This is a genomic window from Schaalia meyeri, from assembly GCF_900105015.1.
Classification (GTDB): domain Bacteria; phylum Actinomycetota; class Actinomycetes; order Actinomycetales; family Actinomycetaceae; genus Pauljensenia; species Pauljensenia meyeri.
The window spans coordinates 288358-403700 of record NZ_FNLK01000012.1; the positions used below are offsets into that span (position 1 = coordinate 288358).

Sequence of the window (115343 nt, forward strand, 5' to 3'; positions counted from 1 at the left end):
CATGGACTGGGCCAAGAAGCTGGACTTCGAGGTGCCCGTCGTCGGCGAGGACATCGAGGACGCGTCGACGGTCGACTACCTGTTCTGGGTGGGCTGCGCGGGCGCCTACGACGACACCGCGAAAAAAACCAGCGCGGCCATCGCCCAGCTCCTGCACACGGCCGGCGTATCCTTCGCGGTCCTCGGATCCGGAGAATCATGCACGGGCGACCCGGCGCGCCGAGCCGGAAACGAGGCCCTCTTCCAGATGCTTGCCGCCCAGGCGATCGACACCCTGAACGACGCAAAGCCTCGCACGATCGTCGTCTCCTGCGCGCATTGCTTTAACACGATCGCCGGGGAGTACCCGGAGCTGGGCGGCAGCTTCGACGTGGTCCACCACACGCAGCTCCTCAATCGACTCGTGCGCGACGGCCTGCTCACGCCGGTCGCTTCCACTCCCTCCCCCGCCGGCCAGGCGGACGCCCACGCCAGGGACGGTTCCTCGACACGGGCAACCGAGCCGGGCGTCCCCCTGAAAGTCACCTACCACGACGCCTGCTTCCTGGGCCGCCACAACCGCATCTACGAACCACCGCGTGAGCTCGTGGGTTCCCTGCCGGGCGTGGAACTGGTGGAGATGCCGCGCAACCGCGAGCGCGCCATGTGCTGCGGCGCTGGCGGCGCACACGCCTGGTTCGAGGAGACGCGCGGCACCCGCATCGCTGACGCGCGTATTGCCGAGGCCGCGCAAGCGGGCGCGGACGTGGTGGCCACCGCGTGCCCGTTCTGCACACAGATGCTGGGTTCTGCCTCCGGCGCGTCGGCGGGCTTCATTTCCGGTGACGCGCCTCCGCGCCGGTCCGGGGGCGCCGACGATGCCCCGGAACCGACGGGCGAGGCGGGCGGAAAGCTGCCCGAGGTGCGCGACGTCGCCGTCATGCTGCTCGAGGCCGTCAAGCGCGGCCAGTAGGATACCGGGCCCGCTCACGGGACACGGATCGACTTACCCCGGCCAGCGAGTGGCTCCGCAAACACGCGCGGGCCCCTTTGGCAGGAAGACCGGTCAATGGCAGGCACTGACATGCGCCCGGTTGCACGCTCAGGCGTCGTGGATTGCCCGTTCGATTCGTTGGCTGCGCGCACGCACCGCCTATTGCCCGAGGCCCGCGCCATCCGCACTCGAGGGAGGATCTTCCTCGTCCTCCGGGGCTATCTCCTCCAGGCCGACCAAGAAGCCATCCTCGTCAATGACGTTTCCGCCCACCAGGGTGGCGATCATTCCGGCTGCCTTCTCCACGTCCTGCGTGGAACGCAGCCGCTCAAGGCGCGCGGTGCGGCTCATCGCTCCCACGCCGGGAGTCGGAGCGGCTCCGGGCAGCCACCTCACCTGATACTCAATGATCGCTCCGGCCGTCCACGGCTCCCAGCGCAGCACGCGCGGCGGCGTGGGCACCGTGTGGACCTCGACCATCATGTCCGACCTGTTTCCGATCGGGCTCATGAGCGCGTAACCGTCGACAACCTGCGGCTTATCGCTCTGGGCTTCAAGCTCCTCGCGGGCCTTGGCGATCTTCGAGGCGATATCCTCGCGGACCGGACCCAGCTCGGCCTGCAACTTCTCGATCTGGGCGACCTGCGCGGGCGTCAGCGGCGGCGCCTTGGGAGCCTTTGGGGTGATGTCGCGCGCGTCCTTCATGTCGGCGAAACCGGCGCGTTCACGCATCGCGGCCAGCAGATCCTCGGGCGCGATCCAGCGCGGCGAGTACACCGTCAGGTTCACCGCGGAGTCCGCGTCGGGAACCAACACGTAGCCGCTGCCCGCGATGCGCATGCCTCCGGCCAGGCGGCGCGCCATGCGACGCATCGCCTCAAGCACCCGGTACTCCAGCCCGGTGGGAACTCCTTCGGGGAACGCCTTCGTCCACTCTCCCATGACGCCGCTGCCCTGCTGTCGGGCGCGGGCGATCGGGCAGCGCAGGATCCACGCGTTCGTCAACGAGGCCGGGGTCCCCAATGCCGCGCGCGTCGGCTGATCCACCGCCCACGGCCCTTCGAGCTCGGCGTCGGAGGACAGGCGCAGGCGCCCCGGCGCGATCCACCCGGACTCGTCCCACATGGATATTGCAAGCGCCTCAAGCTCGGCGGGGTCGACCGCGTCCGATACCAGGAAGAGATGGTGTTCGAGGGCCTCCTGCGTGTCGATGACGCCGGCCGGTTCGTTCACCTCAATCGCCGCGGCGATGGGGGCCGCCGACTCCGCGCTGGTGATCTCACCGTCCGCCGCGACCTGGAAAGCCGCGTCCGTCTCGGTCATAGCGTTCAGGGAAACGTTCGTCTGCGTCAGGGGGCTGGCGCCCGACGACGTTAGCGGGTTCGGGTCCGCAAACGCGTGGGGCGCGCTGGCCATGCGTTCCTTCAGGGAACGCCTCTGCGGCGAGGCCGGGGCCTGCTGGTCCCGATTCGTCGCCCCCGAAGAGCGCGGCGTCATGCCCGGCAGCGTGACGCCCTGGATCACGCCCGTTCGGGCCGAGGCCGAGGCCGGGGCCACCGGCGGCATGGCGGCCTTTGCCTCGCCGCCTGCCCCCATCAGGGGGATCCCCATCACTGGCGTCGGTACGGGCGGCTCCTGCAAGGTGGCGGTCGCAGGTGCGGGAGCGGGAGCATCCGGCGCGGGGGGATAGCTCACCGCGCGCGCGGCGCGCTCAGCGCGCATGCGTTCACGCCTAGACGGAGGCGGAGGGGGAAGAGATACCATCTATGTCACCGTTCGATGCGAGTGCGCGTGAAGCGTTCGTGGGTCCGCGACGGCGTGGGGCCTCGCTGCCCCTGGTAGTGAGAACCCAACCCCTGCGCGCCGTAGGGGTGCTGGGCGGGAGATGATAGGTCAAAGAAGCAGAGCTGACCGATCTTCATGCCCGGGTACAGCAGGATCGGCATCGTCGCGGTATTCGACAGCTCAAGGGTCACGTGCCCCGAGAAACCGGGGTCAATGAAGCCCGCCGTAGAGTGCGTGAGCAGGCCCAGGCGCCCCAGCGACGACTTGCCTTCCAGGCGCGCCGCGATGTCGTCGCCGAGCGTCACCAGTTCGAAAGTGGCACCGAGGACAAACTCGCCCGGGTGCAGGACGAAGGGGTCATCCGGGCCCACGTCCACCAGGTGCGTCAGGTCCGGCTGATCTGCCGCGGGGTCGATCACCGGGTACCTGTGGTTATCGAAGAGGCGGAACAGACGATCCAGCCTCACGTCGATGCTGGCCGGCTGGACCAAGTCACGATCCAGGGGATCCAGCAGAATACGTCCAGCGTCCAGGGAGGCGTTGATGTCGCGGTCACTGAGCAGCATGATTCGATTGTCGCACACTCAGCGCCGCGACGACACCCTGGTCACTGCAAAGGCTGACCTTGCGCGTCGCAGCCGTAGGAACCGGAACGCATGAGGATCAGGATGAATTCGATGAACGCCCAGATGCCAGAGACGATTGCTCCGACGAAGGTGAGCGTCAGGATCAGCTGGATGATGCCGCGCGCCGCATAGCCCAGGTAGAAGTTATGGACACCGAAGGCTCCCAGGAAGAATGCCAGGAGAACAGCGACGATCCACTGCTTGGGCGGGCCCGCATAGACCTGGCCGTAGCCGGGTTGTCCGTAACCGGGCTGGGCTCCGTAGGCCGCCTGATCATAGCCGGGCTGACCGCCGTAAGCCGCCTGACCATAGCCGGGGTGACCGCCAGGCTGAGCGCCATAGGCGGCCTGATCATAGCCCGGCTGGCCGCCGGGTTGACCGCCGTAAGCCGCCTGATCATAGCCGGGCTGGCCGCCAGGCTGAGCTCCGTAGGCGGCCTGGTTCGAGGGCACCTCGGGGGCGGGCACCGCAGCGTCGTATGCCGCGGCGTAGCTGGTCGTGCCGGGCGTGGCCGTGGCCTCATCAAAATCGGGGGCCGAGGCCTGGGGGAAGCTTGGCGTTTCGGACGCGGGAATCTCGGGAGCAGGCATCTCGGCCGTGGTATCGATCGCAGGCATCTCGGGAACAGAGGAGCTGCCCGAGGGAACTGCAGCGGCGGAAGCCTTCGCGGGGTCCTCAGGGTTGTGGGGGTTGACCTGCGGGTCGGGCGTCGTCATGGAAGAGCCTTTCGATAGTCGTGAGGGCCGAGACCGGCCATACTCGTACAGCCTAGCGCGCAAAGGCACCCGCACGGTAGAGGCTCCCACCCCGAAACGCCCCTGATTATCCCCGGAGGAAGTCAGGGGACACGTCAGAGGCCCCGAAAGGGAGGCATGGAAGCGCAGCGGATACGGGTGTGGGGTCCGGCACGCGGCCGGACCCCACACCCTGAGCGATCACGCGCGCGACGTCAGCCGCGCGCGACGCGGGAAAAGATTCAGACGGTCGGAACGCCCTTACCATCCTTCGCGTAGATCCACTTGCCCATGAAGGTCAGGATCATGCACACGAAGACGAAGAGACCGAAGGCGAAGACCAGCAGGCTACCGATCGTAGCCAGGGCCGTGATGTTGTTGGCGGTACCGATGATGACCAGAGCGTAGCTCACGACCAGCGCGGCAATCTTGGCCAGGCCAACCTTCGTGTGTCCCAGGTAGAAGTCACCGGCACCAATGCCGCCGAAGAAGAAGTTGAGCAGGCCAGCGACCATGCGGGACTTGCCCTGAGCGGGCTGGTTGAAACCGGGCTGGCCGTAGGAAGGCTGCTGAGGAGCGGACATGCTTATCTCCTGTGGTTGATGGACCCCTGTGGGGGGCGCTGTTTAGAAAACACGGTCAGGCTATCGAACCCCTCGGCATTTGTACAATACTTGCCTCGTATTATGCCCCACATCACAGAAAGCGCTCCTGGGGGCGTCCTTCGCGCCGCACCTTCCATACACTGACTGGATGTTCGCAAAACCGACGATCGAAGCCTCGCAGGCGCTCCTTCACGACCTGCCCCGCTGGCTCGCCGCGCACAAGCGTGACCTGCCCATGCGCAGGGACGACGTCACCGACTGGGGAACCCTCGTCTTTGAGATCATGAGCCAGCAAACCCCCCTCTCCCGCGTCCAACCGATCTGGATCGATTGGATGAAGCACTGGCCGACCCCCTGTGACCTGGCCGCAGCCTCGTCGGCAGACATCATCGTTGCCTGGGCAAACCTCGGCTACCCCTCGCGCGCCCTGCGACTGAAAGCCTGCGCGGCCACCATCGTCGCAAAACATGACGGACAGGTTCCCCTCACCATGAAGGAACTCACCCTGCTGCCCGGAGTTGGCACCTACACGGCCAGCGCCCTCCTCGCCTTCCGCCACCGGGTCAGGATCCCCGTCCTGGACACGAACATCCGCCGAGTGCTGGTCAGGTTTTTGGACGGAAGAGAGTTCCCGCCCCGCTCCACGCCATCAAAGAAGGAAACGGCGCGCGCCGGCGAGCTGCTGCCGCAAGATGGCCGCCACGCTGCCGACGTCAGCCTGGCGATGATGGAATTCGGGGCCCTCGTGTGCACCCAGCTCGCCCCCTCCTGCACGGGCTGCATGATGCGAGCGAACTGCGCGTGGGCAAACTCCGGCTTCCCAAAAGACCAGAAACGCCCCACATCGCAGCCCTACGCGGGCACCGACCGCCAGGCGCGCGGGCGCATCATGAAGGCCCTGCGCACCGCCCACTTCGAAGGAAAAAACGGACTCACAAAGCGCCGTGTCCTGGACGCCGCGCGCATCGACGGGGGCGACCGCTATCAGCCCTCCCGCGTCTATCGCGCACTGCTCAAAGAAGGCATGATCGTCTACGACGAAGAACGCAAACGCGTCACCCTCCCCCGCTAACAGCCGCCCGGGAAACGGGCCCGGACACGCGCCACGAGCCGGGGCGCCCCGATACAGCCGCTGCCTCGTCGGCGAAAAGTCAGTACCTGATCGCGTCGATCGGTTTAATGCGCACGGCAGCGAAAGCTGGGATGATCCCGCACAGCGCGCCGATACTGGAGGAGATGGTGACGCCGGCAACCGCCGCGCCGACCGGGAAGGCGGGCGTGTCGCTGAGGGTGATGCCGAGCGTTTCCAGCGGCAGGAAACGCACGACAATGATCGCGATGCCCACGCCAATGACGCCGGCAGCGAAGGTGGCGACCACGGACTCCATGAACACGGCGAAGAACACGCGCTTGCCCGAGGCGCCGACGGCACGGCGAATACCGATCTCGCGCACGCGCTGGCGCACGGTCACGATGGCGACGTTCAGCAACCCCAGAGCGCCCAGGAAGATGATGATTCCGCCGATCACCATGATGACGGTGGATATCGTGCCCAGCTGTTCCTCACCCATGTCCTGGTGCTCGCCGCCGGTGACTCTGACCCTCCACCCCTCGCCGAGGATGGAGGCCAGGGCGTGGGGCAGGACCTCACGCGCCTCGTCGGCGTCGTCGGCCCCCACCCACGCGATCATGGTCGGGGAACTCATGCGTGGGAAGGAGGTGCGAGCCGCGTCGTAGTGGGCGAACACGGTCGGCATGTCGTAGCGGCTCGTCGCCTTGGCGACGCCGACGACGCGCAGCGCGGTTCCGTCGCCGCTGTGCAGGACGATCGGGACCTGGTTGATGGGCGCGCGTCCCAGCTGCTCCCACAGGGACTCCGAGATCACCACGGGAGTCATCCTCTGGTCGGCGTCGCCCGGTCCGACCCAGCGGCCGACCAGCAGGCGGGTCCGAAAGATCACCGCGTACGAAGGATCGACCCCCTGGAAGGCGACCCCGTCGAACATGTCCGCGATGCCCGTCAGGGGATAACCGCGGAAGTGCCCGGAAGACCTGGCCTGCTTGACCTCAACGATTTCCCCGCTGCCGTTGGAGGAGCGCGACCAGTAGCGGATGTCGGTCCGGGCGGCCAGGGTCGCCATGGCGTCTCCGACCGGATCGGAATCGCCGGGACGCTTTGCGGCTGACTCGGACGCGGACGCGCCGGACTCGGGGGCGTCCGGGTGTGGGCGCCCGCCTTCCGGGGCGCCCGGGTGTGGCTCTTCCGGGGCGCCCGGGTTTGATGCTGAGTTTTCGGGAGACAGTCGCAGGGTCACGGAACGCCCCTCGTAGAGTTCGCCCAGCTCCCGCGAGGACTGAAGGAGCAGGTCACCTAGCGCGATCACGATCGTCATCGCGGCAACGGCGGCCACCACGCCGACGAGGGAGAGGACGACGCGGGCTTTTTGCACCTTGACTTCACCCCAGGCCTCGATGAGCGCGCCCAGGATCTGGCTGACAGCGTTCATTTCCCCTCCTTCCGGGCGGCGGGCGTCTCGGGTTCCGGGGCCTCATCGCCCGAACGCCCCACGCCCGCACGGTCGGCGAGGAGGCCGGGGACCGGGACTTCGTGCAGGATGCCGTCATAGAGCTCGTACGCGCACGTGGCCCGCGAGGCCACCCCCGTGTCGTGCGTGATGACGATGAGGGCGGCCTGAGACTCGCGGGCAACCTCCTCGAGCAGGTCCATGACGGACCCGCCCGTGTCCGGGTCCAGGGCCCCTGTCGGCTCGTCGGCGAGGATCACGCGCGGCCGTCGCACGAGGGCGCGGGCGATCGCAATGCGCTGTTGTTCGCCGCCGCTCATCTCGCCCGGGTAGGAGTCCGCGCGATCCCCCAGGCCCACTCGTTCGAGCATGTCCATGGCGATCGAGTGCCTGCGCAGCAGCTGCGGTCCGGGAGCGTACAGGAGGGGGACCTCAACGTTCTCGGCTGCCGTGCGGGCAGAAAAGATGTTGAATTGCTGAAACACGAAGCCGAAGTCCTCGCCGCGCATGCGCGCACGACGACCCTCGCCCAGGCGCGTCGTGTCCACCCCGTCCAGCTCGTACCCGCCCGATGTGGGCGCATCGAGCAGGCCGATGATGTTGAGCATCGTCGACTTGCCGGTGCCGGATCGTCCGACGATCGACACGTGTTCCCCCGCGTCAACGTCCAGGTTGACGCCGCGCAGGATGTGCAGGTCTTCCCCGTCGGGCAGGGTCACCGTGCGGGTCACGTCCCGCAGGCACACGAGGCTCATCGGGGGGCCACCCCGCCCCCCGTGCCGCCGCCGTAGGGACTGGTGTCGCCTTCCTGGTTATCGCCGGTCGAGTTCGGCGTGAATTCCAGGATCTCCTCGCCTTCTTTCAAGCCCTCCTTCACCTCGACCATCTTGCCGTCGGTGATGCCCAGGGTCACCGCACGCTTTTGCGGGGCGGTGGGATCCGCGGTCGGGATGTACACCGTGCCGGACTGGTAGCGTCCCTCGACTGCGGAAATCGGCACCGCCAGGACTCCCGACGCCGATCCGGCCGTCATCTGCAACGTGACCTGCAGGCCCGCGAAGACTGTCTGATCCGACGGGATCGCGCAACGGGCCTTCAGGTCCGTCGAGGACGAATTGCCGCCCTCGCCGCTGGCCGACCCCTTGGGATCCTGCTGCTTGCTGGGAGGGGTGACGATCTTTACTCCCGTGCATTCGAAGGGGGCTGGACCGTTCTTGATCGTCACGGTCGCGGTCGATGGAGCGTCCTGCAGGCGGTACATCTGGTCCGCGCTCAGCGACGCGACAGCCGAGAAAGAGGCGGGCGCCACCGTCGCAACCGTGTCGCCAATCGCGAACTGCTGCCCCACCAGCACGCCCGTCGATACCGTGCCGTCCCCGGGAGCGACGACGGTCTCGTATTTGTAGGTGGGCTCCGCGGTCTCCACACTGACGTTGCCGTCCTCGTCGGTGGTCTGCTTGGCCTCACCGGGGATCTCTTTGCGAATCTGCACGATGGGATCGCCCTTGGATACCTTGTCCCCGTCGCTGACATGGACGCGCACCACGGCACCGTCCAGCGTCGCGCGCGCGGCCACCGGCTCATCCGCCTGGATCGTCCCCGTCACGCTCACCGTGTTCGTGATGTCCGCGCGCCCCACGGGGATCGTCATCTGCCCAAACGAGCCGCCCGGGTCTATGCCGTCGTTTCCCTGATCCTTTGGCGCGGCCGGGAAGAAGGCGAACTTCACCAGGGCGAGTGCGATTACTGCCCACGCGAGAACCTTGAGGATGTCGAGCACCTGAGCGGTGCGAGTCTTACGTGCCACGTGCGTCTCCTCCGATGTGCGCTATCGCCCAATTGTAGGGTGCGCATCACAGAGCCAGCAAGGGGCTGGACTCTCAACCGCCCGCGAGGAGCGGAACCGGGACGGCTGCGACCGCGCGCTCTTCCCCTACGATGGAGAGCGATCCAACGGAAAGGAAACCATGATTCGCCCTGCCACCCCCGCCGACGCCGCAGCGCTGTCCACGCTGGCGCGCGAGTGCTTCACGCAGGCCTTCGCACACCTGTACGAGCCCGCCGACCTGGCAGCGTTCCTGGACGAGGCCTACGCCCCCGCCGTCCTGCGCGGCGAGCTTGAGGACCCCGAGCGGGCGACGTGGCTCCTCTTTAAGGATGCCCCCGAAGAGGGCGGTACGGCCACCGCCAACCTCATTGGCTACGTGAGCGCGCGGCCCGCTCACCTGCCTCACCCGGAGGTAGCACCCGGCGACGGCGAGGTACAGCGGCTCTACGTCCTCGACGAATACCAGGGCGGGGGCCGAGGAACACTGCTGCTGGGTACCGCCCTGGCCTGGCTCGAACGACACGGGCCCCGACCCCTGTGGATCGGCGTATGGAGCGAGAACCTGGGTGCCCAGCGACTCTACGAACGCCACGGCTTTACCGTCGTGGGAGAGTATTCCTTCATGGTCGGAAACCACGCCGACAAAGAGTTCATTGCGCGCCGAGATGCCCGCAGCGGCCCCGCCCGAGATGCCCGCAGCGGCCCCGCCCGAGATGCCCGCAGCGGCCCCGCCCGAGATGCCCGCAGCGGCCCCGCCCGAGATGCCCGCAGCGGCCCCGCTGGTAACCGCGCATAAGCGTGGGTTCCGGGGGTATTACCCCCGGAACCCACGCTCGCAGCTTGAGAATCGATCACTCGGCCTTCTCGGACTCGGCGATCTTCTTACGCACCTCGTCCATGTCAAGCCCCTTGATCTGCGCGATCAGATCCTCCAGCGCGGATGTCGGCAGCGCGCCGGACTGGCGGAACACGGCGATACCGTCACGGAAGGCCATGAGCGTCGGGATCGACGTGATCTGTGCGGCCATCGCCAGCTGCTGCTGGTCGTCCGTGTCGATCTTGCCAAAGACGATGTCCGTGAACTTCTCGGAAGCCTCTTCGAAGACGGGGGCGAACTGACGGCACGGACCGCACCAGGTCGCCCAGAAGTCAACCAGGACGATGCCGCCCCCGGACACGGTCTGTTCGAAGTTCTCTTGCGTGAGAGTAACGGTGGCCATGATTCTCCTTGTGTCGCCGACGCGTGCGCCGACCGGTAGGTCGGGGCGTGATGCCCCTCGGGTGAACTGTCTTAATCAACGGGCGTGGCGCGCCCGCTATTCCCCCGAGGGGAGAGAAGACGCAGTGACTTGACGCACTTTCTCCTCGGGGGCTCCCAGGCCTCGCAAAATGAAGGTCTCCACCAAGGTCAGGGCCGACTCGCGATGTTCCGGGTCCCCTGGGAGGCGCTGCCCCTGCAGCGTCGCGTGGATCAGGTGCACCGCGCCCAGCGTGTTCTGCTGGGCGATCAGGCCGCTCTCCATCGCCTCGTCGAGGAGCCCGATCAGCAGCCCGCCCACGATGCCCGCGTGATCGTGCAGGTGGGAGGCGTTCTCTCTGGACATCTGCCTGCGCACCCCCATCCCGGCCTTGACGTGGTAGCGGCTGGTCATCTGCAGGTGCGAACGAATGTAAAGCCGCAGGCGCATCAGCGGATCGGGCTCGGCCTCGAAGCGCTCGGCGAGCACCCGCGTGAACTGCTCCGTCACCTGGCGCATGTACGCCAGCAGCAGCACCTCCTTGTCCGCGAAGTGGTTATAGATAGCCGTGCGCCCCACGCCCGCGCGCTGCGCGATCTGACTCATCGTGATCGACTCGAAGGAGTGCTCGGCCATCAGGGACCCCAGCGCCTCGAACAGGCGCGCGCGGGTCAGCTCTCGGTGGGAGGCGAGAGACCCGCCAATGATCTTTGGCATGCGCTCATTCTGACACCAACCCCCTGTGTGTCGTCAAATGAAGGGCGGGCTCCCCCTCAATGGCCTCGCTCGCAAGGAACGCCGGGATCGCGCGCTACCGCCACAGGTCGCCGCAACCTGAGCCGGGCGACCACTGCCTCGACGATGGGCAGGTCCGCGGCGATCCACGGCACGCCACCTAGCTCGCCCAGCGGCACCCACCGCGCCTCAACGTGCGAACTGCCCGCGCTCGGGGGCCGCGATCCCGGCGCAGGTTGGGCCAGCCACACGCCCATGACTCGTCCGCCCAGGATCGGCCACCACAGGCCCCCCTCGGGACACACGCGCGCACCCACCTGGACGCGCGCACCCAGCTCCTCCGTGATCTCGCGTTCCAACGCGGCCACGTGTTCCTCGCCGGGCTCCACCTTGCCTCCGGGGAGCTCGAACTGGCCGCGCAGATTGGGCGGATAGGCGCGCGCACACGCGAGCAACACCGTCGGACAGGCCAGGGAATCAACGATTGCGGCCGCCACCACGGGACGAGGCATGGGAACTCCAATCGGGTTTAGTCCCCTCAGTCTATGCCCGCCCGGGGCACCCAAAGGGCACCGAGGCCACCGGGGCGGGTCGGGCACGCGGTTGCGATCTCGCCCTTCGTGAGGATATGATCGACGGGTCGATTCCTTCGGGACGATGAATTGCGGGCGTAGTTCATCGGTAGAATGGAAGCTTCCCAAGCTTCAGAGGCGGGTTCGATTCCCGTCGCCCGCTCCGCCTACTCCCCCGCCGACGATGGCGCGGTTGCTGTTTGCATGAACTCTCAGAAAAAAGATCCCGGGCACGATCCGCCCACGTCAGTGCATGCGCCACGCAATGAAGACGGCTACTGGAATAGGGAGCGGGTAGAGACCGCCGCTCGTTTGCGTCGCGAAACATCAGCGCAGGCGTGCGGCGACGACCTCCGCGACCTGGACGGCGTTGAGAGCCGCGCCCTTACGCAGGTTGTCGCCGGAGACGACCAGGACGAGCCCACGGTTTCCAGGCACCGCCTGATCGTGGCGGATGCGGCCGACGAGAACCTCGTCGCGGCCGGCGGCCTCCAGAGGGATCGGCACGTCGACGACGCGCACCCCGGGCGCCCCGGCCAGGATCTCTCGCGCCCGATCCGGCGCGATATCGCCGACGAACTCGGCATGAATGGCCAGCGTGTGACCCGTGTAGACGGGGACGCGCACGCACGTGCCGGACACCGCCAGGTCGGGAAGATGCAGGATCTTGCGGGACTCGTTGCGCAGCTTCTGTTCCTCATCACTCTCCTCGCTGCCATCGTCGACGATGGAACCGGCCAGGGGCACGACATTGAAGGCGATGGGTGCGACGTACACCCCAGGCTCGGGCAGGGTCACGGCGCAACCGTCGAGCGCCAAGCCCGCCAGGTCCTGTCTGGCCCCGGCCTCGATCTGGCCGGTCAGTTCGGCGACGCCCGCGCGCCCCGACCCGGAGACGGCCTGGTAGGAGGAGACGAACAGGCGCTTCAACCCACCCGCGGCCCGGGCGAGGGGGGCGAGGACCGGCATGGCCGCCATCGTCGTGCAATTGGGGTTCGCGATGATGCCCCTGGGACGGTTCTCGACGTCGTCGGGGTTAACCTCGGCAACTACCAGGGGCACGTCGGGATCCCCGCGCCACGCCGAGGAGTTGTCGACGACGACAGCACCGGCGGCCGCAAACCTGGGGGCGTACTCGCGGGAGGCCGCGCCACCCGCAGAGAACACGGCGATGTCGATTCCCGAGTAGTCGGCCGTGGCGACGTCCTCGACGACGACCTTTGTTCCCTTCCACGGCAGCGTCGTGCCGGCGCTGCGCGCGGATGACAAGAAGCGCATCGTCTCGACCGGGAAGTCGCGCTCCTCCAGCAGGGCGCGCATGACGCGCCCAACCTGGCCGGTCGCTCCAACAATGGCGACATTGAATCCGCTCACGATGTTCTCCTTGTGGTTGTGCGCGCGCCCACTAACGGGGCGAACGCGGGGTAAGGCTGTGAGGACGGGGCCGCCCCCACCCGGGACGCCACAACCGCGCCAAGGTCAGCCCCCGCCTCGTCGAGGGAGGTCAGCGCCCGGTACCGCCGTAAACGACGGCCTCCGTTTCGGAGGCGTCCAGGCCGAAGGCGGTGTGGACGGCCTTCACGGCGCGATCCAGGTCGTCCAGGCGCGTGACGACGGAGATACGAATCTCGGACGTAGAAATCAGGTCGATGTTGATGCCAGCGTCGGACAGGGCGCTAAAAAGGCGGGCCGACACGCCGGGGTTGGTGCGCATGCCGACGCCAACGAGGCTGAGCTTACCGATGTTGGGGTTGTAACGCAGTTCGTTGAAGCCGATCCGGTCGCGGTGGGCCTTAAGCGCCTCGATGGCCCTGGGCGCATCTGCCTCGGGCAGGGTGAAGGTGATGTTCGCCTTCGTGGGGTCAGAGATCGGCAGGTTCTGGACGATCATGTCGATGTTGGCGCCGACTTCGGCGACGACGGCGAACACTCGGGCGGCCACGCCGGGGGTGTTGGGCACGTCGGTGACCGTGATTTTGTCCTGCGAGCGGTCGTGGGCGATGCCGGAGATGACAGGCTTTTCCATGGGGTTCTCCTGAGGGGACTGAAGGGCAACGTCGGGCACGAGGCCCATAATTTCGGGATGTGCGGGCGCATCGGAGATCCAGGTGCCGTTCTTTTCCGAAAACGAGGAGCGCACGTGCAGGGGCACTCCGTAACGGCGGGCGAACTCGACGGCCCGCAGGTGGAGGATCTTCGCGCCGTGCGCGGCCATCTCCAGGGTTTCCTCCTGCGTGAGGGTACGCAGGCGGTGGGCCTTGGGAACAATGCGCGGGTCTGCGGTAAAGAGGCCGTCGACATCGGTGTATATCTCGCACACGTCGGCGTGCAGGGCCGCGGCCAGGGCGACGGCGGTCGTGTCGGAGCCCCCGCGGCCCAGCGTCGTCACGTCGTCATCCCTGGAAATCCCCTGAAAACCGGCGACGATGGCGACCTGGCCGTCCTTGATAGCTCGGGCGACACGCTCGGGAACCATGCCGGTGATATGCGCGGCACCGAAGCGGCCGTCGGTCTGAATGCCGGCCTGGGCGCCCGTGTAGGCGTGGGCCTCGACGCCGAGCTGATTGACGGCCATGGACAGGAGAGCCATCGAGATGCGTTCACCCGCAGACAAGAGGATGTCCATTTCGCGTTCAGGCGCCTTGGGCGTGAGGGCAGCCGCCGCCTCCAGAAGGTCATCCGTCGTGTCACCCATGGCCGATACGACGACGACAACGCTGTGCCCCGCGTTGTGCGTGTCCACGATGCGCTGGGCTATGCGCTTCATGGCCCGGGTGTCGGCGACAGATGAACCGCCGTACTTTTGCACGATCAGCGCCACTGGCCCCTCATTTCTGTCGGTACGCGTCGATATGCGCCTTCGGGTGGCCCGCGCCACCACGACAATCCTACGGCGCATTGTCGATCACGCCCTGAATGACCACGCTGCGGTCGGGTGAGATTGCGCGCGGGTGGGATTTGAGGGCGGGTGGGATTTGCGCGGGGGGCAGAACGCCCCGCACCGGTGTCAAGACGGGATTCCCCGCCCGAGTGTTAAGCCCACGCCGCTGGGCCGCCTCAGGCGGCGGGCAACGTCACGTCAATAACGGTCCCCCGATCGGCGTCGACCAGCCGCACGGACCCTCCCATGGCGCGCGCCAGCGACTCGACGATCGACATCCCCAGCCCCGAAGACCCGCGGCCATCGCGCGTACGTGAGGAATCTCCGCGCACGAAACGATCAAAAACCCGCTCGCGAATGTCAGCCGGAATGCCCGGCCCGTCATCCGCGATCCGAATCGTGACCATCGACGAGGCCGGGGCGGCCTCCCCCGACCGCGCGTGAGAGGCGGCGGACTCGGGCAGCTTCTCCCCGCTATCCGCGCCGCGCGCGATCACGGAAACGACGACGCGCGTGCCCGCGGGCGTGTGAACCCGCGCGTTCGCCAGGAGATTCGTGAGGATCTGCCGCAGCGCGACCTCGTCTCCCAGCACCGGTGCGTCGGCCGCCTCGCCCAGCTCCCACACGTGGTCGGGGGCCACCACGTGCGCGTCTAACAGGGCATCCAAGATCAGAGGCACCACGTCAACACGGTCGCTGGCCAGCGCACGATCGCCGTCCATGCGCGCCAGGATCAGCATCTCCTCCACCAGGGACGCCATGCGCGCCCCCTCCGACGAGATGCGTTCGAGCGCCTGCGTCCGGGAGGCCTCGTCGATATCGCGGCGCGCCAGCTGCGCGTACCCCTGCACGGAGGCCAGCGGCGTGCGCAGCTCGTGGGAGGCATCGGCCACGAACTGCCGCAGCTTCTCCTCGCTGCGGGCGCGCCGCTCCATGCCGTCCTCTACGGCATCGATCATGGCGTTCAAGGCTCCACCCACCTCGGCAACCTCAACGGGGCCGCTGATCGCCTCCTCACCGACGCGACTCAGATCCCTGGCATCGTCAGCCAGGTCGCGGCGCGCGATGTCCGCGGCCGCCTCGCGCACCACGCCAAGGGGGCGCAGCTCGCGGCGCACCCACATGCGCCCGATCAAGCCCGCAGCGAGCGCGACGAACAGGGACAGGCCCAGCTCCACCACGACGAGCATCGCGGTCACGTCGTCCACGCTGTCGATCTGGCGGCCCACGAGCACGGTCTTTTCATCGCGGACCCGGGCGCTCACACGGAAGGTACCCCAGCCCTTCAACCGCACCGTGTGGGGGCGGTCGTCCGCGGGCACATCGGCCAGGACCGCCAGCGCCTGGGAATCGAGGTAGTGCACCGTGAAGTTCGCGATGATCGCGCCGACCGCCTTGCCTTCCTCCCTGACGTATTGGAGGGTGCCGTCCGCGATGCCGGGTCCACCAAAGCCCGGGCCAGGGGGAGTCGCGGGTCCACCGGGGAGGATCGGTCTGCCGCGAGGAGCGTTCCGTCCCGCCGACTGAGCGGGCTCCTCGGGGTCACCGTCATCATCGCCGTCTTTGTCGTCATCGTCCGTGTCCTCGAGATCCGGATGCTCGGCGGCGCGCTGCGACAGGCGGTGCAGTTCGGAATCCACGTCCGCCAGCATCCACGAGCGCATCACCAGCGTGGAAGCCGCCACCATGACCGCCAGTGCCAGGGCGACGCACACTGCGAGCACGCGGGAGAGGCGCCCGGACAGGGAGGGACGGCGCTTCACTGGGGTTCCCTCATGATGTAACCGGCGCCCCGCACCGTGCGAATCAGGGCGGGGCACCCCGCGTCGACCTTCTTGCGCAGGTACGAAATGTACAGCTCGACCACGTTGACCTGGCCGCCGAAGTCATAGCTCCACACGGCGTCCAGAATCTTTTGCTTCGACAGTACGATCCCAACGTTTTCCATGAGGTATCGGAGCAATTCGAACTCGGTGTTCGTCAGCGTGATATTCTTCCCGCCGCGGCTCACGTCGTGCGACTCCAGGTTGAGCGTCAGATCCGCGACCGTCAGCACTGTGGAACGCGCCTGCCGGATGTACCCGGCGCGACGCAACAGGGCCTGCACGCGGGCCGCCACCTCGTCCAGGTCGAAGGGCTTCGTCACGTAGTCGTCCGCGCCTGCGCGCAGCCCCGACACGCGATCCGCGACCGCGTCGCGGGCCGTCAGGAACAGGACCGGCAGCTGCGGATCACGAGCGCGCAGACGCTCCAGGGTTTCCATTCCGTCCATGCGCGGCATCTGCACGTCGAGGATCACGACGTTCGGGCGGAAGCTCGCGGCCTTCGACAGCGCGTCCAACCCGTCCGTAGCCGTCGCCGTCTCCCAGCCCTCGTGGCGCAGAGCCTGGGACAGTAGATCCGCCAGCATCGCCTCGTCGTCAACGACCAGCACGCGGGGCAGGTCGCTTTTCTCCTGCGTCACCATCACGGACTCCTCATCTGTCGGGGCACTGCGGTTACGATTGTGGCATACCCTTTGAGGCGGCGGCCTCCATCCGCCGCGGCGTCATGCGTCGCATCGGGAGCGCGGCCCCGCCACGGCATCGCAAAGCGGGCCCGCTAGAGGCGGCGTCGCCCCTCCAGGGCGCGCCCCAGCGTCACGGAATCCGCGTATTCCAGGTCCCCGCCCATCGGCAGGCCCATCGCCAGGCGCGACGTTTCCACGCCCATTGTCGAAAGCATGCGCGCGAGGTAGGCGGCCGTGGCCTCTCCCTCGACGTTCGGGTTTGTCGCCAGGATGACCTCGGTGACCGTTCCGTCCGCCAGGCGGCTCATGAGGGACGCGATGTTCAGCTGGTCCGGGCCCACCCCGTGGATCGGGTCGATCACGCCGCCCAGGACGTGGTAGCGCCCCCGGAACACGCGCGCGCCCTCGATGGCCTGGATGTCCTTCGGTTCCTGCACGACGCAGATCGCGCCGGGGTCGCGCCGAACGTCCCGGCAGATGGAACACTGGTCCTCTTCCGTCAGATTCCCGCAGACATCGCAGTGGCGGACGCGGCCACGCACGGCGTTGATCGCCTCCACCAGGCGCGCGACCTCTTCGGGTTCCGCATCCAGGACGTGCATCGCCATGCGCTGGGCGGACTTCGGGCCGATGCCGGGCAGCTGGCCGAATTGGTCGATCAGGTCCGCCAGAGCGCCGTCGTACATGTCAGTACCCTCCCTCGGTCATCTTCTCTTCGATGACGCGTCCGCCCAGGATTTCCAGGACCGCGGCCAGGCCGATCGTCTGCGAGTTCTCAATGTTGTCATCGTCGATGCTGGCGCTGTCATCGTCCGCGGCGTGGGTGCGGTCGCCCGCAGTCTCGCGCCGTGCCTCGTCGCGCTGTGCCGCATCGCGCAGGGCCGCCTCCGCTGCGGCCCGTCCGGCCAGGGGCGCATCCGGTGATTCGTCCGCTCGATCCGATTCGCTGGGTCCATCGGGCCTCTTCGGGGCGCTCGGCTGCGCCGGCTGCGGGGCTGATGCCAGCCAGGCCGGTGCCTGACCGGAGGCCGGGGCCTGGCCGGATGGCGGGGTCGACACGACCGGGGTCGCCGTGGCTCCGCCAGCTTCTAACGGCCCGGGTGAGCCCGCGCCCTCGTCGAAGGACACCGAGGCGCCACCAGTGGGGAGCGGATCGCCCCAGCCCGTCGGGGCGACGGGGGCGTTGGCCGAGGCTTCGATAGGCGCGTCGTCAAAGACCGGACCCGAGGCCGGTTCCGCCTTTGGCCCCGGCTGCGCGGGCGCGTCACCCGGCTCCGGGTCGCCCGGGTACCAAAAGACGGTAAAGGAACGCTTACGGGGCGTCGCGGGCGCATCAGGGCGCGACGCGTCGCCGTGCGGTTCCTGGGCGCCTGGTTCCCGAGCGGGCGTTTTTGCGCGCGCCCGGGCGGGTTCTTTTGGCAGGGCGGCAGTGGGGGCATCGGCCCCGGGGGGCCCAGCATCGCCGCGTGCCCCGAGGGGGTCGGGCGGCGGGGCGCTTAGGGCGCTCGGCGCCTCGTGGCGGATGGGTGCCACCATCGCAGGCTCAGGCCACGCGGTCTCTTTCGGCTCGGGCTGCGGCGCGCGCGCAGGGGACGGCCACGATTCGGGCTGCGGCGCGGGTTCATCGGGGTGTGCCGCCTGCGCGGCGGCCTGATCAAAAGGGGGCGGCTCCGACACCCAGCCGCCGGGCTGGGACGGACGAGCCGCGCCTCCAGAATGTGAGGCCTGAGCCGAGGGGCCCGTGGTCGCCGGGCCGCCCGACGCCTGGCCCACCTGGGCGGAAACGCTCACGCCCAGGCCGGTGACCTCTCGGATCGCCTTCTCGACGTCGGCGCCGCGCGACCCTCGCGCGAAAGCGCTGACCATGGCCTCGACGGGGAAGAGGAGGACCACGCTGGAGCCGTCGACGGCCCCCAGCTGCGCGTTGCCTCCGACCATCGACCACGTGACGCGACTGATGGACGCCAGGCGCTCCACGACCTCGTTCCAGCGGCCGCGCAGCATGTCGGCGTCACGCCCCCCGGCGGTTTGCGCCGCGGGGGTGCTGGGGCGCTCAGAAATGGGTGCATCGGGGCGGGAAGGCTCGGGGTGCTCCTGGCCGCGCGAGGGTGTCGCCTCGGGGCTCCGGGCCGGTGCGCCAGCGGGCGTCTCAGGCGCAAAGGCCTGAGATGCCCGCTGCGTCGCCGCATCTTCTAGGGCCTGGGGGTGCGGGCGTGAGGCGGACCAATCCGGCACGCCGCCCCGCGCGGACACATCCTGCGCGGAGCCTGTGGGGATCGTTGCCTCCGCCGCGGGGGCCAATTCCTGGGCGCGCTCCTGCTTCTTGCGCGCCAGGGCCTCGCGAGCCTCGCGCGCACCAAAACGCCCCGATGATTCTGGGGGCGGCGCAGGGTGAGCTTCGCGCGGCGCACCGCCGCCCGTCATCCCGACCGTTCCCGGTACGGGGGCCTGCGCGGGAGCGGGGGTCGGCACGAGGATGCGCCCCACCAGAAGCTCCAGCTGCAACCGGGGCGAGGTGGCCCCCGTCATGGCGCGCAGGGCCTCGTCCGTCAGGTCTGCCGCCCGCGACAGGCCGTGAGGCCCCCAGTTCTGTGCCTGGCGCTGCATGCGCTCGAACTGGTCCGAGGGGGCGTCCGCCAGCACGTCGCGCGCCCCGTCGCCGGCGACGGCGATGATCAGCAGGTCGCGCAGGCGCTGCAGCAGGTCCTCAACGAAGCGGCGCGGGTCGTGTCCGGACTCGACCATGCGCTCGACGACGCGGAAAGCCGCGGCCCCGTCCCCACCGGCCAGGGCGTCGACGGACTGGTCCAGCAGCGCCGAATCCGTGTACCCCAGCAGCGCGACGGCCATCCGATAGGGAACCTGGCCGTCGACCGCGCCCGCCATCAGCTGATCCAGCACCGACAGGGTATCGCGCACCGAGCCCCCGCCCGCGCGCATCACCAGCGGCAGGACGCCCTCGCCGACACGAACGCGTTCCTCCTGGCACAGGGTGGTCAGGTAGGGACCCAACACGTCCGGTGGCACCAGGCGGAACGGATAGTGATGGGTACGCGATCGAATCGTGCCGATCACGCGCTCCGGTTCCGTCGTGGCGAATACAAACTTCACGTGCTCGGGCGGCTCCTCAACCAGCTTGAGCAACGCGTTGAACCCCTGGTTCGTAACCATGTGGGCCTCGTCGATGATGAAAATCTTGTGGCGGTCCCTCACCGGCGCGAAGGTCGCCCGCTCGCGCAGGTCGCGCGCATCGTCCACACCGCCGTGTGACGCGGCATCGATTTCCACCACGTCCAGCGAACCCGGGCCACCCGTCGCCAGCTCCCGGCACGATTCGCACTGGCCGCAGGGCCTGTCCGTGGGGCCCTGCGCGCAATTCAGGCAGCGCGCCAAAATGCGCGCCGACGTGGTCTTGCCGCACCCGCGCGGACCCGAGAACAGGTAGGCGTGCGTCACACGATTCGCCTGCAGCGCCGCCTTGAGCGGCTCCGTCACGTGTTCCTGGCCGATCACCTGGTCGAAGGTGTCGGGGCGATACCGGCGATACAAAGCAGTGGTCACCCCTCCAGGGTAGTGGGTGCCGTCCCCGTTTGCGTGCCGCCTCACCCGTGGTGACACTTACGAAACCCCACGCCGCGCCCCGCCGGTGCAGGCGCCGCGCCGACCGGTCCCTATAGGAGGCGCCCATCCTCCATGGTGAAGCTGCGATCCGCATACCCCTGCGCTTCGCGTTCGTGCGTGACGATCAGGACGCCCGCCCCCCGGTCGGCCACCTCGCGCAGCAGACGAAGAACCACCGTCGCATTGTCGCTGTCGAGGCCGGCCGTCGGTTCGTCGGCAAGCACGATGCGGGGGCTCATGAGGAGCGCGCGGGCAATGGCCATGCGGCGCAGCTCGCCCCCCGAGAGTTCGTTCGGCCTGGCGTCAGCCAGCTCTAACAGTCCCACCGTCCCAAGCAGTTCTTCGGCTCGCTCCCGCGGCAAATCCCCCGTGCTGTACAGCACGGATGGGAGCAGAACGTTCTCCGATACGGTCAGGCTGCGCAGTGCCGTGTGCCCCTGCGGCACAAAGCCGATCATCTGATTCCTCAGCCGCGCAAGCTCCCCGTCTGGCATCGCGTACAGGTCCGCCCCCTCAACGGTGACGGTTCCGCGGGTCGGGGTGAGCATCCCGGCCAGCATATTGAGCAGCGTGCTCTTGCCGCTGCCGGAATGCCCGGTGATCACCGTCAGCTGCTTCGCGTCCAGCCCAAGGTCCAGCGGGTGCACCGCGGTGAAACACCTGTTTCCCCTGCGCGCGCGCGGAAAGTCCTTCGTGACCCCCTTTGCCTCAATGAGCATGTCATTCCCCTTCCTGTAGCAGCAGGCTCGCGTCCATCGCCTTCACGCATCTCACCGACACGGCAGACGACGTCAGTGCGACGACACCCATCGAAACCAGTGACGCCAGCGCCAGCAGGGCCATCGTGGCGATCGACGGGATGAGGAATCCGACACCGATGGTCTGGCGGACCAGGCCGGCGAAGGAAGCAATCAGGACCCCGGAGACGATGATGCCCGCCACGCTGCCGATGGCATTGACCGTGACCGCCTCGCGGACGATGATCCCAGACACCAGGGACCGGCGAGCTCCGACCATGATCAGCGAGGCAAACTCGCGTCTCCTCTCGATGATCATCATGACAAAGATCAAGGTGATCATCCACAGGCCCACAATCCACACAACGGCGATGAGCACCGCGACCGTGCGCGACGTCGCGTTGAGGGTTTTCGCGATGCCACTCACCATGTTTTTCGAGGTCGTCACGCTGACCCCGCCCACGCGTTCCTCAATGTCAGCGGCCACTCGTTCGATGTCGTGGCCGGGCTTGACCTTGACCATGACCGAAGAGATGATGTTGCCGCTATCCAGATCCGTGTACTTATTGAGCCCCTTGTTCAGCGAGGAGTCGATCAGGGTCTTTGCGGTATCGAAGTTCATGTACACGGCGTTGTCGAGCGTCGATCCGGTCGGAGCGAACTGTCCGACCACGCGGAGCCTATTTCCAAAGAGTTGGAAGTTGCTGGTGTCGTACACGGTCACATTGGCGCCGACAATGGCCTCCATGTGTCCGAGCTGGGAGGATCCCACCGTGTCCGCGATCCACGGTTGGACGGTGAAATCGCTGCTCGGATCAAAGGCGATCACCTGATAGCGACCCGAACAGCAACTCGCGCGGGCCGAGGCCAGGAATAGTTGGGGCGAAGCGGCCTCGACTCCCTCGACGGCAGCGACGCGCTCGCGCATGCTCGCTTCCATGTAGAAATAGGAGGGTTCCGTGTGAACCAGAAAGTCCTGCGCGTTAAAGTCCGCGCCGGCGTCTTTCGGCGTGACCATGATGTCGGCGCCCAAGCGCGACTCAACCGTTTTCAGTCCCCGCTCGATCCCCTGAACGATCATGGTTCCGCCGAAGATCGTCATCGTCACCAGCATGGAGAACACTATCAGGGTCCCCGTCCGCACGGGGTACCCGCGCAGGTTCATCCACGGCAGTCGCGCCAGCGACAGCATGTTCTTACTCCTCCTCTATCGGTGATGCCTATACCGACACCGGCTTGTGCGCCTTCGATGCGCGGCTTAGCCGCCCGAGTGCCAGCCGGGTGCCCGCCACCCCGGCGAGCACCAGGAACGCGATGGTGACGCCGGCCAGGGGAAGGGCCCTGCCAGGAGTGGTCAGCGCCTCATAGATCGGCGCGTCGCCCAGCAGCGGGAGCAGCGCCGCCGCGCTCAGCACTCCCGCGCAGGCCCCCGCCGAGTGGATAAGCAACGACTCATGCATCATGACACGGTTGATCTTTGTCCGCGAGGCCCCAATTGACCGCCACACGTACAGTTCTCGTTGGCGCTCATTCATCAGCGTGAACTGGGCGACGATGAGCGCCGCCATCAGGACGAGCCAGGATACGCCCAGCACACCGACGGTGATTCCACGATGCGATCGGATATTCGATGCGGTGTCCACCAGGGCCGCCTCGCTCCTGACGGCGGTTACTTTCCGCACGTAGAGATTGATCCAGTTTGTCACGCTCTGGACGCTCTCTTTGTCGGCGACCCGGACGAGGACCGCCGAATAGTCGCGATCCGGGCGGAGGGAGGCGTAGGTGTCCACCCCCGCATCGACCGAATCTTGGATGATGTCGCTCAGGGTGTCCATGCTGACGAACACGGCGTTATCCAGCTGCGACCCGGTTTCCATCAGGTGCGCCGCGATCGGCCGCTGCCTGTGAAAGAGGGCGACCGTACCGTTGTGGCTCTCCTGGACCTTGCTGCCGACAGCCAGGCTGCCCCGGGGCAGTTCCGTGCCCCTCTGGCTCATCCAGGGAGACAAAACAAAGTCTGTTGCCGGATCGAAGCCGACGATCCAGAGGGGTTCGCCGCTGGGCAGGGTGTCCGCGACGTAGAGCTGGTGGGAAATCGCTTCGATGTCCTGGTTGTCATCCATTCGCGACAGGGTTGATCGCTCCTGGCGGCATTGGACGGGGGTGCCGAGCATCAGCAGGCGTTCCTTCTCAACCTGGTTCAAACAGGTCGTCGGGTACACCACGACATCGGCGCCAAGCCTTTGTTCGGCGAGCAAGAGTTCGTGCCGCATGCCGTCGATCAGAATGAGGCCACCGAACACGCAGGCAGCCTGGGCGAGGGCAAGGATCAGGATGATTCCCGCCCGGATGGGATGCGCTCGGATGTTTTTCATCGGAACGCGACGCAGCGAGAGCCCGCGCGTCATTGCTGGCCCTCGCCGACCTTGGCGATGGTGATCCACAGCGCGGGGCGCACCCCGTACCGCGCATCAACGTTTGCCCCGCTGGCAACCGGAGCGCCCGAGGTGTTAACGAACTGCGCGGCGAACCCGTAGGTGCCGGGTGAGCGCAGCCACCAGTCCGCCATGCCATCGTCGTTGACTGACAGGGCACCCGCCAACGCGTATTGTGTCGCGGGCGCGGCGCCGATATCGGATCGTTTCTCCCGGTTATTTAAGTATATGATGGTATCTGTCTCGCTGAGCGCAAACACGCGATCATCCGTGGCCGCACCCCCCTGCGCTCCGGTGACGGACTGATCGTCATTCTCGTTGCGCACGGTGCGAACAAGGCGCTGCTGGGCGGGGCTGAATGCCTCGTCGAAAAAGGAACCATTCATCCACGCACGCAGGTCGCTGTTCTCCCACGTGACGTTCGTAAACGGTACGTGGTGGTACTGCCGCCCCTCCAGGCAATCGGCGCTGAGCAGGAGCAGCTGGTCGCCGATCTTGTCCAGGACGATCCACTGTATTGGTTCTCGCCCATCACTCGTGTCATTGTCCTGCTCATAGGACCCGAAGGCAACGGTGTCCCCCTTCGCCGCGGATCGGTAGGGGAGCGCCGGATCAGCCTCGACGAGCCCCTGCGCGCGCTCCGAGGAGTCAGCGTAGCCAAGCGCGCTGAAAATCTCGTAGGCCCGCTCTGTTTCTCCGGCCTCACTCAGGCGGATCGCCTCTTGGTAGCGCATCCGCCTGTGATAGCTGGTGACCAGGAACGCAAAAGCCAGCACGAGCACAACCGCCGCGACGACGACGGTTTTCCTGCGCAGAAGGGTCATGACCGCGCCGCCTGGCCTCACCTGGGGGGACGGCTCAGGCTGAGGCAGTTTTGGCCTTCCTCAGCGAGCTGACCAGGGAGGCGAGGCCGGCTCCTGCGGTCAAGACGGACATGACCCTCACGAAAGGCTGGAAGACCGTGTAGCAACGCATGGTCTGCATCATGCACATCGGGCATATGAGGCCGGGAATAAAGAAAACAACGACGCTGCCGATGATCGCGATTGCCTGCATGGCGACCCTGAGGGACCGGTTCTTGACAAACGCCGTGGCACCGAAGAGGACCGCGAGCCCGCCCGCACTGGCTGCCACCGTATTTTGGCAGTGGTGGCACTGCATCCAGCTTCCATCCGGCTTTTGATCGCACGCGGCAAACACGGACACGCTTCCGGCGAGCAGCAGCGCGCTGAGGGCTGCGGGGACCAGCGGTATGATGATGTCCTTCTTTGGCACGGAGACCATTCCTAACAAACGCGCGTGTATTGACGAACTTGACGAAGGTAATATAGGCCTTACCTTGTTGGCGTGTCAACGGTCTTGATGGCGCGAGCTGCGCCGCTTTGGCCCCATCCGGGGCGGTCACTAAAAGGGCGCAAGGAGATGCGAGGCGATCCGCGAAACCCCTACCCACGGCCCCCCGTCAGGCATAAGATTGACCCATCCCACCCAAGTGAGGTGCAATCATGAACAGGATCCACATCCCCTTCCTCCGCTGCATCGGCGCATCGGCGGCCGTGATCGCATGCATCGGCCTGTCCCCCCTGGCCGCGATGGCCCACAGCCCGGGCGACGGGTCGACGACCGGCGAAGCGCCGGTGAGCACGGCGAACGCCCCGGCCCCCGGCGACGAGCCCGGCCAGCCCACCCCCTCGACGCAGAGCAATGACCCGGCGCGGGAGGAGCCGCGAGGCCAGGACGCGCAGACCCCGGACCGAGGCGATACCACGAAGGCCGGGGACACCGGCGCGCAGACCCCGGCCGAGCCCGGCGACGAGGCAATCGACCCGGCCCCTGCCCCATCTGAGCAGAACGGGGAGTCTGAGCCGCCGCCCGCGGTCACCGGGAAGTGGGTGCGCCACGCCGCCGGGTGGCGCTACGAGCTCTCGGACGGCACATGGATGAAAAACGGCGTGTTCAACGTGGATGGGGGCCGCTACGCCTTCACCGCCGACGGGTATGTCCCGGTCGGCTGGTACGAGAGCCCGGAGCGCGTGTGGTACGTGTCGACCGAGAACGGCGTGCGCACCGGCTGGTATCAAGAGGGCGCCTCCTGGTACTACCTGGACTCTAGCGGCGCGATGGCCACCGGCTGGCTCCCCTCTGGCGCCGCCTGGTACTACTTCTCCCCCACCGGCGCGATGGTCACCGGCTGGTATCAAGAGGGCGCCTCCTGGTACCACTTCGAGCCCTCGGGCGCGATGGCGGCGTCGAAGTGGGTCTGGTCGGGCGCCTGGTACTACCTGACGGGCAGCGGGGCGATGGCCACGGGCTGGTTCATCGCGGATGGCACGTGGTATTACGCGGGCCCCACCGGCGCGATGACCACCGGCTGGGTCAACACCGACGGTTCCTGGTACTACCTGCTACCCTCCGGGGCATTGGCCTCCGGGTGGATACAGGACGGGGGCGGCGGCTGGTACTACCTGGACCCCGACCACGGCAGCGCGATGGTCTCCGGCGGATGGGTCATGGTCGGCGGCAAGTGGAACTACTTCGACCGTTGGAAGGGGTTCTGGGTGACGGATCGCGCTGACTTCGAGGCGGACTGGAACTATGCGAAAACGTTGTACAGCCCCACGAACTACCTGGTGGTCGTGGACACCGGCGCCCCGCACTGCATGACGTTCTACTGGGGCGACGGCTCCTGGCAGCCGCTGACCGACATGCCGTGCTCGGTCGGTAAGCCGTCAACCCCCACGATCAAGGGGACCTTCACCATCAAGAGCCGCGGCCCGTCATTCGGGCACGGGTACACGGCGTATTGGTGGACCCAGTTCTCGGGCGACTACCTGTTCCACTCGGTCCTGTACTACCAGGGGACCTACACGGTGATGGACGGAACGCTGGGCGGGCACGTCTCCCACGGGTGCGTGCGCCTGCGCTACGAGGACGCGAAGTGGTTCCACGACACGATTCCCTCGGGGACCTACGTGACGATCTACTGATCCACCACGAGGCGGGGGATGGCCACCCGGGTTTCCTCCGGGCCAGCCCCCGCCTCGTTGTCGCTGGAATTAATTGCGCGAAAATGCCCCGGGACTCCGCTGGAGTCCCGGGGCGATGGGCGGAGACGGCGGGATTTGAACCCGCGAGGGGCTATGCACCCCTACCTCCTTAGCAGGGAGGCGCACTCGACCGGACTATGCGACGTCTCCAGTGCCGACTACTCTAGGACATTTTTGCCTCACGCGCGAGATTGCGCCCGAAGCGGCAGCCGCTCAAGCCGTCGGCCCGGCGGAGGGCGAGGGATTCGAACCCCCGGTGCCATTGCTGACACAACGGTTTTCAAGACCGTCTCTTTCGGCCACTCAGACAGCCCTCCCGACCCGGATCATCCTACAGGAATGGGGCGGCGTGCGCGACCCTCCGCACGCCGCTCCATTCCCGTTCTCAGCTCATCGCCTCGGCATCAGTCCCGCAGGCCAAAGAAGTTCCAGGACTTCTTATCGGGCACCGGTTCTTCGGGGTGGTCGAGCAGCCCCCGCGACAGGGCGGAGGCGGTCGGTGGCCACAGCGGGACGCGCAGGGCGAGCATCGCCTGGACGCCGTGGTAGACGTCCCAGCGGGAGGATTTGGCGGGTGTGACCACCTCGTTGCGCGGACCGAGGCGTCGGATCCAGCGGCCGGGCTGGGTGATCAGGTAGTCGTTGACGTAGTCGACGAATGAGCGGTAGCAGTGCTCGAAGTGCTCGACGTCTCCGGGCCCCGCCCCGTCGTCGAGGAGCGCCCGGCGCAGGGCGACGGCCGCGCAGATGCCCTCGCACGCGATCCATTGCTGGTGCTCGTCCTCGCCGGGTATCGGCTTCTCATCCTCGCCGATCCCGGTGGCGAAACCCGGGCACCCATCGGTGCGGCGCCACCCGTCGAAGCGCGCGCGTTCGAAGAGCTCGGTGCTCATCTCCATCAGGTACTCCGGCACCTTCCAGCCGGTGGAGCGATCCCCCGCGCGAATCTGCAGGGCAAAGCGCGCCCACTGCAGGGAGCGTCCGGTCACGTACCCGGTGTAGACGCGGCGGCCGTCCGTCAGCAGGTTGCCCGCCTGAGGCTCAATCTCCCATTCGGGCGTGAAGTACTCGGGCAGCCGCCAGTTGTTCCTCTTGGCCACCGAGTGGGTAAACTTCGCGATCTTCTCGGCGCGGTCCAGCCATTCGGGCTCCGTGGTGGCCTCGGCAGCCGCCATGTATGCCTCGGCGGTGTGGACCAAAACCGCCATGGAGCGCACGGGCGGGCACTCGGTGAACGCCTCGTCGTACTGGTCGCGCAGCAGGTCGTATTCGTCGATCCAGTGTTCCTTCTGTTCCTCCAGCAGGCGACCCAGTAGCTCGTGGGCGCCCGGGCGGTTGGCGACCGCCGCCGCGGCCGCGCCCAGGATGGCGAAGGCGTTGTGATACTGGGACTTGACGCGCCCCGCCTCGTCCCAGGGGACCCCGTGCCCATCGGCGCCGACCTCGGGCTTGATGGAGATCCACTGGCCGCCGTGGATCGGGTCGGGAAAGTACTTCGTCAGGGCGTTGACGGCGTGATCGGCGTACCTGCGCGAGCCGGGAAGCCCCATGAGCACGCCCAGGGAGAACACGTAAGCCATGCGCCCGGTGACCGCCAGGTCGATGGGCCTGGTGGGATCCGCTCTCCCTTCCGTGTCCAAGTGCGCGAAGCCGGTGGGCACGATCGCGCCCTCCGCCTCGGCAATGAGCGCCTGCATGTGTGCGCTGAGCCAGCGATTATGTTCGATGGAATCAAACCATCCCACGTTGTCCTCCTGACGACACTGTCACGGTCTGCGGTGACCGGCGTCTCACAGGATAGTCGCTTAGCTCGCGTTTTGGAATACGGGCACGCGCGGGCACGTCGTTGACCGACGAAGTGGGCGCCGCCCACATCCAACACCCGTGGCTGCGCGCGGGTCGATCCCCGACCAGCCACGAGAGGGCACAGGAGCGTTTCACGCCGTGGGACGGCCCTACACACAAACGAGCGAGACGTGTAACACTGGGCTTATGCATGAACGAGCTGGCACACGCGCCCTACCTGAAGACCTCATCAACGTTGACGATGTAATCTCCGCCTACTACGACATCACCCCCGACCCCACCGACGTGGGCCAACGCGTCGCGTTCGGCACCTCGGGTCACCGCGGCTCCTCGCTGGACGGCAAGTTCAACGAAGCACACATCGTCGCCATCACCGCCGCGATCATCGAGTATCGCGCCTCCCAGGGGATCAACGGCCCCCTGTTTATCGGCCGCGACACGCACGCCCTGAGCGAGCCCGCGTGGCGCACCGCCCTGGAAGTCCTCGCAGCCGCCGGAATCGACACACGCATCGATTCGCGCGGCTCCTACACGCCGACCCCCGCCGTGTCCGTCGCCATCCTCGGCGCGAACGGCGCGCCGGGCACACTGCGCACGTCCGGGGACGACCTGGCTGACGGCATCGTCGTCACCCCCAGCCACAACCCCCCGCGAGACGGCGGCTTCAAGTACAATCCGCCTCACGGCGGGCCCGCCGACACCGACGCGACCGGCTGGATCGCAGCGCGCGCCAACGAACTGCTGGACTCCGGGCAGTGGAAGAACGTCCCGCGCGTCACCGGTTCCGAGCTGCTGCACGACCCGAACGTCAAATCCTTCGACTACCTGGACTACTACGTGTCGCAGCTGGACCAGGTCATCGACATCGATGCGATCCGCGCCGCCGGCGTGCGCATCGGAGCCGACCCGCTGGGCGGCGCGTCCATCGACTACTGGGCGGCGATCGGCGAGCGCTACGGCCTGGATCTGACGGTCGTCAACCCCGAGGTCGACCCGGCGTGGCCGTTCATGACCCTGGATTGGGACGGGAAGATCCGCATGGACTGTTCCTCCCCCTACGCGATGGCGTCCCTGCGCCAGGCGATGACCCCCGATTCGGACGGCAACACACCCTACGACATCGCGACCGGCAACGACGCGGATTCGGACCGCCACGGCATCGTCACGCCCGACGGCCTGATGAACCCGAACCACTTCCTGGCCGTCGCCATCGAGTACCTGTTCACGCATCGCCCCGGGTGGAGTTCACATGCCGCCGTCGGCAAGACCCTCGTGTCTTCCGCGCTCATTGATCGCGTCGTGGCTGCCATGGGCCGTCATCTGATCGAGGTGCCCGTCGGCTTCAAGTACTTCGTCCCCGGCCTGCTGTCCGGCGCTGTCGGCTTCGGCGGCGAGGAGAGCGCGGGCGCGTCCTTCCTGCGTAAGGACGGCACCGTGTGGTCGACCGACAAGGACGGCATCATCCTGGCGCTGCTGGCCTCGGAGATCCTGGCCGTGACCGGGAAAACCCCGTCGCAGCTGCACGCCGAGCAGGTGGAGCGTTTTGGCTCCTCCGCCTACGCGCGCATCGACGCGGCCGCCTCGCGCGAGGAGAAGGCGAAGCTCGCGGCCCTGTCCGCGAACGACGTGAGCGCGACCGAGCTGGCGGGCGACCCCATCGTCGCCAAGCTGGTGCGCGCGCCCGGAAACGACGCCGCGATCGGCGGCTTGAAGGTCACGACCGATTTCGCGTGGTTCGCCGCACGCCCGTCGGGCACCGAGGACGTGTACAAGATCTACGCCGAGTCCTTCAAGGGTGCCGAGCACCTGGCCGAGGTCCAGGAGGCCGCCAAACGGGTCGTCTCCGAGGCCCTGGGCGGCTAACCTTTGCACAGACGACGGGTCGGGGTCGGCGCAGTCGCGCCGACCCCGACCCGTCTGTTAGTCCGCCCCCACGGGAGCCTCCGGTGCCGCCGGGGGGGCTACGCCTGCCTGGTCGGCGGCGTGCGCACCGACCGGTGCGCACGCATCATTTCGCGGACTTTTCACCCAACGCAGCGCGGATGTCGCCGATGCCAGCCCCCTGGGCGCCCCCGCCGCGGAGCCCGTCCATGATGGAGCCGATGAGCCGACCGTTTTCTTCCTCGGCGGCCCTGAAGTCGCGCTCAGCCGCATCGAGCGAGTCGGCGTTCGCCTCCAGGCTTGCCCCGGCCTTCACGCTCCGATCGGCATTTTTCTCCTCGACTCCCTGCATCTGTGACGACAGGGAGGTGCCGGGCATTGCGGAGGCAAAGGCCTTTGCCCCTCCCTCCGGGCGCGCGAAGCGCAGCGCCGCGGAGCTTTCTCGGGAGGCCGACGCGAGGCGGGGGAACTCCCCCGCGACAAATGACAGATCGCTCATGATCCACCCCATCAAATTTTTGTGAATACTGGCTCATACTCCGCACGATACTACCGGATGGGCACGTCCCCAGCACACATTTGTCCACCAATCGACGCTCGCGCCCCAAGCTTTCGTCCGCTTACCGAAACCGCCCTCAAACGCCGGAACCACCACAACGCCCGATCGGCCAACCCGCCCGCCGACCGGCGATAAAATGGATGGATGCTCGGCACCTATCGCGACATCCTGCGCTACCGGCACACCTGGAAGTTTTCTGCAGCCGGTCTGATTCTGCGTCTACCCATGTCGATGGTGGGCCTGTCGATCATCCTCGTTGTTCGCTCCGAATACGGCAACTACACGCTGGCGGGTTCCGTCTCGGCTATCAACGTCATCGTGATGGCCATCTGCGCGCCGATCCTGGCGCGCCTGGTGGACCGGTACGGCCAGCTGCGGGTCATGGGTCCGGCGTGGACCGTCGCCACCGTGTCGATGTGTGCGTTCCTGGCCTGCGCCGCCCTGCACGCCCCCGAATGGACCCTCTTTGTCCCCGCGGCCATCGCGGGGGCCACGTGGGGTGCGCCGGGCGCGCTCGTGCGCTCCCGGTGGTCGACGATCCTGACCAAGCCCGGACAGCTGACGACCGCCTACGCCTTCGAATCCGCCGTGGACGAGCTGGTGTACATCCTGGGCCCGGTGCTCTCCACAGTGCTGGGCACCACGATCCATCCGGGTACGGGCCTGGCCCTGTCCATCGTTTTCCTGTCCGTCGGCGGCGCCCTGTTCCTGTCACGCCGGGACTCGCAGCCGGCGATCATTCCTCACGACCCGCGCGTCCATCACGAGAGCGTCATCCGCAAGCCCGTCGTCCTGGTCATGGCCGCCACGTACATCGGAATGGGTACAACCTTCGGCGCGAATGACGTCGCCCTGGTCGCCTTCACCGAGGAGCGGGGCGTGCCCGCCCTGTCGGGCGTGCTCCTGGCGGTCTTCTCGATCGGTTCCCTCGCGGCGGCCCTGGTCTATGGCGCACGCTCGTGGCGGCGCCCCCTGTGGCAGCTCTTCGCCATCGGCGTGGTCGCGATGGCGCTGGGAATCACCACCTACCTGCTGGCCTTCAACCTGTGGTCGCTGGCGATCATCATCCTGGCGACCGGAATGACCTGCGCTCCCACGATGACGAACGTCAACATGATCATCCAAAAGTGCGTGTCGGCGGCGAAGCTCACCGAGGGGCTGACCTGGATGTCGACCTCGATCAATCTCGGAGTCTCCCTGGGAACGGCTCTCGCCGGACCCGCCATCGACGCAGGCGGTTCGCGCGGCGGTTTCTACTGCATGCTGGGAGCCGTGTGGGCCATGGTCGTCCTCATGGCGGTCGGGTTGCCCACGCTGCGCCGCTCGCAATCCGCCCCGACACGCCTGCTGATCGACTGACCCGCATCCGCCCCAACGATTCTTGCACCCCGGGGGGCGGGAAGACCTATGATTGGCCTAATGCGTTTGCAACCACCACTCATTGACGACGAATCTCCCTCGCTCGCACTGGCCCTCACGGCCGGCGCGGGCGAGCTTGCATCGACTTTGCTGGTCGCAGCCATGTCGAAAGGCTGGTACTACCCCGGTGTCGTCGGCTTCGGTGGAATCGGATCCCAGCGAAGCGCCCGCATCCTCGGCCGCGTCCTCATGGCGCGCGGCGACGAGGGCCGCTCCTGGCTGCAAAATAGGCGCGGCTGGCGCCAGTTCTTTAACGCGCAGGTCCCCCGTCAGCCCGTGCTGGTCACGGTCGGGAACGCGCGCAGGCTCGCCTTCGCGGACCGGGGCGGCTTCGTCGACATGACGATACTGGGGCACGGCCTGGAACCCGGCTGGCACGACGCCACCATCCAGGTCCTCCACGCGGGCGACGTGCGCGCCCTGGGGATGTCCGAGGACACGGCCGCTAAGCTCGCCACCACCCTGCGCACCGCGACCCCCCTGCCCGCCCCGGCCTCGGCGATGCACGAGCGCCCCCGCAAGGGTCGCATCCGCGCCGGACGACCCGCGCGCGTGTGCGTGCGCATCGTCTCTGACCACGAGCATTTCGGCGTCGTCTCGGACATCGACGACACCGTCATGGTGTCCATGCTGCCGCGCCTGGTGACCGCCGCAAAGCACGCGTTCGTCGACCGCGTTTCCTCCCGCGAGGCAGTCCCCGGCATGGCGCACCTGCTGACGACGCTCACCACGTCCTCGGTCTCGTTGGAGGAGGTGCCCGCGGGCGTCCACTCGCCCATCATGTACCTGTCGACCGGCGCGTGGAACGTGGTGCCCACGGTTCGTTCATTCCTGGAACGCAGCGGCTACCCCGCCGGTGGTTTCCTCATGACCGACTTCGGCCCGTCCAACACGGGTTGGTTTCGCTCCGGCCCCGAGCATAAGCGCCGCGAGCTGCGCCGCCTGGCGCGCATGTTTCCGCAGATGCGGTGGCTCCTGGTGGGCGACGACGGCCAACACGACCCCGAGATTTATGCGGAGTTCGCCCGCGAGTTCCCGCGCAACGTCGCCGGCATCGCGATCCGGTCCCTGTCCGAGATCGAACAGTTCATGGCGCACGGCAGCTTCGAGGCCATGGTCCCCGACGCGCTGTGGACCGTGCCTGAGGGCGTGCCCGTGTGGTACGGATCCGACGGCGACGCGCTGCTTCACAACATTCGAGGCCGCGACATGGCCGGGCCGCTCGCGCTGCGCTAAGCGCGCGGGAGGATGGCCGGGGTGCCTTCGTCCGTCACTTCTGCTGTGTGCCCGGCATCGGCCGGCACTTGGCGGGCTGTTTGATCGTGTCGGTTGATTTCAGCACGCGCTGTACGTCCTCCGCGCTCATCGCGCCGTCGTAAAACGTGCCCAGCTCGACCTTCACGTTTGAATCCGTCGCGTCGCTCAGGCGCACGTGCGAGCCCGGAAAGAAGCGGGCCACCGAGTATGCGGCATCCACCGCGCTGGCGCCCGCCGTGATACGCACCTTGCCCGTGTATTCGACGTCCGCGTTGTCAGGTTCCTGCGTCTGGAATCCGGCGGTCTCCAGCATGTTCGAGGCCTTGCTGGCCAGTCCCGGATGCTGCGTCGTGTTAATCACCGTGACGCTCACCTGCGAGGGTGCCACCGGCTTCGAGTTCTCCGTCGGGCACGGAATGTCGCCCGTCTCGGCGTACTTGATGTACTCCGAAAAGCTGTTGCCGAAAGGAATCGGCAGGATCCCCGTGAACACGAGGGCCGCCAGCAACGCCGCCACTATCATCACGCCGCCAATGATGGTGAACGTCGTGTTTTGGCGCTGCTGACGTTCGCGCAGGAAACGCTGGCGCGGGGTGAGGGCAGTGCGGGGCGCGTTCGGAGTACTCACAGCCTCCACCCTAGCTAATCGGGGTGGTTCGGGGCCAGGCAAAGCCCCGTCGCACGTGTTACATCTCGCCCGCCCGTCCCCCGCGGCGCTACAGTAAGGACACCCTCACAAGAGGCCGATCCTCTGCTCGATGGACCCACCGCGCCACGCATCCGGCGCGTGCGTGCGCCAAGCAGCCCCGGCCTCGCCACCAACCACCAACCCGAAAGAGGCAGACAATGAGCTTCCTGACGCCCGACCTGCTGGCCCGCATCCACGAGCGCGCAGCAGCATCTGATGCAACGAACACGTACCCCGAACGGGACCTCGCGGATCTGCGCGACGCCGGCTACCTGTCGGCTTTCGTCCCCACCCAGTACGGTGGTGCGGGGCTGACCCTCACACAGGTCGCCGCCGAGCAAACCGCTTTAGCGAAGGCGGCGCCCGGCACCGCCCTGGGAATCAACATGCACCAGATCATCGTCGGCCTGGGGCGCTACCTGGTGGCACACGGAAACCCGCGCGGAGAACAGATCCTGCGTGACGCGGCAGCCGGTGAGCTCTTCGGCTTCGGCATTTCGGAGCCCGGAAACGACCTGGTTCTCTTCGGGTCCACCACCCGCGCCACCCCCACAGATGGTGGCTACTCCTTCGAGGGCACCAAGATTTTTACCTCCCTGGCGCCCGTGTGGACGCGCCTGCTTATCTTTGGGCGCGCAGAAACGGAGGATGGCCCCAAGTCCGTCTTCGGTATCGTCCGCCGCGACGATCCGGGGTATTCGATCCAGGACGACTGGGACGCGCTCGGCATGCGCGCCACGCAGTCCATGACGACCCTCCTTGAGGGTGTGAGGGTGCCCGCCGAGCGCATCCTCACGGTCACGGATCCCGGCCCCAGCGCGGACCCCGTTATCTTCGGGATCTTCGCGCACTTCGAGATCCTGCTGGCCGCCACCTATCAGGGCGTGGGCGAGCGGGCGGTCGAGGTCGCGGCCGAGCACGTGGCCCGCAGGCGCTCGGTGAAGAACCAGACGACGTACTCAAACGACCCCGACATCCGTTGGCGCATCGCCGAGGCCGCCCTGCTGATGAACGCCGTCGGCCCGCAGATCCGTGAGCTGGCCCGCGACATTGACGCAGGGGTGGACCGGGGCCGTTCCTGGATGCCGCAGCTGTCCGCCGCGAAGAACGCTGCGGCCGAGGCCACCCTGCGCGCGGTCGAACAGGCGATGCGCGCGTGTGGCGGCAGCGCCTACTACAACACGCACGAGCTGTCGCGCCTGTATCGCGACGCGCTCGCCGGACTGTTCCAGCCCTCGGACCAAGAATCCCTGCATGCGGCGTGGGCGAACCTGATCCTGGGGCCGATCGAAACGGCCCGGTAGGCGTTCCGCGCGAGGGCAGAGCCCGGTTCCGGGCACAGCGAAGCGGGCCTCGAGGTCTTCCTCGGGGCCTGCCCACGCCGTGTGGCTTATTCGTTCCAGCTAAACTTTTCGGGACCGATCTCGCCGGTTGATCCGGTCATCCAGCCGGCGCGAGCCAACGCGAAGGATTGGCCGCTCTTTGTGTTCCAACAGCTGATGCCGTCCCGAGTGGAGTGGCAGGCGTAGTCGCCCTTGGTGGCCGCGGCGCCGTACGCCAGGGCGTTACCGCCGGCGGGGGCCCTGCTCACGCAGGACTGTTCCGCCTTGTCCTTCGTGGCGCTAAGAACGCCGACCTGGCCGCGCGCGCACGCGGTGTAGCCCTCTTCGGCCCAGTCGGACTCGCCGATGCCGCAGCTGACGCTATCGGCCGTGAAGGCGCAGGTGATGTTCCCGGACGGGGACGAGAAGGAGTCCACGGTGATCGCCCCGGCCGGAGCCGGGTATTTCACGGTTTCCTCCGCGGTGGCGCTGGGAGAGGGCGTCGGCGTCGGCGAGGGGGAGGCCGTGGACGACTGGCTCGAATTGTCCCCCTTGGCGGGTCCTTCGTATCCGCGGGTAAAGACGTAGATGACGAATCCGAGCAGGACCGCCGCGACGATGCCGAGGATGATGAGGACGATGCTCATGGCGGAGAGGCCGCGATGGCCCGTGTTCTCGGCCGGGGCTGCTTCCCGCGGGGCCGTGGGCTGCACCTGGTAGGAGGCGCCCGCACCGGGGTAGGCCTGCGGCATCTGGGGGCGCGCGGGGGCCGAGGCGCTGGGGTAGACGGCGGTCCCGTCGGCTTCGCGGGGCGCGTTGCCGCCCATGATGGACTGGCGCTGCACCTGGGCGACGACCTGTTCGCGCGCCCCCACCTGCGGGACGGGGGCGCTGGAGCCAACGACCGCGGAGTACGGCGTGGTGCGTTCGACCTGGGAGTATGAGTTCACGCCCCCCTGTCCCAGGACGTACATGCCGGATTCGGAGGTGCGGATCGAGGAGCCCGCGACGGCTCCGGACACGTCGCCGTGCATGACGAGGTACCCGTCAGAATCGATGTACCCGTCATAGTCGTCGCGTGCTTCGAGGGCGGCGTTGACCTGGGGGTCGTTGAACTGGTGCAGCCAGTCGAGCAGCCCGCGATAGGCATGGGGGTGCGCGGCGACGGCTGCGCGCAACTCGGGATAGCGGTACGCCAATTGGCGCAGCGCCTCAGCGTCGGTCGACGGGTCCTGGGCTGCCGCCGCAGGGTTGTCGAAATGCAGCTCTTCTGCCATCAGTACTCCAGACTTCAACGGTCATGAGGTTGTTACACAATACCGCGACCGCGCGCCCCAGGCGAATACTTACCTCCTGTTATTCCCACGATGCAAAGCTGTCATCCGATAAAACACCTACGAATCCTAGCGGAAGGTGAAGCTGTCAAAGCCGAGAGCTTCGATGTCGGCCGCGAGCGAGCGCACCTGGTCATCCCAGCCGGGGCGCGCGGCGACAAATCCGGCCGGAGCGCCTACCTGGCGGGCCTGCTGGAGGGCGAAACAGCGCACCCCCATGTCGCGGGCCGCGCGCGCCACGTCGAGGCCGTCGCTGGGCCCGTCGGGGTAAACGGTGAGCCGCACCTCGTGGTCCACCTCGGGGTGGTCGAGGATGACCCCCAGGGATTCCCACGCGCGCCCGCCCGCTCCCACCCTGCCGGCCACGGCCTGGTAGTTCGCGGGCGTTGCCTTAATGTCGATGCCAACCCAGTCGACCAGGCCTGCGTCCAGCAGGTCAGCGAGGCGACCCGGGTAGGGGCCGGCGGTGTGCAGGCCGACGCTAAAGCCGAGCTCACGCACGCGGGCCATGGCTGCGCCCAGGGCGATTTGTCGGGTCGCCTCGCCACCGGAGAACACAACCCCGTCGAGGAGGCCTCGCCTGCGCGCCAGGAGTTCCTCCAGGGAGCTCCATGCGACCACCCCGGGGATACGCGGGTCGATGATTGCGCTGTTGTGGCAGTAGGGGCACGCCCACGGGCACCCCTGAAGGAACAGGGAGGCGACGAATTTACCGGGCCAATCGACGGTCGACAGGGGGACCATGCCCGCGATCTGCAGGTCTTCCGGCGTCCATATCCTGCCGGCCTTCCCCCCGGTGATCCCGCGACCGCCCCCCGGGTTCGCCGCGGCGTTCCGGGGGGATTTTGGGCCGCCGTCCGGGGGCCTACCGGTCACGTCAGGCTTTCCGCCGGTGGGAACGCGCTGACGAGTTCGCCGTGGGCGTCGGCGGCGTTCTCTGAGAACATCTGGCGCTCGTGGTATTCGCCCTTCTTGCCGATATTGAATGACTGGACGGGGCGGAAGTATCCCATGACGCGCGTCCACACCTCGCAGGTCTGGGGCTCGGCGTCCGGGTGGGCGGCGGCGCACTTGTCGCAGGTGAAGTGTTCGCCCGTCAGGTATCCGTGGACCGGGCAGATCGAGAAGGTAGGCGTGATCGTGATGTAGGGGACCTTGAAGGCGGTGAGCGAGCGGCGGACCATTTCCTTGCAGGCCGCTCCGGAAGAGACGCGCTCCCCCATGTACAGGTGCAGCACCGTGCCTCCCGTGTACTTGCCCTGCAGGATCTCTTGGTTTTCGAGGGCACAGAAGGGGTCGTCCGTGTAGCCGACGGGCAGCTGCGAGGAGTTCGTGTAGTAGGGTTCCGCTTCCGTTCCGGCCTGGATGATGTCGCGGTAGCGCTTGCGGTCTTCCTTCGCGAAGCGGTAGGTGGTGCCTTCGGCGGGCGTGGCCTCAAGGTTGTACATGTGGCCGGTCGCCTCCTGCAGCTCGACCATGCGCTCACGCACCCGGTCCAGGATTCGCACGCACATGTCGAAGCCTCGCGGGTCCGTCAGGTCGTAGGCGTCGTCGCTGAAGTTGCGCACCATCTCGTTCATGCCGTTGACGCCGATCGTGGAAAAGTGGTTGTCCAGCGTTCCCAGGTAGCGCTTCGAGTAGGGGAACAGGCCGTGGTCCATGTGGTACTGGATGGTCTCGCGCTTGATTTCCAGGGATCGGGAGGCCAGGTCGATGAGGTGGTCCATCTGTGCGACCAGGCCGGCCTCGTCGCCCTTGTGGAGGTAGCCCAGGCGTGCCATGTTCAGCGTGACCACACCGATGGATCCCGTCAGTTCGGCGGAGCCGAACAGGCCGTTGCCGCGCTTGAGCAGCTCGCGCAGGTCCAGCTGCAGGCGGCAGCACATGGAGCGGATCATGTGGGGATCCAGGTCGGAGTTGATGAAGTTTTGGAAGTAGGGCAGGCCGTACTTCGCGGTCATGTCGAACAGGGCGTCAACGTTCTCGCCATCCCAGTCGAAGTCGGGGGTGATGTTGTAGGTCGGGATCGGGAACGTGAAGACGCGGCCGTCCGCGTCGCCACCCGTCATCACCTCGATGAACGCGCGGTTGATGAGGGTCATTTCCCGCTGCAGCTCGCCGTAGGTGAAGTCGACGACCTCTTCGCCGATCATCGGGTGTTCGTCGGCCAGGTCGTCCGGGCACGTCCAGTCGAAGGTCAGGTTGGTGAACGGACACTGGCTGCCCCAGCGTGAGGGCACGTTCAGGTTGTAGATGAGTTCCTGCATGCACTGGACGACCTGTTCGTACGTCATGTCGTCCAGGCGCACGAAGGGAGCCATGTACGTGTCGAAGGAGGAGAAAGCCTGGGCGCCCGCCCACTCGTTCTGGAGCGTGCCCAGGAAGTTCACGATCTGGCCGCACGCGGAGGAGAAGTGGCGAGGCGGGGCGGAGGCGATCGCGCCACTCACGCCGTTGAAGCCCTCTTGGATGAGGCGTTTGAGGGACCACCCCGCGCAGTAACCGGCGAACATGTCCAGGTCGTGGATGTGGTAGTCGCCGACGCGGTGGGGGGCCGCAATCTCGGGCGTGTAGACGTGTTCCAGCCAGTAGTTGGCGACGATCTTGCCCGCCGAGTTCAGGACCAACCCCCCGAGCGAATATCCCTGGTTGGCGTTGGCGTTGACTCGCCAATCGGAGCGGTCGAGGTATTCCTCCACGGTTGCGATGGCGTCGACGTCGTATCGAGCTGCGCTGGTCATGATCCCTGTCCTGTCTGGTTTTTACCCGTTGAATTGTCTGCCGCGGCGCGCCGGAGTCCTGCCCACTCCTGCGGACGCCGAAAACTGCGGTCGCACTATGCGCGTTCGACGCGTCGACACTCCTAGACGCTGCTGCACGTCGGCGCGTTCGTGGCGTCGTGGGCAGCGGCTCGCGCTACCGCCCGCCCTGGATGAATCCCAGATATGGGCCCCACTCAGTATTGAACACTAGATGTAGTGCTTGGGTCGAACAGTAGCCACTGTATCTAGTATCCATCGCGCGGCGCGCACCCTCCTCGCGAGTCGGCGCGTTCCATCCATCACGTCACCCCCGATCCACCACCTTTATGGGACTAAGGTCCTATCCGCGCTTGCTTGGCCGCTCAGGTCCAACCGGCTGCGACTGCGCCCTCCGCTGGCCCCACCGCGAGCCAACGCACGGGTCCCGCTTAACACATCAGATCAAGAAGGGCAGCTTCCTCACCAGGCGCAACCTCTTCCACCAGCCGCCCAGGCCGAGCGTATCGCCGGCACTCGCGAGGGGAATGAGAACCAGGATCATCGCGTCAACCAGGTGCTCACTGACCACAGGATTGAGAGAGCCCCACACCCAGGGCGCGGTTGCCACGTACATGAATCCCATCATGACAACCCCGGCGAGGGCCGCGAGGCGTGTCCCGATACCCAGCATGAGCGCCAGCCCGATACCGAGCAGGCCAACCATGAACACCCAGTCGATCGCGGGCACCGCCAGGGACTGGAAGAAACCGGCCAGAGGCTTGCCACCGGTCGCGTTCACCAGGTAGCTCTGAGCGGGCGTGCCCCCGTTGATCCACGCGCGCGACGGTCCGGTGGGAAAGTGCAGGCCGAAAGTTTTATCCAGGAAGGCCCACAGGAAAACAAAGCCGATCGCGATGCGCAGCAACCCCAGGACTATGCGAGCGCTCGCGGAGGTAACGACGGCTGAGGAGGGGCGATGCATGTCGGTTCCTTCATCTCGTGACGGCGATCAAGCGATCCACTCCATTATCCAACTGATCGCAGCGCGCGGGGCACAGGCCACACCGACGCACCCGAGTCGCCGCGCCTACCGGCAGCCTCACACCGGTATCACCGGCGGCCAGAATCAGGTATCAATCCGCCCGCAACAACATCGCCCGAATGGCACCAAAAATCCAAGATGCGCCGATTCCGCTCCGGGCAGAGCGCGGCGGGGGGCAGGAAGCCAGCGGCCGCGACGCCTATTCACCCGCGAGGCGATCAACCTCATGCATGACGAGCCCGCACACGGCACTCACCCACGCGACAGCCGCCGTGCCCAGGACGCGCGAACGCCAGGGGCGGATCTGCAGGAAGTCCTCGAACCCATAGCCGGATCCGGGAGAAGCCGCGGACGTGCTCAAGCCCCACAGGGCGGCGGTCGTCGCAACGATCGCGACGACGACTAGGCCCAGGCAGATCCACACCATGACTCGCTGAGCCTGGGCCCCGTGCCTGGGGCGGCGCTCGATCGGCGAGAGCGCGAGCGCCCACGCGCCCGCGATGAGGACCGCCGTGATGACGTCGGCGGGCCTGTGCCATCCTTCCATCATCACGGAAACGCCCATGAGCGCGCTCCACGCCCATCCAATCCAGGCGGAAGGGCTGCGGAACAATTTGGGCGCGACGACGACCAGGGCGAGGGAGATGGTGACAGCGACGGTAGTGTGCCCGGATGGCAGCGAGTTGCCGGCACCGGTGGTGACACCCAGATTGGGGCGGGTGAGAACGTACTCCTTGAGGATCTGCGTCGTGATGTTGGCCCCGATGACGGCGCCGAGGGCTCGGCCCGCGAGCGTGGGGCGGCGCCGCGCGGCGGCGACCAGGGCGACAACGGTGCCCGCGATGACCATGACGGGCACGGACACCAGCCCGGTGATCAGCGTGGAGAAGGCATCGTAGTGCCTCGCGGAGCGCATCGTGCCCTCCATGAGGATGGTGTCGACGACCTGCCCGGGCGCGGTGGCCAGGGCGACGTGGCTGACGATCCCGGTCAGGAACAGGCAGGTGGCGACTCCGGCGAGTCGGCGTGAGAGCTTGCGCCGGTACCATCCATCGGAGCTCAGGCCAAGAGTCCTGGGCAGCCCTGCGACACCCGCTTTACCGCGGCCGGTCTCGGGCTGGGTGCGCGCTTTTGCCGCGCTTTTTTTCGCGGGGGCACCCTCCCGTCGGGGTTCGCGCGCCTCGCTGGCGGATTTTGAGCCCGCACGCTTGCGGGGGCGATCGGAGGCGGAGCTCTTGGTGTACGACTCGTCGACGGCAGGGTCACAGGGCAGGGGGGCGTTGGGATCGTCCACGGTGTCCTCCCTTCGCGCCGGTGTGGCTTCCCATACCCACTGTAGTGGAGTGGGGCGGTGGTTCGCGGATTTGTGCGGGGGTGAGCGCGCGCGGGTCCCAGGGCTCGGTTAGAGTGGGTGTGTCCGATTCTGTAGGTTCCACGCGGGAGTTGTCAGTGGCTGCTTCTTCACCTGTCAGCACCGATCGTATCCGTGACCTGCTGAGGTCCCGGGACGTGCGTTTTGGCGACTATAACCAGGGCGAGCTGGCGTATCTGGCGCCGAACGCCGCTTTCTTCTGGAACGCGACAAATCCGCAGATTCTGCAGCTGCGCGCGCAGTGGCGGGGAATCGCCCGGACACCGGAGCAGTTCGGCGAATTGGCGCGCGAAGTCGCGGCGTGTAATTCGACGCGCACCGGCCCCAAAGCATACGTGGCTCCCCTCGAGGACGGGGCGCAGTACGGCCTGATCGCCGAGTGCAACATCGTGGTACTATCGGGCCTGACCCAGGCTCAGCTGGATAATTTCTTCGAGACGTCCATGTCGATGATCATGGGGTTCTTCGCGGACCTTGAGGTGACGCTGCCGGAGTTCGTGGATTGGGACAGCCGGGATCGGCGGGTCGCGCGGTGAACGTCCCCTACCTGGTGCCCGAGGACGACGTGACGCCCTACCCCGCGGATTTTGAGCGGGTCGTGACGGAGGTTCGCGAGATGGGCTACGCGCTGGACGTGATCGAGCCCGGTCGCGCCGCAGGCGCAATTTTGGATGGCATCCCATTCCTGGTCTCTTTCGATGCGGCCGGGCGTTTCCTGTCGATCCGCGCGCTGTGGGAGACGGATGCGCCGGCGGCCAGCGCGGAACCGGCGATGTTCGCGACCGCGGATAATTGGAACCGCGAGAAATACTTTCCGACCGTGTACACCGCGGTGTCTCCGGCAGGAAAGCTGGGCGTGTACGCGGATTTCGTGGTGGACACGGAAGTCGGACTGTCCGACGTGCAGCTGCGAGACGCGATTTCGTCGGGCATTTCGACGGGCATCGCGGCGATCCAGTACGTGAAGGAATCCGCGTCAGAGATGCTGGGGTTGGTGAATCCGGGCCCGGATGAGCGGTGAGCGAAACCACCTCGGTCCGTCCCCGTCGGCTCTGCTGGGCCTCTTGGGGCGCATCAGCGCCGACGACGACAGGCTCCTGGGGCACCTCACCATCCCCGGGCGCTCCGGGGCACTCGCGCAGTGGCCATCGTGGGTGTCGCCCGCGGTCGTGGCCGCGTGGGCGCGGCGCGGGGTGGAGCAACCGTGGACCCATCAACGCGACGCTTTGGACGCGATTCGCGCGGGCTCCGACGTGGTGCTCGCGACGGGCACCGGCTCTGGCAAGTCGCTCGCCGCGTGGACGCCGATCCTCTCCGACCTGGTCGAGGCCCAGGAATCCTCCCGCATTTCGGCGATCCATCGGCGCCCGAGCGCCCTGTACCTGGCCCCGACGAAGGCGCTTGCCGCTGATCAGTTGGCTTCTCTGACAGCGTTGCTCGGCCAGGACGCCGCCCTAGACTCGGCCGAAGGCGAGGGCGCGGGTGGCCCTGGCCTGATCGATGAACGCCTGAGTCGCGTGCGCGCGCAGGCCGTGGACGGGGACGCCCCGCGCGAGGCGAAAGAATGGGCGCGCGCGAGCGCGGACCTAGTCCTGTCAAACCCGGATTTTTTGCACTACGTCATGCTGCCCTCCCACCGGCGTTGGGCGCGCTTCCTGGCGTCCCTGCGGCTTATCGTCATCGACGAGGCCCACCACTGGCGCGGGGTGACCGGATCGCATGTCGCGCTCATCGTGCGCAGACTGCTGCGCGTCGCCCACCACCTGGGGGCAGATCCGCGCGTGATCATGCTCAGCGCGACCGTGCGGGATGCGGCGGGCGTGGGCCTGGCGCTCACCGGACGCGACGCGGTCGCCATCGAAACCGACGGTTCCCCCGCCGGCGCCCACGAGCTGGTCCTGTGGCAGGGCGGTGTCGTTGCCGACACGTCTGAGGTGGACATTTCCTCATTCCTGGAGGCCATCGACGCGCCCCCGGGGAGTGCCACGCTCCAGGTTCCCCTCGTGCGCCGCAGCGCCGGAGTCGAAGCCGCCGCCCTGGCGTTAGCGTTCATCGAGGAGGGGGCGCGTCTGCTGGCCTTTGTGCGCTCGCGCGCGGGGGCGGAGGCGGTGGCCGCGCAGATCCGCGACCGCCTGTTTTCCCGCGGTTCCCCTTTCGCCGGCAGGGTCGGCGCGTACCGGGGCGGTTACCTGCCCGAGGAGCGGCGCGCGCTCGAGGACGCGATACGCACGGGGGCGGTGCGCGCCTTGGCCACCACCTCCGCCCTGGAGATGGGGGTGGATATCTCCGGGCTGGATGCGACGATCACCGTGGGCTGGCCGGGCACGCGCGCGTCCCTGCGCCAGCAGATCGGCCGCGCAGGGCGCGCAGGGGCCCCGGGAACATCCGTGCTCATCGCGTCGGATAACCCCCTGGACGCCTACCTGGTGCGCCACCCCGAGCACATCCTGGGCGATGTCGAGGCCTGCGTCATCGACCCGGTGAACCCGTGGGTGCTCGCCCCGCACGTCGCGGCCGCCGCCGCAGAGATGCCGATCGCCCCGTCCGACATCGACTACTTTGGGCCCACGCTTCGGGGCCTCGCCGAGCATCTGGCCGCCGATGGATACCTCAGGCGGAGGCCAGGCGGATATGTGTGGGATGCCACCCGACCCGAACGCCCCTGCGACCTCACCGACCTGCGCGGCTCATCCGGGGAGGTCCAGATCGTTGACGCCCGCGACGGCACGGTCATCGGCACCCTCGATCAGTCCTCCGCCGACGCGCACGTCTTCCCCGGCGCCATCTACATCCACCAGGGGCGCACCTTCCACGTGCTGAGCCTCTCCTCGCTCACCGAGCCCGCCGCGCCCGCCGCCCAGGGGTGGCCGGGTTCTCTCCTTGGCCGGGCCTCGGTCGGCCGGGGGGCAGGCGGCGAAGGCGCAGCGGGGGCGGCAGAGGCCTCGTCGATCATCATCCCGCCCGCGCGCCAGGGAGAGGATCGCGTCGCCCTGGTGGAGGAGGTGCGCACTCCTCTGCGTACCCGTGCCTCTACGCACACCGACGTCACGGTGTGCGCGGTGGAGGACACGTACGTGAGCGCGGACGGGACCGTTGCCTGGCACCACGGCCCCACGAACGTGTCGACGCGGGTGACCGACTACGACCTGCTGCGCCTACCCGGGCTCGAGTTCATCCGTAACGTTGAGCTATTCCTCCCCACCCGCACGCTGCCCACGAAGTCCACGTGGTTGACGCTCACGCCGACCGCTCTGGCCGCCACGGGGATTCCGGCGGCGAACCTGGCGGGCACCCTGCACGCCACCGAGCACGCCATGATCGGGATCCTGCCGCTGGTCGCAACGTGCGATCGCTGGGACTTGGGAGGATTGTCCACCGAACTGCACGACGATACGGGTGCGCCCACCGTCTTCATCCACGACGCGTTCCGAGGCGGCGCCGGGCACGCGCTGGCCGGGTTTCGCAGCGCGCGCGAATGGGTGATCGCCACCCTCGAGGCCGTCTCCTCCTGCGACTGCGAGGCCGGGTGTCCCCGCTGCATCCAATCCCCCAAGTGCGGAAACGGCAACGAGCCCCTGTCAAAGTCGGGGGCCATCACCCTGCTCACCTACCTGCGCGACCGTGCGCCGGGGGCGTAGGTCCCAGGCCCTGACCTGCGCAACCTGTTTTCTGAAACGACTCGACGTGTGCTGGCACCGTGCAGACTTGAAGGGGCCGACCCCAAGGCCGACCCCTTCAAGCATCCCATCAACACAGTGCAAGTTTTCCGATGCGCTCCCTTTCTTGGCCACCCTTCTTGGGTGTTGCCTTTGGCTTGATGACTTCTAATGTAGAAGCCGCACCTGTGGGAAGTATTGAACGAAGCTGGCAATTCTCTGTGAATTTATCAATCGCCCGTCCCCGCTCGGGCGCGTGCGCGCAAAATCATTGGAATCCCAACGATCCGAACGGAATCGGTAACGACCACCAGGCAATCGCTTCCCCTCACCTCGCAGGACTGTACGGCGACCCCGTTCGCGGAAGCGACGGAGGCGGCGGCCCCGCAGGGCCGCTCTCCCACGTCCTCCCACGGGGCGGTGGCGGCCTGGCCGGCACCCGACAGGGCCGCCAGGTCCGCGATGGCCTGCAGGCGGATCAGCGCACACCGCGCCGCGCCAGCGCCGCCGACGGTCACCGCGAGCAGGAGGGACAAGACGATCAACCCCAGGCAGTTGACCGTGCCCGATCCCTCCTCGATCCCCCCTTTCCCCGGCGTTACGGTCACCTCGCGCCTCACGGCAGGTCCCCCTCGTCGATCGTGGTGACCGTGCAGCGGGCCACTCCACCAACCCAGCCCGAGACGCCCCGGTAGGGCGCGCTGCCACTGACCGTCACCCACCCGCCGGAGCGCGTAACCGTGTAGGTTCCGGGCGCGTAGGCGGCCGAGGCCGCGGCCTGGGGGTCGTCCGCCCCGATGGACGCTGCCCTGGCCCCCTCGCGTACCGCCTGGCACAGGGACGCACCGGTCAATCCCACCTGGGCTGCGGCGACGATGACCCCGATCACCAGCGTCACGGCGACGAAGCAGACGGCGTGTTCGACGGTGACGTAGCCGGAATCGTCGCGGTTCATCGTGTGTTGAGCGCCTCTCGGATAACGGATTCCAGGGCCGCGCGCACCGTGTCGGATTTGAGGATCACGATGAGCAGCCCCGCGAACCCCGCTGCCGCGATCGTTCCGATCGCATACTCGACGGTGGTGGCGCCCTCCTCGGGGTCGCCCAGCCCACTGGTGTCGTCATCGGTTCGGCGCCAACGCAGGTCCCGCGCCGCGCGGCCGAGGCGTCCCATCGCCGCGATCTGCGCGCGTGCCGCCGCACAGCCGATTCGTTCGATAATCGTCATTGATCTGTCCTTTCGTCGTGCGCGTTCATCAGCGCGCAGGACCAGTGTGCGAGGAACCACGATCTGCGTTCCATCCGAATCCGAGGACCTGTGGATAACGCGCGGGTGCGTGCATCCCCTGTGCACGGCACGCGCCTACGCCTCGATCCCCGCCATCAGGTACGCGAGGAGAGGCGCGATGCCCAGGGCCAGGAAAGCGGGCAGGAAAAAGACGCCGAGGGGGCCGACCAGCCGCACGCTGAGTTCCTCGGCCCGTGTCTGTGCGTCGGCCAGGCGCGTACGGCGCTCCCAGGCTGCGCAGCGCGCGAGCATAATTTCGGGCGCGCTTCCGCAGGTCCACGAAGCCTCAAGCGCGTCATGCAACGGGTGTGCCCACGCCGGAGTATCCTCCCAGGCGTCGGCCCATGTTGTCCCCAGCCGCAGGGAGGCGGCCGTCCATGCCAGGCATTCCTGCGCGCACGCGTCGGCCAGGGCGTCGAGCGCTCGGGGAATCGCCGCTCCGCAGGCCAGGCCGGAGGCAACCAGGTCGCACGCCAGGGCGGGATCCACTCCCGTATCCTCACTGCTCCTGCACCGATCCAGGATACGGCGACACGATGCGATCCCGGCGATCCAGGCCACCACCCCGATCAGGGCGCACACGCTCCCGGCCTTTCCTCCCGTGTAGAACTCCCACGGCGATGCACCGAGCGCGCAGGCCGCCACGATGCCCACGAAAGGCAGGGCGGACAGGACGCGCGCGGACATCAGCGGTCCCGCTGAGGCCACGCGACGCGCCTCCTCTACGGCCTGCGCGTCGTCGATCGCGCCGCCGATCGCGTCAAGGACGCCGGCCAGGGGAGCGCCCAGGACGCGGCTGAATCGACAGGCCACCGCGATCGAGGCGGCGCTGGACCTGGCCGCTACAGCATCCGTGCGGCGCAAACTCGCCGGGAGGAACCCCCACCGCCCAGGCTCGCTGGCCCATTCATCGAGGACGGGAGGGTAGGCGTCGTCGCCGCTGCCCCCACCGCCCACGCCGATTCGCGCCAGCGCGAGCCTCCAGGCTAAGGACACGGGGGCTCCCGCACGCAGTCTGGTTGCGACCTCGGCGACCAGGAGCGACAGTTCTCGCGGCGACGGCGGGCCCTGAACGCGACCGCGGTGTCGCCCGTTGCCGCCGCCAACCAGGCGGCCGACGCCCAGGCGCGGGCAACCCACGCTGGCCGCATCCGGGAGGGACGGCTGGGCCCAGGCGCGTACGATGCGACGCTCGCGCACCCCCCGCGCGATCCTGGCCGCGATTCCTCCCAGGCAGCTCAAGGCGCATGCCGCCAGGACGCAACCGCCGATCAACCACACGGCCCTCTCGATAGCATGCCCCGCCCCGACGCCTCCGACCGTTGCCCATGAGCCCTGCACCCACGCCGCTCCCGCCCACCTCATAGCCCCACCCTTTGTGCCAGGGGCTCCCAGGCCTCGTGTACGCTGACGCGGCCGTCAGCGGTTGCGCTCAGCGCGGGAAGGCACTCGAGGAGCCCGCGCTCGCGGGTCAGCACGCCCACCTCGGCCACCCACCGGCGCCCGCGGGGGTCGCGCCTCATGTGGAGCACCGCGTTGATGGCGCTGGCGGCCTGGGCGGCCACGGCTGACTCGCTCATGCCCGCGAGCGCCCCGAGCGCGGCCAGGCGTGCGGGCACCTCGCGCGTTCCGTTGGCGTGCAGGGTCGCCCAGCCGCCGTCGTGTCCGGTGTTGAGGGCGGTGAGCACGTCGCGTACCTCGGGCCCTCGGCATTCCCCGAGGACGAGGCGGTCGGGACGCATGCGCATGGCCGCGCGCACCAGGTCGGGCAGGGGGATGCCGCCCCGTCCTTCGACGTTCGGCTTGCGTTCGATCAGGTGCACGCAGTGCGGGTGAGCGGGCGCGATCTCGGCGACCTCTTCAATGCACACGACCCTCTCTCCGACAGGAACAAGTGAAAGCGCGGCTCCTAGTAGGGTCGTCTTTCCGCTGCCCGTCGCGCCGGTCACCAAGACGTTGGCGCGCGCCGCGACGAGGCCGCGCACGAGCGGGGAGATCGGTCCGGGCAGCGTGCCGCATCCTTCGAGCTCGGCGATCCCCAGGCGGTGGGCTCCGAGGACCCGCAGCGAGACGAGCGTCCCGGAACCGGAGACGGGAGCCAGGACCGCGTGCAGGCGCACTCCCCCGGGCAGCGTCCCATCAGCGATCGGGCTGGCATCGTCCAGGCGCACCCCGCACGCAGAAGCCATGCGGATCGCCGATTGCCGGGCGTCGTCCTCGTCCCGGATGCCGACGTCGGTACGGACCAGGCCGCCTCCCCGATTCACCCACGCTTGCGTTCCATTAATGAGGACGTCGGTCACTCCGGGGGTGTCCAGGAGCGAGGCCAGAGCCGGGGTCAGCCCCCGCTGGCGCGCTCGCAGGGCGTTCAGCGTCGATGCGGCCTCGGCGGCCCCGCAGCCCGCTCGCGCCGTCGTCGCGACGGCTCGGGCGGGCGGGTCGCCGCGGGCGAGCAGACGCAGCGCGCTACGCACGGGAGGCCTTAAGCTGCCCGGGACCGATCGTGTCCGGCCCCCTCGAACCGTCGGGCGGAGCCTGCGTGGAGGCGAGTGCGCGGCGCAGGGCACGCAGGTCCCGCCCGCTGCGCGTGGGGAGGCTAAGGATCGGCGTGGGCGCGCACTCGCGCAGGCCCGGGCTACGTCTGCGACCCCTGGTCACAAGCGTGAGTGCGGGGCACGGTGGCGGAGACAGCGTGAGGACCGCGGCCATCGCGGCCGCGCCTTCAAGGTCCCCGTGGGTCACCAGGACGGCGACGTCGGCGCCGATGGCCAGGGCGCAGTGCGCCGCCCGCGCGTCCCACCGGCCGACATCCACGAGGAGGGGAGCGTCCAGGGACCGGCAGGCTGCCACCACGCGAGGATCGTCCGCGTGGGCGCCGCCACGTCCATCTCCCACGATGGCGCGCACCCCACCGATCAGCGGCAGTTGATCGCGCAGAGCGGGCAGGTAGGAGTCTTCTAAGGCATCCAAGTCCGCCCAGCGCACCCCCGGGGCCGAGTGATCGCACGCGCGGGCAAATCCGGGCACCGCCCCCGACGCGTCGACGACGACCGGGCCGGAGCCGCTCTCGCTTCCCGGCTCTTTGCCCATCCATCGCGGGCACCTTTTCCACGCTGCCCGCGTGCGCCCCATCGCGTGAGCGAGGAGACGCACGACGCGGGTGACCCCCACTCCCCCGGCGATCCCGGCCAACACCCACACCGCGCCCGGTCGGAGCGCGCGCCGCGATGCCTCGGCGATGAGGGAAACCAGGAGGGCCGTGTCACGCGGACTCACCTGGCCTTCGTCCCCGACTCGAACGCAGGGCAGGCAATCGGGTACCGGGGCCTGCGGAGCGGCCAGGACCAACGAGGCCCTGGCCGGGTCGACGCACACTCGCGCCCCCGCGAGGGTGACGGCGTCGCGGACGCATTCAAGGTCGGGCGAGGTCAGGCCGACGAGGGCGACGGTGCCTCGGCCCGAGGCTGGCTCGGTGTTCATGCGCCCACAGTGCGCCCGGCGGCCCGCCCCAGTCCATCCGTGCGCACTCCCCTGTGGACAACGCCTGCGCGAGATGTCACCCTGTGAACAGCGGGTTCCGACGGAGGACCCTGTGGAACCCTTCCGACGCTGGAGTGATTGCGATGGTACGCGCGGCATTTTTCGACCTGGATAAGACTATTTTGGACACGTCGTCAAACGTGGCGCTCTCCGGACCGTTCATCGAGGCGGGCCTGATGAACCGGCGCACCGCGGTCGCATCCGTCCTGGTCCAGCTGCCCTACCTGCTCGCGGGCGCGGACGAGTCACGCATGGAACAGATGGCGGAGGCGATGGGCAAAATGGGGCGCGGCTGGGACGCGGCGTTCCTGGAGACCACCGTTGAGGATGCGCTCGAGCGGACGATCGAGCCCGTCTGCTACGCACAGGCCCTGCAGCGCATCGAGCGCCACAAGCGCGCGGGCGACGTCGTCGTCATCGCGTCGGCGTCGGTCGAGCAGGTGGTTCGCCCCATCGCCAAGATGCTGGGAGCTGACGAGGTTTTGGCCTCGCAGGCGGCCATCGACGCGGACGGGTGCTTCACGGGAGAGATCGTGCATTTTAACCAGGCGCAGGGAAAAGCGGACGCGTGCGAAGCCCTGGCCCGCGCGCGCGGATGGGACCTGTCCCAGTGCTACGCCTATTCTGATTCCATTTCGGACGCTCCCCTGTTGCGCCTGGTCGGGCACCCCTTCGCGGTCAACCCGGACCGTGCCCTGCGGGAGTTGGCGGAGCGCGAAGGCTGGCCCACCCTGACCTTCATGTCCACGGTTCGGGTGCTGCCACGCCACGTGCCCACGCCCGCGAAGGTCGCGCTGCCCTTCGTGGCGGGCGTCGCCGTGGGGGTACTGGCCTGTGCTCTGCTGCGGCGCCGCGCCCGCCCCTATCCGAGCCTGCCGGCCTGCACGTGCCGGGCAACGTCGCGCCCCACCTGCGCGCCGTAAACGATCCCCGCGCAGTAGTGGGTGATCCACCGGGCCAGGCCGGGCTCGTCGGCGCTGACCCACCCCGCGAGGGAGCGCCCCGCGCGCGAGGGGTCCACCGCGTCGTAGGCGCCCGGCACGCACACGCCCGTCGGGTCGACTCCGCGCGTGACCAGGATCCACCGGGCCAGGCCCGCGCCCACCGCGGACGAGGCCGGGGCAAAGACACGCCGAAAACGAAAGTGAGCGTTTAGGGCGGCCGCGATGGCCAGGGCGGGCGCGTCGCAGCGCGCGTAGGCCAGGGCGGGCGCCAACGCAGCGGGGTCGGTTGGGGATGCCACCGAAGGCGCTTCGACCAGGCCCGCCGCCACCATCGCCGAGCAGACGTCCCTGTGCAGCGCCGCGATGAGGGCAGGCAGGGGCGTGGGGGCGACGCGCGCGAGCGCCGGGGCGCGGACGTTGAGCGCGGGGAAGCGCGACGCGAGGTTCCACTGCGAGCGCCAGATGCCCAGCGCGAGTGTGGAAGCCGGGTCCGATGCGGGCCCTCCCCGGTCGTTCATGGACAGAGCACGCACGTCGTCGACACTGGTGCGCGCACCCTCGATGATGGCCAGGGCGGCGGCCTCACGGATGGAAGCCTCGGCGCGGGCCTCCTCCCATCCGCGGCGCAGGCCCTCGGAGAAGCGCAGGTCCGCGAGAGCGGCGTGCGCCTCGTTCATTGCTGAGGCGACGTCGGCGCGGGCGGCCGCGGCACGCAGAACGTCGGGCGCGGGGTCAACCAGGGCTTCGATACTCACCCCTCTACACTAGGGGTATGACGCTTTTGCAGCATCGAAAGTTCTCCGCGCGCTTGCGCTCGGGGTTGTTCGCGTTCATTTTTGCCCCAATGTCCTTGGTATTCCTGGGTTCGTCCATGGTGGACGTGCAGGCATTGGCTGCCGTGGGACAGCCCCTGTCCTCCGTGGAGGGGCTGATCGGCATGGCGTTGGCGTCGCTGCTGTTGGCGCTGATCGCGCTCAATTGCGAGGAGTCGAGCACGGGCATGGTAGTCACCTTCGCGTGGTCGCTGGCGGTGGGAGCGGCCCAGTTTTTGGGGGTGGCACGCATCCCGCTACTGATGAAGTCGTCGGTGGGGCCCAGCGACATGTACGCCGGGGTCGTCTGGTGTCTGTATCCGGTGTGTTTGTCCCTGATGCTCGGCGCGTGCGCTCTGGCGATCAAGATGGTGCGCACGCGCGCGGGCAAGGAGTCGCGCATTCCTTTGGCGCGAACGCATCGCCGCGCGTTCGGGGCCGCGGTCGCAATCCCATCGGCCATCGCGGTGGGCGTACTGATGATCGCGGCGGCGCCATCGGATTCGACGAACGTGGCGGCGATGGGCCTGGAGGGCATCTTAACGAGCTACACGCTGGCCCCGTGGTTCGCTCTGCCTGCCGGTCTGGCCTTGGCGCTCCTGGTTGTCAGCGCACGCTGGTCGATCACGGGCGCGCAAGCGGCGGCATGGACCATCTTGGTGCTGCCCACCTACGTGATTTTGCCGGTGTGGGCGTCGCTGACAGGCAACGTGATAGTTCCCGGGTCCTCGATCATGACCAGGGTGGCCCTGGCGAGCCCGCCGTTGGCCGCGCTCGGGATGGCCACGGGTTGCGCGTCGTTGGGTGTACTGTGGGCGCGCCTGCGGGCCTCCAAAGTCAGTGATGCGCCGGAGGATTCGATACCGAATGAGGGGCCTGCCGGAAACTAATGCGCGCGAGTAGCCGCAAGGCTCGTAATATGTGGGCAGATACAAGGAGGAAGCATGTCCGAGAACGAGTTTGACGTCCAGCGTGACCGCACCGAGGACGACCGCGACAACCCGGTGCTCACCGGCGAGGAAATCGAGCTGCCGGGCGAGGATTCCGATGCGGCGGCGATCATCGGCGAGTCCAGCGAGCCCATCCACACGGGCGAGATCGAGTCTGTTGCGATCAGCGGGGTGACGGGGCGAGGCCCGGCCGCCGCCCCACTCAAGCCAGCAATCGAGGACAGGATTTCCACCGGCGAGCTTCCCGTCGTCCCCGCTGCCGCTGGCGATGCCGTCGGCGCGTCCTGCACGGACCGGGCCGACTCCGCTTCCTCTGCCGAGGAAAAACGGGCGGACACCGAGGAGGACGCTCCCGCCTCGGATGCTTTAGCGACGGGCGAGAGGGAAGCGGAGACCCCCGCGACTGACGAGGCCGAGGAGCCTACCCCCGCCGCTGCCTCCTTGGATGCTCCTGTGGGGGAACCCGCCGATGACACGCCCGCACAGGATATGTCCGAGCAGGACGCTCCCACCGACGACGCCCCCGCACAGGAAACCTCGCAGGCAAGCGCGTCCGACGATGACACACCAACGCAGACCGCGCCCGAAGAGAGCACACCCGCCGACGACGCATACGCGCAGGCCACGCCCGAAGAGAGTGCACCCACCCGCGACAGCTCCGAGGCAAAAGCGCCAACCGACGAGACGCCCATGCAGACCGCGCCCGAGGAAAACCCTGCCGCGGACCTCCCGACCCTGGACGACGCCCCCGCACAGGAAACCTCGCAGGCAAGCGCGTCCATCGATGACACGCCAACGCAGACCGCTCCCGAAGAGAGCACACCAGCCGACGACGCATACGCGCAGGCCGCGCCCGAAGAGAGTGCACCCACCCGCGACAGCTCCGAGGACAAGGCGCCAACCGACGAGACGCCCACCCAGATCCCGCCCGTCCAAAAGCCCGCCCTCACCTTCCCCACCCCGGACCCCGCGCCCAGTCGCGACACGCCCGAGGACAAGGCGCCAACCGACGACGCACCCACCCAGATCACTCCCCTCCAAAAACCCACCCTCACCTTCCCCACCCCGGCCCCCGCACCCAGTCGCGACACGCCCGAGGACAACGCGCCAACCGACGACGCACCCACCCAGATCACCCCCCTCCAAAAACCCACCCTCACCTTCCCCACCCCGGGCATCGCGCCCACCCAGGCCACCCCCCTCCAAAAACCCGGCCCGGCCTTCCCGACCGGGGATTTTGCGCCGACCACAGACGCAAGCGAGAGCACAGAAGAGCCCGGGGCGAAGGAACCTGCGCGGCCCGACGCTCCCTTCTCGTCGCTGGACACGTCCGCGCGCAGGGAAGCCTCGCCCAGTGCCACCCGTGATCAGGAACCGGCACCGAAGCGCCCACCCATCATGACGCCCGCGCAGGCCGCTGCTGTCCTGGGCCTGAACCTGGACGCCGTGCGCGACGTTTCCACACCTAACGCACCGGTGTCGAAGATCCGGGAGGTCGGCGGCGCCGTCGGCGCTGCCGAGGAGGAAACCCGCGGCGTGACGGGCGGTGCCGCCGAACCCACCACTGACCAGGCCACCCCCTACTCGCTGCCGTCGCGTCGGACGATGATTTTCGGCGACGAGGAGCCTTTAACGCCCTCGACTCCGGCTTCCAGCTACGCCGCGAAAGAGGCGCCCACCGCCCCCGTGCGCACCGCTGCCCCCGCGCCCGTGACGGAGCCGGAAGCGACGGTCGAACCCCCCAGGCAGACGGAACCTTCTTTCGCGGAAGCCACGACCCAGCTGCCCGCGCAGGCGCCGCAGGCCTTGTATTCCTTCGAGGATCAGGATGCAGCCGAGACCACTCGGCCGCGACGCCGTTCCCTGCTGAGCGCCGACGAGGGGCGCGACGCCGAGACGCTGGCCGCGATCGCATCCTCCGCCGGACGCGATCGGTCGGATAGGTCCGGCGAGTCGCATCGACTGGACGATGAGCTCTTCTCTGCCGCACCCCAGCTGACGGAGATGCCGTCGCGGACGGGCGCCCACTGGGTGTCGCTGGTGGGATTCCTGGTCTTCACGCCCCTGGCGTGGTATCTGGCGGCCGACGCGGGAGCCCGTATGACGCTGGCCGATTCCGCACCCATGTTCACGGGCGTCGCCTCGATCCAGGCACTGGGCGAGCTCCTGGGCGCAGTCGTCATCGCCGCAATCCTGTTCGTGTTGGCGCGCCGTTCGTCGCTGGGCGCGTGGATCATGGGCGCGGTTGCGCTCCTCGTGGGGCTTCCGTGGGTCCTGGCCCCGGGCTTCACAGCCTCGGCGCTGCTCTCCGCGCTGACCTCTCTGCGTGATACGGGGCCTCTGGGCGCCAACCTGATGCACCACCTGCAGGCCTCCGGATACTCGGGCCGCTTCGTCGTGCTGGGCGCGGTCCTCATGGGCATCGCCTACGTCTCTCATTCGGCGCGCCGCACCGGCCGCTCCGAGGAGGCGCTGCGTACCTCCCTTGAGGTGAGCAACCCCACGGGTGCCTTCTATTCCAAGCGCGCCCGCAAGCGTGCCGCCAAGGACGCGGGCCTGAAGTGACGCCCCTGATTCCCGCCAGCGCGATCGAGCGTGAGGGTCCGTGGACCCACCGGCACGTGAGCGCTGGCGGCGCCGCATTCCACGTCGCCGACATGGGCGAGGACATGGGCCATGCGCTGGTTCTGCTCCACGGATTCCCCGAACACTGGTGGGCGTGGCGCGACGTTCTCCCCTCCCTGGCAAAGCAAGCGCCCCGCGTCATCGCTCTCGATTTGCGAGGCTTCGGCACCTCCGACCTGACGCGCGGAGACTGCGACCTGGTGCAGATGGCCGGCGACGTGGTCGGAGTCGTCCGAGCGCTGGGCATCGGCTCTTTTTCCGTGGCAGGCATGGGCATCGGAGGCGCCGTCACGTGGATGATTGGGGCGCTTGCTCCCCTGGAACTGCGCTCGATCGCGGTCCTGTCCGCTCCTCACCCGCTCGGAGTCCGCCCCGTGATCGGGCGCGTTCCTTGGGCCAGTGGCTGCGTCTTGCACGGGAGGCTCGCCCTGCCCACGGGCAGGGAACGCGCGCTGCACACCGGATCGCTGGTGACCAGCGTGTACCGGGCGTGGGCGTCCCCGGCGAACGTTGACGCGCTGGTGTCGCAGTCGGGTCCGTACCGCGCGGCGCTGCGGCGCCCCTTCGCCGCCCACACCGGCCTGCGCGGCCTGCGCGCCGCCCGGACGCTCTCGCGAGGGGTCCGGCATGCTTTGTCGGAACCGGTGCGAGTTCCCGTTCTGTCGCTTGTCGGTCGCGATGACGGCGCCTGGTCCCCGCTGGATCACGCCGCTAACGCCCGGTTTGTCGATGCTTCTCTCACGCAGATTGTTATTCGCGAGGCAGGCCATTTCCTGCCCGAAGAGGCACCCCGGGCGGTCACGTCGGCCCTGTCAGAACACATCGGAACGTACGCCTGACAGCCCATTTTTCATTAGACAGCTCACACAACTCGCCGAATATAACCCGTTTCACCTGATAAATAGGGCATAATGATGTGATACGCGGTACCTCCTAGTGAGCGGTGTAACGCATGGGACTCGCCGCGCAGTCCAAATCGAACGCCCGAGCAATCGGGCACGAGCGGAAGGAGCTCCGCACCATGATCGGTGACGGTAACTTCATCAGCCAGGTGCCGCTGTTCGGTGGCCTTGATGATGCACAGCAGGTGTCCCTCCAGCAGAAAATGGGTCACACGACTCTGCGCCGTGGAGAGACCCTCTTCGACGAAGGCGACCTCGGCGATCGCCTCTACATCGTGACCGAGGGCAAAGTCAAGCTCGGTCACACCTCCGGCGACGGCCGCGAGTCCCTGCTCGCCGTCCTGGGTCCCGGAGAGATCATTGGTGAACTCACACTCTTTGATCCGGGTCCGCGTTCAACCACCGCGACCGCCGTTTCCCCAGCGTCGCTCCTCTACCTGGAGCACGAGGACCTCATGCACGTGCTGGACACGAACCCGACGCTGGCCAAACACATGCTGCGTGCCCTCGCACAGCGCCTGCGCCGCACCAACGAGTCCCTCTCGGATCTCGTGTTCTCTGACGTTCCCGGCCGCGTCGCCAAGGCCCTCCTGGATCTGGCTGACCGTTTCGGCACGGCGACCGACAAGGGCGTGCACGTCCCCCACGACCTCACGCAGGAAGAGCTGGCTCAGCTGGTCGGCGCCTCCCGTGAGACCGTCAACAAGTCTCTGGCCGACTTCGTTTCGCGAGGCTGGATCCGCCTCGAGGGTCGCGCCGTGACGCTCCTTGATGTCGATCGCCTCGCGCGCCGCGCGCGCTGACCTCAGCTGACGCGGGCTGGGTCCAGTACACGATGACCGGACCCAGCCCGCCGTTTACTCTTATTGAGACAGCCGCGTTGCACCCACGGCGCAGCGCGCAGGCGCAACCGCGGCGTCCGGTTCCTTGCGTGGGCGCAGCGCCCCCTGCGCACCGCACACCCGTGCGCGGGGCGTCAGTTCTGAATCGGAGCGGATTCTTGGATCGGGCGCTTGAGGTAGGCGACCAGGTTATCGGAGCCCGTGGGACCCGGGATCACCTGAACAAGCTCCCACCCGTCAGCACCCCACTGGTCGAGGATTGCCTTCGTCGCGTGCGTGAGCAGCGGAATCGTGGAATATTCCCATTTGGTCATGGTGCCATCCTACCCGCCATCTGAGGTCGCACGTAAGACAGAACCTTCGGAACGTGGGGACTGCGCAGTTCGCGCGCCAGAGGATCGTCGGAGGTGCGCAGCCACTCCAGCCAGTTTTCCGCGTGCGGATAGTGGCGCAGTATCGCCCGGCGTTCCCTCTCCGTCAGGCCGCCCCACACGCCGTAGTTCGCCTCGGACTCGAGGGCGTCCGCCAGGCATTCGAGGCGAACCTCGCACTCGTAGCAGCGCATACGGACCTGACGCTGCGATGCGCCCTGCACAAATAGCACGTCCGGTTCAATGGACGCGCAGAGCGCGCGCGCGACCCAGCTCTGGTCATCGCTGTGCGTTGACATCGCGGAACTCCACTTCACTCAACTCCGAGTTCTACATGTGACCATACACACATGACATTGCGGGTGCAAGCGGTGCCACAAGCGATTATGGCGCTGCAGGTGACCGATCAGGCAGTTTTCGCGCCTTATCAAACGCCACATGAGCGAACCTACACGTAAGCTAGGAGTATGTCGCACTCTCACCATCGCGCTGTCAGACCGACCCAGCTGCTCGCACTGCTGCTGGCATTCCTCAGTGTTTCCGCGCTTATGGGCGTCGTCGGGGCCGGCATGCTCGTTCCCGTCGCTGGTCCCACCGCGCTGGCCGCGAAGTCGGTTCCCTCCGTCTTCAACGAGCTGCCCGGCGACCTGCAGACGGTCGCCCCCGCCGAGGAATCGCAGCTACTCGATTCATCGGGCGGCGTGATCGCGCACTTCTACGACAAGCAGCGCATCGTGGTCCCCAGCGCGAACATTGCTGACGTCATGAAGAAGGCAATCGTCGCGATTGAGGACAAGCGCTTTTACGAGCACAACGGCGTGGACGCCACAGGCATCGCACGCGCGCTGGTCACTAACCTGGGCGAGACCGGCCACCAGGGCGCATCCACAATCACCCAGCAGTACGTGCGTAACTCGCTGGCCGAGCGCGGCTACCTTGAGGGCGACGCAGACCAGGTGAGTGCGGCGACCGAGCAGACAACCGAGCGTAAGCTCCGCGAGGTCAAGTACGCGCTGGCACTCGAGAAGACGCTGTCCAAGGAAGAGATCCTCACCGGCTACCTCAATATCGCTTCCTTCGGCCCCATCACCTACGGGGTGGAGGCGGCGTCTCAACGCTATTTCTCTAAGTCGGCGTCCGAGTTGAACTACCTGGAAGCCGCGCTGCTGTCCGGCCTGGTGCAGTCCCCCGTCCAGTACGATCCCCTCACCCACCCGGACTCCGCTCAGAACCGCCGCGACACGGTCCTGGCGACGATGCTCGATCAGGGCGTCGTCACGCAGGAGGAATACGACAGCGGCATCAAGACGACGGTCGATTCCATGCTGAACCCGACGGTTTCTCCTGAGGGCTGCTCGGGCGCCGAGTCCTCCAAGGCGTACTTCTGTGACTTCGTTCTGGCGCAGTTCCTGGACGATCCGACGTTCGGCGAGACCCGCATTGAGCGCGAGCGCATGCTGAAGACCCAGGGCATCACGATCCGCACCACGATGGACTCCTCCAAACAGGCTGCCGCCTACACGTCGCTGACGAACACAATTCCCGTGGGCGACCCCTCCGGCCTGAACGACGCCCTCGTCTCCCTGGACCCGCGCTCGGGGCGGGTGCTGTCAATGGCGCAGAACACGACGTACGGCATCGAGAGTGGACAAACCATGTCGAACTACTCTGCCGACGGCAGCTTCCAGGTCGGCTCGACCTTCAAGGTGTTCACCCTGCTCCAGTGGTTCAAGGAGGGTCACTCCGCATACGAGACGGTCGGCTCTTCGAACACCTACTACCCCAACGGCGCCTTCAAGTGCGGTGGCCGGTCCATCATCACCGAGGGCTACAAGGTGAACGACCTTGCGGGCAAGACCGGCACCATGAACGTCGTTCGCGCGACCGGCCAGTCCGTCAACCAAGCCTTCGTCAACATGGCGTCACGCGTGGACTTCTGTTCGATCTTCGACACGGCCTACAACATGGGCATCACCGAGGACGGCGAGGTGCCGTCGCCGTTCCCCGCGAACGTCCTCGGCTCCGTGTCCGCCTCTCCCCTGCAGATGGCGTCCGTTTTCGCGGCGATTGCCAACTCCGGCCAGCAGTGCAAGCCCCAGTCCATCGAGTCCGTGACCGACCGTAACGAGAACGTGCTCAAGGAGTTTTCGGCCGACTGCAAGGAGGTCATCCCCGCCGACGTCGCCAACAAGACTGCGGCCCTGCTGACCGCGTCGGCCGGACGCTACTACACGTCCACGCGCCTGAGTGAGGGGCGCCCCTTCGCCGCAAAGTCGGGCACCACCGACGGCCACGCCAACACGTGGCTGACGGGTTTCACCCCGTCGCTCGTGACCGCCGCGTGGGTGGGTCACGGCGCGAACTCCTCGCAGGAAGTCAGCGGCGTCACCATCAACGGCACCTACTACGGCGACATCTACGGTGAAACCTTCGTCGGCCAAAACATTTGGGGCCCCTACATGTCGCAGGTATTGGCGGGCACCCCCGTCGAGTCAGTGTCCAACGCGAATATCGGCTCGGCCCCGCGAGGATCGACGCCGAACCCGGGCTCTCACGGTCATGGCAACTGACGTCAGCGCCGCGCTGCAGGGGGAAGCCGCCTCGTCAATGAGACGAGGCCTCCGCATCCTGCGCGCCGCGGGCGCGGTTGTCGCAGGGGTGGGCCTGGCCGGCCTCGCCGCGGGAGGCGCCGCGCTGGCCTGGGGGTCGGTTGAGCGGACCATGCCCGTCCTACGCCGTTACGACGTGCCCGTCCAGGCGGATATCCCAGAGGTCAGGATCCTCCAGATTGCCGACCTGCACCTGTTCGCCGGGCAGGACTTCCTGTTGCGCTTCCTGTCTGGCGTGGCATCGTCCGAACGCTTCGACATGGTCATCTCCACGGGAGATAACTTTGGCTCCACGGACGCGCTCGAAATGGTGATGGAGGCGTATCGTCCCTTCCTGGCCTACCCGGGCGCGTTCGTGCTCGGGTCCAACGACTATTACTCGCCGATTTCCAAGCGTTGGAGCCTCTACCTGAGCCGATCCAAGCCGCACCCTTCCCGCGTCGTTCCCGACCTGCCCTACCTGCCGATGGTGCGCCAGATGCGCGAAGCCGGCTGGATCGACCTGTCCAACATGTCCGGGACATTGTCGGTACCGACCGGCACGGTGTCGCTGCTCGGCACCGACGACGCGCACATCCACCGTGACCGCATCCCTGCCCCCGCCTCGTCGTGGAACGCTCCCGGCGCGCTGCACCTGGGCGTGACCCACGCGCCGTACACGCGCGTGGTTTCCGGGCTCACGTCAGCGGGTTCCGATCTGATCCTGGCGGGGCACACGCACGGCGGCCAGATCGGCATCCCCGGTTTCGGGGCAATCATCACGAACTGCGACATTTCGCGCGCCTACGCCAAGGGGCTCAGGCGCTGGGAAGCGCCCGATGGCTCATCCTCGTGGCTGCACGTGTCGGCCGGCCTGGGGACCTCTCCCTACGCAAAGATCCGCATTGCCACGCGGCCCGAGGCCTCCCTCATCCACGTCCACTCCGCGTAGGCCCCCGGCGTGCGCCCGCCCCCCATCCCCACCATTTTGCGGCGTGAAACACACTTCATGCGCTTGGTTCGTCTCGGTTTGGGTTTCACGGCGGGGTGAGGCTATACTCGAACGGCACCGGGGTGTGGCGCAGCTTGGTAGCGCGCTTCGTTCGGGACGAAGAGGCCGTGGGTTCAAATCCCGCCACCCCGACTCGGTGAGTCGCCGGGACCATCAGGTCCCGGCGATTTTGTATGCGTAAGATCACTGACCGCTGGGTAGACCTGGATGTGAACGTCGATAGACTGAGACGGTAACCATCGCCAACCGTTCGAGGAGTAAAACCCATGAAGCGTCGCATTGCGGCCGCACTGCTCATCACCCTCCTGCCGCTCGGCATGGCAGCCTGCGGAGGAAACAAGTCCGACAACTCGACCGCCTCACCGGATGGGAACGCCAGCGCTACCCCGAGTCAGGGGGCCGAATCTGACCAGTCCGTCACCGATGCCTGCGCCACGATAGAACCCAACGTCCGCGCAACATCCGAGGAGCTCAGCGCCGCGGCCCAGGAGGCCCGTTCTAACCCACAAAAGGGCCTCGACACGCTCAAGTCCCTAACTTCTCGGCTGGAGGACACGGCCTCGACGATCAGCAACGCTAACGTGAAGGACTCCCTTGACGCAGTCATCGCAGACATGGGCGCGGCTGCCGCATCGGCGGAAGATCTCCTGTCCAACCACGATCCCAGCGCGTTCTCCGACTTGCAGGCCGCTCTCCAGCAGCTCTCCGCCTCAATGGCCGATCTGCAGGATCTCTGCGCGTTCGAGTGACGCTCGCAGCATCATCAGACGCGTGACCCACAGGGGCACGAATGGGGGCGACCGTCCGGTCGCCCCCGCTTCTTGTCGCCACAAATGGCACCGCGCTGCTTTTTCGCGGCACCGAGGGGTGCCGGGCGCGTCTCATCAGGCGACATAACCAGTATTGAGAGTTGCAGGCACAGATCTCTAAACTAAGGCTATGCACAGTGATGCACCCGCCGCCACGCCCGCACCCACCAGGCCAGAGGGCGGCCCGCGAGGCCACCGCCCCACCCGCCCGCGCATGCGCAATCTTCAGCGCCGCGGCTGGCTGAGTGACCAGCATGGCGCGTGGACCATGATGGCCCTGCCGCCTCTGCTCGGCCTGGCGCTGGCCGCGCGCTTCTCGTGGCCCACGCTCCTCATGCTGGTGGCGTGGGCGATGGCCTTCCAGACGTTCTCCGCCACGTGCCTGTGGGTAAAGACCCCCGCCAAGCGCCGGGGCCGCATCGTCCCCGCGCTGGCGACCTATGGGGTGCTCACGGCCATTCCCGGGATCGCACTGCTCGTGGCCCGCCCACAAACGCTGTGGTGGGCTATCCTGTTCGCTCCCCTGGCCCTTTTTGCGCTGCTCCTCGTGTGGCGGGGCCGCGAGCGCTCCCTGGGGGCTCGGACGGCCTCGATCCTGGCGGGCGGCGTGATGGGACCGGTGGCGTTCTCCCTGGCGTCATCCGACGGATCGCCGGGGGCCGTGTCGGCTCGCGCGTGGGTGACGTGCGCGGCGTTCGCCCTGCATTACGTGGGGACGGTCCCCGTGGTGCGTTCGATGATCCGGGGCCGCCGGGATCCGCGTTGGGCGTGGGGGGCGACGGCGTTCCATGCGGCGTGCGCGCTGGGCACGCTCCTTGCGTGGCGCTTCGGGACGCTCACTGCGTGGCCCGTTGTCGCGTGGGTGGGTCTGACGGTGCGCGCGTGGGTGATGCCCACGGTGAGCCGCGCCAAAAAGCGACCCCTGTCCCCGAAGCTCATCGGGTTCACCGAGATCGGATGGACAGCGCTTTTATTCGCCTCGCTCCTCATCCCGTAGGTCGGCGCGCCAGATCCTGGCGGCCGTCAGGAGGCGGTCGTTTTGGCCGTGGGTACCCACGGATACGCGGACACCCTCGAGGAAGGGACGCACGATCAGCCCGGCGCGGGCGCACACTTGCCGGGAATGTAGCGGGGCAGGGACACCACGGCGGGCCGAATGCGTAATTTGGTCATGTCTCCAGTCCTATCCCACGGGGATGCGCCGTGCAAACAACACCCCACTGCGCAAGAATAAACAAATGGACTTCATTGCTCGTTTGTTGGCCACGATGGCCGGGCTGTGGATCTCGACCCTCCTGGTCCCGTCAATCCGGATCGCGTCGTCATCGGCGTCAGAGACCGTGATCGTGCTGGCTGTCGTCGCTCTGGTGTTCACGGTGGTGAACTCTGTGATTAAGCCCGTCGTTAAGACGCTGGCCTTCCCCCTGTACCTGGTGACGTTCGGCCTGTTTGCCATGGTGACAAACTCGGCGCTGTTCGCGCTGACGGGTTGGCTCTCAACGTGGCTGGGCGTCCCCCTATCGACGGGCGGCTTCTGGTCTTGCCTGGCAGGCGCGGTGATCACGTCAGTGGTCGCGTCCATCGTGTCGGGCGTCCTGCGCGACAAGAAGGATAAGCGGGGCTGATTCTCCCATCTCTTAACTAAGGCGCGTCACCTCTGGGTGATGCGCCTCGTTTGATAGTGGTGGATCGTCGTCTGCGTGTTCTGGGTGAGCCCGAGGGCCTGGGTTCGGCGCGCTTCGGCCGCCGCCAGGGCGGATAGACCCGGGTCAGACGAAGCCTTGGCCGCGCTCAGGGTGCTCCTGATCTCATCGACGTACAGGGGCGCGCTGTGGGAGGAGGGCACTGGGTCCTCGGGGTGGGCGGCGGCGGAATAGTCGCGAAACATCACGGTCGTAACGTTGTCTCCTTCCGTGGCGTTTCCGTCCAGGCCGGGAACGATATCACCGCAGTTTTCGTAGGCCAGTACGGGGACGTCGCTGGGCGCGACGGTCGCGGTGGGCGATCCGGCGGTAACCACGGACACAACATTATAGCTGGCGCGTACCTCCGGGTCGGCGGCCAACTGGGCCGCCATGATCCCGCCCTGTGAGTGCCCGGCCAGTTCAACGGCGTCGCCGGGCGGAATACCCGCTGCTCGCATCGCCTCTTTGATGGCATTCAACTGGTCAGAGGACGTGCCGGCCACCCCCTGCAGGTTGGAGCGCATGTCCTGCGGACCCGCCCGCCCGACGTTAAAGGACTGGGTGCCTCGAATGTCGACGGTCCACGACCTGGTAGTGCTCCCGTCCGCGTCGACGGTGACGTGCTCCTCGACGGCGATCTCTCCGTTGTGGGCGTCACCTCCGTGCATCTGGGTAATGTGCTCAATGATATCGGCGCTGGTGGCGGCGCCCGAGTAGTGCGTATCTGGGGCCGCGTCCGGCATCGCCGAGGCCGCGGCCTTCGCCCGAGCATCGAATACGCCCGGAGGCAGTGACGAGGCGGCGGCGCCGCCGCGCACGTGCGTGTGCCCGTCGGATCCGCTAACCACTATTCCGTAGCTTCGTCCGCGCCCCCACCCCAGCGCCGTCAAGCCTGCGGCCACCAGGGCGGACACCCCGGAGGCGGACTGCGTTGACGTCGGATTCGCGCCCTGGCTGATTCCCGTGTCCAACAGCGACTGGGCGACCAGGCGATAGGCGGGACACGAGTTGACGTCCAGCGCGAATCTGCCGATGTCCCGCTGGAATTGCGCGCCCGAGGCCTGGTCCCCGTGCAATACGAAGGCGATTCCATCCTCCACCGCGTTCCACAGGTCCCTTTGGGCAACCAGGACGGCCACCCCCGGCATCACCGCGGCGGGAAGCCAGGGCAGGCCCGCCCGGTGCGCCGCGTCCTGGGCGCCGTGAAACAGGGCCGTCCCACCCGACGCCGTCACTCTCCCGGGGCCGAGCACCCATCTGGTCAGGCCGCCGGGGCCCAGCTGCGGCCCCATCGGGCTGCCGGGCACCGTTTCCCACAGTGAGGCCGCGGCGTCCGCGTCCCCGTAGGTCAGGGCCACGTCTTGGATTTTCCATCGCAGGGCGTCGATCGTGGATGTAAGGCTGTCGAGGGCGGCTGTGGCCGCAATGATCGCGGCCACGAGTCGCGTGGCGGCCGCCGGGGCGACGGCCGACGCCAGCTCCGCCTGAGCGAGCGCCGCGCCGAGCGCGAGGCGCGCCGGGGTAATCGTGACCATCTCCTGGTAGGTCATCAGCGTGTGGGCGGCGCACAGCTCGTTCACATCGACGCTGAAGGGTCCGGATACGACGGACACGTCCCGATACGGGTCAAAGGCCATGGTCACCACGCCCCCGTCGCCCGGCGGTCAGCACCCGTCCCGTTCACATCGGCGTGATCCGCGAGTTCGTGAGCGAAGAGCTGAGCGTGCTCGGCTTCGAGGGAGGGAAGCAGGTCCAGTGCCGCCTGAATATCGGCGAGGACCCCCAGGGCGCAGGCAACCGCCTCGCTCTGGCTGGTCCGATAGGCGTCGCCTCCGACGCCGGTCCACTGCGGGCAGGTTGCCCCCGTGAGCGCCACCCGCAGGGTATCGACGAGTCCGTAGGCTGCGTTCAGGGACGGGGCGGGACTGAGCGGGTCAATAATCATGAGGACTCCCAGGGGCGATTGCGGTGTTGTGTTAATCGGCACGCTACGCGCGCATTCCTCCCGCGCACCACGCGGCCGGTAACCCCTGTGGATAAGCCCCCGGTGCACCCGCCCCCTGTGCACGCGCCGCTCTCAGGAGGCACGTCGGATGAGAGTCGTTCCTCTTTCCTGCCAGAGGCGTTACTCTCAGAGTCATCCCGGCCTCGTGTTGACCCCGGCGTGAGGGCGGCGCACGGGCCGAGCGGAGCGGATGGGCCTCGTCTGGGAAAATAGGGGCATGAGCGACACGATGACACTGTTCTCCACTGCCCAGGGATATTCGGACCTGGCGGGTGGGGGTGAACCGCTCAGCCCACTGGACGGTCGCTACCGCGCGGTGAGCGCCCCCCTCGCGAACTATCTGTCCGAGGCCGGGCTGAACCGAGCGCGCGTGCACGTTGAGGTCGAATGGTTGATCTTCCTGCTGGATAACGCCGTGCTGCCGGGCGCACCGGCGTTGACCGACGCGGAGCGCGACTACCTGCGGGCCCTGCCGCGCGGCTTTGGGGCCACGCACGTCGCGAGGCTGGCTCAGTTCGAGGCCGTCACCCGGCACGACGTGAAGGCCGTCGAGTACCTGATCGGCGAATACCTGCAGGCCGCGGCCTCTGATCTGGGAGAGGGAACGTCGCTGCCGCGCCTGCGCGAGGTCATCCACATTTTCTGTACCTCCGAGGACATTAACAACCTGGCCCACGCGTTGACGATCAAGGCGGCGACCGAGCAGGTGTGGCTGCCCGCGATCCGCGCGCTCCTGGAGCGCCTACGGGGCCTGGCCGATGCGGGGGCGCGCACCCCGATGCTAGCCCGCACGCACGGCCAGCCCGCCACGCCGGTGACCATCGGCAAGGAGATGGCGGTGTTCGCGCACCGCCTGTCCCGCCAGATCAGGCGCGTTGAAGCCACCGAGTTCCTGGGCAAGATCAACGGCGCGACGGGCACGTGGGCCGCGCACGTCGTGTCCGTGCCCGGCGCGGATTGGCCAACACTGTCGCGCCGTTTCGTGGAGGGCCTGGGCCTGGCCTGGAATCCTCTCACGACGCAGATCGAGTCGCACGACTGGCAGGCCGAGCTGTATTCGGACGTGGCGCGCGCGGGGCGTATCGCGCACAACCTGGCGACGGATGCGTGGATGTACATTTCGATGGATTACTTCCACCAGAACCTGGCAGCCCAGGGATCGACAGGTTCTTCGACGATGCCGCACAAGGTGAATCCAATCCGTTTCGAGAACGCGGAGGCGAACCTGGAGGTGTCGAACGCGCTGTTGGATTCACTGGCGGCGACGCTGGTGACCAGCCGCATGCAGCGTGATCTGACGGATTCAACGACGCAGCGCAACGTGGGCGTCGCGCTGGGCCACGCGGTGCTGGCCTACGACAACCTGGTGCGGGGCCTGGAAGGGATCCAGATCAACGCGGCTCGCATGGCCCGCGATCTGGATGCGAATTGGGCGGTGCTGGGCGAGGCCGTCCAACAGGCGATGCGCACCGCCGCGGTCGCGGGGGCGACGGGCATGGCGAACCCGTATGAGCGCTTGAAGGAACTGACGCGCGGCCACGAGGTGGGTGAGGATGACATGCGTGACTTCATTGCGGGCCTGGGGCTGCCCGCCGAGGTGGAGGAGCGCCTGCTATCACTGACACCCGCGACCTACGTGGGCCTGTCGGAGCGCCTGGCGCACTGGGAGTCCTGAGCGGGCCTCGCCCGAGGGACGGCGGGTGTTACGGGCCGGACTGGACACCGCTCTGGGAGCCGGACTGTGGGCCGGGGTGCAGCGCGGGAAGAGGGTGAAGGCTCGTGTCCGTGTTGTCGTTGACGCTCACCCGCACACCCGGGAAAGCCTCCTGCACAGAGGGCAGATCAAACTGATCGGGGTCGTTGAGAGGACGACTGGTAGGCAGGCACGACGAATACGAACTCATCGCAACACCGCTCTCAAAATACATAAACTCAGCAGAATTACCATCATTATCCGTGAAGTAAATCCTCCGACTACCATCACTTTGAAAGTCATTTTGCACCCACAACCCAGACACACCATCCCTGCGGTGAGCCCGCACGATCTCCTCCAGCCGCTCAAAAGGAATTGACGGGGCAATCGTGGTGTAGCCAAAGACCCGATACCCCTGCGTACTCTCGACGCCGCACGCCTGCACGTACGGAAGGCCCACAACGCTCAGCTCGCCATCAGTTTCGGCGGCTACCCGCCCGGCCATGCGCGAAACCTCCAACAAATTACTGCTCAAGTATTCCTCAAAGCTCACACGCTGATGAAAGGCAACAAGCTTACCCTGCCTGGGCATCTTCGCATCACACCCGTAGAAAGCGGCAACCACCAAGGCCGACACAAGACCAACACGCAGTGGCATCCACTTCATCTTCATCGTCAGCTCCCCGACTGCCCATCATCACCCGTCGCCTCCTGACGGAAAATAGCCGGATTTTTCTGCTTGTTAGCGTTATACGCTTCAACCACCGTCAGACGAGGGAACAACTCCTGGGGCGCTGGAAGCTGAATACGCTCAAGCACATCGGCTGGCCGCACCGAGGGCAAACAACCGGTGGAAAACTCAACAAAGATAACGTCATCCTCGGCGTGATCAAACAACAGAGAATTGCCGTCCTGATCACCGAGACCAACGCTGCGTATATTTCGTACACCCCGAGGCTCCGGATCCGACGAGTACACATACCCGTAGCGCCGAGCACCGTTCCCAACAATCCGACGCAGATCCTCATAATCAATCAGCGGAATGTAATAACGGACCCTACTAATCTCATACCCTTTTGATGATACTCCACACCGCGACCTACCTGGTTCTTCGTAGAATCCGAGCGTTCCTCCCGCCTCCACTGCTACTTCCTCGATAATGCTCACGTACCGAGGCATGGTATCATTGAAGAATGCCTCCGCCGTCTGACGCTCAGCCAGCGGTACACTCCCACTATCAACATCATGAGGCGGATCCGGCAGCCTCGGAATACACGCCGCCAGAAGCAATGACAGACAGATAACTCCCAATAGGGAGACAGGCTTCCTCCGAGTCATTGTTTCCCCATCGAATCCGCGATGACCTTGCCAATATCCTCGAGAGCACGGTTACGTTTGTCTGGCAGAGCCTTCTTGAAGTACGAGGAGTGATTCGCGTTCGTGTCTGCATTTGGGTCTGCGTTGTATCCTTCTCCTCCGCTCGTATCGCCCGACAGATGTCCGATGCCTTCGAGCTCCTTGGGGTCGCGGCCGAAGTTCCAGTCGGTCCCCATTCCTTGTACAGCGTCGTGCAACGGAGTCGCAGACACCCAGGTATGTTCGGGGTCTACGCCCAGCGTTCCGACGGATTGGACCGCCGAACCTGGCGACCCTGTATACACGAAGTCATCAACGACACCTTCACCAATGTCACGCATCGCGAAACCACCCGTCGTGGACCCGTAGGAGTGCGTCATCGCGCTTTGATGCACGTCCATTCCCCGTTCTGCGCGCCACGAGTGAATCCCCGTCAGGAAGCCGTTGAGCCGCTGGCCTCCCACTTCCGCTTTGTGTGTCGACGCCACGGACAGGTCTAGCGTTTCCCTGGGATCCGACGGCGCTTCGTAACCCAACCACGCAATGGCGGCTACGCTCCCTTTCTTCGCACCTCCGTAGAGCTCTGCCGCTTCCTGGAGATTCTTCGCATATTCAACATTCAGCCGGGCATTATCACGACACGTCGTGGTCATCCCTGGCACCATGGTCGTCACGTGCTCCGCATTATCAACGTCTCCGATAGCGATTGCGGCACGAACGTTCTCGCCCCGAGCTCCCAATTCAAGCGTGACGAGCGTGGCCCCTGCATTGGATTCGAGCTGTCCTCGGATAGCCTCCAAATCTTTCAAACGATTCCGGAGATCATCCCTCTGCTTAATAAGGGCTGCGAGGCCCGTCGGATTCCCCGTGCCAGCTCTGCCCGCTTCTGCTATCGCCTCTTCCGCTTCCTTCAGCTCTTTCTCAGTCTGCTCAATCAGGCTCGACCCCGGGATACGATTTCCCGCGGCATCCTTGCGTCCGAAGAGCGCGATATCGTTGGCCTTGGCCCGCGACTCCATATCGATGCCGTTGAGGTTACCGTATTTCTGCGGGTCTTTGTTGATAAGAGCCTCGCGCTCGGACTCGGAGAGCAAACCCCACCACACCGAAACTTCCTCGGGGCTCCATGAGGGATCCGCGTCGTTCTTCAGGCCCGCGGACTCAGAGTGTCGCCCCTCAGGCATGACGTACTGACCATCGGCCAGGGCCTTGTACCTCGGCCCCACGGTTGCCTCCGCCTCAGTGGCAATCGCAACCACCTGAGAGACAATATCGCACAGCTCGTGGTACTTACTCGTTCGATTGCCATCGTCTCCCCCAGAATCCGGTCCCAATATAACCTCTCCGGATTCACTAATCTCGCAATCAATTTCCGCCGCAACCTCCCATGCGGACTTACGCATAGCGACGACCCGGCTCACGTACCCGTGCAGCGCCGCGGTCGCCATCGCGTATTCGCTGAGCTCGTTGATGCGCGCGTCCAGGAGGGCCTGAATCTCCGAGAGTCGCTGACGCATCTGATCCGGCCCCTTACCCTGCGATCGAATATCGTGCGCCGCGTGCTCAATGTCGGAGACAAGCTCGCGCGCCTCCCGCAGCTCCTGCTCGATGAGGTCCTCCGCCTCGATCACGTAGCCGTGATCCCAGCTCTGAATATCCGCCCAGGTTGCCACTACTCTTCCTCCATCATCCGACGCAGGTCTTCCATGGTCATCGCCCCACCACCATGGTGGGTCTGCTGGAAGCTCACTGCCGCGTCGTCCTCGGTCGCGGCGTACTCGTTGATCGAGTCGTTGACGGACTGCGAGAAGTCGTCCAGGTCGCACGATAGGGCGGCGAGGGCACCATCGATAGTTTCACCGGCGCTGCGTCCCAGCCCCGCGAGCTCACCCCCGCCAAGCGCCGACGACAGGTAGTCGCCCGCCGTCGCGACCGTCACCGACCGAAGGCAGCTGGAGGCCTCGCTCGCGCGGTCGCGCAGGACTTCGAGGTCCCCCTCTTCAATGACAAGATCACCGGCCACTGCGCCCCCTCTCATGCAGAACATAGCAACGAGGCTGACGCTATCAAACGATCAAGGAGCGAACAAGAGCATCCCACAAGAGCATCACGAACTATCTCGCACGCGGTCGCCCGGACCGTTCGGCGAGGCCGGGCGTCAGCGCGGGTTCACGGCCTCCATGAGGGGTCGCATTCGGCCGGCCCGTAGCGGCTGTACAGCTCGTCGGGGCGCGCAATCTCATCCGCGAAACCGAGCACTGTCATGTCGACGACCGCCTCGGTCTGCGCGCCGGGGGCCTCCAGGTCATCCGCGTCGCCATGGGCCGCCAGGACCCGAGCACGCACGCTCACCGGCGCCATCTCGGGGTTGTTCCAAGCGGCGCGCGTGACGGCGTCCAGCGCCTTAGCCGCCGGGACGGCGTCAACCAGGACATCCCCCTCGGGTACCACCACATCGATAGACACCAGGGAGGGGCGACCAAAGCCCTCACCGACCTCGACGTTCACGCTGCGATGCAATCGCGGGGACCGCTCCCCGCGATCCGCCTCGCCTGCGGGATGAGAGCCGCCGGAGTCGGCCTGGTTAATAGACGACGGGAAGCGCGCCTCAAGGGCGGCGGACGTTAGGTCCGTAAAGCGCTGCGTGCGGCCGGTGCCTCGCGTCGAGGACAGTGCCCTCCAAGCGATGCCGGCGCCGATCGCACCCACGCCGAGCGCGCCGATGACCAGCGGCCCGGCGATCTGCGGGAGGCGTCCGCGCAGCCCCGCGGCGGTCACCTTGTTGACGGGGGTCGAGACGCGCATCCATCGGCGCACCTCGCGCAGGGGATCGTTGGGGTCGTTCATAACCTGTCCTTTCGATAAAGGGCGAGCGCGCCGAGGACGCGCCCGGGCACCGGGACGCGGCGCGGAACTCGGGAACGGGCCACGCGCGGCAGGCGGGGCACCGTGGCCACATAGTCGATTGGATAAGTGGTCGGCTCGAAGGCACCGCCGCGCTCCAGGGCAGCGACCGTGTTCCACGTGTTGTCCGAGGTGGGGGTCAGGAGATCCTGCCAGATTTCGTAGTGCATGACGCGCGTGGGTTCCCCCGGGGTGGGCAAGAAATCCTGTAGGGCAGCCATTGACGAGGCCAACCTCCCCCACGGGGTCACGCGCACCTTGCGCTCAAGCATCCGCACCGTCTCCGTGTACGTTGATGACGAGTGCGCGTAATACAGGGGGCGCGTCCGAGGCCGCACGAGGCTGCGCCCGACGGTGACGCGCCGGTCGGGAGCACGGTCGGGGGAACCGTCGAGGCTGGGCACGACGTCCTGGTCGTGGGTGACGGCTACGGTCACCACGTCGGGGCGCACCCGGATGCGGCGGTTCGGACCGCCGGTGGACAGGATTCCGACCACGTTGACCCCGGCCTCGTGGGCCGGGACAGAGGCCAGCGCGGTGGCGACGATCCCACCCTGGGAGTGCCCGCAGATGAGGACGGGCTGGCGTTCCCACTCGTCGGCAGGGACCCCGTCGCGCTCCATGGCGGCGTGCAGCGCGCGGACGACGCCGACACTCACGGAGCTCTCTAGGCCGAGCATGAGGCGGATATTCGCCTCAATGTCGGCCGGGTTGTTGGTGGAGCGAAAGTTCATGGCCTCCGTTCCAACCAGGCACATCAGCCAGCGGCGTGCCTCGCCCTCACCGACGCGCGTGATCTTCACGGCGGGACCCAGGGTGCGAGACCAGTAGAGCTCGTCGATGTCGGCACACATGTCCGACAGGGCCTCGGGGGCGTCCACGCGGCGGATCTGAGCCTCGGGGTGATCCGGCAACGGAGGCTGGAAGGGGGGATCGGCGTCAGAATCGCGCAGGAGCGCGACGTGGACGGCACCGCCGCGAAGCGCGCCGACCGCCGTTCCGACGGTGAGCATTCCGGTCATCAGCGCGTCGTATCCGCGCCTGGGGATGAGGGGAAGCATGCGTGCCATGCGCCCGTCGCGGTCCGCTCCGACGGCGATGACCGCGCGGGCCCAGGCACGCCCCAGGGTGGCCGTTCGGCGGGCCATGTGGGAGAGGGAACGGATAAGCAGGGTGTCGAGGCCTGGCGTATCGAAGAAGATTCGCTGAGACTTTTCGCTGATCGCACTCCCCATTTCGTCGGAGACGGAACGCGCGCGGCTTCGGAGATGGTCGGGCAGCGCGGTGATCTCCGCAGCCGCGCCGATGGCGACCGTGGCCGCGAGCGCAGGCAGGATGGGGGCGACTTTGAGGCGCAGGTAGAGGCCGGGGTAGGCCTGGGGGACACGGCGTATCGCGCGGTAGCGCCGACGCGGGCGTCGCCTCATATCCCCTCCTTGTTGCGTTGCGTCCTATCTCCACCCTACGGCGGGTCTCACCCGGGTGCGCCATATGGGGATGCGTGTCGGCAGCCCGCACCCCTTGACTATCATACCCCCTAGGGGTACGCTCGATCGTATGAGCACCAAGCACGGGTACCACGGCAACACCGAGAATCACCTCGCGCGCCTGCGCCGCATCGAGGGCCAGGTGCGCGGCCTGCAGCGCATGATCTCCCAGGGCGAGTACTGCATCGACATCCTCACGCAGGTCTCGGCCGTCCAGTCCGCACTGGATTCCGTCGCGGTTCGCCTGCTCAAAGACCACATGAATCACTGCGTCGTCACGGCGGCACGCGAATCCGACGATGCCGCCCAGGCTAAGGTCGATGAGGCGGCGGCGGCCATCGCGCGCCTCATCAAGTCATAATCACCAGGAGGAACCATGAGCACCGAGATCGATCGCACCGTGGAATTGTCCGTGGACGGAATGACGTGTGGCCATTGCGTCATGAGCGTCACCGAGGAGCTGAAGGAGCTCCCCGGCGTCAAGAACGTCGAAGTCATCTTGAACTCGGGCGGCACCTCCAAGGTGACTGTCCTGACCGACACGCCCCTAGACGACGCGGCGCTGGGCGACGCGGTGTCTGAGGCCGGCTTCACGTTGGTCGGCGTCTCACGCGACTTCTGAGGGTCGCCGCACCTCACGGACGAGGTCGGGGCACCGTCCCCGGCCTCGTTCCCTTTGACCACACCCATACCCTGGGAGGGTACCCATGACCGCCCGCTCCGACCGCAACGACTCCCCCACTCGGGGCGTCCCGATCACCGAGCCCAACCCGGCCTCGGCCCCCGCGATTCAAGTCGGCGAGGGCACGCGCAATCACGCCGCCGACCTGCGCGCTTGCCTGGTCGTCTGCGCCCCGCTGGGCCTGGCGGTGATGCTCCTGTCCATGATACCCGCCTGGCAGTTCACCGGCTGGCAGTGGGTTGTGGCGCTCGTGTCCCTTCCGGTCGTCACGTGGGGGGCGTGGCCCTTCCACCGCGCGGCGTTCGCGGCCGGCAGGCACGGGTCGACCACGATGGACACGCTCGTGTCGCTGGGAGTTATCGCGTCGGCCGCGTGGAGCTGGTGGGCGCTCCTGTGGGGCGGTGCCGGTACCCTCGGGATGCGCATGCACATGAGCCTGATCCCGCGCGCCTCTCACGGCTCCCACGCGGAGATCTACTTCGAGGGTGCCTGCATGATCGTCGTGTTCCTCCTGACGGGCCGCTACCTGGAGGCCCGAGCACGCTACCGTGCGGGAGACGCCCTGCGCTCGCTGCTCACCATGGGCGCGAAGGAGGCGACGCTCGTGAGCGTCGATCCCATCTCGGGCGCGCGCAGCGAGAGGGTCGTTCCGGCCTCCCACCTGCAGGTCGGCGACCTTTTCGCGGTGCGCCCGGGCGAGAAGGTGGCGACCGACGGCCTCATCGTCGAGGGCTCCTCGGCCCTGGACACCTCCCTGCTCACGGGCGAGTCCGTCCCCGTGGACGTCTCCCCGGGCGAGGAGGTGACGGGCGCGACCGTCAACACGTGGGGTGCGCTGCTGGTGCGCGCCACCCGCGTCGGCTCCGACACGACGCTGGCGCAGATCGGTCGCATGGTCACCGAGGCTCAGGCGGGCAAGGCCCTCGTCCAGCGCCTGGCCGACCGCATTTCCGGCGTGTTCGTGCCCGTCGTCATCGCGGTGTCGCTGGCAACCCTGGCCGGATGGCTGATCGCGGGCGGCAGCGTGCAGGCGGCGTTCACCGCGGCCGTCGCGGTGCTGGTCGTCGCGTGTCCGTGCGCCCTGGGCCTGGCGACGCCCACCGCGATCCTGGTGGGGTCGGGGCGCGCCTCCCAGCTGGGCATCCTGATTCGCAACGCGGAGGTCCTGGAGCTCACTCATTCGATCGACACCATGCTCCTGGACAAGACGGGCACGGTGACGACCGGTGTCATGTCGCTGGAGTCGGTGGGGGTGGCCCCGGGGATCGACGAGTCCGATGCCCTTGCCTTGGCCGCCTCCGTCGAGGCTCTCTCGGAGCACCCGGTCGCCCGCGCGATCACCGAGGGTGCTTCCTCTCGCGGGCTGTCGCTGGAGCCGGTGACGGCGTTCTCGAACCAGCCGGGCCTCGGCGTCGTCGGCGCGACCCCTCGCGGGGTGGTGCTGGTTGGACGCCCGGCATGGCTCGCCTCCCTAGGCGTCGACGTCCCTGCTTCCCTGCGCGACGTCGTCGGCCGGGCCGAGGCCTCAGGCGCGTCCGCGGTCGTCGCGGCGCTCGCGCCGTCACTGGCCTCAACCCCGGATCGCCCAACTGCGGCAGTGCCCGTCGTCACGGACACCCCTGTCGGTGGAGAACACGCCGGGTCCGAGCCCGAGGTCGCCCCGCCCATCGCGACCCTGACGATGAGCGTGGGAGGCATGACGTGCGCGTCGTGCGTGCGCCGCGTCGAACGCAAGCTCGGCAAACTCGACGGCGTCGTCGCCGAAGTCAACCTGGCGACCGAGTCCGCACGCATCACGCTCACCGCCCCGCACAGCGACCAGGAGATCGAGGCTGTCGTGAGCGCCGCCGGATACTCGGGCACCGTCACCTCGCGCACCGACGCCGGTTGCTCCGGAAGCCCCGGGGGCGGGCGCACCGGCGCGGGCGAGGCTGCCGGGGCCACCGCCGCTTCGGACGCGGGCGAGCGTGAGGGGGAGGCGACCTCGTCCCTGGTGGTCCCCGAGCGCGTGGAGGGACGCGCGTTCGCCGCCCTGGTCGTGCGCGACACCGTGAAGGACTCCTCGGCTCGAGCGGTTGCCGAGCTGCGCGAGCTAGGCATCGAGCCGATCCTGCTGACGGGCGACAACCAGGAGGCGGCGCGCCACGTCGCCGGACAGGTCGGGATCGACCGCGTCATCGCCGGCATCTTGCCCGAAGGCAAGCGCGACACCGTCGCCCACCTGCAGGAGCAGGGGCGCACGGTGGCCATGGTGGGCGACGGCGTGAACGACGCGGCCGCCCTGGCGCAGGCGTCCACGAGGGGCCTGGGCATCGCCATGGGGTCGGGCACGGACGTCGCTATCGAGGTGGCGGACATGACGCTCATGAACTCTTCGCTCATGTCCGCGGCGGCGGCGATCCGCGTGTCCCGCAGGACCCTTCGCGTGATCAAGCAGAACCTGTTCTGGGCGTTCTACTACAACGTCGCGATGGTGCCGCTCGCGATCGCGGGCCTGCTCTCCCCGATGCTGGCGAGCGCCGCGATGGCCTGTTCGTCGGTGTTCGTGGTCCTCAACTCGCTGCGCCTCCGACGGGCGAAATAGGGCTGCGCAGCTCGCCTGCAAGTCGCCCTCGCGCCCACCCCCGGGCCTCGCGCGAAACCCAGACCACCCCTCCTTACGACCTTCGGGCCTGCTGTGCAACCCAGACCACCCCTGCATGCCCATTTCGGCCCGATTCTACGCATTTCACGCCCGCAGGGGCGACGCCGGTTTCACGACCTCTCGAGCACCGCACAGGCCCACCCCGATTTTTGCGCGGGCTGACCGCGCCAGCCGGCACCTCAAGAGGTGCGGCGCACGACGCAAAAACCGTCCCGGTCATAAACGGTTTCATAGGTATGGCTGGGGTGAGCGCTGGTTACCCAGGACTGCGCATCAACCTTCGCGCCGCCCCACGCGTAGGAAAGCTGGTCAACGACCACGTACTCCGGCGGCGTGTCCATGTCCTTTGTGGTGCCCACCCAATACACCGCTCGTCCGGGCACCAGCCGCGCAAGCAGCGTTGTGTCGGTCTCGACGCGCGCGCCCGCGGGCACCGCATCCAACGCCCCCTGGGCGGCATCGAGGCGCGGACTCTCCGTGAGGGCGGGCAGCTTCCACAGCGGCAACGACGTCCAGGCGAGGACCACAGACACTGCGGGCACGCAGGCCGCCACCCACGCGGCGTGAGGCCACGGGGCTCCGGAGGAGGCCACGGTTCCGTCTCCGCCCGAACCGCCCTCGCCGGGCGTATGCGCGCCCGCACAGCCTCCCTCACGGCCGACGGCATCGGCCACGTTAACGCCACGTCGGGTGCGGCTCGCATGGCCACCCGGGCCATTGTCCCCGTCGCGGGCCGCCCCCTCGTTCGCGCGCGCCTTGCCGGGGTCCGGGTCAGCTGCTCTCGCCTGCACGCCGCGCGCGACCCACCTGTCGATGACGTCCAGCAGCGAGCACGCGGCGATGGGGACCAGCACGGCGTTGTAGTGCCACGAGTCCCACTGGTAGTAGGCGTCGACGGAGCCGACGAAGCGCCACGCGAGGGTGGGGGCGACCAGAGCAAACCAGGGCGACGAGACGCCCGCCAGCCCGGCACCGGCCACCAGGACGAGCAGCGTCGCGAGTTTGACCGGCGGGTCCGTCAGGATGCCCCACGGGGAGGGAAGAGCCCTGGCGGAGGTCGTCCCGCCGATGGAGGTGCCCGCACCGGTTGCGGAGCCGTCGAGGGAATAGGCCCACGTTCCCGCAGGATTCAAGGCCGGAAGCAGGACTTTAACGGTCACCACAAACGCGACGATACCGAACAGAGCGTACGCCACGGCCAGGAGAACGCCGGAGCGGCCATGGCCTCGCCTGCGCCACGCCATGGCCAGGCCCGCGACGAAGACCGTCAGCCCCAGATCCTCCTTGACCAGGACAAGGGGGGCAAGCCACGCCATGCACGCACCCCACCGGCGCTCGACGAAGGCGACGCCCCCGAAGGCCAGCAGCGGAACGGCCACGCACACCTCGTGAAACTGGGCGGCGACCGCGCCCTGAAGCCCCCAGCCCAACCCGTAGGCGATCCCGACCAATAGGGCACCCCCGCGCCCGAGCAGGCGCTGGGCGAGGCGAGCGACGGGCAGCACCGACACCGCGATCAGCACATCCTGGACGACCAGCAGGGTCAACGCGGAGGGAAACAGGCGGAAGAGGGGACCAAACAGGGCCAGGATCGGGTGAAAGTGGTCCCCGAGGAGGTTATAGTCGGGGCTCTTGATGGGAACGATGGGCGCCTCAAAGCGCGAATATGCTTGGACGGCCTCGGTGAAGATCGCCAGGTCCCACGAGGGCACGACGAGGGCGCGCCACTGAGCCACCGAGTAGCACACGTACAGCGCGCCGACCGCGAGCGCGACCGCGGCGGGAAGCCACCAGGAGGAAACGAAGCGGCCGAGCCCGACTCGGCGCTCGCTCACCCGACCATCTCCGTGCGCCGCACGCCGGGCGAGGGCAAGTGATCCGCGCCGTCATTGGACGAGGCCGGGGCCGGGTAGGGCACGCCGATTCCCTGCTCGTGGGCGGCGCGGCGCTTGGATCGGGCATTGGAGTGAAAGCCCTGAGAGACGGTGGCCAGCAGGGCGTCGACCATGCGCGCGGCCCGGTTGAGGGAGCCGAGGGATCGATCGGCGCCAGAGTGGGTGAAGTTGCAGGGGACTTCCATGACGGACAGGCCAGCCCGCAGCACGTTGATGGTCATGGCGGCTTCGAGGACGTAGCGGCCGTTGAAGGGCATGGCGGCATTGATCGCCTCGCGCGTCAGGCAGCGCTGGTAGCTGAGGGGGTAGTGGCAGGTCCAACCGGTCTTTCGGCGGATGAGCCTGCGGGCCACGCCGGGGGCATAGCCGGAGTACTCGCGTTTCTGGGCGGGCACGGCGATGGTCATGTCGGCTTGACGGGCGGAGACGGCCTCGACGAGGGCGGTGGCCTCGACGGCGGAATCCCCGAGGTCGGGTGAGAGCAGCAGGATGTGACGGGGCGGGCCGTCGGGACGGTCCCGCATGGCTGCGACCTTCACGCCGGTTTCGATGGCCGAGGCGCGCCCGCGCTCGACGGAATGGCGCACGACGACGGCTCCGGCTGCCCGGGCGACGCGCCCGGTGTCGTCGGTGGATCCGTCGTCGACGACGATCAGGAGGTCAACGCCGGGTATGGCGCGGCACGCGCGCACAGTGGCGGCGACAGCGCGGCCGACGTTGTGTGCAGCAATGACGGCTGCTACGCGCTGCGACTGAGAACCATGGGACCCACTGTGATAGTTCACAACAAACAGTTTACGGGCGGCGGGACGCCAGCGCGCCCCGCCGCCCGCAATGTGAGCGACAAGCCTATCTAAACGACAGGTAAAAAATGTCTCAGCGGATCGTGACAGCTCGCGAGACCAGGCCCTGACGCGCGCGGCGCTCCTTGCCGTCCAGGCGCTCGGTGACGGTCAGCGCCTGCTTGAGGGCCCGTGCCAGCTCCTGCGTGCCCGGCGCGGCGTCGGCCGCCCCGGTTCCCTCGGGCAGCTCGAAGACGGGGACGATCAGGCCGCACGCGCGGAAGGAACCCACGTAGCGGGATCCTTCGCCGACGTTGGCCGCCCCGCGCACGGCCAGGCGGGCCAGCGCGTCAAAGAGCTTGGTTTCGTCGTTGTCCGTCAGGAAGCGCACGAAGTTACGGTTCATCTCGCACCAGTACGCGCCCGGGACGCCGGGCACGGGTTCGGTCGGGATGATCTCATCGCGGTTGCGTTCCAGGGCGCGGCGCGTCTGGTCGTCGATCTCCTCAGCGGGGTCGAACCAGAACGAAAAGTCTTCCTCGATCTTCATGTCCGTGAAGCTGTCGGCGTCAACGATGTCCTGGAGACGTTCGGAGGGCTCGCGCACGTCCACGGAGATGACGCCTTCGTCACCGGCTTCCTTCGCGGCGATGGCCGCCAACAGGGCGGCACCCGCGTCGTGGCTGAGGTCCGCGGAGTTCGAGCGCGTCTGCAACGCGACCATGATGCGGCCGTCGGGGCGCACCATGGCGGGGTGCCCCTCGGGCAGCAGGGTGACGAAATCGAATTCGATTGAGCCGTGTTCCGCATCGGTGCACGCGGTCAGCGTGGCCGCCGGGATGAGTTCGCGCATGGCGACCAGCTCAATCTCCTTCGGCAGCCCCTCGTAGGGGCGCGCGACGAAGGGGATCGGCGGTCGATACGCTTTGAGCTTGGCGGGATCGGTGACCTTTTTGCGGCGGCTTGCTTTACCCATGTGAGTATCGTAGCCGGTTTCCCCTGGGCGACCAGGCCGGGACCCGGTGAACCGGTCATCTCACCCAGCCCCGTCCCTGCCGCCGCGCCCCTCTTACCGCACGTCGCCGCGGGCGATCGCCTCGACGCCGCTCAGGCCGGCACGGTACGAGGCCAGGAAGCGCTCGTATCCCGCCACCCCCTCGGGCGTGGGGGCCAGCGCAGAGACGGAGGCGTCTGCGAAGACGCGAGAGCGCAGGTATTCGGGCAGAGGCAGGGCGGTGGCGGCCTCGTCCCCGAAGAGACCGGCGCGCGCGGCCCGGTAGCGTGCGAGCACCGCAATGCCCCACGCGCCGCCCTCGCCCGCGGTTTCGCCGACGGAGACGGGGATGTTCAGGGAGTCGGCGAGGATCTGCTGGGCGACACGGGGGGTCTTGAAAAGGCCGCCGTGGGCGAACAGCGAATCGAGGCGCACGCCTTCCTCGCGCAGGATGTCGACCCCGATGCGCACGGCGGCGAAGACACTCATGAGCTGGGCGCGCACCGCGTTGGCCAGGGTGACGCGCGCGTCAGGCGTGTGCGTCAAGAGCGGCTGCGCGGCGGTCAGTCCGACGAGGGGCTCGGCGGAGAGCGTGTTGTAGGCCATGACCCCGCCCGCGTCCTCCTCGCCCGTGAGCGCGTGCGCGTAGAGGGCGTCATAGATCGCGGGAGTGCGCACGTCGGCGCCGATGAGGCGCGCGAAGGAGGCGAACATGGACACCCAGGCATCGATCTCCGAGGCGCCGTTGTTGGAGTGGGCCATGGCGACGGGCGAGCCGTCGGGCGTGGTCACCATGTCGATCTCGGTGTGCAGATTGGACAGGGACTTCTCCAGGACCGCCATGAGGAACACGGATGTTCCACACGAGATGTTGCCGGTGCGCTGGGCGATCGCATTGGTGGCGATCATGCCGGTGCCGGCATCCCCCTCGGGCGGGCACAGGGGAATGCCGGGCCGCAGGGTACCCGTCGGGTCGATGAGTGCGGCACCCTCGGCGGTCAACGTCCCCGCGTCTTCGCCCGCGACGAGGACGGTCGGCAGGACGTCGCGCAGGCGCCATGGGACCCGGGAGGCCACCAGCGCCTCGTAGGCCTCCATCATGGGGCGGTCGTAGGTGAGCGTGGCCGAGTCGATGGGGAACATCCCGGATGCGTCGCCAACACCGAGGACGTCCCGCCCGGTCAACTGCGAATGCACCCAGCCGGCCAGCGTGGTCAGGCGGGCGACCTCATCAACCCGTTCCTCGCCGTCCAGGACCCCCTGGTGCAGGTGCGCGATCGACCAGCGCAGGGGGATGTTGAAAGAGAATAGGCGCGTGAGTTCGCCCGCGGCGCGCCCCGTGTTGGTGTTGCGCCACGTGCGGAAGGGGGCGATCTGGCGGCCGTCGGCATCGAAGGCGAGGTAGCCGTGCATCATCCCGGAGATGCCGATGGAGCCGTAGGAGGCGGGGGTCGTTCCGTAGCGGTCGCGCACGTCGGCGACCAGGGAGGCGTAGGCCTCTCGCAGGCCCTCCACCACCTGGTCCAGGGTGTAGGACCACAGGCCGCCATCGAGGTGGTTCTCCCAGGAGTGCCCGCCGGTGGCCAGCACCTCGTGGTCGGGTCCGATCAGGACGGCTTTGATCCGCGTGGAACCGAACTCGATGCCGAGCGCGGTGTTAGATGCGGCGATGGCGGCGCTAGGGTCGGTGATCATGTGTACTCCTTGGGTCTTCATTGACGAGGCCGGGGCCGGCATGTGTGTTCACGGTAACACCATCGCACCCGTTCGGGGAGCCGATTGCTCTCACTTGCCCGCGGGGCGACGCCTGGGCCCCGTTCCCGCCCCCACCGCCCTCGCCCCCCCTGCCAGTCACCGCCGGGAGGACTGGGGCTTTCGTTAAGACGCCCCGATTCCCTCGGCGAAGAGACTCCGCATTCGATCGATGAAGACCAGTTCCTCCTCGGTGGGGGGCTTGGTGGAGCCGCGCTCGATCAGGGTCAGGGCCACCGACGCGTAGACGTGAGAGGCCAGGGGCAGAACCGAATCGTCAACGCGGCCCTTCGCCCACTGCCTGAACACCGACCGGTACATCTGGCGTAGCCGCTCGCTCAGGTCGCCGTCGTCTCCCCCTCGAATGCACAGCAGCGTGGTCAGGGCGCGCCCGTTGCGCGCGTAGAAGTCGGCCAGGTGCCGGCTCTGGGCCACACCGTCTCCTCCGCCGAGCCACATGCTCTCGATGGCCGGGGTGATGTCCTCCAGGAGGTAGGAGACCACCTCGGCCAGCAGGGCGTCCTTGTCCGTGTAGTGGTCGTAGAAGGTGGTGCGCGACACCATTGAGGCCGCGCAGATGTCGGTGACGCTCACGTGAGCGTAGGGCTTGGCCCGGCATGCCGTAATGAGGCCGGAGCGGATAGCGCGCCGCGTCTTTCGGATGCGCAGGTCCAGGTTCTTCTCGGCGTCTCGCCCGTGTGTGTCGGCCGCCCGCAAGAACATGTCTCTCCGATCAATAGCTCAGCATTTGCATCCCTATCCTACGCATAGCGGATGGAGTGTTCGGTAACAAACACTCCATCCGCTATTGTGCGATCCGCCCTGGCTGACACGCGCGTAACCTCGAAGCATGTTCACGCACTATACGGGCAACAGGCAATTCGACCTGCAACTGAACCGCTCCCTGAACCCGATCCTGGACCGCCCCGGAATGGAGCGCCTGGCCGCGAGCGCCCTCCCCCGCATCCGCTCCACCCGCCAGATCACTGAGCTCGCCCAGGAGTTGGCGGAGCGCTTAGAGTCCGAGGGGGACGCGGCGGCCGCGTGGCGCCTGCACTCCCTGGCGGCCTTTTATCTGCCCGCGAGCGACCCGCGCAAGCGCCGCTTCATCAACGCGATGTCGCGCGGCTTCGACGCCTCTCACTCCCACCTGGCGCTCAGCCGCCACGCGATCCCCTACGGCGGCGGGGCTCTGACGGCGATCCGCTGGGAGGCGGACCTACGCGACCGTGCTCGCTGCGGCGAGGCCGTCCCGCGCGTCCTCGTCATGATGAACGGCTTCGACGGCTACGCGGAGGAGATCATGAGCTTCGCCGAACACTTTCCTTCCCGCCCCTTCGACATCATCGCCTTCGACGGGCCCGGACAGGGGCACACGGCGCTGGCGGGTATGCCTCTGGAGCCGCGCTGGGAGCACCCGACGACCGCGGTCCTGGACTACTTCGACCTCAACAGCGCGGCCGCCCTCGGCCTGTCCTTCGGTGGCTACCTGGTCATGCGCGCCGCCGCCCACGTGCCGCGCATCAGCCACGTCATCGCTTTCGACATGATGTACCGGCTGCTGGACGGGCTGACGATGCCCCTGCCCCGCCCCCTGCGCCCCCTCGTTTCCTCGGTCGTCGAGCGCGCGCGGCCCGCGTGGCTGATCGACGCGGCCATGTCCGTCGTACCCCGCGCGAGCGCGGACCTGGCGTGGAAGCTGCAGCAGGCGCGCCACCTGACGGGACTGAGCAGGCCCAGCGACGTGGTGCGGGCGCTGGGAGCGTTCACAATGGAGCCCCTGGCGGGCATGATTCGCCAGCCCTGCCTGGTGATGGCGGGGGACGCGGACCAGTACGTGCCGATCACACGCCTGGCGGACGTGCGACGCGTCCTGGCGGGCGCCGAATCGCTGGATGTGCAGGTGTTCCACCAGGCGCAGGACCCGGACATGGCGCAGCACTGCCAGATCGGAAACCCTCACCGAGCCTTTGAGATCATGGGTGACTGGCTGACGCGTTCACCTGCGCACTAGAGCCCCACGTCAGCCGACCTGATCCCACTGAGCGAGCATTTTTCGATATTTTGTATCGAATACGACGTTTTGAGATAGCATGTCGCTATGCATCTCCTGCGATTCACGTTTGAGAACCATCGGTCGTTCCGCGACGAGGCGACCCTCGACCTGACGCGCTCCTCCCTCAAGACACTCCGCCTACCGCAGGGCACCACATGGGGTGACCACATCCACCACGTGGACGGGATCTACGGGGCCAATGCGTCCGGGAAGACGAATGTCCTCGACGCGCTCCACTACACGCTTGGGGCCATCGGGTCCTCTGCAACATCCTGGCTCGATCACTCTCAATTCCCTCGAGCGCCCTTCGCCCTCACCCCGCAGTCCACGACAGTTCCCGCCACATTCGAGCTCGAGTTCATTCACGACGGCCGGCGCTATGAGCATCGATTCGTCGCGAGCGCTGACGGCGTTGTTGATGAATCACTCCGCGTCGTCGGCACTCGATGGAAAACGGTCTACACGCGGTCGAAGAACGGACGCGTCAAGGGCCTCAGGGGAATCCCAAGTGTCCACTCGCGCGAACTTGCACTATCACGCGCAGCTCGACTCGGCAATGCGATCATCGAGCCTATCTGGAAAGCACTTATGCGTGGATTCGACATCTATCGCGTCGGAGACCGCGAGGTTAGTGAACGCCTCGATCACATCGCACGACAGCTCCAAGACCGAACCCTCAGCCTTGATGCTCTCGTCACCCTCGCACACATCGCGGATACCGGGATCACAGACATTGAGGTTGAGGTTGAAGAACGAGCAATTCCCTCACAGTTCGCACAGCTACTCGCACAGATGATCGCTCCTTCGAACGACGCCGATCAGGAAGACACACCAGAGAACTCGTCGGACGAAGCCGAGGAGCTGAGCAATTTCATCGCACGCAACCTCCTTTTCCGCCATGGAACAGAGAGCGGAAGACTCAGAAACTCCGACGAGTCCACGGGAACCATGGCTTGGCTTGCACTGGGGACAGCCGTCGTCAGTGCTCTCAGGCAGGGCAAAGTCCTCGTCGTCGACGAGCTGGGGGCAAGCCTGCACCCACAGCTTTCCCGCCTCATCATTGACTGGTTTGAAGATCCAGAAATCAACACGACGGGTGCCCAGCTGATATTCACGAGTCATGACATGACCCTGCTCGATGCAGGCCGTGGCGACAGGGAGAAGTGGGAGCAGGTGTGGTTCGTTGAGAAGGGCGCCGACGGAGCGAGCGAACTCTTCAACCTCGCTGACTTCCCGCTCCAAAAGGGCAGCAACATCGTCAAGCAGTACCTCGAGGGCCGATTCGGCGGCGTGCCCTACACGGTTCCTTCGCTCATACACACACTCCTGAACACTCACGCCGAGGAAAAGGAGTGAGAAGCAATGGGACGACGTGATCCTCGCAAATCCCGTCACGCAAAACAGCTCAAGACGCATTACGCGGTCTTCACGGAAGGGTTGGTCACTGAACGTCAGTACCTTGAGCTGTTGCTCAAGCACCTCCGTCCTCGCCATGCGGCTTTTTCGATTAAACCTATCGGCAAAGATCCTTCGAGAATATTCACCGAGTACCGCAAAGCCGAGCGACGAGGCGATTTCGACCGCGCGATTCTCGTCGTTGACGTCGATCAGCACCACAAGCTTGACACGGTTTTGCGGGACTGCAGGTCTTCTACCGCCGTTGACGCAATCGTCACCAACCCTTGCTTCGAGCTGTGGCTGCTCTGGCATGCCACCGACAGACGAGGGTATACGGAAACACGCGAGTGTGTCAGGCTCGCGCGCATCAACAATCTGACGGGGGACAAGGATCTCAACACGAAGTTTCCGATTGCCAGCTTCCCCGAGGCCGTGAAGCGGGCACAACAAGCGTGGTCGGAGCTCGCACCGAACAAGAAGGGTCCCAATCCGTCATCCGCCATGCCGTGGCTCATCGACCTGATGACGTCCACGCACCACAACAGCTAGCTGAGCTCAGCTCGCCTTCCGCCAACAACCCCGCAGCGGCGGGCCACGGCGTGCATGACGGCGGCGGCCCCGTCGTTTTCGACGGCCGCGGTCACGTGGCGCGCGTGAGAGCGCACCTCCTGGGACGCGCCACCCATAGCGACACCAAACGCCGCCCACTGAATCATCGCGATGTCGTTCGTGCCGTCGCCCACAGCGACCGTGCCGAAACCGGGGACGTCCAGGCGCGAGCGCAGCGCCTCCAGGCCGCTGGCCTTCGTGACCCCCAGGGGTTCGATGTCGGCCCACGACGTCCAGCCGACGAAGACCTCGTGCGTGCGCGCCATGCTCAGGGAATCCAGGGCCGCCTCGAAGCGATCGCGATCCATGCCGGGCACGCGCACGACGACCTTGGGGGTCGGCGTGGCGGCCAGCTCCTCCATGGAGACAATGCGACGGTCGGCGCCCTCGATCTCGTTGTTCGGGAAGGGCGCGGACAGCAGCGTGTCCGGGTGAGGCATTGACGCAAACACCGCCTCCGGGAGGGCGTCCGCGATCTCTGCCAGGAGCGGCCCGGGCACAAAGGTGCGTTCCTCGACGATCTCGCACGCCCCGTCCGACACGCGCACGAGGGTGGCGCCGTTATTGCACAGCGCCCACCCGTCCGTAAAGTTCAGAAGCTCCAGGATCGGGCAGACCCCCTCGAGCGCGCGGCCCGAGGCGATGATCACCTGGGCACCCGCGCCGGCCAGGCCGTGGATCCCCTCAAGGACGCGCTCGGTCGCCCCCGCGGGGGTCAGGATCGTGCCGTCGATGTCCAGCGCAACCAGGACCTTCGACGCGTCCGACGGGAAGTCCCGGGGCAGGGCGGCCCCGGCCTGGTCGCGCAGGACACCGAAGGGCCGGGCGGCCTCCCCCGAGGGCGGGACCGTCAGGAAACGCTCCTGCGTCATCACGCCACCGGGTTCAGGACCTCAAGCCCTCCCAGGTAGGGGCGCATGGCCTCGGGCACGTAGACGGACCCGTCAGGGCGCTGGTGGTTCTCCAGGATGGCGACCAGCCAGCGGGTGGTGGCCAGCGTGCCGTTGAGGGTGGCGACCGGAGCCATGCCGTCCTCGCGGCGCTCGCGAATGCCCAGGCGGCGTGCCTGGAAGGTGGTGCAATTCGAGGTCGAGGTGACCTCCATGTAGCGCTCCTGGGTGGGCAGCCACGCCTCGCAGTCGAACTTGCGGGCGGCGGAGGTCCCCAGGTCGCCGGCGGCCGTGTCGATGACGCGGTAGGGCAGCTCGACCTTGGCCAGCATCTGTTCCTCCCACGCCAGGAAGCGCGCGTGCTCCTCGGTGGCGTCCTCGGGGCGGCAGTAGCTGAACATCTCGACCTTGTTGAACTGGTGGACACGGATGATGCCGCGCGTGTCCTTGCCGGCCGACCCCGCCTCGCGGCGGTAGCAGGTGGACCAGCCCATGTAGCGCTTGGGGCCGCCGTCAAGGTCCAGGATCTCGTCCGCGTGGTAGCCGGCCAGGGCCACCTCGGACGTGCCTGTCAGGTACAGGTCGTCGGTCGGCAGATAGTAGATCTCGTCCGAATGCTCATTCAAAAAGCCGGTGCCGCCCATGACCTGGGGGGTCACCAGGGTCGGAGTCATCATGGGGACGAACCCGGCCTCGATCCCCTGGTCCATGGCCATCGTCATGAGGGCCAGCTCGAGGCGGGCGCCAATGCCCTTGAGGTAGTAGAAGCGGGCGCCAGAGACCTTCGCGCCGCGCTTCGTGTCGATCGCATCCAGCCCCTCACCGAGGGCCAGGTGGTCCCTGGGCGCAAAGCCCTCCTGGGCAAAGTCGCGGGGGGTGGGCCCCTCGTGGCGCAGGACCACGAAGTCCTCTTCGCCGCCGACGGGCACGCTGTCTGCGATCAGGTTGGGCAGCAGGCGCGCCAGGCGGTCGGCCTCGGCGTCGGCGGCGCCCGCCCGGGCCTCGGCGGCCTTGACCTGCTCGGCGAGCTCCTTGGCGCGGGCCAGGATCGCGGGGCGCTCTTCCTTGGAAGCGCGGCCCACGGACTTGGAGACCTCCTTCTGGGTGGCTCGCAGCGACTCGAAGGCCTGCAGGGCCTCTCGGCGCTTCGCGTCGGCTTCGATGATCTCATCAACGAGGCCGGGGTTGGCTCCGCGGGCACGCTGGGAGGCGCGGGCGGGTTCGGGGTTCTCACGCAGGGCACGCACATCAATCATGCGACCATCCTATGTCAGGTGGGCGCGTCGTGTCCCCACCCGCCCCGGGGTGAATACCGCGTCGCAGGTCAGGTTTATGCGTCCTCCCTCGATCAAGGGGTCGGGTTACCCAACAGTTATCCACCTTTGGCGAATAACCGTGTGGATAACCCGGCGAGGTGCATACACCAACGGACCGCACCCGAATCGAAGCGCAACGAATATACATTTGTCAGCCCGTCTTCACCTCCCTCTCCGGTCGGCGAGATACCCTTATCCACATGGACGCATCGTCTTGGGCACTCGTCGCGGCCTTTGTCGCGGGAGGAATCGGGGTGGCTCGCATCGCCACCGCGCTGACGCGTCGGCACCGCAGGCGCCGCGCGCTGGCGGCGCCCTCTACCGCCGACGACCCATCGCGCGGGCGCCCGCGCCCCTGGGTCGTCATGAACCCCTCGAAGCACGAGGACCCGCAGGCATTTAAGGACCTCATCAACCGCGAGGCCGCAAAACTCGGAATCACCCACGTTCACTGGCTCGAAACCACCCGCGAAGACCCCGGAACCGGCCAGGCGGTGCGCGCGCTCGACCTGGGAGCCTCCCTCGTCATCGCGGCCGGCGGGGACGGGACCGTGCGCGCGGTCGCCGCCGGCATGGCGGGATCGGGAGTGCGCATGGGCATCATCCCGGCGGGCACCGGCAACGTCCTGGCCGGCAACCTGTCCATCCCCGATGACCCGGTGCACGCCCTGGCCATTGCCCTGGGTGCCAACCACCGGGACGTTGACCTGGCGTGGGTGCGTTTCGAGGAGCACGCCGAGGCTCCCACCCTGCCCGCCGAGGGAGGGCTGCGCCGGGCCGCCCGCGCCACTCGGGCCCCTTCGCCGGCGGGCGCCTCGTCCAAAGAGCCCGGGGCCGACGAGTACGCGTGCCTGGTTATCGCTGGCATGGGCTACGACGGTGCGACCATGGCCGACACGAACAGCGACCTGAAAAAGCGCATCGGGTGGATCGCGTACGTGTGGGCGGGCCTGGGCGCCATGGGGGTCCCGCGCATGAAAGCGCGCCTGACCCTGCGCTCCCCCGCCGCGCCCGCACCCGACCCACTCGGGGTGGGCGACCAGATTTCCGGCAGGATCATCGACCACACCGGGGCATCCTGCCCGCGCTCAAAGCGTCCGACGCACCAAGCCGACGAGGTCACCGACGTTGAGGCGCGCTCCGTCATGTTCGCGAACGCGGGCGAACTGAAGATGCTGGTCCTGGCCCCCGACGCTGACCTATCCGACGGGCTCATCGACGTCATCGCGGTCGACGCGCAGGCCGGCCTGCTCGGCTGGGCGGACGTGACGTGGAAGATGCTGGGGCAGCTCATCGGTCTGCGTCCCGTCAACCTGCCCGTGTCAACGGGCACGCTCGCCTTCCGACAGGCCAGGGGCGCGTCCGTGAGTGCCCAGGAGGCGCAGGTGTGCCAGGTGGACGGCGACGCGATCGGTGTCGCCCGCACCATGCACATTCGGACCCAGCCGGGCGCGCTCGACGTCGCGGTGCCCGCCGAACGCACGTGGATGGAGCTGCTGCCCGGCTGAGGAGGCGCTACACCAGGGGCCACGAGGGCGCGGGGCCGCCCGCCTCGCCCGACCCGTCGCCGCCGCGGAGCAGGTCTGCGACCCACGCGCGACCCGCGCGGAAGGCCTCGTCGCTGGTCCCCGGGGCCATCGACGCACGAACGCCGTCCACGCGCGGGTATGATCCCATGAAGCGGACATCCGGCGAATACCTGTGCAGGTCCACCAGCGCCGCCTGCACCCGCTCCTCCCGGATGTGTCCGACGATGTCAATGCTGAAGGTGTAGTTGCCCAACCCATCGCCGCTGGGACGCGACTCGATACGCGACAGGTCGACCCCGCGCACCGCGAACTGCTCCAGCAGCGTCAGCAGCGCGCCCGATTCGTTGACGGGCAGCGCAACCTGGATGGTCGTCTTATCCGCGCCGGTCGGCAACGGCACCGCGCCGGGGCGTGCCACCAGCACGAAGCGGGTGATCGCGCCCGGATTGTCGGCCACGTCCCCGAACAGGGCCTCCAGGCCGTAGGTCGACACGGACATCGCGTTGCACAGGACCGCATCGAAAGAGGCGTCCCCATCCGACAGCAGCTCCGCGGCGGCGGCGGTCGACGTCGCGGGCAGGTGGATCGCGCCCGGGAAGGTCTGTTCCACCCAGGCCCGACACTGGGCCCACGCGTGCGGGTGCGTGCCGATCCGACGAATATCGTCCGGGCGCGTGCCCGGCAGGACAGCCAACTGGAAGACCACGTTGACGTGCATCTCGGCGAGAATCACCAGTGGCTCGCCGTGCGACAGCGAATCCAACGTCGCGTTCACGCCACCCTCGATAGAGTTTTCAATCGGAACGACGGCCCGATCGGCCTCACCCCGGCGCACGGCCGCCAGCACCTGCGGGGCGCTGGGCATCGGCAGCAGGACCGCGCCGGCGGGCGCGACCTGGTGAACAGCCTGTTCGGTAAACGTACCGAATGGCCCCAGAAACGCGATGCGCGGCTTGGCGCCCAGGGGCGCGGGGCCGGGAATGTTCGTCGTCATGCTGCAAGGGTATCGACACGCCCCCGCGCGGCGCGTTCCCACGGGTGCGAAAGCGGCTCATTGTGGCCAATCGCGCGGGCTCACGCAGGGCACGGGCGGGAGCTGGCTCCGCGGTGTCGCCGCGGCGCTCCGCCCCGCTCACAGTCGGCCAGTCCCGCAGTCCTACTTGAACGCCTCGGCTCCGCCGCCGGGGGTGACGTTGCCGCACGCGGTGATCTTCCAGAGCTTCGCGGTGCCTCCCGCGTCCACCAGCTCGAAACCGGTGGACGTGTCGACGCCGTAGAACCCCGGGTTGCGGGTCGAACGCATGAAGTTGTAGTAGGCGCCGTCTTCCTCTTCGTAAAAGTGGGTGATGCCGAGCCTGCGCACGACCGCGCACACCTGGGGATCGGTGGCGATGTTGCGGAAGCTCTGGACCAGGACCTTCTGGGAGGCGCTATCCGCGTTGACGGTGCTCAGCTGCGGGAAAACGGCCTTGCGGCCCCCCAGCATCTCGACGTAGGCCTCACCGGCGATGGGGTCGCCGACGATCAGGGCGTCGGGAGCGGTCGTGAATTTCATGCGGCGCAGCATGGACAATTCGCCGGTGGTGGCCATCCCGGGCTTGCCCAGGTGCGCGGGGTCGTACACGTAGGCGACGGCCGCATTCCGGGCGTCGATCGCCCCGAAACCCGACAGCACCAGGACGAGAACGCCGACGCCCAACTGGATGGGCCAGCGGGGGGCTTCCACGGCCTCGTCCAGACCGCGCTCCGTGAGGATTCTGCGCAGGGATGCGGTCCATGCCGCGTGGATCAGCCGGACGATGGCCGCGAAGCCGACCGCCATGAGGATGGTCAGCGCAACGTCCTCGACGCCCATGATGCGTCGGGCGTCCTTGTACCAGGGGGCCAGCAGGTAGGTGCGCAGCGCGGAGTTGGGCGCGTAGGCCAGGGCGGTCAGGGACGCCAGGATCAGGTAGGAGACCAGCGGCCAGCGCGGCAGGGGCGCATCTTTCCTGGCGGAGGCGGCCGGGTACCCCGCCTGGTTCGCGCCCCCTCCGAGGGTTAAGGCGTCCGCCCAGCCGCTGTCCCCGTCCAGTCCCGCGTTGGCTGCGGCGCGCTCCAGTGGATCCGGGCGGAGCCAGAGTGTGTGAAGACCGGCGATAACAGCGACACCGACGATGAGCAAGACCAGCTGGACCAGGGACCACTGGGTGAATCCCGACGTGGCGGAAAAGGGCGGGTAGGGCAAGAACGCGTGGGAGAATGCCTCGCTCCAGCTGCTTCCGTTGCGCTGGTACCTGCCCATGGCTTGGATTTTCGGGGAGGCCAGCGCGATGAGGGGCACGGCGATCACGGTCACGCCCAGGGCGACCCACGCGGCGGCGCCGATTTTGCCTCGCCCATCACGGCCCAGGCTCAGGCGCGTCAGGGACGCGATGGAAGCCAGGAGCGGCGCCACCAGGAAAGCCAGCAGCGAGAAGGCGGCGCTGGGGTGGACTCCGACGAGGCCGAGGGCACCGATCAAGAGGAAGAGGCCCTGGGGGATACGGCGCGTGAACGCGCGCAGACCGTCCCCCGCGCGCAGGTCGTCCACGAGTCGGCGGCCCGCGACGATGCTGGCGGCGGCGAGGCCCGGGACCAGAGCGGTTCCGGTGGAGTTGGGCCACTGGTTGTACATCGTCAGGGCGTCGGCCGGCATGTTGAGCAGCGCACCGCCGATGACGGGGGCCGCGAGGAGCGCGGAGCGCGAGGTGGTCAGCACGGAGACCAGGGCCGCCAGGCCGATGACCCACACGGCCATGAGGGCCAGGGAGGACATGTTGGAGGTCTGGACGACGGAGTCAAAGCGCGCGAAGAGCGCGACGAAGGCGTGCCAGCCCGTCGGATAATAGACGCGGCGCCCGCCGTAGAGCTCGTGGAGCCCGCCGAAGGGGCTGGCGTCCTTCCCGTAGAGGATCGCGTGAACCCCGTTTTGATGGAAGGTGGGGTCCCACTGCTGGACCGGGTTCGCAGGGTCGGCGCCCGCGATGAGGGGCCAGGCAGCCAGGAGGAATCCGGCGAGGATCGTGCCCCACGTGGCCGCCCGGATCGCGGCCTGGGCGCCTCCGATCGGCACGCGCACGCCGATGGCTTCGCGCAGGGGCTGGCCCCTGAGGGAGAATCCTTCGTTGTTGCGATGAAAAAAGCTCAGGCTCCACGCGCCCGCCCCGCCCAGGGTGCTGAGTCCCAGGGCGGGCAGGGCGGTGGAGGGCTCCCACTCGATGCCCAGGGCGGGGTAGGCCACCGACAACAGCGTGATCAGCCCAAAGGTGAAAGCCGGCGCCGCCCCGATGGCCGCCAGCGAGGAGCGCACGCCGGCCCGTAGCCACATGAACCCCGGCAGCACCAGGGCGACCATCATGGCCAGCAGGGTCGGGACCAGCATCCACCAGGCGAGCACGGCCTATCCCTCCTGGGAGGTGGCGCGGCGCTTGCCCATCACCTCGATGACGACGGGCATAACGGAGGCCAGGATGATGGCCGCCAGGATCAGCGTCAGATTGTCGTGCACGAAGGGAACGTTGCCCAACAGGGCGCCGACCAGGATGAATCCCGCGCCCCAGATCAGGGCGCCCAGGGTGTTGAAGGCCAGGAACTTCGGGTAGGGGTAGCGGGCGATGCCGGCCGCGATCGGGATAAAGGTGCGCACAAAGGGGATGAAGCGCCCGATGACGAGCGAGCGGCCCCCGTAGTTCGTGAAGTAGTGCTCGGCCTTGTCTAGGTGCTTCGTCTTCAGGACGCGCGCGTCGGGCTTGAAGAAGCGGCGGCCCCACTTGGCCCCCAGGAAGTAGCCGACCTGCGCGCCGACGAACGCCGCCACGACCACCAAGCCGATCAGGGTCGGCAGGTGCAGCCCCAGGTGGTCGTGCAAAAGCCCGGCGGTGAACAGCAGAGATTCCCCTGGCAGGACGGGGAAAAGCACGCCGGATTCGATCAGGACGATGAGCATCGTTCCCCACAGCACCCACGGCCCCATGGCCTCTAGCAGGGTCGCGGGATTTTTAAACCACTCGATAACGGTGTGCAGCATCGACGGATCCGATGCGCTCACGAGTGTCGACCAGGTCACGATAGGGCCCTTTTCTGCCGGGAATGTGTCCCCCTTACCCTACCTTTGTTGACCACGAATATAGGATGGTCAACATGAGGAAGCGCAAGGATTCACACGACGACACTCCGGTCGGGGACAAGAATCTCCTTTTCGTCCCCTCCTCATCCGACAATCCATCGGAATCCGGGGTCGACGCGCTGATGGGAATGATGAACGAGGCCACCACCGCTCCGCTTCCCGCCCCTCCCCCGCCCTTGCCGCCCTCGGAAACGCCCACCCAGGTCATGACGCCCGTCGACGCGGGCGCCCCGGCCGCGGCGCCGATCGACATGCCGCCTGCCATTCCCCCCACCCAGCCGACGCCGACTAAGGCCGAAGAGGCCTCGCCGACTCTCGTCCTGAGCGCGGTAGAATCCCCGCCTCCCCCACCGGACGAGGCAGCCGCGCCCCCGCAGAGCGCCACGCCGGGGGACGCACCGCCTAAGGCAGCCGAGCCTCTCGCCGACTCTCGCGAGGAGGAACCCGCCCCCTCCATTCCCATCGAGGCGACGACGAGCGGAGAGGACGCTCCCGCGCCCCCCGTCCGCAGGCTTAGACTCCCCCGCCCCGTCTACATCGCGGATCGCGTCCTCGCCGTGCGTCGCCGCCGGGAGGACATCGCCGACGTCGTCATCTCCCTGCTCGCACTCGTCGCCATCTGGACGATCGGCACACTGGCCAGCGCAACGACGCGCGGCGTGACGATGGACGTCCTACGCTTCCAGGTCATTCGCCAGATCCTGCTCCTGCCCGTCAGCCTCGTCGAAGGCCTCATCATCCTGGTCACGCCCATCCTCGTGATCGTCTCGCTCGCCCTGCGCAGGCGGCTCCAGACGGTCATCCAGGTACTGGTCACGAGCCTGGTCGCCGCGGTCGGCGGGTGGATCATCATCCTGCTCACCGGACTGCTTCCCTCCGACCTGACCGCGCCCCTCAGCGTGGACCGGGCGATCGCCACGCAGGGTTCACAAACCGGCTTCGCGATCGCCATCAACCTGGTGATCGTCACCCTGTGTGCGCTCTTTACATCGGCGGGCGAGGCCCAGTCGATGCGCGCGATCCGCTGGGGATGGGCCGGGTTGTGGATCATCTTAGTCCTGGGCGTCCTGCGCTCCTCTATGACCCTGCCCGTCGCTTTCATCTCCGTCTTCCTGGGCCGCGCCTTCGGATCGGGATCGCGGTGGATCATGGGTTATGACGACCAGAGGGCCCGGGGAGACGCACTGGTGGAGGCGCTGCTCAGAATCGGCATCACGCCGTCGCGGATCGTGCGCTCCGACCTGGACACCTCCGAAGAGCCCCTGTCCACGTGGGCCATCGCCGAGAACTCGCGCGGGCGCCTCACGCAGATGCCCGCTGACCTGGGCGACATGGGGGTCACCGTGACGCGGCGCCCCGACCCCAACCACCACCGGCACTACCAGGTGTGGAGCGACGCCGGATTGGCGTACGAGCTCATCGTCATGGACCCGGGTCAGGAGCTGACCGGCACCCTCCTGGAGATGTGGAACAACCTGCGCCTGCGCGGGATCAGCCGGTGGGTGTCCCCCTCGATGAAAGCACAGGCGGAGCGTTCATCTTTCACCACGCTACAGGCGCTGCGCGCCGGGGTGTTCACACAGGAGCCGATCAGCATCGCTTCGGCATCCGACTCGATCATCATGGTGCTTTCCGCGCTGCCCGTGACGACTCCCCTGACGACGCTCGGCGAGGACGCCACGGACGAGGTGCTGGACCGGGCGTGGGAGCAGCTGCTGTTGGCTCACTCGCGCGGAATCTCGCACCGCGCGCTCACCCCCGAGGCCGTGGTCGTCGATTCCTCCGCCGACGTGTGGCTGCTGGATTGGGACTCCGGCGAGGTGGCGACTACCGAGCTGAACCAGTCGATCGACGTCGCCCAGATGCTGGTCCTCACCGCCCTGGCTGTGGGTCCCGAGCGCGCGCTTGCGGCCGGCCGCCGCTGCGTCGGCGAGGAGATGCTGATCGCGTGCGCCCCGGTCATCCAGAAGCCGGTTCTGCCCGCGTCGGTGAACCAGATGCTGCGCCGATCCGACCTGCTCAGCGAGCTGCGTGCCGACCTCGTGGGGGACTCCGAGGCCGAGACCGCCCCCACGGCGGACCTGCAGCGTTTCCGCCCCCGCATGATCTTTACCATCGCGGTCCTGTTCATCGCTGTCTTCGTCGTCCTGGGTTCGCTCAACTTCCGCGATATCGTCTCCACGGTGACCAGCGCAAACCCGTGGTGGATGGCCGCTTCCGCGGTGCTGGCCTGCCTGATTTGGGTGGGGTCGGCCATCCCGCTCATCGCCCTGTCTCCCGAGAAGCTGCGCTTGAGCGACACGCTCATCGCGCAGGTCGCAGCGTCGATTATCACGATCGTCGCGCCCGCCGGCGTGGGACCCGCCGCCCTCAACCTGCGCTACCTGCGCAAGCGCCGCGTCCCGACCGCGATGGCGGTCACGACGGTGACGCTCATGCAGATCTCTCAGGCGCTCATCACGATCATCCTGCTGCTGCTCGTCATGGTCATCGCCGGTTCCTCCCTGTCTGTATCGGTGCCCTACGGCACGATCCTGGGGGTCGTCGCCGTCGTGATGGTGGCGGTGGGCGTCATTGTTGCCGTCCCACGGATCCGCCGCTGGATCTGGGTAAAGATCGAGCCGACGTGGCAGCAGGTGTATCCGCGCCTGCTGTGGATCATCGGCCAGCCTCGCCGCCTGGCCGCCGTCGTTACCGGCAACCTCCTGATGAACATCGGCTATGTGGGCGCGTTCTGGACCGCCATGATCGCCATGGGTGGTTCCATGAACTTCTCCACGGTCGCGATCACCTACCTGACCGCGAACGCGGCCGGATCCTTCATTCCGTCCCCCGGCGGCATCGGCACGGTGGAAACGGCGCTCACGTCGGGCCTGACCGTCGCGGGCGTATCCTCGTCGGTCGCTATCGCCACCGCCCTGCTGTATCGTCTGGTCACCTTCTACGGCCGCATCCCCTTCGGCTGGCTGGCCATGAAGTACATGGAGAAAAAGGACCTGCTGTAGAAACATGAGGCGGCCCAGCGTGGCTTGCCTCATCCGAGCGCGCGTTCGATCTGGCGTTCGTTGCCTGACAGAGCGACCGGCGCCTACGAATCCGCACGCTGAACGCGCTGCTCCTCGTCTGCATCCAGCAATCACTTGAGGATGCGCTCCCTGAGCTCGCTGAGCCGATACGGCGGTGGAACGGGCGTCATGTTTCTTCTATCCACTCTTACGTCCAGTTACTTCTAATTTTATCTCAATTAGAAGTAACTGGATATTTCTTAGCCTCGATCGCCCTCATCGCACGTCGACGAGGGCGACAGACCCGGCCGGGCGCGCTGAGGGTGCTCCTTCACAAAACGCGGCCTTCCCCGCCCTGTGCGGCAACCAACCAATCGACCAGGGGCTACTGGCGGTCCGATAGCTCCAGGTTCGCACGAACGACGATTCCAATTCGTTCCACCATCGCCTCGTCCACCCACGATCCGTCCAGGTCGGCCAGGCGCGGATGCGCGGGTTCCTCATCGAACAAACGATCAAAACCCAGGATCGCCCGCCACAGGGGGATGAGCTCTTCGTGATAGGTGTGCCCGTGGCCGCCCGGAGCCGTCCCCGCGACCGGCAGATCCGCCAGAACCTGAATGAACGTCACGAAACGCGTGAACTCGACGGTGCGTGACACGTCGCGCCCCGCACGCTCGCGCAACCAATCCGGTTGTGTCCATATCAGCTTCTTGTTCCACCACACGACCGGATCCGAGGGGTGCTGGGCGTACACGAGGCGCGGGAAACCCCACGGCCCCAGCTCGCGGCCGTACAGGTCCGTGCGCAGGTCCGACGGCTCGTTCACGAAGCGCACGCGCCGCGCGTTGTCCACCACGGGCGCCACCTCGGGACTACCCTTGTGCCGCGCGGCCGTCAGCGCCGCGTGCATCGGCGTAAACGCCGGGGTTCCCACCCACAGGGCGCCGTCGACACTCTCCAGCGCGTCATTTGCGCAGGAAAACACCGACTGCGACGCGAACGCACCGAGGGACTCCCCGCACACGAACAGGGCGGGACGGTCGGCCCGGTCCATGGAATCCAGCTCGGCGCGAACCGCGCGAAACAGGACCGCCGACGCCTTTTGCGACGGCTCCAATCCCGTCAGCCAATTCAAAGCGGAGGGCACGTACGAATACTGCAGCGACGCGGTCGCGCAGTCGCCGCGCGTCAGGAACTCAAGGGGCTGGACCTGCCACTCATCCACCCATCCGGAGCCGGTCGAGGTGGCCAGCAGGATCACCGCGCGATCGAAGGCCCCGGTGCGGTGCAGCTCCGCCACCACCGTGGACGCGGCCTGCTCGATTCCGGCGCCTCCCGTGGGCATGCCGGCGTAGACGCGGATGGGTTCTTTCGCCGCTCCCCCACTGACCTGCGCGATGTCCAGGCGCGACGGGCCCCTGCCCAGGAACACGCGCCCCTGACCGCCCACCGACTCCCACGTCACGGGCGAGGACGCAGACGCGGAACGCTCTAAGACGAAGGGCCGGTAGATGCCGCGGGCCGTACGCGTGTTCATCTGTTCCGCGTGGTGGCGAAAGAAACCGATGCCGCCGCGCAGGATCACGTTCGAGGTCAGAAAGAACACGATGACGCACACGATGGCCACGCCCACCACCACGGCCGCCGGCCTAATCATGTACGCCGCCAGCGCCGCGATCAGCATGCGTCCCACCTGGATGAAAGCCTCCACGATCGCCAGTAAACACCAGGCGACCACGACCGATCCGGCGGCTCCCAGGAGGTATTCGCCCAGGTTTTCGCCCGGCATGTTCACCAGCTTCGAGGCCTTACGTGCCCTCCGATACGACTGGATCACCGCATACAGCCACCACACGGCGAACAGGGCGGCGATTCCCACGCGGAAACCGAGCTCGACGGGCTCGGAGGCGCTGATCGTCAGTCCCGTCACGCGGATGACTCGCGTCCCCACGTTCTGGACGATGACGCCGCCCACGTAGCCGCACGTGACCAGGACGCCCGAGGCGATCGCGTGCCACGCCCACGAGCGCGCCATCAGCGAGGGCGCGACGCTGACCGCATACATGGCCAGGGCCGCGATCACTCCCAGGAACGACCAACCCATGACGCCCATTGTGCCAGGTGAGCGGGGCCTGGTTCAGGAATATACGAGGCCGAGGCAGGTTCGATGATCAAGGTTTCACAAATAGGCCTGTCAAAAGTGTCACATCTTATGAAGCGGGCGGTTTGTCCAACCGCGCGGGCGTGCGAGTCGGTTCCGCTCCAGCGGGCGCGCATCCAAGCGAAACGCTCACTCCCATCCATGCGCCTGGGCGTGAGCAGTGAACTATCGCGAATAGCTCCATTCATTGAGCGACCCACCACTTCGCTTGACATGTGTTTGGTCGATTTGTAGGTTGTGCTCGTGAGTGGGGATGTTGGCTTTGTTCCAGGGTCGCTGATTGAGGCGGCTTCGGGTGTTCAGGACGCGTGCGACCCGTTTGTTGAGTCGGTTTCTTCCTTGGGCGATGAGGTTGCTGGCTTGATTCCGGGTGTGAATGGTTCTTACGTGGAGCCGTTGAGCAGCTCGCTGGAGTTGTGGGGTGAGTCCTTGAAGGTCTTGTTCGATGATCTGGGCCGTTTGGTTGAGGCGCTGGTGGGGGTTGAGAACTCGTTCGGAGCGTGTGAGAGTGAGATTGTTGCTTCGCTCATTCAGGCTGCCTCTGGTTATGGCGGGGATGGCGGGGATTCGTCGGGGGTAAATCCATTCGCTTCGGAGTTGGGTGGTGCCGGTGCTTCTGCTGGCAGGGGTGCTTCTGGTGCCTCGTCGGGGTGAGAGCCGTTTGAGAAGGTCTTGGGGGGGGAACGCTGTGAGTGGTGATTCGATGTTGGTGTTTCGTGAGGCGGACGCATCGGCGATGAGCGAGGTGTTCGCGAAGAAGGCGGCGTTAATGCGTGAGTTTGTGCCGGATGTGCGCGATGGGGTCGTGAGTTCGGTGGGTGATTGGACTGGCGAAGCGCGTACTGCTTGTGATGCCGCGTTGGAGCGTTTGGTGGGGCGCGGGGAGGAGCTGGCCGATTTGTTACAGTCGGCTTCTGGCGCGATGGACGAGATCCGAGAAGCGGGCATTCATGCTGAGGCGATGGCGTTCGCGCATATCGATGGCTAAGGGAGCGAAGTGATGAGCGATTTTGAGGTTGATCTGCAGGCGATGTCGTCTCTGGTGTCGTCGTTGTCTTCGTTTGAGGAGGCTGCCAAAGAGTATGACGTGGAGGATTGGGTCCCCAATTCGGGAATGCTCGACAATCCGGACGTGTGGAGTGTGACAAATTCGTTCCAGGACACTTGGGAGAAGGGCCTGAACGATTTGCGTTCGGATATTTCGGCCGCCAGCAGCGCCCTGGGTGGGGCGTTGGGCGCGTATGGGGAATATATGGAAAAGTCCAGCGAACTCATGCAGACAGTCGCCCAGGCTGCGTCTGACCTGGAGCAGTCTCCCGTTGTTGGTTCGGGGGCGTGATTTGCTGTGGGCGTGAACGCTCAGGGTGCTCCTGTTTTCACGATTGGCGGCGATCCGGGTGGGATTCGCACGCGCGCCCAGGTGATGGCGGATCGGGCGGCGGAGTTCGCTGACGTGTATTCGGGCCTCACATCCCTGAAGTCTGACGGGTGGAAGGGGCGCGCGGCGGATCGTTTCCGTGAAAAGTTTAAGGTTCAGACCCAGGGGTGGATGGACGCGCAGACCGCGTTTTCGAGTGCCTCTGCGGCTTACCTGTCCTACGCCACCACGTTGGAGAACGCACAGAACCAGTTGCCCGGTATCCGGTCGCGGTGGGAGCAGGGCCGCGCCGCGGTCGAAGCGGCGCAGGCCAATCAGGACAGCGTTCGCAGCCAGGCCGCGTCCGCTGGCGTGCCCGCGGTGTTTGATTCTTCGTGTGACGAGGGGCCGGGCGAGGACGCCATGGCCGCAGCGCAGACGGATTTCAACACGCTGGTCGCCACTGTCAACGATGCGGGGAATCAACTGATCTCGGCGCTCAACGCGGGGATCGCGATGCTCCCCGAACGCACATGGTGGGACGCTACCTGCCGCACGGTCGGCTCTGTGCTGGTTGGCTTCGTGGAAGCCGTCGCTGACTTGTTGAAGCTGGCATGCAAGCTTGGCGGTTTCGATACCGTATTTGATTTTGGGCGCATGCTGATGGGGGACATGTCTTGGGATGAGTACATGGCTAAGCACGCGTATCTTCCCACCGAAACCGTCACAGGTTTGGCCAAAGCGTTATGGCAGGACCCCATTGGTTTCATGAAGGGGCTTGGTAAGGCAGTTTTAGACTGGGATGCGTGGGCCGATGACCCTGGTCGAGCGATCGGACACCTGCTCCCCGACGTGATCATCGCGGTAGCAACGGCAGGTACAGGCACAGGGGCATCCGCGGGCGAGAAAGCCGCATCAGGAGCGGCCCGCGCGGCTCGCGCGGCCCGCATCGGCCGCGAGGTTTTCAAAGCGATCCTGCCGGTCAACCCCGACGATATTCGCGCGGTATCTAAACTCGGTAAAAACCTGGTCGAAAAGCTCTCGAACCGCGGCATCAACACCACGGGCAGCGTCGCGCAGCTATGCAACGATGCAAAGAAGATGACGAGCGCCTTGAACATAGACCACGCGGCGGTCGGGACAAACAAGTTCGCGGGGGCATCCAACCTCACCGGGGACGCATCCCACGCTGGCCGGGGGGCTGACAATCTCGCGGGAGCCTACAACCTTGCGGGAGACACTTCACACGCAGGCCGGGGCACCAACAACCTCGCCAGTGCCTCCAACCTCGTCGGGGATACCACCCACGGTTCGAGCAACCTCTCCGGGGCCTCCAACCTCACCGGGGACGCCGCTCACGCAGGCAGGGGCACCAATGGCTTTAATGGGTCCTCCAACCTCGTCGGGGATGTCGCTCACGCTGGCCGGGGGACTAGTGGTTCTTCGGGTGTCGCCGACACGGCCACGATGGCCGAGGCGTCGCGTGGTTCGCACGCGAATGGTTACGCTCATGCGCAAGTCGGCGGCGGCTCCTACGGTGGTGATACCGGCGTTCACGGTGCTTCATCCACCCACGCGCAGGGAGCCCACCACCCCGATGGCGGGATGCCCGCGAGGGATGTGCACGCCGGATCACGCTCAGACTCCGCCGCCGGTTACAGCGACTCCCACCCGACGGCTTCCCACGACATCCAGAGTGCCCCCCGGGGTGCCTCCCACGACCCGTCCCAGGGCGGCTCCCGGGGTGCCTCCCGTGATGTGTCCAGCTCGGGCGGTCACGGCAATCAGCCGCAGAACTCCCACGCCGCACAGGGCGGGAACGCCTCTGGCGCAGAGCGGGGCTCGTCATCGAATGGTTCGTCTTCGAGTCAAGGACACCACGGATCCGGTCAGGGTACCCAGGGCGGCCCACAGCCCACCAACCCCGCAGCCCCCAAGCACCCCACAGGTGGGGACGCCGCTGCCCCGCAGCGCTCCCAGGCTGCGGTGAGCGGCGAGGCCCCGCGCGGCAGCGAGGCGGCCACGCCCAGCCAGGCCTCGCCCAAGCCCGCTGCAAAAACTCACGCGCCCGACGCTGACGCTCCACACGCTAAGGGGGACGCGTCCAAGCCTGCCCCCCAGGCGGAGCCATCCAAGCCCGCACCCGACACCGACCGTGCTCACGCCAAGACCCACGAGCCCAGGTCCGCGCATCCCACCCAGGACTCCCCCACCAAGACCCGCGAGCCTGCGGGAAAGGGCGAGGTGAATGAAACACCCGTCGCGGCCGACAAGCCGACGACGGAGCACCACGCCGGAAACAAGCCTGGCTCGCACGCGGGCGAGAAGCGCTCGGGGCACGCAGCCGACACGGACAATAAAAACGCAAACAACTCGGCACACAAGCAAGAACCCGAGACCAACTCCGAGGCCAACCCTGGCGAACAAGCGCACGAGGACGCCGCGAAGTCCAACAACACCAAGCAGACCACGCGCGACGACCCGACAGCTGACAAGCACGCCCCCAACGAGAAGGCAGAGGACCCCGCAGACACCAAGACCCACGGCGATAAGGACGAGACAAGCACGCCCCCGGCGAAGGACAACGCGCACGATGCCAGGTCCGAGGCGGATAGCAGGCCCACCAAGAGCAGTGAGCCCGAGCCTGCGGAAAAGGGCGAGGTGAATGAAACACCCGCCACGGCCGACAAGCCGACAGACAAGACCCCCGCTGAGAACACCACGGCCGATAGGACAGACAAACACGCTTCCACCAGGCAGGCTAACGACGCAGCGGACGCGAAGCAACACGCCGACAAGGACGAGAAAACCAAGCCCGCCACGAAAGACAACACGCACGAGGCATCGCCCGAAGCGGACAGCAAGCGTGCAGACGACTCGGCACACAAGCAAGAACCCGAGACCAACTCCGAGGCCAACCCTGGCGAACAAGCGCACGAGGACGCCGCGAAGTCCAACAACACCAAGCAGACCACGCGCGACGACCCGACAGCTGACAAGCACGCCCCCAACGAGAAGGGCGAAGAACCCGCAGACACCAAGACCCACGGCGATAAGGATGAGGCAGACAAGCAAGCCTCAGAAGATGGCACGCTCGACAAGAAGGATGCGGACACCACACGCCACGACGGCGATAACCTCGCCAAGGATCACGGCAGCGATCCCGACAAGGACAGCAGCCACCCCAAGGAAACCAACGACAAGTCCAACCGCCCCAACGATGGCGACACCTCGCAACCCGATGGCAAGGATCATCCGAAGACCAAGGAAACCCAGAAGGACAACTCCGCAACCAACACCAAGGACACTGACAACTCGAAGCACTCCAAGGAAGAGAACACACCCAAGCACGACAAGGATGCAGACCAACAGAAGGGTACCGACTCAACAGCAGACAAGCACGCCCGCAACGGACGGTCCGACGACGCCGCGGATCCAAAGCCACACCGTGACAAGGAAAAGGAAGAGGCAGGTTCATCTACCAAAGACCCCGACAGCGAGCATCCCGATGATTCTTCTCGAAAGAACAGCGCGTCCGAGTCCGCTGACGGCGACTCCAGCGATTCATCGCGCGATGAGCGCGGCACGGAGCACGGAGATCGTGACGCCGACGGCGATTCGGGCGAGCACGAAAGCTCCACGAGTGAAGGAGGCCAAGAGAGAAAGGAGTACGAGGATCTGCACGATCACTCGCACGATGGCCAGGCAGATCCCTCCTACGACCCCAGCGCTGATCCTCACACCAACTATGACGCGGATTACGACACCCCACCAGACCCATCCGTCGACCAGACCATCGGCTTCCCCGAGGGAGTCGACCCGTACACCACGCCACCCCGGACGCGCCGCCAGCTTCAGGAGGCACTGGAAGCCTGGCCAAACTACAGAAGAAAAGATCTCCCTCCAGACGCAAAGGACTGGCACACGGGCAGGTTCGGCTTCGACGACATGGTCAATCCCGAGCGCGCCCTGGGCTTCAATCCCGACGGATCTCCACGATCAATGAAGGACTTCATGGACACCTTCTTCGACGAGAAGAAAGGCACTATGTGGCCATCCGATGTCCCCGGACAACGAAAGAGCGGCGCGCTCCTCAATGAGGACTACCATGAGTACGCCTCCATTCAACCTTTCATTGACGAGCACGGATCAGACCTGTGTCGAATCGGAGATCCCGAAGGTAAGTTCGCGGCCGCAATGCACAAGGACGGCTCCGTCCCATCGTTTGGCGAACGAGGATTGTTCCAGCCCTTCTCCCTGGGCGCACCGGATATGCGCGCACGCCTGACCGGATACCTTCCCGAGGGACACACCGTCAAATACGGCCAGGTCGCCCCCGCATTTGGCCAACCCGGAGGAGCAATACAGCTGCAGATTTGGGGACCCGAGGAAACAACAGGTAAAATGATAGAATTACCGTTAGAAACATGGAAGAAACGAGGAATCATTGAGTATGTCCAACACGATTAGCGAAGATGAGTTCATCAGGACCCTCGTCCCCTTGCTTGACCGAGAAATTTACGTTGTCAGCGAGGACCACGTCAAGTTTCAGAGCAACGATCTCAATGTCATGATCCACACGTGGTACGAGGACGGTTTCTACTTCGGGGGCTCAAGCGAACGCCTCTCCCCCCCCGGCAGCTATCTGCGAGCGAACTCTCTTACCCCCGTGAAGCAGTGGCTAGCCATGCGCAACTTTGACCTACTGCGCTATTGCCTCGGCCTCGAGTACTTTGACATCAGGTTTCGGGAGCTGCTGATCGCGCCGCACTGGTCCCACAGACGCGGCACTACCGACTATTCCGTTGAGCTGTGCCACAACGATCAACCCACCGGCATCATCGTTGGCAAATCCTCCGACGAAGCCACCAACCTGACCTGGTTCCTCAACCACACACCCGAACGCCTCCTCGAAATCGCACACATCGAGGACGTTGAGGAGGCCTGCCAGGCCCTCTTCGGAACCACACACATCCCATTCGGTGAGGACGACGACTGACACGCGCAGACCTACCACCCATTCAAGAAACACAGTGAACCACCAGGGACTATTCAATATGTCCAACACGATTAGCGAAGATGAGTTCATCCGGACTCTCGTCGCCCCGCTTCATCGAGACGTCACGGTAGTTAGCGAGGAGCACGTGTGGTTTCGGAGCAACGATCTCAATGTCATGATCCACGCGTGGCGCAAAGGTAACTCCTACTTGGGCGGGTCAAGCGAACGCCTCTCTCCCCCCCCCCCCGGCACCTTCGTATGGTCTCATTCTCTTACCCCGGTGAAGCAGTGGCTCGTCATGTACAACTTTGACCTACTGCGAGCTTACCTCGACCTCAAACCATTTGACATCAGTTTTCGAGAACTGCTGATCGCGCCGAACTGGTCCCACCGACCCGGCCCCAATCAGTACTCCCTCGAACTGTGCCACAACGATCAGCCCACCGGCGTCTTTGCAGGCAAATGGTCCGACGAAGCCACCAACCTGACCTGGTTCCTCAACCACACACCCGAGCACCTCCTCGAAATCGCACACATCGAGGACGTTGAGGAGGCCTGCCAGGCCCTCTTCGGAACCCCACACATCCCATTCGCGCCACATAAACGACCGACGCACGCGTAGGAGAAAGACATGCTACGGGAAGAGTTTCTAGACATCACCAAGAGTCTATTAACAGAGCACAATATGAGTGCGGTATAGACGAGCAGGAGTTGAGACTTAGTATTCCCTCCGGCCCTTCAACTTTCTGCACACGCAGCAGTAAGGCTCCTTCCTCGTCGGCGCAGCCCGTTGCCTGTTACACCGCAGATGACACACCCGACAAGAAGGAAGCGAACGCCACCCGCCACGACGGTGATAACCACGCCAAGGAGCACGGCAGCAACCCCGACAAGGACAGCGACCGCCCCAAGGACACCGACGGCGACGGCAACTCCGACAAGGATTCGGTCGAACGTAAGGATGCTGACCCCAAGGCGGAGGACTACTCCGCCAATGGCAAGGCCGATGACGCCGACGCGCACAAGACCACCGAAGACGCCCCGAGGCCAAGGCCGACGACGCCGATACTAAGTCCGCTGCTTCAGACGGACATGGTTCGGGCGATGGCCACGGTGATGGGGAGCGCCCCCTCACCAAGGAGGAAATTGAAGCGCTCCCGCAAGCTCCTGGGCGCAGAGCGAGCGCGGAAGAGCTCGACGCGTGGCTGGACGCATGCATCGAGCAGAATCCGGATCTGACGCGTCAAGAGCTAATGGCTGCCTACGACTACTCAGGTCCGCAATATAAGGAGATCAACGGCTGGCTTCGTGACCCATCAATGGCTGTCTCGGCCGATATCCCCGAGACAGTTGAGACCCTCAATAAATTCCTCGACAGGTTGCCACCACATAACGGCAGAGTATACCGAGGAACGAAGGTGCCTGGACACATTCTCGACGAGGCACTCCGTACCGGTGTCTACCGCGACCCTGCATTCTTCTCAAGCAGCACAAAGCCCGGCGTTGCAGAGAAGTTCATGAATTCAGGCGCACTCGACCCCGGAGACAGACGAGTCCTGTTCGAGATTGAAAGCGCTTCGGGTTCAAACATCCGCCCAATGTCTATGTTTGCCACACAAGACGAAATCCTTTTTAAATCCGGACTTGAGTTTAAGATTGAAAAATGGACGGAACATGCAGACGGAAGTTACACCATCAAACTAAGGCAGAGAGAGTAGGATGCAGTTATGCCCATCGCTGTGAATGGAAACGTTAACAGAGCGCAGTTGTGGCTTGCCGACCACCACTGGTGGGATTACCCAGAGATCTGGAAGCTCCCTAAGCGGCCCGAGGACGGCCAGCTCGACTGGGAGCGCCTCTTTCCACACCAGCGTGACGTCATCCGCCGTTTCTCAGCCACGCTCCGCACATTATCGGGCTTACCTGCGGTGTTGCCTTCGATCCCCTACCAGCCTTTCGGGACCCCGAGCCCGCAGGGCTGGGTCATGCCTATCAGATCCGGCACACGCGGTGAGCTTCGTTACGGCGAGTGCAGCTTTGAGGGCTCTATTCTCTCCCATCACCCCATCCGAGGGACCGACACGTTCGCGCTCCTCATCTATCCAGGCCGGATCAATCCCTGGTTTGTCATCCGCGCAGACGGACACCCCTGGCACACCAATCCATGGGCAAACAACACGCGAGTGGGGTCCATCTGGGTGCGCACTCTTGCCTGGCAGCACACCTCTCATCAGATTCTGCCATTCACCGAGGTAGCCGTTCCGCCGCGGACTGTGACTACGCAGCTGCGCACGATCTACATGGAGCGGAACCCCGACGATCCTGACCTGTACGGCTCGCTCACAGAGCTACCGACACCGGTGGACGAACGCATCGAGGTTCGAGATGTCCCCGTGTGGTGGAAAGAACCAGAGTACCTCCTGTGGAAGCGCTTCCTTCAGCCCGAACCGGGAAATCCGGACTCCTATTGGAACGGTCCCAACACTCTCGACGAGCGCACCGCTTACGAGTGCATCATCCAATACGCAGGCCTGCTCCGCGATTGGACATCGCCTTACGTCCCCTCGCCCGACTTCATTGAACGCTTTGACTGGAAACCACGGGAGGAATCATGAACGAAGATAGCATCAAGAGTTTTTTAGCTCTTCTCGAGTCACTGCCGCCGACCCCCTCGGTTACCTTCCGCGGATATGTCGACACTTCCATCACGGAGCCGCGTGCGATCTCATCTCCCATTCTCACGGCAACATCGCATAGCATTTCCATTGCGACAAACAACCTGGAGATTCCGCAGATCGCTATTTTTATCGGCCAGAATGGACGAGACCTAAGCAACCTCATGATGGGTGCTCCCTCTTTCAATCTCGAAGAGGTCACCTACATGCCCGGATCCTACTTCTACCAGCATCCAGCACAGGAGTTCCTCGGAGTGACAATCCAGCTTTACGAGGAAATGCGCCTGACCGAAGGAGGAAAGAGCCTCACCCCTACCCGTGTACTCGACTCCTGGACACCCATTCTCATTGAGTTTGAGCCTGCGCTCCGCGCTGCTCGTAGCCAGCGCGTCGAACTACCCGAAGGGGCATCAGAACGTTTTCTCATTCCCGTGGGGTAACGTTTCAACACGAAGGGAAGCAGCGCTGACGGACCACTAGCTGTTCGACGAACGATGTCATCATCGACTATCTCACCCGACGATCGGCCAAACGGAACGTCACGCTGCACGCCCCTGCTGGTCGCCACGGCAGCCAGCCAGAGCACACACAGCTCGTAACAGCTGGCTGCACTCGCTCCTTCGGGGCACATCTCGAGCACGCGCCGCACACACCGAACACCACGCATTCCCGACGGTACGGACCTGCACGCACCGGGTGTCCAACGAGAGAGGCATTCAAGTACAGGACGACGCTCCATACTGAAGACACCGGCATGTCAACCACGGGAGGATGTGATCATGGACGTACTTGAGCAGCTGATCGAACGGGCGAAAAGCTTCGGCGTCTCTGCCGACCTCATCGGCGACAACGACTGCGTCTTCGGATACGAGGCGTCAATGAGTCAGCACTTTTGGATTGACGATCGGCAGTATCACTTCGGCTCCGACGAGAGAGCAACCACCTACTCCTCGCGCATGTGGACGTCTTAGCCTCAACCCTCTCCCTGGAGGATATCGTCGCACCTACTCCTCGCGCATGTGGACGTCTTAGCCTCAACCCTCTCCCTGGAGGATATCGTCGCACCTACTCCTCGCGCATGTGGACGTCTTCTCCTGACATCGCACCCCTGGCTCTCATCGACCTTGTTGGCTCCCTCTACCGAATGGCTGCAGGTTACCGACGGAGCGACATGGACTACGGGTGGCGCTCCTTCCCCGTTGGCTGGACGATCCAACGAGTGGCGGGATACTCCTCTATGCGCATCGCTTCCGAGAGCCGGCCCGAGTTGAGCTACGACACCAACGAAATCCATCAGTACTTGCATATCCGCTCGCTCACCATCTATCCGGTTAAGACAGTGCTCGACATGTTCTTCGACCCCGAAGCGCCCCCTCTCGGCACTCGGGCTTACATTCACAACTTCTATGATCGTGTCTAGTGAGCGAAGACTGGTATCGGCATGTCGTTCGAGATGGTCACTCCACTGATTTATGCAGACTCAAAGATCCCGGTGGAAAGTTCGCTGCAGCAATGCACAAAGATGGAACACCGTCCTCTTTTGGCGAACGGGGATTGCATCCCTTCTCCCTAGGGGCACCAGATATGCGTGCACGCCTAACAGGCAAACTTCCTGATGGTTGCATTGTTAAATATGGTGAAGTAGCTCCAGCATTTGGCCGGCCCGGTGCTGCTATACAGCTACAGATTTGGGGACCCGACAAAATGACGGGTATACTCAGAGAGTTGACACTGAGAGAGTGGGAAAAGCGGGGAATCATTCAATATGTCCAACACGATTAGCGAAGATGAGTTCATCCGCACTCTCGTCCCCTTGCTTGACCGAAAGATTTACGTTGTCAGCGAGGACCACGTCAAGTTTCAGAGCAACGATCTCAATGTCATGATCCACGTCTGGTACGAGGACGGTTTCTACTTCGGGGGCTCAAGCGAACGCCTCTCGCCTCCCAGCACCTACCTGCGTGCAGATTCTTTAACCCCGGTGAAGCAGTGGCTCGTCATGGACAACTTTGACCTACTGCGATATTGCCTTGATCTCAAACCATTTGGCATCAGTTTTCGAGAACTGCTGATTGCACCACACTGGTCCCACAGACCCGGCACTACCATCTATTCCGTTGAGCTGTGCCACAACGATCAGCCCACCGGCGTCTTCACAGGCAAGTGGTCCGACGTTGCCACCAAGCTGACCTGGTTTCTGAACCACACGCCCGAACGCCTCCTCGAAATCGCACACATCGAGGACGTCAAGGAGGCCTGCCAAGCCCTCTTCGGAACCACACACATCCCCTACAGCAAAAACTACGACTGACACGCGGCAGACCCGCCACCTGTCAAGTTCTGGATTTTGTGGAGGGGCGTTTAGGGCGTTTCTTTTCGTGGTGCTGTGTGTTGGTTTTCTGCTTGTTGTGGTGTGATGCCGCCTATTGCGAGGGGGAGGCGGTAGGTGTGGTACCAGTGGACCCAGGCTGAGGTTTCGCGTTCAACTTTCACGTTGGTCGTGCCAGGGACCGGCGTAGCGGGGGCGCGCCTTGTTGTGGATAAGTTCAGCTTTGTACACGGAGTTCAATGCTTCAGCTAGGGCATTGTCGTAGGAGTCGTCCCTGGAGCTCGCCGAGTCTGCCGCCTTGCGCTGGGCTAGTGCTTGCCCGTAGCGCACGTCGTCGATATTGGACACCCTGGTCGGAATGGTGCACGAGCCCGCTGGTGTCCATGCCCTCGCGGCAGCGCTGGTAGATCGCCATGTTCAAGGTATCCAGGGCCAGGTCGGCACGCAGCGAGAAAGAGACCTTCCACCCCAGGATTTTGCGCGAGTACACGTCGGTGACGAAGGAGACGTAGACCCAGCCGACCCGGTTGGCACGTAGGTAATGTCCGCGCCCCACAACTCGTTGAGATCATGGGCAGCGAAACGACGATTCACCAGGTCTGCTGGGCATGCCCGCCTCGGTGCCGGGGCCGTGACATGGCGGGCCCGGCACCGGCTCACACCGCGAATTCCCATACGCCGCATCAGCCGCTCAACCGTGCACCGCGCGACATGCCCCACGCCGGTATCTGGTCGGTTAGGAAAGCATGCATTTGACGCAAGATACTCCCCACCATACCCGGGACACTTCAACACCCAAGTGAAACCCACACCGCCCCTGCTCGGGTATAACTCCCACAATCGGGGGTTTTTCGGACCGCCGGGGCGACTCCGGTTTCAATCCGGAGAGTCGCATCAAGGTTATGGGGCGGGCTTGTACGCTGACGGGACTGCCCACGTCCGCCTGAGCGGGTTAGCGCGCGCCTTACCGTGTTCACGCGCACCCCAGCGGATGCGGGTTAAGCGCAATCACCTAACAACAGGCTGTCTAGCCCGCGCAAGCCACCAGGGCGAGAACGCGCAGCACACGCGAGCCCCGCACCTGGATAGGAAACAGCCTCCTGGATAGGAAACGGCCACCTGGATAGGAAACGGCCACCTGGATAGGTTAATAACCTATCCACGAGCGCATAACCTATCCAGCAACACACTTCCTATCCATGAACCAGCCACAAAAAGGCAGCGGAGCACCAGCAGCGGAGTCGGACCACTGCAAGGTTGACGGTGCCGCGAAAAACGGCGCACAACCCCGGCCAGCACGCGGCACCTGATCCCACGCGGACCGACAGCGAAAACAGCGACTACACCCAGGAGAAATCCAGCAGCAGACCACGAGCCCGAACGGGCCGACACCCGCGGGCACCACAACGCGCACACCCCAGGAACCTCCCCACACCACCAAACCACCAAACCACAAAGCCACAAAGCCACCCTTCCAACAACACACGGCGTCCTATAACCCCAAAGACCTCCACCTCTACCGCAACCCACGACCAAAACCCGATCACCCACACTCAACTCGGAAGATCCTCTATGAGCTTATTTTCGAGGCAGATGAACCAGGGTTCATGACCCAGGCGCGCGGATCGGGACTCACTCTTTACGAAATTGCCAGCAAGATGGAGAGACGACGGGAGCTGGCCGATCGCATGGCCGCCTATCTCGACAGGGACCTGACACAATGTCACGCGTTCACACTCGATACAGGGAGAACTAACGATGCCACCACTTATTTTCGCAATGCAGGCGGCTGTATTGTTTCTCGTAAGATCATTGAAGGAAAGGGGGCATCAAGTCGCTCCCAGAGCCCTCAGCCAACCCCGCCGACAACGGTTGGCGCGTCTTACCTGACCGCGATGACGACGCTTACCTCGCCGATCCGAACAACCTAACGGGGCTCTTCATAATTGAGGGTGTGGGGGTGGTATGCGGGGTTCGGTGTGTCGTGGCCGGGTAGGGGTCGAGGTCTTCCGATGATGGGGGTTCCTACACCGTCCATCCGAAAGACCTCGACATGTCCAATGCTACCTTTGGTCGCCCTGACCTGAGCGCCTTCACGGGCCTGGATGACCTAGGACTGGAAGTGATGGGTCAGCGTGTAGGAGGCGATCGGACCGTCTTGGCCTGCAAGGTAGTGGGTGAGGATCGGTGGTGCCGACAGTGTGGGGGCGAGGGCGTCGTACGCGACACGGTGATCAGGCGCTTGGCTCACGTACCCTACGGGTGGCACCCCACCATGTTGCACGTGAGCGTGCGCCGCTACCGCTGCCAGACGTGTGCTCACGTGTGGCGTCAAAACATGAGTGCAGCAGCCGATCCGCGCGCGAAGCTCTCGCGCGCAGCGGTGCGCTGGGCGCTGGTGGGCCTGGTGGTCCACCATCTGACGGTGGCGCGCATCGCCGACGTATTGGCCGTGTCATGGAACACTGCCAATACCGCGATCTTAGGTGAAGGCCAGCGCATACTCATCGATGATCCTGATCGTTTCGAGGGAGTGTGCGTCATCGGTGTTGATGAGCACGTGTGGCGCCACACCCCTTACGGCGACAAATACGTCACCGTCATCTTGGACTTGACTCCTATACGAGACCGTCGTGGTCCCTCCCGGCTCCTGGATATGGTCCCAGGCCGCTCCAAGCAGGTCTTCAAAACCTGGCTCTCTTCCCAGCCCGACACGTGGCGCGAGAACATCGAGGTCGTAGCGATGGATGGATTCACCGGGTTCAAAAGCGCAGCCGCTGAAGAACTCTCAGACGCAACCGCGGTCATGGACCCCTTCCACGTCGTACACCTTGCCGGTGATGCTCTCGATGAGTGTCGCAGGCGCATCCAGCAAGAACTCCACCACCGGCGTGGGCGTGCCACCGATCCCCTGTACAAGGCCCGCAGAATGTTACACACCAGATCCTGCCTGCTCACCCCGCGCCAACAACACCGGATCCTCGACCTGTTCGCCAGCGATTGCCACGTCGCCCTCGAAGTCACCTGGAGCGTCTACCAGAGTATTATCGACGCCTACCGCGATCCCAATAAAATCCGCGGTAAGGCCCTGATGCAAGCCGAAATAGACCGTCTCAGCAACGCGGGTGTCCCTCGCTCCCTCACGGAGATCATCACACTGGGAAGAACGCTCAAACGCCGATCCCGGGACATCCTGGCTTACTTCGATCATCCACACACCAGCAACGGTCCTACCGAAGCGATCAACGGACGTCTCGAACACCTACGCGGATCCGCACTCGGGTTCCGAAACCTCACCAACTACATCACCCGCTGCCTCCTCGAAACAGGAGGATTCAGACCCCAACTACACCCTCAATTATGAAGAGCCCCTAACGGTTCTTGATTTCAATGTGATTTCAATGTTCTCTGTGACATTGAGCCCGCCTGCATCGGCATCTACGACCTGCCCGTCGGCTCCGACATCCAGCTCGTTGTCGAACCCGACGGTCGCCGCCGCTGGTTCGACAACCACACCGAACGCGAAATCACCTGCCGGTAAGGGCAGGGCTGCGCAACGACGCACGCCCACTCACTCAACCTGCCCGGGTGCGCTCAACCCGCCGAGGCGCACCCTGGAGCGATTCTTAATCCCCGTGGGTTAGCGCCTGCTCACCCACACGAGCGTCGTATAGGGGACGGCGAGGCTTTCACCGGGCGCGTAGCCCAGATGCTCGTACAGGTACCAACGCAGGTTCTCCTGCATGCGCGCACGCCCCTGCTCCGAGGCCCGAATGAACGAGGACCGTGTGGTTTCCAGAGCGAGTATCCGTTCAGGCGTCACCAGATCCTCCCACGGAACCTGGGTCAGGCGCATGGGCGCGAAACCGCCGCCGGGTAAGGGCGGCCGGTCCGGCCGGTGCACGTCCCCCGAACGCATGATGCGCGTCAGCCGATGCACCCACGGCACCGACACATCCATCTGGTTCCACACGATCCCCAGGACCCCGCCCGAATCGAGCATACGCGCCGCCTCGATCCCGGCACGCTCGGAATCCACCCAGTGCCAGGACTGGGCAAACACGACGATGTCGTACATTCCGTCCGGTAATCCCGTGTCCTCCGCGACGCCGCAGTGCCAGGTGACCCCCTCGACCGACGAGGCCTGGGATCGCATCGCTTCCGACGGCTCCACCGCGTCCACGCGCGCGCCCGCCCGCGCCAAAAGCTCGCTCATCTTCCCGGTGCCCGCCCCAATGTCGGCCACCCGCAGGGGCCGCCGCCCACGCCCCCGGGCGGCGGAGGCCAGCAGCGCAGCCACTGCCCCGGCCGGGTAGGCGGGCCGCACGGAAGCATACGATCCGCCCTCGCGCTCGAAAGGATTACAGCCGACCTCGGGGG

103 protein-coding genes, 4 tRNA genes and 2 pseudogenes (2 of these 109 only partly in view) are annotated in these 115343 nt (G+C 66.4%); 46 read left to right on the forward strand and 63 right to left on the reverse strand.

What is annotated here, in order from left to right; all coding sequences use genetic code 11:
• Positions 1-952 carry the 3' portion of a (Fe-S)-binding protein gene (locus BLT68_RS06715; RefSeq protein ID WP_074633355.1) on the forward strand. It extends 1559 nt beyond the left edge of the window, so 952 of the gene's 2511 nt are visible here — the last part of the coding sequence; its start codon lies beyond the left edge, outside the window; it ends in the stop codon at positions 950-952.
• Between the two features lie 180 nt (positions 953-1132).
• Here BLT68_RS06715 and BLT68_RS06720 read toward each other — a convergent pair whose 3' ends face one another.
• From BLT68_RS06720 to BLT68_RS06735, 4 genes are all read right to left on the reverse strand, one after another.
• The gene (locus BLT68_RS06720) at positions 1133-2695 is read right to left on the reverse strand and encodes a hypothetical protein (protein ID WP_074633357.1); all 1563 of its coding nucleotides are present in this window, start codon (positions 2693-2695) and stop codon (positions 1133-1135) included.
• Between the two features lie 47 nt (positions 2696-2742).
• The gene (dcd, locus tag BLT68_RS06725; RefSeq protein WP_050695644.1) at positions 2743-3324 is read right to left on the reverse strand and encodes a dCTP deaminase; all 582 of its coding nucleotides are present in this window, start codon (positions 3322-3324) and stop codon (positions 2743-2745) included.
• 41 nt (positions 3325-3365) lie between these two features.
• Complete coding sequence (locus tag BLT68_RS06730; protein ID WP_074633358.1) at positions 3366-4100, reverse strand: TM2 domain-containing protein; 735 nt, start codon at positions 4098-4100, stop codon at positions 3366-3368.
• Between the two features lie 260 nt (positions 4101-4360).
• A complete protein-coding gene (locus BLT68_RS06735; RefSeq protein ID WP_050695642.1) occupies positions 4361-4702 on the reverse strand; it encodes an NINE protein in 342 nt (113 codons plus the stop codon).
• Between the two features lie 256 nt (positions 4703-4958).
• On the opposite strand from BLT68_RS06735, the gene BLT68_RS06740 reads away from it, so the two are divergent.
• The gene (locus tag BLT68_RS06740; protein WP_050695881.1) at positions 4959-5795 is read left to right on the forward strand and encodes an HhH-GPD family protein; all 837 of its coding nucleotides are present in this window, start codon (positions 4959-4961) and stop codon (positions 5793-5795) included.
• A 79-nt stretch (positions 5796-5874) separates the two neighbouring features.
• On the opposite strand, the gene BLT68_RS06745 is transcribed toward BLT68_RS06740, so the two are convergent.
• Genes BLT68_RS06745 through BLT68_RS06755 form a run of 3 tightly spaced genes read right to left on the reverse strand, consistent with a single transcriptional unit; the run spans position 5875 to position 9055 of the window.
• Positions 5875-7230, reverse strand: a complete 1356-nt coding sequence (locus tag BLT68_RS06745) for an ABC transporter permease (protein WP_074633360.1) — start codon at positions 7228-7230, stop codon at positions 5875-5877.
• Positions 7227-8003 carry an ABC transporter ATP-binding protein gene (locus BLT68_RS06750; RefSeq protein WP_074633362.1) on the reverse strand — a complete coding sequence of 259 codons (777 nt, stop codon included), beginning with the start codon at positions 8001-8003 and terminating at the stop codon, positions 7227-7229. Before BLT68_RS06750 ends, BLT68_RS06745 begins: the two co-directional genes overlap by 4 nt.
• The gene (locus BLT68_RS06755) at positions 8000-9055 is read right to left on the reverse strand and encodes an efflux RND transporter periplasmic adaptor subunit (RefSeq protein ID WP_074633363.1); all 1056 of its coding nucleotides are present in this window, start codon (positions 9053-9055) and stop codon (positions 8000-8002) included. The genes BLT68_RS06750 and BLT68_RS06755 overlap by 4 nt, the downstream gene beginning before the upstream one ends.
• A 160-nt stretch (positions 9056-9215) precedes the next feature.
• Here BLT68_RS06755 and BLT68_RS06760 point away from each other — a divergent pair, with 160 nt between their 5' ends.
• The gene (locus BLT68_RS06760; protein WP_083332386.1) at positions 9216-9872 is read left to right on the forward strand and encodes a GNAT family N-acetyltransferase; all 657 of its coding nucleotides are present in this window, start codon (positions 9216-9218) and stop codon (positions 9870-9872) included.
• Between the two features lie 55 nt (positions 9873-9927).
• Here BLT68_RS06760 and trxA read toward each other — a convergent pair whose 3' ends face one another.
• The 3 genes from trxA to BLT68_RS06775 form a co-directional block, all read right to left on the reverse strand.
• Complete coding sequence (gene trxA, locus BLT68_RS06765) at positions 9928-10296, reverse strand: thioredoxin (protein ID WP_074633365.1); 369 nt, start codon at positions 10294-10296, stop codon at positions 9928-9930.
• A 96-nt stretch (positions 10297-10392) separates the two neighbouring features.
• The gene (locus tag BLT68_RS06770; RefSeq protein WP_074633366.1) at positions 10393-11031 is read right to left on the reverse strand and encodes a TetR/AcrR family transcriptional regulator; all 639 of its coding nucleotides are present in this window, start codon (positions 11029-11031) and stop codon (positions 10393-10395) included.
• Positions 11032-11087: 56 nt separating this feature from the next.
• Positions 11088-11561 carry an NUDIX domain-containing protein gene (locus BLT68_RS06775; protein ID WP_074633368.1) on the reverse strand — a complete coding sequence of 158 codons (474 nt, stop codon included), beginning with the start codon at positions 11559-11561 and terminating at the stop codon, positions 11088-11090.
• 152 nt (positions 11562-11713) lie between these two features.
• On the opposite strand from BLT68_RS06775, the gene BLT68_RS06780 reads away from it, so the two are divergent.
• Positions 11714-11784, forward strand: a tRNA-Gly gene (locus tag BLT68_RS06780).
• A 164-nt stretch (positions 11785-11948) separates the two neighbouring features.
• On the opposite strand, the gene BLT68_RS06785 is transcribed toward BLT68_RS06780, so the two are convergent.
• The 11 genes from BLT68_RS06785 to BLT68_RS06835 form a co-directional block, all read right to left on the reverse strand.
• On the reverse strand, positions 11949-12995 hold the full coding sequence (locus BLT68_RS06785) for an aspartate-semialdehyde dehydrogenase (RefSeq protein ID WP_074633369.1): 1047 nt from the start codon (positions 12993-12995) through the stop codon (positions 11949-11951).
• Between the two features lie 130 nt (positions 12996-13125).
• Positions 13126-14442: an aspartate kinase gene (locus tag BLT68_RS06790; RefSeq protein WP_074633371.1), complete on the reverse strand. Its 1317-nt coding sequence runs from the start codon at positions 14440-14442 to the stop codon at positions 13126-13128.
• Between the two features lie 236 nt (positions 14443-14678).
• Complete coding sequence (locus BLT68_RS06795) at positions 14679-16265, reverse strand: sensor histidine kinase (RefSeq protein ID WP_074633372.1); 1587 nt, start codon at positions 16263-16265, stop codon at positions 14679-14681.
• On the reverse strand, positions 16262-16969 hold the full coding sequence (locus BLT68_RS06800) for a response regulator transcription factor (RefSeq protein WP_074633374.1): 708 nt from the start codon (positions 16967-16969) through the stop codon (positions 16262-16264). The genes BLT68_RS06795 and BLT68_RS06800 overlap by 4 nt, the downstream gene beginning before the upstream one ends.
• A gap of 134 nt (positions 16970-17103) precedes the next feature.
• Positions 17104-17697 carry a recombination mediator RecR gene (gene recR / locus BLT68_RS06805; protein WP_050695631.1) on the reverse strand — a complete coding sequence of 198 codons (594 nt, stop codon included), beginning with the start codon at positions 17695-17697 and terminating at the stop codon, positions 17104-17106.
• A gap of 1 nt (position 17698) precedes the next feature.
• Positions 17699-20572, reverse strand: a complete 2874-nt coding sequence (locus tag BLT68_RS06810) for a DNA polymerase III subunit gamma and tau (RefSeq protein ID WP_074633375.1) — start codon at positions 20570-20572, stop codon at positions 17699-17701.
• 110 nt (positions 20573-20682) lie between these two features.
• Positions 20683-21351, reverse strand: a complete 669-nt coding sequence (locus BLT68_RS06815) for an ABC transporter ATP-binding protein (protein ID WP_074633377.1) — start codon at positions 21349-21351, stop codon at positions 20683-20685.
• Between the two features lies 1 nt (position 21352).
• On the reverse strand, positions 21353-22561 hold the full coding sequence (locus tag BLT68_RS06820; protein ID WP_074633378.1) for an ABC transporter permease: 1209 nt from the start codon (positions 22559-22561) through the stop codon (positions 21353-21355).
• Positions 22562-22589: 28 nt separating this feature from the next.
• Complete coding sequence (locus BLT68_RS06825; RefSeq protein ID WP_050695627.1) at positions 22590-23777, reverse strand: FtsX-like permease family protein; 1188 nt, start codon at positions 23775-23777, stop codon at positions 22590-22592.
• Positions 23774-24628, reverse strand: coding sequence for a DUF6273 domain-containing protein (locus BLT68_RS06830; RefSeq protein ID WP_050695626.1), 855 nt, complete (start codon positions 24626-24628; stop codon positions 23774-23776). The genes BLT68_RS06825 and BLT68_RS06830 overlap by 4 nt, the downstream gene beginning before the upstream one ends.
• A 34-nt stretch (positions 24629-24662) precedes the next feature.
• On the reverse strand, positions 24663-25088 hold the full coding sequence (locus BLT68_RS06835) for a DUF4418 family protein (protein ID WP_050695625.1): 426 nt from the start codon (positions 25086-25088) through the stop codon (positions 24663-24665).
• Between the two features lie 221 nt (positions 25089-25309).
• On the opposite strand from BLT68_RS06835, the gene BLT68_RS06840 reads away from it, so the two are divergent.
• Positions 25310-26791 carry a L,D-transpeptidase family protein gene (locus BLT68_RS06840; RefSeq protein WP_074633380.1) on the forward strand — a complete coding sequence of 494 codons (1482 nt, stop codon included), beginning with the start codon at positions 25310-25312 and terminating at the stop codon, positions 26789-26791.
• A 120-nt stretch (positions 26792-26911) separates the two neighbouring features.
• On the opposite strand, the gene BLT68_RS06845 is transcribed toward BLT68_RS06840, so the two are convergent.
• The 3 genes from BLT68_RS06845 to BLT68_RS06855 form a co-directional block, all read right to left on the reverse strand.
• Positions 26912-27001: transfer RNA gene (locus BLT68_RS06845), tRNA-Ser, on the reverse strand.
• 80 nt (positions 27002-27081) lie between these two features.
• A tRNA-Ser gene (locus BLT68_RS06850) sits at positions 27082-27168 on the reverse strand.
• Between the two features lie 87 nt (positions 27169-27255).
• Complete coding sequence (locus tag BLT68_RS06855; RefSeq protein ID WP_074633381.1) at positions 27256-28596, reverse strand: AGE family epimerase/isomerase; 1341 nt, start codon at positions 28594-28596, stop codon at positions 27256-27258.
• A gap of 247 nt (positions 28597-28843) precedes the next feature.
• Between BLT68_RS06855 and pgm the strand changes: the two genes are divergently transcribed.
• Positions 28844-30520 (forward strand): phosphoglucomutase (alpha-D-glucose-1,6-bisphosphate-dependent), encoded by a 1677-nt coding sequence (gene pgm, locus BLT68_RS06860; protein WP_074633383.1) that lies wholly within the window; start codon positions 28844-28846, stop codon positions 30518-30520.
• Positions 30521-30665: 145 nt separating this feature from the next.
• Here the strand turns inward: pgm and BLT68_RS06865 are convergent, their stop codons facing one another.
• On the reverse strand, positions 30666-31037 hold the full coding sequence (locus tag BLT68_RS06865) for a hypothetical protein (protein ID WP_198482553.1): 372 nt from the start codon (positions 31035-31037) through the stop codon (positions 30666-30668).
• Between the two features lie 204 nt (positions 31038-31241).
• On the opposite strand from BLT68_RS06865, the gene BLT68_RS06870 reads away from it, so the two are divergent.
• Positions 31242-32456, forward strand: coding sequence for an MFS transporter (locus BLT68_RS06870; protein ID WP_074633384.1), 1215 nt, complete (start codon positions 31242-31244; stop codon positions 32454-32456).
• 48 nt (positions 32457-32504) lie between these two features.
• Positions 32505-33752, forward strand: a complete 1248-nt coding sequence (locus BLT68_RS06875; RefSeq protein WP_074633386.1) for an App1 family protein — start codon at positions 32505-32507, stop codon at positions 33750-33752.
• 34 nt (positions 33753-33786) lie between these two features.
• On the opposite strand, the gene BLT68_RS06880 is transcribed toward BLT68_RS06875, so the two are convergent.
• Positions 33787-34401 (reverse strand): LytR C-terminal domain-containing protein, encoded by a 615-nt coding sequence (locus tag BLT68_RS06880; protein ID WP_173546206.1) that lies wholly within the window; start codon positions 34399-34401, stop codon positions 33787-33789.
• Positions 34402-34619: 218 nt separating this feature from the next.
• Here BLT68_RS06880 and BLT68_RS06885 point away from each other — a divergent pair, with 218 nt between their 5' ends.
• Positions 34620-35765, forward strand: a complete 1146-nt coding sequence (locus BLT68_RS06885) for an acyl-CoA dehydrogenase family protein (protein ID WP_050695618.1) — start codon at positions 34620-34622, stop codon at positions 35763-35765.
• An 86-nt stretch (positions 35766-35851) separates the two neighbouring features.
• Here BLT68_RS06885 and BLT68_RS06890 read toward each other — a convergent pair whose 3' ends face one another.
• The 5 genes from BLT68_RS06890 to BLT68_RS06910 form a co-directional block, all read right to left on the reverse strand.
• Complete coding sequence (locus BLT68_RS06890; RefSeq protein ID WP_074633388.1) at positions 35852-37060, reverse strand: variant leucine-rich repeat-containing protein; 1209 nt, start codon at positions 37058-37060, stop codon at positions 35852-35854.
• A gap of 126 nt (positions 37061-37186) precedes the next feature.
• Positions 37187-37993: an anaerobic ribonucleoside-triphosphate reductase activating protein gene (locus tag BLT68_RS06895; protein WP_408641284.1), complete on the reverse strand. Its 807-nt coding sequence runs from the start codon at positions 37991-37993 to the stop codon at positions 37187-37189.
• Entirely contained in the window at positions 37990-39858 is a 1869-nt protein-coding gene (locus tag BLT68_RS06900) for a ribonucleoside triphosphate reductase (RefSeq protein ID WP_074633391.1), read from the reverse strand. The genes BLT68_RS06895 and BLT68_RS06900 overlap by 4 nt, the downstream gene beginning before the upstream one ends.
• Before the next feature lie 457 nt (positions 39859-40315).
• Positions 40316-40840: a DoxX family membrane protein gene (locus BLT68_RS06905; RefSeq protein ID WP_070778588.1), complete on the reverse strand. Its 525-nt coding sequence runs from the start codon at positions 40838-40840 to the stop codon at positions 40316-40318.
• 259 nt (positions 40841-41099) lie between these two features.
• Positions 41100-42194, reverse strand: coding sequence for a phosphatase PAP2 family protein (locus tag BLT68_RS06910; RefSeq protein ID WP_074633392.1), 1095 nt, complete (start codon positions 42192-42194; stop codon positions 41100-41102).
• Positions 42195-42349: 155 nt separating this feature from the next.
• Here BLT68_RS06910 and BLT68_RS06915 point away from each other — a divergent pair, with 155 nt between their 5' ends.
• The 3 genes from BLT68_RS06915 to BLT68_RS06925 are packed head-to-tail and all read left to right on the forward strand — an operon-like array spanning position 42350 to position 45910.
• Complete coding sequence (locus BLT68_RS06915; RefSeq protein ID WP_198482554.1) at positions 42350-42808, forward strand: YbjN domain-containing protein; 459 nt, start codon at positions 42350-42352, stop codon at positions 42806-42808.
• A complete protein-coding gene (locus tag BLT68_RS06920; RefSeq protein ID WP_070778592.1) occupies positions 42805-43293 on the forward strand; it encodes a YbjN domain-containing protein in 489 nt (162 codons plus the stop codon). The genes BLT68_RS06915 and BLT68_RS06920 overlap by 4 nt, the downstream gene beginning before the upstream one ends.
• Positions 43283-45910, forward strand: a complete 2628-nt coding sequence (locus BLT68_RS06925; protein WP_198482555.1) for a DEAD/DEAH box helicase — start codon at positions 43283-43285, stop codon at positions 45908-45910. Before BLT68_RS06920 ends, BLT68_RS06925 begins: the two co-directional genes overlap by 11 nt.
• A 248-nt stretch (positions 45911-46158) precedes the next feature.
• Here the strand turns inward: BLT68_RS06925 and BLT68_RS06930 are convergent, their stop codons facing one another.
• The 6 genes from BLT68_RS06930 to BLT68_RS06955 all read right to left on the reverse strand — a co-directional run bounded on the left by BLT68_RS06930 (position 46159) and on the right by BLT68_RS06955 (position 50695).
• The gene (locus tag BLT68_RS06930; RefSeq protein ID WP_232618717.1) at positions 46159-46548 is read right to left on the reverse strand and encodes an Rv3654c family TadE-like protein; all 390 of its coding nucleotides are present in this window, start codon (positions 46546-46548) and stop codon (positions 46159-46161) included.
• The gene (locus BLT68_RS06935) at positions 46545-46883 is read right to left on the reverse strand and encodes a TadE/TadG family type IV pilus assembly protein (RefSeq protein WP_074633394.1); all 339 of its coding nucleotides are present in this window, start codon (positions 46881-46883) and stop codon (positions 46545-46547) included. The genes BLT68_RS06930 and BLT68_RS06935 overlap by 4 nt, the downstream gene beginning before the upstream one ends.
• On the reverse strand, positions 46880-47155 hold the full coding sequence (locus BLT68_RS06940; RefSeq protein WP_074633396.1) for a DUF4244 domain-containing protein: 276 nt from the start codon (positions 47153-47155) through the stop codon (positions 46880-46882). The genes BLT68_RS06935 and BLT68_RS06940 overlap by 4 nt, the downstream gene beginning before the upstream one ends.
• 135 nt (positions 47156-47290) lie before the next feature.
• Positions 47291-48580, reverse strand: a complete 1290-nt coding sequence (locus tag BLT68_RS06945; protein ID WP_074633398.1) for a type II secretion system F family protein — start codon at positions 48578-48580, stop codon at positions 47291-47293.
• A complete protein-coding gene (locus BLT68_RS06950; RefSeq protein WP_074633399.1) occupies positions 48577-49689 on the reverse strand; it encodes a TadA family conjugal transfer-associated ATPase in 1113 nt (370 codons plus the stop codon). The genes BLT68_RS06945 and BLT68_RS06950 overlap by 4 nt, the downstream gene beginning before the upstream one ends.
• The gene (locus BLT68_RS06955) at positions 49682-50695 is read right to left on the reverse strand and encodes a hypothetical protein (protein ID WP_074633401.1); all 1014 of its coding nucleotides are present in this window, start codon (positions 50693-50695) and stop codon (positions 49682-49684) included. The genes BLT68_RS06950 and BLT68_RS06955 overlap by 8 nt, the downstream gene beginning before the upstream one ends.
• 143 nt (positions 50696-50838) lie before the next feature.
• Between BLT68_RS06955 and BLT68_RS06960 the strand changes: the two genes are divergently transcribed.
• The gene (locus BLT68_RS06960; protein WP_070778599.1) at positions 50839-51678 is read left to right on the forward strand and encodes an HAD family hydrolase; all 840 of its coding nucleotides are present in this window, start codon (positions 50839-50841) and stop codon (positions 51676-51678) included.
• Here BLT68_RS06960 and BLT68_RS06965 read toward each other — a convergent pair.
• Complete coding sequence (locus tag BLT68_RS06965) at positions 51618-52454, reverse strand: Fic family protein (protein ID WP_074633402.1); 837 nt, start codon at positions 52452-52454, stop codon at positions 51618-51620. The genes BLT68_RS06960 and BLT68_RS06965 overlap by 61 nt on opposite strands.
• A gap of 17 nt (positions 52455-52471) precedes the next feature.
• Between BLT68_RS06965 and BLT68_RS06970 the strand changes: the two genes are divergently transcribed.
• The 4 genes from BLT68_RS06970 (at position 52472) to BLT68_RS06985 (ending at position 57791) form a co-directional block, all read left to right on the forward strand.
• Complete coding sequence (locus tag BLT68_RS06970; RefSeq protein ID WP_050695605.1) at positions 52472-53401, forward strand: hypothetical protein; 930 nt, start codon at positions 52472-52474, stop codon at positions 53399-53401.
• 54 nt (positions 53402-53455) lie between these two features.
• Entirely contained in the window at positions 53456-56026 is a 2571-nt protein-coding gene (locus BLT68_RS06975; protein ID WP_074633404.1) for an MFS transporter, read from the forward strand.
• Positions 56023-56925: an alpha/beta fold hydrolase gene (locus BLT68_RS06980; protein ID WP_074633405.1), complete on the forward strand. Its 903-nt coding sequence runs from the start codon at positions 56023-56025 to the stop codon at positions 56923-56925. Before BLT68_RS06975 ends, BLT68_RS06980 begins: the two co-directional genes overlap by 4 nt.
• A 182-nt stretch (positions 56926-57107) precedes the next feature.
• The gene (locus BLT68_RS06985; protein ID WP_050695877.1) at positions 57108-57791 is read left to right on the forward strand and encodes a Crp/Fnr family transcriptional regulator; all 684 of its coding nucleotides are present in this window, start codon (positions 57108-57110) and stop codon (positions 57789-57791) included.
• A 173-nt stretch (positions 57792-57964) separates the two neighbouring features.
• Here BLT68_RS06985 and sp36 read toward each other — a convergent pair whose 3' ends face one another.
• Positions 57965-58144: a Sp36 family protein gene (sp36, locus tag BLT68_RS06990; protein ID WP_074633407.1), complete on the reverse strand. Its 180-nt coding sequence runs from the start codon at positions 58142-58144 to the stop codon at positions 57965-57967.
• Positions 58141-58500: a WhiB family transcriptional regulator gene (locus BLT68_RS06995; protein ID WP_050695601.1), complete on the reverse strand. Its 360-nt coding sequence runs from the start codon at positions 58498-58500 to the stop codon at positions 58141-58143. Before BLT68_RS06995 ends, sp36 begins: the two co-directional genes overlap by 4 nt.
• 168 nt (positions 58501-58668) lie before the next feature.
• Here BLT68_RS06995 and BLT68_RS07000 point away from each other — a divergent pair, with 168 nt between their 5' ends.
• The 5 genes from BLT68_RS07000 to BLT68_RS07020 all read left to right on the forward strand — a co-directional run bounded on the left by BLT68_RS07000 (position 58669) and on the right by BLT68_RS07020 (position 63607).
• Positions 58669-60771: a transglycosylase domain-containing protein gene (locus BLT68_RS07000; protein ID WP_050695600.1), complete on the forward strand. Its 2103-nt coding sequence runs from the start codon at positions 58669-58671 to the stop codon at positions 60769-60771.
• Positions 60761-61741 (forward strand): metallophosphoesterase, encoded by a 981-nt coding sequence (locus BLT68_RS07005; RefSeq protein ID WP_070778604.1) that lies wholly within the window; start codon positions 60761-60763, stop codon positions 61739-61741. Before BLT68_RS07000 ends, BLT68_RS07005 begins: the two co-directional genes overlap by 11 nt.
• A 118-nt stretch (positions 61742-61859) precedes the next feature.
• A tRNA-Pro gene (locus BLT68_RS07010) sits at positions 61860-61933 on the forward strand.
• 134 nt (positions 61934-62067) lie between these two features.
• Entirely contained in the window at positions 62068-62550 is a 483-nt protein-coding gene (locus BLT68_RS07015; RefSeq protein ID WP_070778606.1) for a hypothetical protein, read from the forward strand.
• Between the two features lie 190 nt (positions 62551-62740).
• Positions 62741-63607, forward strand: coding sequence for a YwiC-like family protein (locus tag BLT68_RS07020; RefSeq protein ID WP_232618718.1), 867 nt, complete (start codon positions 62741-62743; stop codon positions 63605-63607).
• On the opposite strand, the pseudogene BLT68_RS09425 reads toward BLT68_RS07020, so the two are convergent.
• Positions 63581-63727 (reverse strand): annotated as a pseudogene (locus BLT68_RS09425) (histidinol-phosphate transaminase); the annotation flags it as partial. The gene BLT68_RS07020 and the pseudogene BLT68_RS09425 sit on opposite strands and share 27 nt — an antisense overlap.
• A 121-nt stretch (positions 63728-63848) precedes the next feature.
• Here BLT68_RS09425 and BLT68_RS07025 point away from each other — a divergent pair.
• Positions 63849-64235 (forward strand): phage holin family protein, encoded by a 387-nt coding sequence (locus BLT68_RS07025; protein WP_070778610.1) that lies wholly within the window; start codon positions 63849-63851, stop codon positions 64233-64235.
• Between the two features lie 26 nt (positions 64236-64261).
• Here BLT68_RS07025 and BLT68_RS07030 read toward each other — a convergent pair whose 3' ends face one another.
• A complete protein-coding gene (locus BLT68_RS07030) occupies positions 64262-65932 on the reverse strand; it encodes an alpha/beta hydrolase (protein WP_232618799.1) in 1671 nt (556 codons plus the stop codon).
• A 2-nt stretch (positions 65933-65934) separates the two neighbouring features.
• Complete coding sequence (locus BLT68_RS07035; RefSeq protein ID WP_074633411.1) at positions 65935-66240, reverse strand: hypothetical protein; 306 nt, start codon at positions 66238-66240, stop codon at positions 65935-65937.
• Positions 66241-66517: 277 nt separating this feature from the next.
• Between BLT68_RS07035 and purB the strand changes: the two genes are divergently transcribed.
• Positions 66518-67975, forward strand: a complete 1458-nt coding sequence (purB, locus tag BLT68_RS07040; protein WP_074633413.1) for an adenylosuccinate lyase — start codon at positions 66518-66520, stop codon at positions 67973-67975.
• Between the two features lie 28 nt (positions 67976-68003).
• Here purB and BLT68_RS07045 read toward each other — a convergent pair whose 3' ends face one another.
• From BLT68_RS07045 to BLT68_RS07070, 6 genes are all read right to left on the reverse strand, one after another.
• On the reverse strand, positions 68004-68660 hold the full coding sequence (locus BLT68_RS07045) for a DUF4853 domain-containing protein (RefSeq protein WP_131800094.1): 657 nt from the start codon (positions 68658-68660) through the stop codon (positions 68004-68006).
• Between the two features lie 8 nt (positions 68661-68668).
• The gene (locus BLT68_RS07050; protein ID WP_341349667.1) at positions 68669-69265 is read right to left on the reverse strand and encodes a DUF4853 domain-containing protein; all 597 of its coding nucleotides are present in this window, start codon (positions 69263-69265) and stop codon (positions 68669-68671) included.
• 62 nt (positions 69266-69327) lie between these two features.
• Positions 69328-71022, reverse strand: a complete 1695-nt coding sequence (locus BLT68_RS07055) for an alpha/beta hydrolase (RefSeq protein WP_074633416.1) — start codon at positions 71020-71022, stop codon at positions 69328-69330.
• The gene (locus tag BLT68_RS07060) at positions 71022-71372 is read right to left on the reverse strand and encodes a hypothetical protein (protein ID WP_050695589.1); all 351 of its coding nucleotides are present in this window, start codon (positions 71370-71372) and stop codon (positions 71022-71024) included. The genes BLT68_RS07055 and BLT68_RS07060 overlap by 1 nt, the downstream gene beginning before the upstream one ends.
• A 146-nt stretch (positions 71373-71518) precedes the next feature.
• On the reverse strand, positions 71519-72196 hold the full coding sequence (locus BLT68_RS07065) for a hypothetical protein (protein WP_050695588.1): 678 nt from the start codon (positions 72194-72196) through the stop codon (positions 71519-71521).
• Positions 72193-73680 carry an alpha/beta hydrolase family protein gene (locus BLT68_RS07070; RefSeq protein WP_074633417.1) on the reverse strand — a complete coding sequence of 496 codons (1488 nt, stop codon included), beginning with the start codon at positions 73678-73680 and terminating at the stop codon, positions 72193-72195. The genes BLT68_RS07065 and BLT68_RS07070 overlap by 4 nt, the downstream gene beginning before the upstream one ends.
• A gap of 130 nt (positions 73681-73810) precedes the next feature.
• On the opposite strand from BLT68_RS07070, the gene BLT68_RS07075 reads away from it, so the two are divergent.
• From BLT68_RS07075 to BLT68_RS07085, 3 genes are all read left to right on the forward strand, one after another.
• Entirely contained in the window at positions 73811-74101 is a 291-nt protein-coding gene (locus tag BLT68_RS07075) for a metal-sensitive transcriptional regulator (RefSeq protein ID WP_050695586.1), read from the forward strand.
• A 15-nt stretch (positions 74102-74116) separates the two neighbouring features.
• A complete protein-coding gene (locus tag BLT68_RS07080) occupies positions 74117-74362 on the forward strand; it encodes a heavy-metal-associated domain-containing protein (protein ID WP_050695585.1) in 246 nt (81 codons plus the stop codon).
• An 85-nt stretch (positions 74363-74447) separates the two neighbouring features.
• A complete protein-coding gene (locus BLT68_RS07085) occupies positions 74448-77006 on the forward strand; it encodes an HAD-IC family P-type ATPase (RefSeq protein ID WP_083332387.1) in 2559 nt (852 codons plus the stop codon).
• A gap of 239 nt (positions 77007-77245) precedes the next feature.
• Here the strand turns inward: BLT68_RS07085 and BLT68_RS07090 are convergent, their stop codons facing one another.
• The 5 genes from BLT68_RS07090 to BLT68_RS07110 form a co-directional block, all read right to left on the reverse strand.
• On the reverse strand, positions 77246-78901 hold the full coding sequence (locus tag BLT68_RS07090) for a DUF2079 domain-containing protein (protein ID WP_074633419.1): 1656 nt from the start codon (positions 78899-78901) through the stop codon (positions 77246-77248).
• Complete coding sequence (locus BLT68_RS07095) at positions 78898-79746, reverse strand: glycosyltransferase family 2 protein (protein ID WP_070778620.1); 849 nt, start codon at positions 79744-79746, stop codon at positions 78898-78900. Before BLT68_RS07095 ends, BLT68_RS07090 begins: the two co-directional genes overlap by 4 nt.
• Before the next feature lie 91 nt (positions 79747-79837).
• On the reverse strand, positions 79838-80719 hold the full coding sequence (locus BLT68_RS07100) for a DUF5926 family protein (protein WP_074633421.1): 882 nt from the start codon (positions 80717-80719) through the stop codon (positions 79838-79840).
• Between the two features lie 93 nt (positions 80720-80812).
• Positions 80813-82432, reverse strand: a complete 1620-nt coding sequence (locus BLT68_RS07105; RefSeq protein WP_074633422.1) for a xylulokinase — start codon at positions 82430-82432, stop codon at positions 80813-80815.
• Positions 82433-82615: 183 nt separating this feature from the next.
• Positions 82616-83212, reverse strand: a complete 597-nt coding sequence (locus BLT68_RS07110; protein WP_074633424.1) for a TetR/AcrR family transcriptional regulator — start codon at positions 83210-83212, stop codon at positions 82616-82618.
• Between the two features lie 127 nt (positions 83213-83339).
• On the opposite strand from BLT68_RS07110, the gene BLT68_RS07115 reads away from it, so the two are divergent.
• From BLT68_RS07115 to BLT68_RS07125, 3 genes are all read left to right on the forward strand, one after another.
• Entirely contained in the window at positions 83340-84503 is a 1164-nt protein-coding gene (locus tag BLT68_RS07115) for an alpha/beta fold hydrolase (protein WP_074633425.1), read from the forward strand.
• An 87-nt stretch (positions 84504-84590) separates the two neighbouring features.
• Positions 84591-85901, forward strand: coding sequence for an AAA family ATPase (locus BLT68_RS07120; RefSeq protein WP_074633427.1), 1311 nt, complete (start codon positions 84591-84593; stop codon positions 85899-85901).
• Between the two features lie 6 nt (positions 85902-85907).
• The gene (locus BLT68_RS07125; protein WP_074633428.1) at positions 85908-86492 is read left to right on the forward strand and encodes an RloB family protein; all 585 of its coding nucleotides are present in this window, start codon (positions 85908-85910) and stop codon (positions 86490-86492) included.
• Here the strand turns inward: BLT68_RS07125 and BLT68_RS07130 are convergent.
• Both BLT68_RS07130 and serS read right to left on the reverse strand, forming a co-directional pair.
• Positions 86489-87424, reverse strand: a complete 936-nt coding sequence (locus BLT68_RS07130; RefSeq protein WP_074633430.1) for an HAD hydrolase family protein — start codon at positions 87422-87424, stop codon at positions 86489-86491. The two genes, BLT68_RS07125 and BLT68_RS07130, sit on opposite strands and share 4 nt — an antisense overlap.
• Positions 87424-88698 (reverse strand): serine--tRNA ligase, encoded by a 1275-nt coding sequence (serS, locus tag BLT68_RS07135; protein WP_074633431.1) that lies wholly within the window; start codon positions 88696-88698, stop codon positions 87424-87426. Before serS ends, BLT68_RS07130 begins: the two co-directional genes overlap by 1 nt.
• Before the next feature lie 260 nt (positions 88699-88958).
• Between serS and BLT68_RS07140 the strand changes: the two genes are divergently transcribed.
• Complete coding sequence (locus BLT68_RS07140; RefSeq protein WP_074633433.1) at positions 88959-90266, forward strand: diacylglycerol/lipid kinase family protein; 1308 nt, start codon at positions 88959-88961, stop codon at positions 90264-90266.
• Between the two features lie 7 nt (positions 90267-90273).
• On the opposite strand, the gene pheA is transcribed toward BLT68_RS07140, so the two are convergent.
• The 3 genes from pheA to BLT68_RS07155 all read right to left on the reverse strand — a co-directional run bounded on the left by pheA (position 90274) and on the right by BLT68_RS07155 (position 94335).
• Complete coding sequence (pheA, locus tag BLT68_RS07145) at positions 90274-91281, reverse strand: prephenate dehydratase (protein WP_074633434.1); 1008 nt, start codon at positions 91279-91281, stop codon at positions 90274-90276.
• Positions 91282-91443: 162 nt separating this feature from the next.
• Positions 91444-93705, reverse strand: a complete 2262-nt coding sequence (locus BLT68_RS07150) for a DUF6541 family protein (protein WP_074633436.1) — start codon at positions 93703-93705, stop codon at positions 91444-91446.
• A 3-nt stretch (positions 93706-93708) separates the two neighbouring features.
• On the reverse strand, positions 93709-94335 hold the full coding sequence (locus BLT68_RS07155) for a DedA family protein (protein ID WP_074633437.1): 627 nt from the start codon (positions 94333-94335) through the stop codon (positions 93709-93711).
• A gap of 113 nt (positions 94336-94448) precedes the next feature.
• Between BLT68_RS07155 and BLT68_RS07160 the strand changes: the two genes are divergently transcribed.
• Positions 94449-97439 carry a lysylphosphatidylglycerol synthase transmembrane domain-containing protein gene (locus BLT68_RS07160; protein ID WP_074633467.1) on the forward strand — a complete coding sequence of 997 codons (2991 nt, stop codon included), beginning with the start codon at positions 94449-94451 and terminating at the stop codon, positions 97437-97439.
• A gap of 385 nt (positions 97440-97824) precedes the next feature.
• Here BLT68_RS07160 and BLT68_RS07165 read toward each other — a convergent pair whose 3' ends face one another.
• Together BLT68_RS07165 and BLT68_RS09235 are read right to left on the reverse strand one after the other, a co-directional pair.
• A complete protein-coding gene (locus tag BLT68_RS07165) occupies positions 97825-99555 on the reverse strand; it encodes an alpha/beta hydrolase (RefSeq protein ID WP_083332388.1) in 1731 nt (576 codons plus the stop codon).
• Between the two features lie 431 nt (positions 99556-99986).
• Entirely contained in the window at positions 99987-100133 is a 147-nt protein-coding gene (locus BLT68_RS09235; RefSeq protein ID WP_165603243.1) for a hypothetical protein, read from the reverse strand.
• Between the two features lie 158 nt (positions 100134-100291).
• Here BLT68_RS09235 and BLT68_RS07170 point away from each other — a divergent pair, with 158 nt between their 5' ends.
• From BLT68_RS07170 to BLT68_RS09245, 12 genes are all read left to right on the forward strand, one after another.
• Complete coding sequence (locus BLT68_RS07170) at positions 100292-100591, forward strand: 1-deoxy-D-xylulose-5-phosphate synthase (protein ID WP_232618721.1); 300 nt, start codon at positions 100292-100294, stop codon at positions 100589-100591.
• 12 nt (positions 100592-100603) lie between these two features.
• Positions 100604-100942: a hypothetical protein gene (locus BLT68_RS07175; protein ID WP_050695569.1), complete on the forward strand. Its 339-nt coding sequence runs from the start codon at positions 100604-100606 to the stop codon at positions 100940-100942.
• 12 nt (positions 100943-100954) lie between these two features.
• A complete protein-coding gene (locus tag BLT68_RS07180) occupies positions 100955-105430 on the forward strand; it encodes a putative T7SS-secreted protein (RefSeq protein ID WP_131800090.1) in 4476 nt (1491 codons plus the stop codon).
• The gene (locus BLT68_RS07185) at positions 105414-105959 is read left to right on the forward strand and encodes a hypothetical protein (protein ID WP_074633442.1); all 546 of its coding nucleotides are present in this window, start codon (positions 105414-105416) and stop codon (positions 105957-105959) included. Before BLT68_RS07180 ends, BLT68_RS07185 begins: the two co-directional genes overlap by 17 nt.
• Before the next feature lie 58 nt (positions 105960-106017).
• Entirely contained in the window at positions 106018-106581 is a 564-nt protein-coding gene (locus BLT68_RS09240) for a hypothetical protein (protein WP_074633444.1), read from the forward strand.
• Between the two features lie 89 nt (positions 106582-106670).
• Complete coding sequence (locus BLT68_RS07195; protein ID WP_074633445.1) at positions 106671-107198, forward strand: hypothetical protein; 528 nt, start codon at positions 106671-106673, stop codon at positions 107196-107198.
• Positions 107199-107212: 14 nt separating this feature from the next.
• Complete coding sequence (locus BLT68_RS07200; protein WP_074633447.1) at positions 107213-107677, forward strand: ADP-ribosyltransferase domain-containing protein; 465 nt, start codon at positions 107213-107215, stop codon at positions 107675-107677.
• A 9-nt stretch (positions 107678-107686) separates the two neighbouring features.
• Entirely contained in the window at positions 107687-108574 is an 888-nt protein-coding gene (locus BLT68_RS07205; RefSeq protein WP_074633448.1) for a hypothetical protein, read from the forward strand.
• The gene (locus BLT68_RS07210) at positions 108571-109074 is read left to right on the forward strand and encodes a hypothetical protein (protein WP_074633450.1); all 504 of its coding nucleotides are present in this window, start codon (positions 108571-108573) and stop codon (positions 109072-109074) included. Before BLT68_RS07205 ends, BLT68_RS07210 begins: the two co-directional genes overlap by 4 nt.
• A 339-nt stretch (positions 109075-109413) precedes the next feature.
• A complete protein-coding gene (locus BLT68_RS07215) occupies positions 109414-109605 on the forward strand; it encodes a hypothetical protein (protein WP_232618723.1) in 192 nt (63 codons plus the stop codon).
• Between the two features lie 107 nt (positions 109606-109712).
• On the forward strand, positions 109713-110054 hold the full coding sequence (locus tag BLT68_RS07220; RefSeq protein WP_232618724.1) for a hypothetical protein: 342 nt from the start codon (positions 109713-109715) through the stop codon (positions 110052-110054).
• Between the two features lie 345 nt (positions 110055-110399).
• Positions 110400-110945, forward strand: coding sequence for a hypothetical protein (locus tag BLT68_RS09245; protein WP_074633453.1), 546 nt, complete (start codon positions 110400-110402; stop codon positions 110943-110945).
• A gap of 262 nt (positions 110946-111207) precedes the next feature.
• Here BLT68_RS09245 and BLT68_RS09550 read toward each other — a convergent pair whose 3' ends face one another.
• Entirely contained in the window at positions 111208-111519 is a 312-nt protein-coding gene (locus BLT68_RS09550; RefSeq protein WP_074633454.1) for a DDE-type integrase/transposase/recombinase, read from the reverse strand.
• Between the two features lie 1497 nt (positions 111520-113016).
• On the opposite strand from BLT68_RS09550, the gene BLT68_RS07240 reads away from it, so the two are divergent.
• Together BLT68_RS07240 and BLT68_RS09430 are read left to right on the forward strand one after the other, a co-directional pair.
• A complete protein-coding gene (locus tag BLT68_RS07240) occupies positions 113017-114327 on the forward strand; it encodes an ISL3 family transposase (RefSeq protein WP_074633069.1) in 1311 nt (436 codons plus the stop codon).
• 30 nt (positions 114328-114357) lie between these two features.
• Positions 114358-114504 (forward strand): annotated as a pseudogene (locus BLT68_RS09430) (DUF2185 domain-containing protein); the annotation flags it as partial.
• Between the two features lie 99 nt (positions 114505-114603).
• Here the strand turns inward: BLT68_RS09430 and BLT68_RS07245 are convergent.
• Positions 114604-115343, reverse strand: partial view of a class I SAM-dependent methyltransferase gene (locus BLT68_RS07245; RefSeq protein ID WP_232618725.1) — the 3' portion only. Its footprint extends 124 nt past the window's final position; only the last 740 of its 864 coding nucleotides appear in the window; its start codon lies off the right edge, out of view — the gene reads right to left on this strand; the stop codon is at positions 114604-114606.

Excerpts from the sequence above, each read along its gene's own strand:
- BLT68_RS06885 (WP_050695618.1), top strand. The coding sequence starts at position 34,620 with ATGAGCTTCCTGACGCCCGACCTGCTGGCCCGCATCCACGAGCGCGCA.
- pheA (WP_074633434.1), bottom strand. The coding sequence starts at position 91,281 with ATGACGACGAACATTCCCGGCCCCGCGCCCCTGGGCGCCAAGCCGCGC.
- BLT68_RS07140 (WP_074633433.1), top strand. The coding sequence starts at position 88,959 with ATGGACGCATCGTCTTGGGCACTCGTCGCGGCCTTTGTCGCGGGAGGA.
- BLT68_RS06900 (WP_074633391.1), bottom strand. The coding sequence starts at position 39,858 with ATGACCAGCGCAGCTCGATACGACGTCGACGCCATCGCAACCGTGGAG.
- BLT68_RS06745 (WP_074633360.1), bottom strand. The coding sequence starts at position 7,230 with ATGAACGCTGTCAGCCAGATCCTGGGCGCGCTCATCGAGGCCTGGGGT.
- BLT68_RS07160 (WP_074633467.1), top strand. The coding sequence starts at position 94,449 with ATGAGGAAGCGCAAGGATTCACACGACGACACTCCGGTCGGGGACAAG.
- BLT68_RS07200 (WP_074633447.1), top strand. The coding sequence starts at position 107,213 with ATGGCTGCCTACGACTACTCAGGTCCGCAATATAAGGAGATCAACGGC.
- BLT68_RS06925 (WP_198482555.1), top strand. The coding sequence starts at position 43,283 with ATGAGCGGTGAGCGAAACCACCTCGGTCCGTCCCCGTCGGCTCTGCTG.
- trxA (WP_074633365.1), bottom strand. The coding sequence starts at position 10,296 with ATGGCCACCGTTACTCTCACGCAAGAGAACTTCGAACAGACCGTGTCC.
- BLT68_RS07185 (WP_074633442.1), top strand. The coding sequence starts at position 105,414 with ATGTCCAACACGATTAGCGAAGATGAGTTCATCAGGACCCTCGTCCCC.
- BLT68_RS07130 (WP_074633430.1), bottom strand. The coding sequence starts at position 87,424 with ATGACGCAGGAGCGTTTCCTGACGGTCCCGCCCTCGGGGGAGGCCGCC.
- BLT68_RS07030 (WP_232618799.1), bottom strand. The coding sequence starts at position 65,932 with ATGGCCTTTGACCCGTATCGGGACGTGTCCGTCGTATCCGGACCCTTC.
- pgm (WP_074633383.1), top strand. The coding sequence starts at position 28,844 with ATGCATGAACGAGCTGGCACACGCGCCCTACCTGAAGACCTCATCAAC.
- BLT68_RS07100 (WP_074633421.1), bottom strand. The coding sequence starts at position 80,719 with ATGGGTAAAGCAAGCCGCCGCAAAAAGGTCACCGATCCCGCCAAGCTC.
- BLT68_RS06835 (WP_050695625.1), bottom strand. The coding sequence starts at position 25,088 with ATGGTCTCCGTGCCAAAGAAGGACATCATCATACCGCTGGTCCCCGCA.
- BLT68_RS07085 (WP_083332387.1), top strand. The coding sequence starts at position 74,448 with ATGACCGCCCGCTCCGACCGCAACGACTCCCCCACTCGGGGCGTCCCG.
- BLT68_RS07015 (WP_070778606.1), top strand. The coding sequence starts at position 62,068 with ATGAAGCGTCGCATTGCGGCCGCACTGCTCATCACCCTCCTGCCGCTC.
- BLT68_RS06760 (WP_083332386.1), top strand. The coding sequence starts at position 9,216 with ATGATTCGCCCTGCCACCCCCGCCGACGCCGCAGCGCTGTCCACGCTG.
- serS (WP_074633431.1), bottom strand. The coding sequence starts at position 88,698 with ATGATTGATGTGCGTGCCCTGCGTGAGAACCCCGAACCCGCCCGCGCC.
- BLT68_RS06840 (WP_074633380.1), top strand. The coding sequence starts at position 25,310 with ATGAACAGGATCCACATCCCCTTCCTCCGCTGCATCGGCGCATCGGCG.
- BLT68_RS06825 (WP_050695627.1), bottom strand. The coding sequence starts at position 23,777 with ATGACGCGCGGGCTCTCGCTGCGTCGCGTTCCGATGAAAAACATCCGA.
- BLT68_RS09240 (WP_074633444.1), top strand. The coding sequence starts at position 106,018 with ATGTCCAACACGATTAGCGAAGATGAGTTCATCCGGACTCTCGTCGCC.
- BLT68_RS07080 (WP_050695585.1), top strand. The coding sequence starts at position 74,117 with ATGAGCACCGAGATCGATCGCACCGTGGAATTGTCCGTGGACGGAATG.
- BLT68_RS09235 (WP_165603243.1), bottom strand. The coding sequence starts at position 100,133 with ATGAGCGAAGCAACAATCTCACTCTCACACGCTCCGAACGAGTTCTCA.
- BLT68_RS06995 (WP_050695601.1), bottom strand. The coding sequence starts at position 58,500 with ATGTCAACGCACAGCGATGACCAGAGCTGGGTCGCGCGCGCGCTCTGC.
- BLT68_RS07020 (WP_232618718.1), top strand. The coding sequence starts at position 62,741 with ATGCACAGTGATGCACCCGCCGCCACGCCCGCACCCACCAGGCCAGAG.
- BLT68_RS07045 (WP_131800094.1), bottom strand. The coding sequence starts at position 68,660 with ATGAAGTGGATGCCACTGCGTGTTGGTCTTGTGTCGGCCTTGGTGGTT.
- BLT68_RS07035 (WP_074633411.1), bottom strand. The coding sequence starts at position 66,240 with ATGATTATTGACCCGCTCAGTCCCGCCCCGTCCCTGAACGCAGCCTAC.
- BLT68_RS06985 (WP_050695877.1), top strand. The coding sequence starts at position 57,108 with ATGATCGGTGACGGTAACTTCATCAGCCAGGTGCCGCTGTTCGGTGGC.
- BLT68_RS06775 (WP_074633368.1), bottom strand. The coding sequence starts at position 11,561 with ATGCCTCGTCCCGTGGTGGCGGCCGCAATCGTTGATTCCCTGGCCTGT.
- BLT68_RS07025 (WP_070778610.1), top strand. The coding sequence starts at position 63,849 with ATGGACTTCATTGCTCGTTTGTTGGCCACGATGGCCGGGCTGTGGATC.
- BLT68_RS06935 (WP_074633394.1), bottom strand. The coding sequence starts at position 46,883 with ATGAACCGCGACGATTCCGGCTACGTCACCGTCGAACACGCCGTCTGC.
- purB (WP_074633413.1), top strand. The coding sequence starts at position 66,518 with ATGAGCGACACGATGACACTGTTCTCCACTGCCCAGGGATATTCGGAC.
- BLT68_RS06955 (WP_074633401.1), bottom strand. The coding sequence starts at position 50,695 with ATGAACACCGAGCCAGCCTCGGGCCGAGGCACCGTCGCCCTCGTCGGC.
- BLT68_RS06735 (WP_050695642.1), bottom strand. The coding sequence starts at position 4,702 with ATGTCCGCTCCTCAGCAGCCTTCCTACGGCCAGCCCGGTTTCAACCAG.
- BLT68_RS06875 (WP_074633386.1), top strand. The coding sequence starts at position 32,505 with ATGATTGGCCTAATGCGTTTGCAACCACCACTCATTGACGACGAATCT.
- BLT68_RS07165 (WP_083332388.1), bottom strand. The coding sequence starts at position 99,555 with ATGGGCGTCATGGGTTGGTCGTTCCTGGGAGTGATCGCGGCCCTGGCC.
- sp36 (WP_074633407.1), bottom strand. The coding sequence starts at position 58,144 with ATGACCAAATGGGAATATTCCACGATTCCGCTGCTCACGCACGCGACG.
- BLT68_RS07115 (WP_074633425.1), top strand. The coding sequence starts at position 83,340 with ATGTTCACGCACTATACGGGCAACAGGCAATTCGACCTGCAACTGAAC.
- BLT68_RS06740 (WP_050695881.1), top strand. The coding sequence starts at position 4,959 with ATGCGCAGGGACGACGTCACCGACTGGGGAACCCTCGTCTTTGAGATC.
- dcd (WP_050695644.1), bottom strand. The coding sequence starts at position 3,324 with ATGCTGCTCAGTGACCGCGACATCAACGCCTCCCTGGACGCTGGACGT.
- BLT68_RS06750 (WP_074633362.1), bottom strand. The coding sequence starts at position 8,003 with ATGAGCCTCGTGTGCCTGCGGGACGTGACCCGCACGGTGACCCTGCCC.
- BLT68_RS06720 (WP_074633357.1), bottom strand. The coding sequence starts at position 2,695 with ATGCGCGCTGAGCGCGCCGCGCGCGCGGTGAGCTATCCCCCCGCGCCG.
- BLT68_RS06905 (WP_070778588.1), bottom strand. The coding sequence starts at position 40,840 with ATGCATCGCCCCTCCTCAGCCGTCGTTACCTCCGCGAGCGCTCGCATA.
- BLT68_RS06945 (WP_074633398.1), bottom strand. The coding sequence starts at position 48,580 with ATGAGGTGGGCGGGAGCGGCGTGGGTGCAGGGCTCATGGGCAACGGTC.
- BLT68_RS06730 (WP_074633358.1), bottom strand. The coding sequence starts at position 4,100 with ATGACGACGCCCGACCCGCAGGTCAACCCCCACAACCCTGAGGACCCC.
- BLT68_RS07110 (WP_074633424.1), bottom strand. The coding sequence starts at position 83,212 with ATGTTCTTGCGGGCGGCCGACACACACGGGCGAGACGCCGAGAAGAAC.
- BLT68_RS06960 (WP_070778599.1), top strand. The coding sequence starts at position 50,839 with ATGGTACGCGCGGCATTTTTCGACCTGGATAAGACTATTTTGGACACG.
- BLT68_RS07070 (WP_074633417.1), bottom strand. The coding sequence starts at position 73,680 with ATGAGGCGACGCCCGCGTCGGCGCTACCGCGCGATACGCCGTGTCCCC.
- BLT68_RS06800 (WP_074633374.1), bottom strand. The coding sequence starts at position 16,969 with ATGGTGACGCAGGAGAAAAGCGACCTGCCCCGCGTGCTGGTCGTTGAC.
- BLT68_RS06820 (WP_074633378.1), bottom strand. The coding sequence starts at position 22,561 with ATGCTGTCGCTGGCGCGACTGCCGTGGATGAACCTGCGCGGGTACCCC.
- BLT68_RS06830 (WP_050695626.1), bottom strand. The coding sequence starts at position 24,628 with ATGACCCTTCTGCGCAGGAAAACCGTCGTCGTCGCGGCGGTTGTGCTC.
- BLT68_RS07075 (WP_050695586.1), top strand. The coding sequence starts at position 73,811 with ATGAGCACCAAGCACGGGTACCACGGCAACACCGAGAATCACCTCGCG.
- BLT68_RS06815 (WP_074633377.1), bottom strand. The coding sequence starts at position 21,351 with ATGCTCATTGAGGCAAAGGGGGTCACGAAGGACTTTCCGCGCGCGCGC.
- recR (WP_050695631.1), bottom strand. The coding sequence starts at position 17,697 with ATGTACGACGGCGCTCTGGCGGACCTGATCGACCAATTCGGCCAGCTG.
- BLT68_RS06975 (WP_074633404.1), top strand. The coding sequence starts at position 53,456 with ATGTCCGAGAACGAGTTTGACGTCCAGCGTGACCGCACCGAGGACGAC.
- BLT68_RS06940 (WP_074633396.1), bottom strand. The coding sequence starts at position 47,155 with ATGACGATTATCGAACGAATCGGCTGTGCGGCGGCACGCGCGCAGATC.
- BLT68_RS09245 (WP_074633453.1), top strand. The coding sequence starts at position 110,400 with ATGTCCAACACGATTAGCGAAGATGAGTTCATCCGCACTCTCGTCCCC.
- BLT68_RS07065 (WP_050695588.1), bottom strand. The coding sequence starts at position 72,196 with ATGAACGACCCCAACGATCCCCTGCGCGAGGTGCGCCGATGGATGCGC.
- BLT68_RS07105 (WP_074633422.1), bottom strand. The coding sequence starts at position 82,432 with ATGATCACCGACCCTAGCGCCGCCATCGCCGCATCTAACACCGCGCTC.
- BLT68_RS07205 (WP_074633448.1), top strand. The coding sequence starts at position 107,687 with ATGCCCATCGCTGTGAATGGAAACGTTAACAGAGCGCAGTTGTGGCTT.
- BLT68_RS07220 (WP_232618724.1), top strand. The coding sequence starts at position 109,713 with ATGTGGACGTCTTCTCCTGACATCGCACCCCTGGCTCTCATCGACCTT.
- BLT68_RS07175 (WP_050695569.1), top strand. The coding sequence starts at position 100,604 with ATGAGCGATTTTGAGGTTGATCTGCAGGCGATGTCGTCTCTGGTGTCG.
- BLT68_RS07210 (WP_074633450.1), top strand. The coding sequence starts at position 108,571 with ATGAACGAAGATAGCATCAAGAGTTTTTTAGCTCTTCTCGAGTCACTG.
- BLT68_RS07155 (WP_074633437.1), bottom strand. The coding sequence starts at position 94,335 with ATGCTGCACACCGTTATCGAGTGGTTTAAAAATCCCGCGACCCTGCTA.
- BLT68_RS07000 (WP_050695600.1), top strand. The coding sequence starts at position 58,669 with ATGTCGCACTCTCACCATCGCGCTGTCAGACCGACCCAGCTGCTCGCA.
- BLT68_RS06770 (WP_074633366.1), bottom strand. The coding sequence starts at position 11,031 with ATGCCAAAGATCATTGGCGGGTCTCTCGCCTCCCACCGAGAGCTGACC.
- BLT68_RS06870 (WP_074633384.1), top strand. The coding sequence starts at position 31,242 with ATGCTCGGCACCTATCGCGACATCCTGCGCTACCGGCACACCTGGAAG.
- BLT68_RS06970 (WP_050695605.1), top strand. The coding sequence starts at position 52,472 with ATGACGCTTTTGCAGCATCGAAAGTTCTCCGCGCGCTTGCGCTCGGGG.
- BLT68_RS07240 (WP_074633069.1), top strand. The coding sequence starts at position 113,017 with ATGTCCAATGCTACCTTTGGTCGCCCTGACCTGAGCGCCTTCACGGGC.
- BLT68_RS07005 (WP_070778604.1), top strand. The coding sequence starts at position 60,761 with ATGGCAACTGACGTCAGCGCCGCGCTGCAGGGGGAAGCCGCCTCGTCA.
- BLT68_RS07125 (WP_074633428.1), top strand. The coding sequence starts at position 85,908 with ATGGGACGACGTGATCCTCGCAAATCCCGTCACGCAAAACAGCTCAAG.
- BLT68_RS06865 (WP_198482553.1), bottom strand. The coding sequence starts at position 31,037 with ATGAGCGATCTGTCATTTGTCGCGGGGGAGTTCCCCCGCCTCGCGTCG.
- BLT68_RS06890 (WP_074633388.1), bottom strand. The coding sequence starts at position 37,060 with ATGGCAGAAGAGCTGCATTTCGACAACCCTGCGGCGGCAGCCCAGGAC.
- BLT68_RS07215 (WP_232618723.1), top strand. The coding sequence starts at position 109,414 with ATGGACGTACTTGAGCAGCTGATCGAACGGGCGAAAAGCTTCGGCGTC.
- BLT68_RS07120 (WP_074633427.1), top strand. The coding sequence starts at position 84,591 with ATGCATCTCCTGCGATTCACGTTTGAGAACCATCGGTCGTTCCGCGAC.